This is a genomic window from Brevibacillus choshinensis (assembly GCF_001420695.1).
Classification (GTDB): Bacteria; Bacillota; Bacilli; order Brevibacillales; family Brevibacillaceae; genus Brevibacillus; species Brevibacillus choshinensis.
This window is the reverse complement of the sequence record NZ_LJJB01000010.1, coordinates 230,687-346,029: the sequence shown is the minus strand read 5'-3', so window position 1 is coordinate 346,029 and position 115,343 is coordinate 230,687. Positions and strand designations below refer to the sequence as shown.

104 protein-coding genes, 1 tRNA gene, 4 pseudogenes, 2 riboswitches and 1 other annotated feature (2 of these 112 running past the window's edge) are annotated in these 115,343 nt (G+C 49.8%); of the genes and pseudogenes, 82 read left to right on the top strand and 27 right to left on the bottom strand.

What is annotated here, in order from left to right:
* On the bottom strand, window positions 1–1,582 hold the 5' portion of the coding sequence (locus tag AN963_RS11965) for an arginine--tRNA ligase (RefSeq protein WP_055744828.1). 281 nt of this gene lie to the left of the window's left edge; only the first 1,582 of its 1,863 coding nucleotides appear in the window; it begins with the start codon at window positions 1,580–1,582; its stop codon lies off the left edge, out of view.
* A 41-nt stretch (window positions 1,583–1,623) separates the two neighbouring features.
* Window positions 1,624–1,840: a binding site (T-box leader), on the bottom strand.
* Window positions 1,841–1,931: 91 nt separating this feature from the next.
* A complete protein-coding gene (locus AN963_RS11960; RefSeq protein ID WP_055744827.1) occupies window positions 1,932–2,843 on the bottom strand; it encodes a TIGR01777 family oxidoreductase in 912 nt (303 codons plus the stop codon).
* Window positions 2,844–2,975: 132 nt separating this feature from the next.
* Here AN963_RS11960 and AN963_RS11955 point away from each other — a divergent pair, with 132 nt between their 5' ends.
* From AN963_RS11955 to nagA, 13 genes and pseudogenes are all read left to right on the top strand, one after another.
* Entirely contained in the window at window positions 2,976–3,827 is an 852-nt protein-coding gene (locus tag AN963_RS11955; RefSeq protein WP_055744826.1) for an NAD-dependent epimerase/dehydratase family protein, read from the top strand.
* Between the two features lie 31 nt (window positions 3,828–3,858).
* The gene (gene rpiB / locus AN963_RS11950) at window positions 3,859–4,305 is read left to right on the top strand and encodes a ribose 5-phosphate isomerase B (protein ID WP_055744825.1); all 447 of its coding nucleotides are present in this window, start codon (window positions 3,859–3,861) and stop codon (window positions 4,303–4,305) included.
* Window positions 4,306–4,325: 20 nt separating this feature from the next.
* Entirely contained in the window at window positions 4,326–5,024 is a 699-nt protein-coding gene (locus tag AN963_RS11945; protein ID WP_055744824.1) for an aspartate/glutamate racemase family protein, read from the top strand.
* Between the two features lie 220 nt (window positions 5,025–5,244).
* Window positions 5,245–6,327, top strand: coding sequence for a putative 2-aminoethylphosphonate ABC transporter substrate-binding protein (locus AN963_RS11940; RefSeq protein WP_055744823.1), 1,083 nt, complete (start codon window positions 5,245–5,247; stop codon window positions 6,325–6,327).
* Window positions 6,328–6,345: 18 nt separating this feature from the next.
* A pseudogene (locus AN963_RS11935) lies at window positions 6,346–7,410 on the top strand (putative 2-aminoethylphosphonate ABC transporter ATP-binding protein).
* Window positions 7,407–9,140 carry a putative 2-aminoethylphosphonate ABC transporter permease subunit gene (locus tag AN963_RS11930; RefSeq protein WP_055744822.1) on the top strand — a complete coding sequence of 578 codons (1,734 nt, stop codon included), beginning with the start codon at window positions 7,407–7,409 and terminating at the stop codon, window positions 9,138–9,140. Before AN963_RS11935 ends, AN963_RS11930 begins: the two are co-directional and overlap by 4 nt.
* A complete protein-coding gene (gene phnX, locus AN963_RS11925) occupies window positions 9,121–9,909 on the top strand; it encodes a phosphonoacetaldehyde hydrolase (protein WP_083496985.1) in 789 nt (262 codons plus the stop codon). The genes AN963_RS11930 and phnX overlap by 20 nt, the downstream gene beginning before the upstream one ends.
* A 46-nt stretch (window positions 9,910–9,955) precedes the next feature.
* A complete protein-coding gene (phnW, locus tag AN963_RS11920; protein WP_055746263.1) occupies window positions 9,956–11,068 on the top strand; it encodes a 2-aminoethylphosphonate--pyruvate transaminase in 1,113 nt (370 codons plus the stop codon).
* Between the two features lie 96 nt (window positions 11,069–11,164).
* On the top strand, window positions 11,165–12,337 hold the full coding sequence (locus AN963_RS11915; RefSeq protein ID WP_055744820.1) for a saccharopine dehydrogenase family protein: 1,173 nt from the start codon (window positions 11,165–11,167) through the stop codon (window positions 12,335–12,337).
* A 13-nt stretch (window positions 12,338–12,350) separates the two neighbouring features.
* A complete protein-coding gene (locus AN963_RS11910; RefSeq protein ID WP_055744819.1) occupies window positions 12,351–13,136 on the top strand; it encodes a DeoR/GlpR family DNA-binding transcription regulator in 786 nt (261 codons plus the stop codon).
* 985 nt (window positions 13,137–14,121) lie between these two features.
* The gene (locus AN963_RS11900; protein ID WP_055744817.1) at window positions 14,122–15,156 is read left to right on the top strand and encodes a VOC family protein; all 1,035 of its coding nucleotides are present in this window, start codon (window positions 14,122–14,124) and stop codon (window positions 15,154–15,156) included.
* Window positions 15,157–15,185: 29 nt separating this feature from the next.
* Window positions 15,186–16,256, top strand: coding sequence for an NAD(P)H-dependent flavin oxidoreductase (locus AN963_RS11895; protein WP_055744816.1), 1,071 nt, complete (start codon window positions 15,186–15,188; stop codon window positions 16,254–16,256).
* 12 nt (window positions 16,257–16,268) lie between these two features.
* On the top strand, window positions 16,269–17,438 hold the full coding sequence (nagA, locus tag AN963_RS11890; protein ID WP_055744815.1) for an N-acetylglucosamine-6-phosphate deacetylase: 1,170 nt from the start codon (window positions 16,269–16,271) through the stop codon (window positions 17,436–17,438).
* A gap of 66 nt (window positions 17,439–17,504) precedes the next feature.
* Here the strand turns inward: nagA and AN963_RS11885 are convergent, their stop codons facing one another.
* Window positions 17,505–17,894, bottom strand: a complete 390-nt coding sequence (locus AN963_RS11885) for a VOC family protein (RefSeq protein WP_055744814.1) — start codon at window positions 17,892–17,894, stop codon at window positions 17,505–17,507.
* A 233-nt stretch (window positions 17,895–18,127) separates the two neighbouring features.
* Between AN963_RS11885 and AN963_RS11880 the strand changes: the two genes are divergently transcribed.
* The 6 genes from AN963_RS11880 to rbsB are packed head-to-tail and all read left to right on the top strand — an operon-like array spanning window position 18,128 to window position 23,895.
* Window positions 18,128–19,120, top strand: a complete 993-nt coding sequence (locus AN963_RS11880) for a LacI family DNA-binding transcriptional regulator (RefSeq protein ID WP_055744813.1) — start codon at window positions 18,128–18,130, stop codon at window positions 19,118–19,120.
* A gap of 15 nt (window positions 19,121–19,135) precedes the next feature.
* Complete coding sequence (rbsK, locus tag AN963_RS11875) at window positions 19,136–20,053, top strand: ribokinase (protein ID WP_055744812.1); 918 nt, start codon at window positions 19,136–19,138, stop codon at window positions 20,051–20,053.
* Between the two features lie 10 nt (window positions 20,054–20,063).
* Window positions 20,064–20,459, top strand: coding sequence for a D-ribose pyranase (gene rbsD / locus AN963_RS11870; protein WP_055744811.1), 396 nt, complete (start codon window positions 20,064–20,066; stop codon window positions 20,457–20,459).
* A 30-nt stretch (window positions 20,460–20,489) separates the two neighbouring features.
* The gene (locus AN963_RS11865) at window positions 20,490–21,995 is read left to right on the top strand and encodes a sugar ABC transporter ATP-binding protein (RefSeq protein ID WP_055744810.1); all 1,506 of its coding nucleotides are present in this window, start codon (window positions 20,490–20,492) and stop codon (window positions 21,993–21,995) included.
* Entirely contained in the window at window positions 21,985–22,911 is a 927-nt protein-coding gene (locus AN963_RS11860) for an ABC transporter permease (protein WP_236707960.1), read from the top strand. Before AN963_RS11865 ends, AN963_RS11860 begins: the two co-directional genes overlap by 11 nt.
* Window positions 22,912–22,944: 33 nt before the next feature.
* Window positions 22,945–23,895 (top strand): ribose ABC transporter substrate-binding protein RbsB, encoded by a 951-nt coding sequence (rbsB, locus tag AN963_RS11855; protein WP_055744808.1) that lies wholly within the window; start codon window positions 22,945–22,947, stop codon window positions 23,893–23,895.
* A gap of 163 nt (window positions 23,896–24,058) precedes the next feature.
* Here rbsB and AN963_RS11850 read toward each other — a convergent pair whose 3' ends face one another.
* Entirely contained in the window at window positions 24,059–24,607 is a 549-nt protein-coding gene (locus tag AN963_RS11850) for a PadR family transcriptional regulator (RefSeq protein ID WP_055744807.1), read from the bottom strand.
* Window positions 24,608–24,853: 246 nt separating this feature from the next.
* On the opposite strand from AN963_RS11850, the gene AN963_RS11845 reads away from it, so the two are divergent.
* Window positions 24,854–26,986 (top strand): ATP-dependent Clp protease ATP-binding subunit, encoded by a 2,133-nt coding sequence (locus AN963_RS11845; protein WP_055744806.1) that lies wholly within the window; start codon window positions 24,854–24,856, stop codon window positions 26,984–26,986.
* Between the two features lie 100 nt (window positions 26,987–27,086).
* Here the strand turns inward: AN963_RS11845 and AN963_RS11840 are convergent, their stop codons facing one another.
* The gene (locus tag AN963_RS11840) at window positions 27,087–28,433 is read right to left on the bottom strand and encodes an aminotransferase-like domain-containing protein (RefSeq protein ID WP_055744805.1); all 1,347 of its coding nucleotides are present in this window, start codon (window positions 28,431–28,433) and stop codon (window positions 27,087–27,089) included.
* A 144-nt stretch (window positions 28,434–28,577) separates the two neighbouring features.
* On the opposite strand from AN963_RS11840, the gene AN963_RS11835 reads away from it, so the two are divergent.
* The 19 genes and pseudogenes from AN963_RS11835 to AN963_RS11750 all read left to right on the top strand — a co-directional run bounded on the left by AN963_RS11835 (window position 28,578) and on the right by AN963_RS11750 (window position 46,044).
* On the top strand, window positions 28,578–29,516 hold the full coding sequence (locus tag AN963_RS11835) for a DMT family transporter (RefSeq protein WP_055744804.1): 939 nt from the start codon (window positions 28,578–28,580) through the stop codon (window positions 29,514–29,516).
* Window positions 29,517–29,701: 185 nt separating this feature from the next.
* Window positions 29,702–30,688 carry an ABC transporter ATP-binding protein gene (locus AN963_RS11830; protein ID WP_055744803.1) on the top strand — a complete coding sequence of 329 codons (987 nt, stop codon included), beginning with the start codon at window positions 29,702–29,704 and terminating at the stop codon, window positions 30,686–30,688.
* A 38-nt stretch (window positions 30,689–30,726) separates the two neighbouring features.
* Window positions 30,727–31,536 carry an ABC transporter permease gene (locus tag AN963_RS11825; protein ID WP_055746262.1) on the top strand — a complete coding sequence of 270 codons (810 nt, stop codon included), beginning with the start codon at window positions 30,727–30,729 and terminating at the stop codon, window positions 31,534–31,536.
* On the top strand, window positions 31,533–32,324 hold the full coding sequence (locus tag AN963_RS11820) for an ABC transporter permease (RefSeq protein WP_055744802.1): 792 nt from the start codon (window positions 31,533–31,535) through the stop codon (window positions 32,322–32,324). The genes AN963_RS11825 and AN963_RS11820 overlap by 4 nt, the downstream gene beginning before the upstream one ends.
* A gap of 21 nt (window positions 32,325–32,345) precedes the next feature.
* Window positions 32,346–33,407: a polyamine ABC transporter substrate-binding protein gene (locus tag AN963_RS11815; RefSeq protein WP_055744801.1), complete on the top strand. Its 1,062-nt coding sequence runs from the start codon at window positions 32,346–32,348 to the stop codon at window positions 33,405–33,407.
* 209 nt (window positions 33,408–33,616) lie between these two features.
* Window positions 33,617–33,715, top strand: a pseudogene (locus AN963_RS32540) (hypothetical protein); the annotation flags it as partial.
* Window positions 33,716–33,743: 28 nt separating this feature from the next.
* Window positions 33,744–34,013, top strand: a complete 270-nt coding sequence (locus AN963_RS31905) for a hypothetical protein (RefSeq protein ID WP_236707959.1) — start codon at window positions 33,744–33,746, stop codon at window positions 34,011–34,013.
* Between the two features lie 146 nt (window positions 34,014–34,159).
* A complete protein-coding gene (locus AN963_RS11805; protein ID WP_055744799.1) occupies window positions 34,160–34,570 on the top strand; it encodes a VOC family protein in 411 nt (136 codons plus the stop codon).
* Window positions 34,571–34,753: 183 nt separating this feature from the next.
* The gene (locus tag AN963_RS11800) at window positions 34,754–36,040 is read left to right on the top strand and encodes a copper resistance CopC/CopD family protein (protein ID WP_236707958.1); all 1,287 of its coding nucleotides are present in this window, start codon (window positions 34,754–34,756) and stop codon (window positions 36,038–36,040) included.
* A gap of 13 nt (window positions 36,041–36,053) precedes the next feature.
* Window positions 36,054–36,680, top strand: a complete 627-nt coding sequence (locus tag AN963_RS11795) for a YcnI family copper-binding membrane protein (protein WP_055744797.1) — start codon at window positions 36,054–36,056, stop codon at window positions 36,678–36,680.
* A 144-nt stretch (window positions 36,681–36,824) separates the two neighbouring features.
* Window positions 36,825–38,207 carry a hypothetical protein gene (locus AN963_RS11790; RefSeq protein WP_055744796.1) on the top strand — a complete coding sequence of 461 codons (1,383 nt, stop codon included), beginning with the start codon at window positions 36,825–36,827 and terminating at the stop codon, window positions 38,205–38,207.
* 190 nt (window positions 38,208–38,397) lie between these two features.
* Window positions 38,398–38,874 carry a DinB family protein gene (locus AN963_RS11785; protein WP_055744795.1) on the top strand — a complete coding sequence of 159 codons (477 nt, stop codon included), beginning with the start codon at window positions 38,398–38,400 and terminating at the stop codon, window positions 38,872–38,874.
* A gap of 170 nt (window positions 38,875–39,044) precedes the next feature.
* A complete protein-coding gene (locus AN963_RS11780; RefSeq protein WP_407922543.1) occupies window positions 39,045–40,322 on the top strand; it encodes an MFS transporter in 1,278 nt (425 codons plus the stop codon).
* Window positions 40,323–40,457: 135 nt separating this feature from the next.
* Window positions 40,458–40,679 (top strand): WYL domain-containing protein, encoded by a 222-nt coding sequence (locus AN963_RS11775; protein WP_055744794.1) that lies wholly within the window; start codon window positions 40,458–40,460, stop codon window positions 40,677–40,679.
* 122 nt (window positions 40,680–40,801) lie between these two features.
* Complete coding sequence (locus AN963_RS11770) at window positions 40,802–41,041, top strand: hypothetical protein (protein ID WP_055744793.1); 240 nt, start codon at window positions 40,802–40,804, stop codon at window positions 41,039–41,041.
* A 246-nt stretch (window positions 41,042–41,287) separates the two neighbouring features.
* On the top strand, window positions 41,288–42,370 hold the full coding sequence (gene rsgA / locus AN963_RS11765; protein ID WP_055744792.1) for a ribosome small subunit-dependent GTPase A: 1,083 nt from the start codon (window positions 41,288–41,290) through the stop codon (window positions 42,368–42,370).
* Between the two features lie 121 nt (window positions 42,371–42,491).
* Window positions 42,492–42,593, top strand: a riboswitch (purine riboswitch).
* A gap of 224 nt (window positions 42,594–42,817) precedes the next feature.
* Window positions 42,818–43,408: a xanthine phosphoribosyltransferase gene (locus tag AN963_RS11760; RefSeq protein WP_055744791.1), complete on the top strand. Its 591-nt coding sequence runs from the start codon at window positions 42,818–42,820 to the stop codon at window positions 43,406–43,408.
* A gap of 33 nt (window positions 43,409–43,441) precedes the next feature.
* Entirely contained in the window at window positions 43,442–44,749 is a 1,308-nt protein-coding gene (locus AN963_RS11755; RefSeq protein ID WP_055744790.1) for a nucleobase:cation symporter-2 family protein, read from the top strand.
* A 182-nt stretch (window positions 44,750–44,931) separates the two neighbouring features.
* Complete coding sequence (locus AN963_RS11750) at window positions 44,932–46,044, top strand: chymotrypsin family serine protease (protein ID WP_055744789.1); 1,113 nt, start codon at window positions 44,932–44,934, stop codon at window positions 46,042–46,044.
* Between the two features lie 11 nt (window positions 46,045–46,055).
* Here AN963_RS11750 and AN963_RS11745 read toward each other — a convergent pair whose 3' ends face one another.
* The 3 genes from AN963_RS11745 to AN963_RS11735 all read right to left on the bottom strand — a co-directional run bounded on the left by AN963_RS11745 (window position 46,056) and on the right by AN963_RS11735 (window position 48,732).
* Window positions 46,056–47,777 (bottom strand): protoglobin domain-containing protein, encoded by a 1,722-nt coding sequence (locus AN963_RS11745; RefSeq protein ID WP_055744788.1) that lies wholly within the window; start codon window positions 47,775–47,777, stop codon window positions 46,056–46,058.
* Window positions 47,778–47,937: 160 nt separating this feature from the next.
* Window positions 47,938–48,363 (bottom strand): metallothiol transferase FosB, encoded by a 426-nt coding sequence (fosB, locus tag AN963_RS11740; protein WP_055744787.1) that lies wholly within the window; start codon window positions 48,361–48,363, stop codon window positions 47,938–47,940.
* Window positions 48,364–48,501: 138 nt separating this feature from the next.
* The gene (locus tag AN963_RS11735) at window positions 48,502–48,732 is read right to left on the bottom strand and encodes a hypothetical protein (RefSeq protein WP_055744786.1); all 231 of its coding nucleotides are present in this window, start codon (window positions 48,730–48,732) and stop codon (window positions 48,502–48,504) included.
* 136 nt (window positions 48,733–48,868) lie between these two features.
* Between AN963_RS11735 and AN963_RS11730 the strand changes: the two genes are divergently transcribed.
* The 5 genes from AN963_RS11730 to AN963_RS11715 all read left to right on the top strand — a co-directional run bounded on the left by AN963_RS11730 (window position 48,869) and on the right by AN963_RS11715 (window position 51,573).
* Window positions 48,869–49,342 (top strand): hypothetical protein, encoded by a 474-nt coding sequence (locus AN963_RS11730; RefSeq protein WP_055744785.1) that lies wholly within the window; start codon window positions 48,869–48,871, stop codon window positions 49,340–49,342.
* Window positions 49,343–49,367: 25 nt separating this feature from the next.
* Entirely contained in the window at window positions 49,368–49,526 is a 159-nt protein-coding gene (locus AN963_RS30315; protein WP_236707957.1) for an anti sigma factor C-terminal domain-containing protein, read from the top strand.
* Between the two features lie 43 nt (window positions 49,527–49,569).
* Window positions 49,570–50,709 (top strand): glucosidase family protein, encoded by a 1,140-nt coding sequence (locus AN963_RS11725; RefSeq protein ID WP_055744784.1) that lies wholly within the window; start codon window positions 49,570–49,572, stop codon window positions 50,707–50,709.
* Between the two features lie 114 nt (window positions 50,710–50,823).
* Window positions 50,824–50,906 (top strand) — tRNA-Leu (locus AN963_RS11720).
* 136 nt (window positions 50,907–51,042) lie between these two features.
* A complete protein-coding gene (locus AN963_RS11715) occupies window positions 51,043–51,573 on the top strand; it encodes a type 1 glutamine amidotransferase domain-containing protein (RefSeq protein WP_055744783.1) in 531 nt (176 codons plus the stop codon).
* Between the two features lie 177 nt (window positions 51,574–51,750).
* Here AN963_RS11715 and AN963_RS11710 read toward each other — a convergent pair whose 3' ends face one another.
* Genes AN963_RS11710 through AN963_RS11700 form a run of 3 tightly spaced genes read right to left on the bottom strand, consistent with a single transcriptional unit; the run spans window position 51,751 to window position 55,659 of the window.
* Window positions 51,751–52,986, bottom strand: coding sequence for a Ger(x)C family spore germination protein (locus AN963_RS11710; RefSeq protein ID WP_055744782.1), 1,236 nt, complete (start codon window positions 52,984–52,986; stop codon window positions 51,751–51,753).
* Window positions 52,979–54,085: a GerAB/ArcD/ProY family transporter gene (locus AN963_RS11705; protein WP_055744781.1), complete on the bottom strand. Its 1,107-nt coding sequence runs from the start codon at window positions 54,083–54,085 to the stop codon at window positions 52,979–52,981. The genes AN963_RS11710 and AN963_RS11705 overlap by 8 nt, the downstream gene beginning before the upstream one ends.
* Entirely contained in the window at window positions 54,082–55,659 is a 1,578-nt protein-coding gene (locus tag AN963_RS11700; RefSeq protein WP_055744780.1) for a spore germination protein, read from the bottom strand. The genes AN963_RS11705 and AN963_RS11700 overlap by 4 nt, the downstream gene beginning before the upstream one ends.
* Before the next feature lie 200 nt (window positions 55,660–55,859).
* Between AN963_RS11700 and AN963_RS11695 the strand changes: the two genes are divergently transcribed.
* From AN963_RS11695 to AN963_RS11685, 3 genes are all read left to right on the top strand, one after another.
* Window positions 55,860–57,503 (top strand): dynamin family protein, encoded by a 1,644-nt coding sequence (locus AN963_RS11695; protein ID WP_055744779.1) that lies wholly within the window; start codon window positions 55,860–55,862, stop codon window positions 57,501–57,503.
* Between the two features lie 105 nt (window positions 57,504–57,608).
* Window positions 57,609–59,576, top strand: a complete 1,968-nt coding sequence (locus AN963_RS11690) for a dynamin family protein (RefSeq protein WP_055744778.1) — start codon at window positions 57,609–57,611, stop codon at window positions 59,574–59,576.
* A gap of 150 nt (window positions 59,577–59,726) precedes the next feature.
* On the top strand, window positions 59,727–61,343 hold the full coding sequence (locus AN963_RS11685; RefSeq protein ID WP_055744777.1) for an S-layer homology domain-containing protein: 1,617 nt from the start codon (window positions 59,727–59,729) through the stop codon (window positions 61,341–61,343).
* Window positions 61,344–61,570: 227 nt separating this feature from the next.
* Here AN963_RS11685 and AN963_RS11680 read toward each other — a convergent pair whose 3' ends face one another.
* Entirely contained in the window at window positions 61,571–62,164 is a 594-nt protein-coding gene (locus tag AN963_RS11680) for a GNAT family N-acetyltransferase (protein WP_055744776.1), read from the bottom strand.
* A gap of 110 nt (window positions 62,165–62,274) precedes the next feature.
* On the opposite strand from AN963_RS11680, the gene pdxR (AN963_RS11675) reads away from it, so the two are divergent.
* On the top strand, window positions 62,275–63,702 hold the full coding sequence (gene pdxR / locus AN963_RS11675; RefSeq protein WP_055744775.1) for a MocR-like pyridoxine biosynthesis transcription factor PdxR: 1,428 nt from the start codon (window positions 62,275–62,277) through the stop codon (window positions 63,700–63,702).
* Here pdxR (AN963_RS11675) and AN963_RS30310 read toward each other — a convergent pair.
* The 3 genes from AN963_RS30310 to AN963_RS11665 form a co-directional block, all read right to left on the bottom strand.
* Window positions 63,685–63,891, bottom strand: a complete 207-nt coding sequence (locus AN963_RS30310; RefSeq protein WP_236707956.1) for a hypothetical protein — start codon at window positions 63,889–63,891, stop codon at window positions 63,685–63,687. The genes pdxR (AN963_RS11675) and AN963_RS30310 overlap by 18 nt on opposite strands.
* Window positions 63,892–64,037: 146 nt before the next feature.
* Window positions 64,038–65,495, bottom strand: coding sequence for a sodium/proline symporter PutP (putP, locus tag AN963_RS11670; protein ID WP_055746260.1), 1,458 nt, complete (start codon window positions 65,493–65,495; stop codon window positions 64,038–64,040).
* A gap of 193 nt (window positions 65,496–65,688) precedes the next feature.
* Entirely contained in the window at window positions 65,689–66,150 is a 462-nt protein-coding gene (locus AN963_RS11665; protein WP_055744774.1) for a lipoprotein, read from the bottom strand.
* 133 nt (window positions 66,151–66,283) lie between these two features.
* Between AN963_RS11665 and AN963_RS11660 the strand changes: the two genes are divergently transcribed.
* Entirely contained in the window at window positions 66,284–66,490 is a 207-nt protein-coding gene (locus tag AN963_RS11660; RefSeq protein WP_055744773.1) for a cold-shock protein, read from the top strand.
* An 80-nt stretch (window positions 66,491–66,570) separates the two neighbouring features.
* Here the strand turns inward: AN963_RS11660 and AN963_RS11655 are convergent, their stop codons facing one another.
* Both AN963_RS11655 and pdxR (AN963_RS11650) read right to left on the bottom strand, forming a co-directional pair.
* Entirely contained in the window at window positions 66,571–66,768 is a 198-nt protein-coding gene (locus tag AN963_RS11655; RefSeq protein ID WP_055744772.1) for a cytochrome c oxidase subunit II, read from the bottom strand.
* Between the two features lie 78 nt (window positions 66,769–66,846).
* Window positions 66,847–68,286 carry a MocR-like pyridoxine biosynthesis transcription factor PdxR gene (pdxR, locus tag AN963_RS11650; protein ID WP_055744771.1) on the bottom strand — a complete coding sequence of 480 codons (1,440 nt, stop codon included), beginning with the start codon at window positions 68,284–68,286 and terminating at the stop codon, window positions 66,847–66,849.
* 184 nt (window positions 68,287–68,470) lie between these two features.
* Here pdxR (AN963_RS11650) and AN963_RS11645 point away from each other — a divergent pair, with 184 nt between their 5' ends.
* The 6 genes from AN963_RS11645 (at window position 68,471) to cimA (ending at window position 75,060) form a co-directional block, all read left to right on the top strand.
* Window positions 68,471–69,265: a thymidylate synthase gene (locus tag AN963_RS11645; RefSeq protein ID WP_055744770.1), complete on the top strand. Its 795-nt coding sequence runs from the start codon at window positions 68,471–68,473 to the stop codon at window positions 69,263–69,265.
* Window positions 69,262–69,753, top strand: a complete 492-nt coding sequence (locus AN963_RS11640; RefSeq protein WP_055744769.1) for a dihydrofolate reductase — start codon at window positions 69,262–69,264, stop codon at window positions 69,751–69,753. The genes AN963_RS11645 and AN963_RS11640 overlap by 4 nt, the downstream gene beginning before the upstream one ends.
* A 188-nt stretch (window positions 69,754–69,941) precedes the next feature.
* Window positions 69,942–71,135 (top strand): M20 metallopeptidase family protein, encoded by a 1,194-nt coding sequence (locus AN963_RS11635; protein ID WP_055744768.1) that lies wholly within the window; start codon window positions 69,942–69,944, stop codon window positions 71,133–71,135.
* 117 nt (window positions 71,136–71,252) lie between these two features.
* On the top strand, window positions 71,253–72,380 hold the full coding sequence (locus tag AN963_RS11630) for a YheC/YheD family endospore coat-associated protein (RefSeq protein WP_055746259.1): 1,128 nt from the start codon (window positions 71,253–71,255) through the stop codon (window positions 72,378–72,380).
* Window positions 72,381–72,483: 103 nt separating this feature from the next.
* Window positions 72,484–73,323, top strand: a complete 840-nt coding sequence (locus tag AN963_RS11625) for an alpha/beta hydrolase (RefSeq protein ID WP_055744767.1) — start codon at window positions 72,484–72,486, stop codon at window positions 73,321–73,323.
* A gap of 114 nt (window positions 73,324–73,437) precedes the next feature.
* Window positions 73,438–75,060 (top strand): citramalate synthase, encoded by a 1,623-nt coding sequence (gene cimA, locus AN963_RS11620; protein ID WP_055744766.1) that lies wholly within the window; start codon window positions 73,438–73,440, stop codon window positions 75,058–75,060.
* 57 nt (window positions 75,061–75,117) lie between these two features.
* Here the strand turns inward: cimA and AN963_RS11615 are convergent, their stop codons facing one another.
* Entirely contained in the window at window positions 75,118–75,960 is an 843-nt protein-coding gene (locus AN963_RS11615) for a helix-turn-helix transcriptional regulator (protein ID WP_055744765.1), read from the bottom strand.
* A gap of 124 nt (window positions 75,961–76,084) precedes the next feature.
* Here AN963_RS11615 and fabF point away from each other — a divergent pair, with 124 nt between their 5' ends.
* Window positions 76,085–77,326, top strand: a complete 1,242-nt coding sequence (gene fabF, locus AN963_RS11610; RefSeq protein WP_055744764.1) for a beta-ketoacyl-ACP synthase II — start codon at window positions 76,085–76,087, stop codon at window positions 77,324–77,326.
* Window positions 77,327–77,482: 156 nt separating this feature from the next.
* Entirely contained in the window at window positions 77,483–78,985 is a 1,503-nt protein-coding gene (locus tag AN963_RS11605) for a DHA2 family efflux MFS transporter permease subunit (RefSeq protein ID WP_152985665.1), read from the top strand.
* 69 nt (window positions 78,986–79,054) lie between these two features.
* On the opposite strand, the pseudogene AN963_RS30305 reads toward AN963_RS11605, so the two are convergent.
* Window positions 79,055–79,204, bottom strand: a pseudogene (locus tag AN963_RS30305) (IS3 family transposase); the annotation flags it as partial.
* A gap of 17 nt (window positions 79,205–79,221) precedes the next feature.
* Here AN963_RS30305 and AN963_RS30855 point away from each other — a divergent pair.
* Window positions 79,222–79,665: pseudogene (locus tag AN963_RS30855) on the top strand (homocitrate synthase/isopropylmalate synthase family protein); the annotation flags it as partial.
* A gap of 14 nt (window positions 79,666–79,679) precedes the next feature.
* Here AN963_RS30855 and AN963_RS30300 read toward each other — a convergent pair.
* The 3 genes from AN963_RS30300 to AN963_RS11590 all read right to left on the bottom strand — a co-directional run bounded on the left by AN963_RS30300 (window position 79,680) and on the right by AN963_RS11590 (window position 82,873).
* Window positions 79,680–79,952, bottom strand: coding sequence for a helix-turn-helix domain-containing protein (locus tag AN963_RS30300; protein ID WP_269084401.1), 273 nt, complete (start codon window positions 79,950–79,952; stop codon window positions 79,680–79,682).
* 170 nt (window positions 79,953–80,122) lie between these two features.
* A complete protein-coding gene (locus AN963_RS11595; RefSeq protein ID WP_055744762.1) occupies window positions 80,123–80,353 on the bottom strand; it encodes a DUF1128 domain-containing protein in 231 nt (76 codons plus the stop codon).
* A 27-nt stretch (window positions 80,354–80,380) separates the two neighbouring features.
* Window positions 80,381–82,873: a DUF3656 domain-containing U32 family peptidase gene (locus AN963_RS11590; protein WP_055744761.1), complete on the bottom strand. Its 2,493-nt coding sequence runs from the start codon at window positions 82,871–82,873 to the stop codon at window positions 80,381–80,383.
* Window positions 82,874–83,055: 182 nt separating this feature from the next.
* Between AN963_RS11590 and AN963_RS11585 the strand changes: the two genes are divergently transcribed.
* From AN963_RS11585 to AN963_RS11580, 3 genes are read left to right on the top strand one after another with little or no spacing between them, the layout of a single operon-like run.
* A complete protein-coding gene (locus tag AN963_RS11585) occupies window positions 83,056–84,324 on the top strand; it encodes an ATP-binding protein (protein ID WP_236707955.1) in 1,269 nt (422 codons plus the stop codon).
* 17 nt (window positions 84,325–84,341) lie between these two features.
* A complete protein-coding gene (locus AN963_RS31500; RefSeq protein ID WP_169791921.1) occupies window positions 84,342–84,515 on the top strand; it encodes a hypothetical protein in 174 nt (57 codons plus the stop codon).
* A gap of 42 nt (window positions 84,516–84,557) precedes the next feature.
* Window positions 84,558–86,216 (top strand): peptide ABC transporter substrate-binding protein, encoded by a 1,659-nt coding sequence (locus AN963_RS11580; RefSeq protein WP_055744760.1) that lies wholly within the window; start codon window positions 84,558–84,560, stop codon window positions 86,214–86,216.
* A gap of 26 nt (window positions 86,217–86,242) precedes the next feature.
* Here the strand turns inward: AN963_RS11580 and AN963_RS11575 are convergent, their stop codons facing one another.
* The gene (locus AN963_RS11575; RefSeq protein WP_055744759.1) at window positions 86,243–86,842 is read right to left on the bottom strand and encodes a TetR/AcrR family transcriptional regulator; all 600 of its coding nucleotides are present in this window, start codon (window positions 86,840–86,842) and stop codon (window positions 86,243–86,245) included.
* Window positions 86,843–87,039: 197 nt separating this feature from the next.
* Between AN963_RS11575 and AN963_RS11570 the strand changes: the two genes are divergently transcribed.
* From AN963_RS11570 to AN963_RS11535, 8 genes are all read left to right on the top strand, one after another.
* On the top strand, window positions 87,040–87,513 hold the full coding sequence (locus tag AN963_RS11570; RefSeq protein ID WP_055744758.1) for an N-acetyltransferase: 474 nt from the start codon (window positions 87,040–87,042) through the stop codon (window positions 87,511–87,513).
* Window positions 87,514–87,620: 107 nt separating this feature from the next.
* On the top strand, window positions 87,621–89,699 hold the full coding sequence (locus tag AN963_RS11565; protein ID WP_055744757.1) for a methyl-accepting chemotaxis protein: 2,079 nt from the start codon (window positions 87,621–87,623) through the stop codon (window positions 89,697–89,699).
* Between the two features lie 124 nt (window positions 89,700–89,823).
* The gene (locus AN963_RS11560; RefSeq protein WP_055744756.1) at window positions 89,824–90,555 is read left to right on the top strand and encodes a GTP pyrophosphokinase; all 732 of its coding nucleotides are present in this window, start codon (window positions 89,824–89,826) and stop codon (window positions 90,553–90,555) included.
* On the top strand, window positions 90,542–91,978 hold the full coding sequence (gene pepV / locus AN963_RS11555; protein WP_055744755.1) for a dipeptidase PepV: 1,437 nt from the start codon (window positions 90,542–90,544) through the stop codon (window positions 91,976–91,978). The genes AN963_RS11560 and pepV overlap by 14 nt, the downstream gene beginning before the upstream one ends.
* Window positions 91,979–92,368: 390 nt before the next feature.
* A complete protein-coding gene (locus AN963_RS11550; RefSeq protein WP_055744754.1) occupies window positions 92,369–93,868 on the top strand; it encodes a DEAD/DEAH box helicase in 1,500 nt (499 codons plus the stop codon).
* 207 nt (window positions 93,869–94,075) lie between these two features.
* A complete protein-coding gene (locus tag AN963_RS11545) occupies window positions 94,076–94,510 on the top strand; it encodes an Lrp/AsnC family transcriptional regulator (RefSeq protein WP_055744753.1) in 435 nt (144 codons plus the stop codon).
* Window positions 94,511–94,514: 4 nt separating this feature from the next.
* Window positions 94,515–95,189 (top strand): LysE family transporter, encoded by a 675-nt coding sequence (locus AN963_RS11540; protein ID WP_055744752.1) that lies wholly within the window; start codon window positions 94,515–94,517, stop codon window positions 95,187–95,189.
* A gap of 98 nt (window positions 95,190–95,287) precedes the next feature.
* Window positions 95,288–95,527: a hypothetical protein gene (locus AN963_RS11535; RefSeq protein WP_236707953.1), complete on the top strand. Its 240-nt coding sequence runs from the start codon at window positions 95,288–95,290 to the stop codon at window positions 95,525–95,527.
* Window positions 95,528–95,627: 100 nt separating this feature from the next.
* Here AN963_RS11535 and AN963_RS11530 read toward each other — a convergent pair whose 3' ends face one another.
* A complete protein-coding gene (locus AN963_RS11530) occupies window positions 95,628–97,043 on the bottom strand; it encodes an RsmF rRNA methyltransferase first C-terminal domain-containing protein (protein ID WP_055744750.1) in 1,416 nt (471 codons plus the stop codon).
* A gap of 84 nt (window positions 97,044–97,127) precedes the next feature.
* On the opposite strand from AN963_RS11530, the gene AN963_RS11525 reads away from it, so the two are divergent.
* The 3 genes from AN963_RS11525 to AN963_RS11515 all read left to right on the top strand — a co-directional run bounded on the left by AN963_RS11525 (window position 97,128) and on the right by AN963_RS11515 (window position 100,654).
* Complete coding sequence (locus AN963_RS11525) at window positions 97,128–97,880, top strand: hypothetical protein (RefSeq protein ID WP_055744749.1); 753 nt, start codon at window positions 97,128–97,130, stop codon at window positions 97,878–97,880.
* 30 nt (window positions 97,881–97,910) lie between these two features.
* Window positions 97,911–98,861 (top strand): methyl-accepting chemotaxis protein, encoded by a 951-nt coding sequence (locus AN963_RS11520; protein WP_055744748.1) that lies wholly within the window; start codon window positions 97,911–97,913, stop codon window positions 98,859–98,861.
* 165 nt (window positions 98,862–99,026) lie between these two features.
* Window positions 99,027–99,117: riboswitch (cyclic di-GMP riboswitch) on the top strand.
* Between the two features lie 79 nt (window positions 99,118–99,196).
* On the top strand, window positions 99,197–100,654 hold the full coding sequence (locus AN963_RS11515; protein ID WP_055744747.1) for an aldehyde dehydrogenase family protein: 1,458 nt from the start codon (window positions 99,197–99,199) through the stop codon (window positions 100,652–100,654).
* A 275-nt stretch (window positions 100,655–100,929) separates the two neighbouring features.
* Here the strand turns inward: AN963_RS11515 and AN963_RS11510 are convergent, their stop codons facing one another.
* Window positions 100,930–102,636 (bottom strand): M14 family metallopeptidase, encoded by a 1,707-nt coding sequence (locus AN963_RS11510; protein ID WP_055744746.1) that lies wholly within the window; start codon window positions 102,634–102,636, stop codon window positions 100,930–100,932.
* A gap of 183 nt (window positions 102,637–102,819) precedes the next feature.
* On the opposite strand from AN963_RS11510, the gene AN963_RS11505 reads away from it, so the two are divergent.
* Window positions 102,820–104,250 (top strand): hypothetical protein, encoded by a 1,431-nt coding sequence (locus tag AN963_RS11505; RefSeq protein ID WP_055744745.1) that lies wholly within the window; start codon window positions 102,820–102,822, stop codon window positions 104,248–104,250.
* A 214-nt stretch (window positions 104,251–104,464) separates the two neighbouring features.
* On the opposite strand, the gene AN963_RS11500 is transcribed toward AN963_RS11505, so the two are convergent.
* Window positions 104,465–105,154: a class I SAM-dependent methyltransferase gene (locus AN963_RS11500; protein ID WP_055744744.1), complete on the bottom strand. Its 690-nt coding sequence runs from the start codon at window positions 105,152–105,154 to the stop codon at window positions 104,465–104,467.
* A 222-nt stretch (window positions 105,155–105,376) separates the two neighbouring features.
* Here AN963_RS11500 and hppD point away from each other — a divergent pair, with 222 nt between their 5' ends.
* Window positions 105,377–106,468 carry a 4-hydroxyphenylpyruvate dioxygenase gene (gene hppD / locus AN963_RS11495; protein WP_055744743.1) on the top strand — a complete coding sequence of 364 codons (1,092 nt, stop codon included), beginning with the start codon at window positions 105,377–105,379 and terminating at the stop codon, window positions 106,466–106,468.
* Between the two features lie 99 nt (window positions 106,469–106,567).
* On the opposite strand, the gene AN963_RS11490 is transcribed toward hppD, so the two are convergent.
* Entirely contained in the window at window positions 106,568–107,995 is a 1,428-nt protein-coding gene (locus AN963_RS11490; protein WP_055744742.1) for a sigma-54 interaction domain-containing protein, read from the bottom strand.
* A gap of 277 nt (window positions 107,996–108,272) precedes the next feature.
* Here AN963_RS11490 and AN963_RS11485 point away from each other — a divergent pair, with 277 nt between their 5' ends.
* The 8 genes from AN963_RS11485 to AN963_RS11450 form a co-directional block, all read left to right on the top strand.
* Window positions 108,273–108,938 (top strand): CoA transferase subunit A, encoded by a 666-nt coding sequence (locus tag AN963_RS11485; RefSeq protein ID WP_055744741.1) that lies wholly within the window; start codon window positions 108,273–108,275, stop codon window positions 108,936–108,938.
* Window positions 108,938–109,600, top strand: a complete 663-nt coding sequence (locus AN963_RS11480) for a 3-oxoacid CoA-transferase subunit B (protein WP_055744740.1) — start codon at window positions 108,938–108,940, stop codon at window positions 109,598–109,600. The genes AN963_RS11485 and AN963_RS11480 overlap by 1 nt, the downstream gene beginning before the upstream one ends.
* A gap of 74 nt (window positions 109,601–109,674) precedes the next feature.
* Window positions 109,675–110,478 (top strand): transporter substrate-binding domain-containing protein, encoded by an 804-nt coding sequence (locus tag AN963_RS11475; protein ID WP_055744739.1) that lies wholly within the window; start codon window positions 109,675–109,677, stop codon window positions 110,476–110,478.
* 78 nt (window positions 110,479–110,556) lie between these two features.
* Window positions 110,557–111,219 carry an amino acid ABC transporter permease gene (locus AN963_RS11470; protein WP_055744738.1) on the top strand — a complete coding sequence of 221 codons (663 nt, stop codon included), beginning with the start codon at window positions 110,557–110,559 and terminating at the stop codon, window positions 111,217–111,219.
* Between the two features lie 14 nt (window positions 111,220–111,233).
* Complete coding sequence (locus AN963_RS11465) at window positions 111,234–111,974, top strand: amino acid ABC transporter ATP-binding protein (protein ID WP_055744737.1); 741 nt, start codon at window positions 111,234–111,236, stop codon at window positions 111,972–111,974.
* A gap of 682 nt (window positions 111,975–112,656) precedes the next feature.
* Window positions 112,657–114,384, top strand: a complete 1,728-nt coding sequence (locus AN963_RS11460) for a sensor histidine kinase (RefSeq protein ID WP_055744736.1) — start codon at window positions 112,657–112,659, stop codon at window positions 114,382–114,384.
* Window positions 114,353–115,141 carry a LytR/AlgR family response regulator transcription factor gene (locus tag AN963_RS11455; protein WP_236707952.1) on the top strand — a complete coding sequence of 263 codons (789 nt, stop codon included), beginning with the start codon at window positions 114,353–114,355 and terminating at the stop codon, window positions 115,139–115,141. Before AN963_RS11460 ends, AN963_RS11455 begins: the two co-directional genes overlap by 32 nt.
* Window positions 115,142–115,236: 95 nt before the next feature.
* A protein-coding gene (locus tag AN963_RS11450) for a pirin family protein (protein ID WP_055744734.1) crosses the window boundary here: on the top strand, window positions 115,237–115,343 show its 5' end (the start). 592 nt of this gene lie beyond the right edge of the window; the window shows 107 of its 699 coding nt (coding positions 1–107); it begins with the start codon at window positions 115,237–115,239; its stop codon lies beyond the right edge, outside the window.

Here is a 115,343-nt window from a genome sequence, read left to right as displayed (position 1 = left end):
CTGGAACGAGTGGTTTACTGATTGATTCATCCTCAGCTTTGCTTAAAATACTGACGGCGCGAGCGTGAGCATACATCAAATATACCCCTGAATTTCCCGTAGTTTCTGTTGCTTGTTCCATATCGAAAACGACCTCTGTCGATAAATGAAAGCGGAGAAGGTAGTAACGGATCGCCGCTGCCGCGATGATTCTACTCGATAGACCTTGCTTGTTTGAACGTTTCCTCTCAATGATACCTTCCATTAAGTCGAGTAATTCGGATATCTTAACCCCAATTCCTTGTCTTCCGGACATGGCGTAGGAAGCTTTTCCAGCGGAAGTATCTATTCCTAGCTCTTTTGCGGCTGATGGACTTAGGGAGACTACGCCATAGCTTACGTGTCTGAGCTTCTCAGCCTGCGCCGTGAAACCTAAAATATCAAGAGCCTGTTTAACCATGGCTTGAGGGTATTGCTGGCGATAGTCGATTACATTAATGACCATATCTGCTTTGCCATAAGCGGAATCGGTTCCAGTGCTATGCGTCGACCATAAGCCTTCGGAAAAGCGCTTATACAGGAAGTCCTTATTTAGTAATCCAAATTTCCACAGATGGTAAGCAATATCTTTTGCTGTATAGGTCAAAATTCCATTGGAACGAACTAAAACCTTGTCTATGTTATGTTCTGGATCACTATCTTCGAATTCAGAGGAAGATTGTTTGAGTACCCAGCATCCTTCGAGCTTTCCGGAAGTTTCCTGATAAAAATGGGATGTTTGTTTCAGCAGGTCGAATGCCGAATCCCAGAAACCCTCTCTAACGATATTGCTTTCCCATACCAGCAAATCATAGTGGATGCCAAATGCATTCATTTCTTCGAGATGTTCACGAACGATTCGCTCAGCCACGAGCAATCCGACCCAAGATAAGTTCTCATCCCCCTCCTCGAGCGAATGGAGGACTTTGGTTCGCTGCTCCATGAGCTGTGGATTTAGTTCATATTCCTTGTTTACTTGAGAATATATATCCCAGGAGAAGTCCCCAAAGCGTGTGTGCTCTTTCTTTAGGGGTACATTCAATAGCCCTACCACGGTATCAGCTAGCTGATTGCCTAAATCGTCGATATAATTGTGCACTTCCACGTTATATCCGACACGCTTTAAAAGTCGCACAAGAGCATCGCCAATACATGAGTTTCGTAAATGTCCGATATGAGCTGACTTATTTGGATTAATCGAAGTATGTTCGATTACTACCTTATCACCAGAATTCGTAGGAAGGACAAAGTCCCTCTGTGCCCATTGTCCCCAGTCGATGTACATATTGATAAAACCTGGCGGAGCCACTTCGATTTTCCTAACCAATTGATCTATGCTGCCGTCCTTTTCCAGCCTGTCTTTCAACATCTCCGCTATTTGAATGGGTGCTTTTCGTAATACTTTCGCTAGTTGCATGGCAATATTTGTGGAGTAGTCGCCATGTTCCAAATGAGCAGGTTGTTCTACGGAGATTTTCACGTCATCTGTATAGTCGAGACCTAGTTCATGAAACAAGCTTTTCGTAGAATGCTCTAAGCTCCTGACGATCGATTGGCTGATCATGATAGCTCCTCCTCTCAAAATAAAAAAGCCCTCGTCTCCATAAAAGAGACGAAGGCGTATGCATTCGCGGTACCACTCTTGTTGTCAAACTTTCGTTTAACCACTCAATAAGATAACGGTCTTTGCCGTGACTTCCTACTGTGACGTTCAGAAGTCATTCTCGTGGGGGCGCTTCGCTTATTGACTCCGTACCGGCTCTCACCATCCCGGCTCGCTTGAACTTACGTCAACAGTTACTATCCCAGTCATGGAATATGTTGTATTTCAAAGATAGTATATCCATTTCGGTGAAAAATCAACAGCCAACATGTCATTCAAATAAATAAGTATAGAACTATCAACGAATCTCCTATACCAGCAAGTCTCGCAAGGCTTCTTCCAAATCGGTATGAGCAAAAGTAAAACCGTTCTCCAGAAGCTTTGCAGGAACACAGTTACGGCCAGTCAAAGCAAGACTCGGGTCTGTCCGCATGACGAGATAAGCTCCCAGCCAGACGAATGGGGCAGGCGTAGGAGGGGCCCAGCCCTTGTTCAGTACTTTGCGGAGCGTCTTCATGAATTCTCGATTGGTTACCGGTTGTGGACCTGTGGCGTTTAGGATGCCGCTGACTTCTTCGTTCTGAATGGCAAACAAAAACATCTCGTTCAAGTCATCCACATGTAGCCAGCTGATGTACTGATTACCTGTTCCCACGGTCCCACCCAGACGCAGCGAAGCCAGCTTGGCGAGTGGTTCGAGTGCGCCCCCGTTTTTCCCCAGTGCGAAACCAATCCTCAGCATTACTTTTCTCGTCTGAGGAAGGACGCGCTCAAAAAACGCCTCTTCCCACAGCTGGCAGACGTTGACCGAGAAGCCGGTACCGTGTGGGGCACTCTCGTCACATTCCTGATCGGTATCCCCAAAGATGGCGAGCGAGCCTGCCTGCACAAAGGCTTGAGGAGGATGTGCACTACTTAGGATGGCATCTGTCAGGACACGAACGGAGTCCAGTCGAGAGCGAATGATTTCGTCCTTGTTTTTTTGTGTGTACAGGCAATTTACGCTTTTGCCCGTAAAATTGATAACGGCATAACTCCCGCTGATCTCATGTGTCCAATTACCGGGAGTGGCTCCGTCCCAATGTACATGACGGATGGGTTGGTCGTCGTGAGAAGTGCCTCTCGTCAGGATTACGACCTCATAGCCTTTATCCATCAAAAAACCAGCCAAGGCGTTCCCTAGGAAACCGGAACCGCCTGCCAAAACAATTTTTTTGCTCACGATTTCATCCCCTCTCGAAACCTCGCTTTATTTCTAGTAGATTCTGTAGTTGCTCTGCGTTATATTGTACTGGAACAAACAGGAAAAAGACATGTGGGATTCGGAGGGAAGCGTGAGGAGGTTCGTCCACATATGACAAAGCGCAAGGTTCTTTTGCTGGGCGGAAGCGGCTATCTAGGAGCACAAATTTTTCGGCACCTCAAGCAAGATCAGGAGAATGAGATCGTGGCTACTTGCTTTTCTTCGCCCATGCGTTCTGCATTGAAGCGCGTCGATGTGAAGGATGCCTCTTTGTTTGCAGGCTTGCTAGACGAGTTCTTACCTGATGTGGTCATTTGGTCGCTCCTGGGGAAGGACAATATTGACGCACAAGAATTGATTTCAAAAGGCATGCAAACGTTGCTGGAGTTTGTGTCGGAAAATTCAAAAATAATTTATCTTTCCACCGACGGTGTTTTCGGGCAAAAGACCGGTCCCTTTCAGGAAGAGGAGGAAACAGAGCTACTCGACGAAAGGAATCCGCTGGCAGGCTATTGTCTCGCAAAAATAAGAGGAGAAGAGCTTGTCCGCGAACGGAATGAAAATCATCTTATTTTACGCTTTGGTCCGATCTACGGGAAAAACGATGAAGGTATGTGGGACAAAAGGGTAAGAGCGTTGGCAGTCGAGCTGGAACAAGGACGCGAAGTCGTGCGCACGGGAAACTTGTATAAAACCTTTATTCATGTTGACGATTTGGCGCGGGCAATAACCGAACTCATGCCGAGCTCATACACGGGTACCTTGCATCTAGGGCCAGCTGAAAAAGAGAGCTACTACACGTTTTGCAGGAAAATGGCGCGAGGACTAGAACTCAATCCTGATCTGGTAAAAGAAGACGAGCTAACAGTTGAAAAGGCAAGTGAGCTGGGAATCCCGTTAGATACGTCGCTCCATACGAATAAAGCTCGCGCGATTTTACAGACAACATTTCGGAATGTATAGAAGAAGGAATAAAAGGAGTGGAGGGAATCTGATGAAGATCGCCTTAGCCTCCGATCGCGGGGGATACGCCTTAAAGCAATACATTCTGGAAGAGCTGGTTGCTGATCAGGTCGATGTAAAAGACTTTGGATGCGATGATCCGACGTCAGACGATTATTCGAAAGGCTACCCGGACTATGCAGAAATGGTCGCAAAGGCTGTTGCTTCTGGTACCTATGATCGGGGAATTCTCGTGTGTGGGACAGGCATCGGGATGTCCATTGCTGCGAACAAAGTAAAGGGTGTGCGCTGTGCGCTCGTGCACGATACGTTTTCCGCGGAGCAGACCCGCCTGTACAACGACTCCAATGTACTAGCTTTAGGGGAAATGATAATCGGACACACGCTAGGCCATGAGATCGTAAAGACGTGGCTTCATACGCCTTTTGTTGGCAACGTTAAACGACTGGAAAAAATCAAAGAGCTGGAAGAGGCATGAGAACAGGAGGGAATGCACAGATGAAAACAATCGGACTGATCGGCGGCATGAGCTGGGAATCTTCCCATGTGTACTACCAGTTAGTGAATGAGGCAGTGAGGGACAGGTTGGGCGGCCTTCACTCAGCTAAATGCATTCTCTACTCCGTCGACTTTGCGGAAATCGAGGAATTGCAGAATGCGGGGAAATGGGAGGAAGCGGGAGAGCACATGGCTGACGCGGCAAGACGTCTGGAAGCGGCGGAGGCTGATCTGATCGTTCTGTGTACCAATACGATGCACAAGCTCGCCTATGCAATACAGGGCGCGACTAGTCTACCTTTCCTGCACATCGCGGATGCGACAGCCATGAAGATCAAGGCGGATGGACAACAGCGAGTCGGCTTGCTCGCGACACGCTTTACGATGGAACAAGATTTTTACACAGGACGTTTGCGAGACACGCATGGACTGGATGTACTGATTCCAGACGAGCAAGGTAGGCAGACCGTTCATGAGATTATCTATGAGGAGCTGTGCCGGGGCATCATTCGAGAGGAATCAAAGCTTGCCTATCTCAAAGTCATTTCAGAACTGATCGAAGCAGGTGCTGAGGCGATTATTCTCGGCTGTACAGAAATCGGGCTGTTGATTACGCAAGCGGATTGTTCGGTTCCGGTGTATGATACGACTGAAATCCATGCGATTTCTGCGGTGGAAGCTGCATTACAAAAGGAATAAAGCGTTCACACGAGAAGAGGTCGCCAGTTTCTGCTGGTTGATCTCTTTTTTTAAAGCATCAACAAACTGAAGGATGAGTAATATCAAAACAAAGGAAAAACAAATTAAAAACACTAAAAAACAATTCCTTAACGTGTCATTCATATCAACTTAATATTTCGACCGTAATATAGGACGCAGGAATAGGAAATGAACATTCCCACACAGAGGAGAGATTCTCATGAAGAAGTGGCATTATCCTTTACTTGCGTCCTTTTTATCGATCGCCGTACTCACTGGCTGTGGCCAAGCATCACAGTCCCAAACAAACACACAAGGTTCCACATCAGGAGGAAGCGCCGCTAGTCAATCCGGGGAAATCACCGTCTACACAGCTCTGGAAGATGATCAGATTAAAACGTACCTGGAGTCCTTCAAGGCAAAATACCCGGATGTGAAAGTCAACATCGTCCGCGACTCTACGGGCATTGTCACAGCCAAATTGCTGGCGGAAAAAGACAATCCACAAGCAGACGTCGTATGGGGTACCGCAGCTACAAGCCTATTGGTTCTCGATCAACAAGGCATGCTGGAAGGCTACTCGCCAAAAGGTGTCGAGAAAGTATCCGCTGAGTTTAAAGATGACAAAGCCCCTACGCACTGGGTAGGCATCGATGCATGGGAGACCGCGTTTGCTGTGAACACCAAGGAGCTGGAAAAACGCAATCTGCCGATTCCGCGTTCCTACGAGGACCTGGCGAAGCCCGAATACAAAGGGATGATCGTCATGCCGAACCCTGCATCCTCGGGAACAGGACTCTTGACCATCAATGGTGTGATGCAGCTGAAAGGCGATGCTAATGGTTGGTCTTACCTGGACAAATTGCACGATAATATGGCAATCTACACGCACTCTGGCTCCAAACCAGCAAAGATGGCAGCGTCGGGAGAATATCCGATCGGGATTTCCTTTGGCTACCGTGCCATTACGGAAAAGAAAAAAGGAGCGCCGATTGAGGTCGTCTTCCCTGAGGAAGGCTCCGGCTGGGACGTAGAAGCCAATGCTTTGATGAAAAAAGCGCAAATCAAGCCTGAAGCAAAGCTGTTCCTCGACTGGGCGATCTCTGACGAAGTGATGAAAGCCTACAACCAAAACTTCGCTATCGTCAGTGTGAAGCAAGAAGGAACATCTCTGCCCGAAGGATATTCCGTAGATCCATTGAAACAACTGGTTCCTCTCGATCTGAAAAAAGCGGCTGAAAACCGCGAGAAAGTATTGGCTGAGTGGGAAAAACGCTACGCTACCAAGAGCGAGCCTAAGTAAGCAACGAGGAGATACCGCATGACAAAATCCTATTTATCCATACAAGGGGTCAGTAAGCGCTTTGGTCTGTTTGCTGCATTGGAGCACGTCTCAATCGATATTGCCAAAAATGAGTTCGTCTGCTTGCTCGGCCCTAGCGGCTGTGGCAAGACAACGTTGCTCAGGATGATCGCAGGGCTGGAGCAACCGACGACAGGAAGCATGATCGTAGGAGGCAGGGAGATTACTTCCCTGCCGCCTGCAAAGCGAAATATTGCCATGATGTTCCAGTCGTATGCCCTGTTTCCTAATCTGACAGCAGCCGAAAACATCGCTTTTGGGCTGCAAGAGAAAAAGCTGTCCAAGCAAGAGATTGCAGCAAAGGTAGAGGAAGCACTGGATATGGTGGATTTATCACCTATCGCAACCAAATATCCAGCCCAGCTCTCAGGAGGTCAGCAGCAACGGATTGCTTTGGCACGTGCGATCTCCCTTTCGCCAGACGTACTGTTACTGGATGAACCTCTCTCTGCTCTAGATGCAAAGGTACGCCAAAAGCTTCGTCGAGAAATTCGCCGACTGCACGAGAAATTCGGGATGACGACGGTCATGGTTACTCATGATCAGGATGAAGCATTGACGATGGCAGACAAAATTGTCGTGATGAATCACGGGGAAGTGGTCCAGGTCGGGACACCGGAGACCATCTACAACAAGCCCGCCACACCGTTCGTCGCTGATTTTATCGGAGCGATCAACTTTATCGAGAGTCGACGTATTAAGACAGGGCAGAGCGAGGTCCAGAATTTGCTGGCCATTCGTCCTGAGCATGTACGCATCATGCCGCATGAGTAGGAGTGCGGGATTCCCGCGACCATTCAGGAAAATGAGTTTCGTGGTGGGTTCTATCGCATTTATCTGGAATGGCAAGAGGAGAATGGGCAGACGACGGAGCCGTTGACCCTCGACTTGCCCGCCTCTCAAGTGAGCAAGCTGGGAATTCATCGGGGACAAAAAGTGTGGCTGGAGCTTCCCATGGAGCATCTGCTCCGCTTTGAACAGGACCAGGCAGCTGCTGCAAAGGAACAGGGGAGAAGGGAATGAAAGCTTCTGTGATGCAGCAAAGTGGCAAGTCGGTGCAAAAATGGTTGATTACGCTCGTCGTCGTGGCGCTGCTGGCAACTGTGCTACTACCTTTAACCCAGCTCTTTTCGAAGGCCTTTTACGACCGTGCGGGGAATTTCATCGGCCTGAACAACTTCCTGACTTACTTTTCTACACCGGCGTTGTCCCAATCGCTAACGAATACAATGCACATCTCCGTGATGACCACAGTCGTGGCGGTAATTCTAGCTTTTTTATTCGCGTACGCCCTGACGCGTAGCGGAATTCGTGGAAAGCGAGCATTTCGGGCGGTGGCGCTCTTGCCGCTGTTTGCACCTACGATGATGCACGGGATTGCCTTGACCTATCTGTTCGGCAATCAGGGACTGGTCACGACAGGAATCTTCGGGATGCTGCCATTTACATGGGACATTGACCTGTACGGTCCTGTGGGAATCATTTTGGCAGAGATCGTCTACGTCTTTCCACAAGCGTACTTGATTCTAGCTGTGTCGATGGCATTCGCGGACTACCAGCTCTATGAGGCTGCTGATACACTCGGAGCCAGTCACTGGCGCAAGTTTTGGATTGTTACGATTCCGAGTGTGAAATACGGGATTGTCAGTGCATGCTTCGTTTGCTTTACACTCGCGTTTACAGACTTTGGTGCCCCAAAGGTCGTGGGCGGACAGTTTTCCGTTCTGGCTACCGATGTGTACAAGCAAGTCATTGGACAGCAAAACATGACGATGGGCGCGACGGTGGGACTGCTTTTAATCCTCCCTGCACTAGTTGCTTTTATCGTAGACCGCATCGTCGAACGCAAGCAGCACGCCGCGGTCACGGCAAAGTCAAAGCCGTATCGCATCAAGGAAAACCGGATACGAGATACCTTTTTCTTTCTCTTTTGCTTGGCTATGAGTGGATTTCTGCTGCTGCTCATGGCAGCTGTCGTACTCGCTTCCTTTGTCAAAGTATGGCCGTACGACCTGAGCTTCGGGTGGCAGCACTACGACTTTTCCAATGTGGCTGGAGAAGGGATGGGGCCATTGTGGAACAGCATCGTCGTTGCATTGATCACGGCAGTAGCGGGAACGGTCGTCACCTTTGGCGCTGCCTACGTCATTGAGAAATCGCAGGTGTGGAGTGGCCTTCGGCAAGCGGGTTACTTCCTGTCGATTCTCCCACTGGCACTACCTGGTATGGTCATCGGTTTGGCTTACATTTTCTTCTTCAACAACCCGGCGAATCCATTTCACGGTTTGTACGGAACGATCTGGATGCTGATCTTAGCCAACGTGATTCACTTTTTTGCCGTATCGTTCATCACAGCGACCACGGCACTTAAAAAGCTTGATCCGGAGTTTGAAATGGCAGCTGAATCAATGGGTATATCACGGGCAAAGGTGTTTTGGCGAGTGACTGTTCCGGTTTGTACACCAGCGATTGTCGAAATGGCCGTCTACTTTTTCATCAATTCTATGGTCACGATCTCGGCAGTGGTCTTTCTGTACGCAGCAGATTTCAAGCTCGCTTCTGTCTCAATCGTCAACATGGACGACGCAGGGGATGTAGCACCTGCAGCAGCTATGTCTGTACTGATCGTCCTCCTCAACATCATCGCACGTGCAGGCGCTGAAAGGATCGCGGCGAGAATTCGCAAGCGCTCAGCATGGACGAACCAAGAAAAAGGAGCAGGTGGCGTAAATGATAAAAGCAGTTGTCTTTGACTGGGCAGGTACGATGGTGGATTATGGATGTTTTGCACCCCTGGCCGTATTTTTGCAAGTATTTAAAAATCGTGGGATCGAGCTGACCGCAGAGGAAGCGCGGGAGCCGATGGGCATGCTGAAGCGGGATCACATCCAGACATTGTGCAAGATGGAGCGTGTAGCCACACTATGGCAGGAAAAGTACGGACGCACACCAGATGAAAATGATGTGGATGAGCTTTACGCCGATTTTGAGCCGATGCTGATGGAGACGTTGCACGAGTATGCGACACCGGTACCAGGAGCAGTCGAGCTGGCAAACCGCTTGCGCACCCAAGGAATCAAGCTCGGTTCTACAACAGGCTATACCCGCAAGATGATGGATGTGGTGACGGTCTCGGCCAAGGAACAGGGCTACGCACCAGATGTTCTCGTGACACCGAGCGAAGTGCCTGCAGGGCGACCTTATCCGTGGATGTGCTATCAAAATGCGATGCTGCTTGACTGCTATCCGATGGGCGCCATGGTGAAGGTTGGCGACACCACGAGTGACATGAAGGAAGGCCGCAACGCAGGAATGTGGACGGTAGGTGTTTTAAAAGGCGGTAGCGAGCTGGGACTGTCCCAGGAGGAAGTACAGCAATTGCCAGAGGAAGTGTTGGAGGAAAAGCTCGCTCGTGCTACAGAGCGATTACTGGAAGCAGGCGCGCACTACGTGATCGATGAAATTGGCTGCCTCGATGAAGTATTGGCGCAAATCAATGAGCGCATGGCAGTAGGAGAGTAGCCTAAATCATCGAGTACCCAACATGGAATCGAAAGGAATGGGACGAATGACGAACCAAACGACAACGGACAATCCTTATTTGCTACTGACGCCAGGGCCACTGACGACATCTCCGAGGGTGCGAGAGGCGATGATGCGCGACTGGTGCACATGGGATCGAGATTACAACGAGCTGGTACAGGAAATCAGAGGAAAGCTGGTTCGACTCGCTACGACTCGTTTTGAGGAATACACAACCATACTGATGCAAGGCAGCGGCACTTTTAGTGTGGAAGCCGTATTGAGCAGTGTCATTCCGGCAGATGGCAAGCTACTCGTCCTGACCAATGGAGCTTATGGAGACCGCATGGTGCAGATGGCACGCGTTCATGGCATCGAGACAGAAGTCATTGATTTCGGGGAAGTCACTCCGGTATCAGCTGCTCCTGTGGAACAGCTGCTGGAAAAAGACGCGACGATCACCCACATCGCAGTCGTTCATTCCGAAACGACAACGGGCATGCTCAACCCAATCGCGGATATTGGCGAGGTTGCAAAGCGCTATGGCAAAACCTTTATCGTGGATGCGATGAGCAGCTTCGGAGGGGTTCCGATGGACATCGCCGACCTACACATCGATTACCTGATTTCCAGCGCCAACAAATGCATTCAAGGTGTGCCGGGTTTCGGATTTATCATCGCCAAAACGACGGAGCTTGCGGCATGCAAAGGCGGTGCACGGACGCTTTCCCTTGATCTGTATGACCAATGGGAGACAATGGAGAAGCATAACGGAAAATGGCGTTTCACCTCTCCGACTCATGTGGTGCGAGCTTTTTATCAAGCATTGATCGAGTTGGAAGCAGAGGGTGGAGTGGCCAAACGGTACGAGCGCTACAAGCGCAATCAGCAGATCCTTTCAGAAGGCCTGGAACGGCTTGGATTTACGATTCTGTTGCCAAAACAATCCCAATCCCCATTCATCACGTCGATCTACTACCCGAATAGCGAAGCGTTCTCCTTTCAAGTCTTGTATGAGCGGTTGAAAAAAGCAGGCTTCGTCATTTACCCAGGCAAGATTTCGCAAGCAGACACCTTCCGTATCGGTAACATCGGTGAGGTATACCCGGAAGACATGGAGCGCTTGCTGGCTGCAGTGGAAGAAAACCGATTCTGGTAGGGAGAGCTGTCTTTTTTTGAACATAAAACCAAGAAAAAACATGAAAACCAACGCGGAACTGTTTTGCGGTAGTTTGAATATGGGGAGGATCCTACTATGAAAGTATTTTGCTTGGGTGGAGCGGGGAACATTTGTCGGGAAGCGGTACTGGATCTGGTTCAGCATTCTGAATTTGAGCAGATCACGATCGGGGATTTCAATGAGGAGGAAGGGCGCAAGGTAGTCGCATGGCTGGGCGATCCGCGAGTAGATTTTGTACATGTCAATGTTCGTGACCATGCTGATACCGTTCGCAAGCTGAGAGGCTACGACATCGTCATGGACGGAACGACGATTACGCTGAACGGACTCACTACGGCAGCGATTGCCGAAGCTGGTTGCCACGGCATCAATCTGAACGGATTTGGGGAAGAAAATACTTCTGATGCGATCTTTCGCGAAAACGAGAAGACGTGCCTGCCTGGCTTTGGGATGACTCCTGGTCTGACGCAAATGATGGCCATGCACGCAGCCAACCAAATGGACGAAGTAGATGATGTGCGGGTGAGTCACGGTTCGTTCCGCCCGATCGCCTTTTCCAAATCGATCACCGAGACGACCACTTATGAGTACGACCCAACTCTACCAGGACGAATCGTCTATGAAAACGGCGAGTTCATCCAGGTGCCCCCATTTGCTCGCCCACGCGAAATCGACCTGCCTGCTCCCTATGGCAAAACAGTTCAGTACATCATTCCCCATGCGGAGACGAGAACGCTGGCTCAGGCGCTGTCAGCCAAAGGCGTCAAGCTGATTGAAGTCCGAGGGACGTGGCCGCAAAAGAACATGGAGCTCGTCAAATCCCTCTATGATTACGGATTCCTTCGCAATGACAAGATCACGGTGGGAGAAACGACAATTGGAATCCTTGATTGTATCTCCCAATACCTCTACAATTCTAGTGAGGGGAAAGAAACGGAATTATATGGCTATTCACTTCACATTGAAGTGACTGGGACCCGGGATGGGCGCCAAGTTCGCCATATTTTGTACCATACCCATCCAGCATCCGATGGTTCTGTCGAGGGGTGGGAAAAGCTGCGGGCCTATACACGCAACGTAGGGATTCCGATGGCGATTGCTACAGAGCTGATTGCCAAGGGAGAGGTAAAAAAGACGGGAGTCATCACGCCGGAAGAGGCATTTGACCCGGCTATCATTTTTGCTGAATTAGCCAAGCGCCAGATCGTTATCCACGAGGAGATCACAGAGCTGGCAGCACAGTCATAGGGGGATAAAAAGCGTGTCGTTGTTCGGAGAAGAGCGCAAGCAGATCATTTTGCAATTGGTGAACGCAAACGGCAAGGTACGGACCAACGAATTGGTAGAGAAGCTACAGGTATCATCTGAGTCGATCCGCAGGTATTTGGAAGAGCTGGAGATGGAGAAAAAGCTGAAGCGCGCATACGGTGGAGCGGTCAAGCTGAATCTGGATCGTTCTGAACCGTCCCATATGAGTCGGGAAGTCATGCGTGCCGAGGAGAAAAAACGGATCGGCCGAGCTGCAGCTGAGATGGTGCAGGACAACGACACGATCGTCATCGATGAGGGTACGACCCCTTTGCAGATGATTAATTATTTGTCTACCAAAAAAGATTTGACGATCCTGACTAGCTCTATCACTGCACTCAATATGTTGATTGAACACCAGAATGGAGGCCTGCTCTCCGCTGAGATTTACTTCCTGGGGGGCAAGGTGAACGCCAAGCATCATCGGGTAGGCGGATCTTTTGCAGAAGACATGATGAAAGACTTTTTCGTGGACAAAGCGTTTCTATCCGTAGATGGCCTGCTCATCAGCAAAGGGATAACGTGCTATGATCCGGAGCGTGCCGTACTGGCAAGGCGCTTTATCGAAAATGCGAATGAGAGCATCATCATGGCCGACCATTCCAAGATCGGGACCAGTACGCTGTGCAAGGTAGCTGAGCTAAAGGATATCGACATCGTCATCAGCGACACGACTCCTCCAGATGACTGGAACAAAGAGTTGCATGCCCATAACGTCACTTGGCTCGTCGCCGAGTAAACTTGAACAGACCAGTTGTTTCCTAATGGAGGAGATGGCTGGTCTTTTTTGCGCACATAGGAAGTTATGAATTTCCTATCCAGACAAGTCCAGCTAAGCGAGATCTGCGCCCTTTGGGTACAAAAAGCTTAGCGTAGTCAATAGAATTAAAAAAGAACGGTGATACCAACATAGCTAAGGTTGGGAGAAGCAGGCTTCCGATCTGCGCTCCGGGTCTACACCCTCCAAAGAAGAATAGACTGTCCGCTCCACAACGATTCACGGGGAAGCGGTAAAGTAGTAGCCGCTCCGCAGGGAACACAGAGGTACCGCTTCTTGATCCCGTGAATTCGTTATTCCGCTAAGCTGGGTTCCGAAGTCGCTCCGCCTGGAAACCTGCTTCTCCAGAGAGCTTTTGTGATTTCTAGCAACTTGTTTTTTCGGAGAGTCAATGTTAGCCGAGGAAAAAGGAGAAAAAAGCGAAGATCTTTGGGGCACCAGCCGAAGCGGAATGAAAAAAGAGAAATACGGTCTTGCTTGTCCACCTCTGAAAATCACCATGAATCGGCTGCTTTGGACGCGGCTTCGCTTTTTCCAACGAGTAAGACTTTATAAGCGTGAAAGCTTATGAAGTCTGGAGCGCATAAAAACTTTCCGCTATAACGCGGTCGCTCCTCCATGAACAAGCCTCGATAGAGGTTTTTCTATGGAGGTGTCCAGGGATAACCCCTTAGCAGGGGACCCAAGAAGCTGGAGCGTTTTCTCCTTTTTCCTCTCCTCCACTAAAGTCTGATCTAGTGCAAAAAAAGGCAGCGGATGTATTTCTTGCGTTTTACTTATCCAACCAAGAGGATGCGTACGATTTGGTAATTAATTGTATAATGTTTGTGTCTAGTCTGTACTTTGCGGTAAGTCTCATGCGAAGTGTCGCTCCGTTGGGGCAAGCAACGACACTTTGCTATAATAGAATCAGTAGGAAGAATGGGATACGCTAGGAGAGATGCACATGATTGACAGACTGGACCATTTTGTCTTGACGGTTCAGGACATAGAGGCGACCTGTCGATTTTACGAGCAAGTTCTCAAAATGAAGGCAGTCACCTTTGGTAATGGCAGATGGGCGTTGGAGTACGGTCAACAAAAAATCAACTTGCATCAGGCGGGCCATGAATTTGAACCAAAGGCGCAGCATTCTGTACCTGGTTCAGCAGATCTTTGTTTTCTCACATCAGTTCCACTGGAGCAGGTCGTACAGCATGTCGAGTCTTGCGGAGTCGCCATTATAGAAGGACCTGTTCAGAGAACAGGAGCGACTGGGCCGATTCTCTCTGTTTACTTGCGTGATCCGGACGGCAATCTGATTGAACTTTCCCAAGTACATAAAGCGGATGACGCGCATGTGGATCCGACTGTGGCCAGAATTAGGAGCCTGTTTCGTGATCGTGAGCCCGGCATCATGGGTGATGACCGATATGGTTTATTCAGCGTCTTACTGCCATTAGTCCATATGGAAGATGGGCGTCTGGGTATTTTGTTTGAAAAACGTGCGAGCACGATGCGACGACAAGCAAACGAAGTCTGTTTTCCAGGAGGACGGACAGAGGAAAGTGACGAATCGCGGTGGGCTACGGCTCGCCGTGAAACAAGCGAGGAACTGGGACTACCGTTGGATCGCATCCAGTATATCGGGGATATGGATACATTGTTAGGTCCGGGTAGAGGTAGCATTTTTCCATTCGTCGGTTATCTAGAAGACATCTCTGACATGCAGCCTAATCCGGACGAAGTAGGAGAGGTATTCATCATTTCTTTGGATACGCTACTCGCTATGGAGCCTGCTATTCATACGACATCTTCGTTCATGCAGCCAGAGGAAGACTTCCCGTTTCACTTGATACCAGGTGGCAAACGCTATCCATGGAGATCGGGGACGGTCGAGCATCTGTTTTACGAAGTGGAAGGTCGTGTGATCTGGGGGATGACCGCCCGTGTATTGGCGCATTTTCTCGAACTGATCCGTCAAAAAGGAATCGCAGAGTAGAGATATCAAACAAGGGAGTGAAATGGCAAATGTGGAAAGCAAATCCGATCGCGTCTCGACTACAGGTGAAATGGCCCATAATTCAAGCGGGGATGGCAGGTGGGACGACGACCCCAGAGCTGGTCGCTGCCGTTTCAGCAGCGGGTGGTCTTGGTACGCTGGGCGCGGGTTATATGAGCGCCGAGCAGATTCGTCAAGCGATTCGCGCCATTCGGGAGCTGACTGACAAGCCGTTTGCTGTCAATCTGTTCATCCCCGAAGAATTCGATGGAGAGCAGCCAGTCGCCTCTACAGTCGCTATAGCGATGAATGATGTGCGGGAGCGATTGGGTATACCTGCTGACCCTGCCGTGACACGTTATGCGGAGCCATTTGCAGAACAGATGGCTGTGGTTATAGAGGAGCAGGTGCCAGTATTTAGCTTTACATTTGGTATGTTGGAGCCACGTTGGATGGCAGAGCTCAAGCAGCGCGGAGTGACTGTGGTCGGCACGGCTACGACTGTCCGTGAAGCGGTGGCACTCGAAGCGAGCGGTGTCGACATGATTGCGGCTCAAGGCAGTGAAGCTGGCGGACATCGGGGTTCCTTTTTGCCGGACTCTCCCAGCAATCTCGTGGGGACGATGGCATTGGTCCCACAGATCGTCGATCGCGTAAACATCCCGGTGATTGCTGCTGGGGGAATCATGGACGGCAGAGGGATTGCAGCAGCATTTGCACTAGGGGCACAGGCCGTGCAACTGGGGACAGCCTTTCTGACGTGCGTGGAGAGTGGAGCCCATCCGGAGTATAAACGTGCCGTACGTGAAACGAATGATGAGGCGACCGTGATTACACGAGCCTTTTCCGGTAAATCTGCCCGAGGGATCGAAAACGAATTTATGACTTTGCTGGCTCCGCATGACAGTGAGCTACCGCCGTATCCGGTGCAAAATGCGTTGACCCGCGACATTCGCACCGCAGCCGCGAAGCAGAACCGGACGGAGTACTTGTCCTTGTGGGCGGGTCAGGCTGCTTTCCTCAGTCGGGGATTACGTGCAGAAGAGCTGGTCGCTAAGCTGGTCGAGGAAACCGAACGGGTAGTTAGCGGATTGCGCTAGGGAGGAAACGAAATGAGACAGACAATCGCCCTAAAAGGGACGGTCATTGCATTTGGGCAGGAAATCGAAAGCGGTCTGGTAGTCGTGGAAGGCAAGACGATTCAGTTCGTCGGTCCTGCTGACAGTTACACTGGTGACATGCCAGAGCAAGTGATGGAAGTGAAAGACGGGTGGATCACCCCTGGTTTCATTGACATTCACATGCATGGGATTGATGGCCACGACACGATGGACGGCACACCGGAATCGCTGCAGGCGATCTCCCACGCGCTGACTCGCTTTGGCGTGACGACTTTTTTAGCGACGACGATGACAGCGCCGTATTCGCAGCTGGAAACCGCGTTGCAGAACATCGCCCAAAGCAACCGAGAAGGAATGCCCGGAGCGCAGGTGGCCGGTATCCATCTGGAAGGACCGTGGATCAATCCAAGCTATAAAGGCGCTCAAAAAGAGGAAAATATTATGCCGCCAAAGCTGGATGCGGTACGCCATTTATACGAATTGGCAGACGGACTGATCAAGGTCGTGACGATCGCGCCAGAGCAACCAGAAGCACTGGAAGCCATCGCCTGGCTCGAGGACCGTGGGGTTATCGTGTCGGCGGGTCACACCGGAGCGACGTTTGCTCAAGCGGCAGAAGCAGTTGAAGCAGGCGTGCGTCACTTCACTCACTGCTTTAACGCCATGACGGGCTTGCATCACCGCGAGCCAGGAGTAGTAGGTGCTGCGATGTATCATGAGCAGCTGAGCACCGAGCTGATTGCAGATGGCATTCATGTGCATCCGGCCGTCATGAGCATTTTGTACCGGATCAAAACGGCAGGACGGCTCGCGTTGGTCAGTGATTCCATGCGTGCAGCTGCGATGGGAGAAGGCACTTATGATCTCGGGGGACAGGAAGTACACGTTCTTGGCGCCGAAGCCAAGCTGGCTGATGGGACGTTGGCGGGCAGTATTTTGACACTCAATCGGGCAGTAGGCAACATGGTGACGCTGAGTGGCGTGCCATTGCCGGAAGCCGTGGAAATGGCTTCTCAGACACCTGCTGCGATCTTGGGGCTTGCTGAACACAAAGGTCGTCTGGCCGTAGGCTTTGATGCAGACATTGTCGTGCTGGACAAAACGTTTGAGGTAAAGTCTACCTTCGTTTCGGGGAAGGAAGTCTATCGCAGAGAAAAATAGAGTTGAAAATGCAGTCGTCAAAAAAAGCGGCCTAAACGCAGAAGGTTTAGGCTGCTTTTTCGTGTTCTACCGTTCCTGCTGCAAGGCGGAATGCTCCTGAATGGCACCCCACATGTTTCCACTCGGATCATAGAACTTCATGACCCAGCCAAATCCGTCATCCTGATAGTGGACGATGGAGACTTGGTTTTGGCTCAACTGCTCGTATAAGGTGTGGATGTCATTCGTTGCGTACAACATAGTGGGCATTTGCTGGCCATTGACGCTAAAGTGGGCGTGACTGTCATCGGAAGATTGCCAGAGCATCAACCAAGGACCCGCAGGTAGGGCGAGAAAAGCGGATGATCCGTAATGCTCTTTCAACATAAAACCGAGGTGCTCAGTATACCAAGAGATGGACTCATCCAGTCTCTTAACCGGTATTTGTATATGCAAAAGAGAGTGAAGGCTTCCCATTTTCATCAGCTCCTTAATACCGATGTATTCGGTCTACAAGAGGGACTCCCTTTATTTTCCACTAAGAAAAACCCATGATTTTTTCTCCACAAGCTCTTGACAGATTTTTTTTCCCGGGAGTATAGTGGAAGCAAATATGGAACCGGTTACACATGAATGACGTCCTCAATCATTCTCTTTTTTTCATCAATGTGTAACCGGTTACACATCATGAAGAGACGGTGAAAACAGGCATGGCAACGATACGCGATGTGGCCAAATTAGCAGGGGTCTCTGTAGCAACGGTGTCCAGAGTCCTCAACAAAAACGGATATGTGAACAAAGATACGGAACAAAAAGTGGCCAAGGCGATCGAACAGCTAAACTATGAGCCCAATGCGGTAGCTCGCGGTTTGGCAGGGAAGCAGACGGGTACAATAGCGTTAATTCTTCCTGATATTGCCAACCCGTTTTTCCCCGAGATTGCGAGAGGCGTGGAAGATGTCGCCCAAAAGCAAGGCTTCACGGTCATCCTGTGCAATTCAGACGATCAGGGGCAAAAAGAAAAGTCGTACATCGAGATGCTACGGAAAAAATATGTCGATGGGATCATCTTTGCCTCCAATACGTTGGGACAGGATGACGTCGAACAAATGAATAAGAACAATATTCCTCTCGTCGTGCTTGACCGGGCGCCGACCCGCCAATCTTGCAGTGTCATTCGCTCGCGAAACTATGACGGGGCTAAGCTGGCTGTTCAGCATTTGCTGGATATCGGGTGCAAAAAGATCGCCCATCTGTACGGACCACAAGAACTGATTACCGCCAAGAAGCGGATGCTCGGATATGAAGAGTCAGTCATGCATTTTCCGTGGTATACACCCAGCCTGATGGTGCCGGGGCATTTTCGGATGGACGGTGGGCTCGCAGCGGTGAAGGAGCTGTTTGCCAAGCACCCGGATGTGGACGGAATCTTCTGTGGAAATGACTTGATGGCCGTCGGGGCGCTGAAAGGCCTTCACCAACTGGGCGTGCGTGTACCGGAAGACGTAGCGTTGATTGGCTTTGACGGAATCAGCTTGACGGAGATTACGCAGCCTGAGCTGTCCACAATTGCTCAGCCTAACTACGATATGGGCGCGCTCGCGGCGAAGGTCCTGATCGAGACGATCGAATCCGGTGTCATGGAAGCCAAGCTGTATGAACTAGATGTAGAACTAATCGTGCGAGATTCCACGAAAAGATAAAAGGAGAGAGAAGCGATGAATAAGCCACCACAGGTTGTCGTCATTGGTAGTTTAAATATGGATATCGTCGTCGAGGCGGAGCGTCCACCGCAAATGGGGGAGACCGTACACGGAAATCAGGTGCACTTCATCCCGGGTGGTAAGGGTGCGAATCAAGCGGTAGCGTCTGCTCGTCTGGGAGCAAAAACCGCGATGATTGGTGCGGTTGGCAGTGACGCTTTCGGAACGGAGCTGTTGCATGCGCTTGGTCAGGAAGGCATTGACGTTGAAGCGGTCAAGACCGTGGCTAACAGTCATACAGGAATAGCCTCAATCGTGCTGTCCCAAGGAGACAATCAGATTATCGTCGTGGCAGGGGCCAACGGACAGGTGACAGCCGCTGACATCGATCAATTCGAAGAAAAGATGGCACAGGCTGATGTGGTCCTGTTGCAATTGGAGATCCCACTGGACACGGTGATCTACGCGGCTTCCAAGGCAAAAGAGCTGGGCAAGACGGTTGTGCTCAATCCTGCACCAGCTAGAGAACTGCCAGATGAACTCTTGCAAAAGGTAGACGTCCTCATTCCCAATGAATCGGAGCTCTATTTACTGGCGAAAGTTGACGCAGAGGTAGAGCTGGAGGCTGCGATGGAAGCGATGCTGAAAAAAGGTGTAGCGACAGTCGTGACGACCTTGGGTTCAAAAGGAGCCGCCTATTTGACGGCTACAGGGGAAAGAGGCCTGATCGCGAGTCATCGTGTGCAAGTAGTCGACACAACAGGAGCAGGAGATTCCTTTAACGCGGGATTCTCTTACGCATTAGCAAGTGGCGCAGCGGTCGGAGAGGCAATCGCATTCGCTACAAAAGTGGCTGCGCTTGCGGTAACCAAGCTGGGCGCACAGGCGGGAATGCCTACCCTCGCACAAGTAGAGGAATTCATCGCAGAGTAAGGGGGACATTATGAAAAAACAAGGCATTTTAAACAGCGAGATTTCAGCCCTCATCAGTCAGCTAGGACATACAGACCGGATTGTCATTTGTGACGCTGGACTGCCCATTCCAGACTTTGTGGCCCGTATCGATTTGGCGATCGTACCCGGATTGCCCTCGTTTTTTGAGGTGCTGAATGCGGTTTTGATAGAGATGCAAGTAGAGAAGGCGATTTTTGCCGAGGAACTGATCACAGCTCAGCCGAGCACTCATATTTACCTAGAGGCTGCGCTGCCTGGCGTAGAGCTGTCCAGTGTCAGCCATGAAGAATTCAAAGCGCTCACGAAAGAGACCAAAGCGATCATTCGTACCGGTGAGTGCACACCATTTGCCAATGTCATCTTACAAGCAGGTGTGACGTTTTAAATTAACACGGCGAAGGGAGGAGGAGTACACATGTCAGCATTCCTATTGGAGATGAAAGGAATCAGCAAATCGTTCCCTGGGGTCAAGGTGCTAAACGACGTCCAGTTGAACCTGAAAAGCGGCGAGCTCGTCGCTTTGATGGGGGAGAATGGAGCTGGTAAATCTACCTTGATGAAAATTCTCGGCGGCATTTACGAGCGGGATGCGGGTACGATCATCGTCAAGGGCGAGACGCAGGAAAAGATGACGCCTGATATCGCCTCCAGTCGAGGGATCGCGATTATCCACCAAGAGATGAATCTGATTCCCCATCTGTCCGTCATGGAAAATATATTTCTCGGACGTGAATACACGTACGGCAAGACCGGATTGGTCAATTGGCGCAAGATGAGGCAGGAGACCAAGCGCTGGCTCGATCAGCTGGGGATCAAGCTGGACCCGGATACGATGGTCGGCGATCTGTCCGTAGGTCAACAGCAAATGATCGAGATTGTCAAAGCACTTTCCATGCAGGCAGACATCCTCGTACTCGATGAACCAACGGCAGCCCTGACCAACCGTGAGATAGACGCCCTCTTTGATATGATCGCGTCGCTCAAACAAAAAGGCGTAGGGATGGTCTACATTTCGCACCGTATGGAAGAGATATTTCAGGTGAGCGATCGAATCACCGTCCTGCGTGATGGTCAGTACGTGGGAACCGTAGAGACCGCCGGGACGAATCTGGATGAACTCGTGAAAATGATGGTCGGTCGTGAAATCACCGATCGCTTCCCAAAAGCTGAGGTAGAGTGGGGCGAGGAACGACTGCGTGTCGAGAACCTGAGTGTCAAAGGCAAGCTCTCAGACATCTCGTTCTCCGTCAAAAGCGGGGAGATCGTCGGAGTGGCCGGGCTCATGGGGGCAGGCCGTACGGAAATGGCCAAAGCGTTGTTCGGCTTGGAGAAAGTGCGAGAAGGACGAATTCTCGTAGACGGTCAGCCTATTCGGGTGACACGCCCGATGGACGCGATTTCAGCGGGAATCGCGCTCGTGACGGAAGACCGCAAAGAAGAAGGGCTGGTCTTGTCGCTCTCGGTTCGGGAAAACATTTCGTTGCCCAATTTGGAGAAAGTCTCTTCGCTCGGGGTCATGAAGCCAAGCCAGGAACAGCTGCTCAGCAATGACGCCATTTCGCGCCTGTTCATTAAGACGGCTGGCGGTGAGCAAATCGTCGGGTCGCTGTCAGGCGGGAATCAGCAAAAGGTCGTTATCGGCAAATGGCTGGCGACTCAACCAAAAATCTTGATTCTGGATGAGCCGACTCGCGGTGTCGACATTGGTGCCAAAAAAGAAATTTACGACATCATGAATCGACTCGCGCAGGATGGGGTTGCGATCGTAATGATTTCATCTGAGCTCCCTGAAGTGCTGGGGATGAGCGATCGGGTGCTGGTCATGCACGAAGGGCGCATCACCGGTGAGTTTACACGGGAAGAGGCAACACAAGAATTGATTATGCATGCAGCGACGGGAGGGACTAGCCATGCGGTTTAATGTTTTACAGAGAATGGGCCCGCTGCTTGGGCTCGCCTTGATTGTCATCGTCCTATCGATTATCAACAGTGATTTCTTGACGATAAGCAATATTTTCAACGTACTGCGTCAGATTTCGATTAACGCCCTGATTGCCTTTGGGATGACGTTCGTGATCTTGACGGGTGGAATCGATTTGTCCGTAGGGTCCATGTTGGCTCTTGCAAGCGCAATCACAGCAGGGCTTATGGCAAGCGGCATGGACACATGGTTGGCTGTATTGATCGGACTCTTGGCGGGTGTGGTCATGGGGGCCATCAACGGTGTGATTGTGGCAAAAGGGAAAGTGGCTCCGTTCATTGGTACGTTAGCGACGATGACGGTTTTCCGTGGTCTGACGCTCGTCTACACAGAAGGTAGACCGATCACGGGACTTAATCCTGACTTCGCCATGCTGGGGAAAGGCTTCTTCTTGGATATTCCGATGCCTGTCATCTGGATGCTGATTTCATTTGCGATCCTTTATTTCATTCTTCGTCATACGACCTTTGGTAGACATGTGTACGCGCTTGGTAGCAATGAAGAAGCGACCAAGCTGTCCGGGATCAGCACGGGCAAGGTAAAAGTGCTGGTGTACTCGATCAGCGGTCTGTTCGCTGCTCTGAGTGGGATTATCCTCACTTCCCGACTGAATTCGGCTCAGCCGACAGCAGGGACATCCTACGAGCTCGACGCGATTGCTGCGGTAGTCTTGGGTGGTACGAGCCTGTCCGGTGGACGTGGCTGGATCGTCGGTACCTTGATTGGTGCGATGATCATCGGTGTGTTAGATAACGGTCTCAATCTGCTGAATGTCTCGTCCTTCTACCAGTCGGTAGTCAAAGGGGCGGTTATTCTCATCGCAGTACTCTTGGACCGATCTAAAGCAAGTAAATAAAAAAAGCTTTGACTTAAGGAGGATGAAATCGTTATGAAGAAATTTTTGAAGATGGCTCTGGCTTCGTCGCTGGTATTGGGGGTACTTGCAGGCTGCTCCACGTCATCCAATCTGGAAAACAAGGCACCTGAGCAATCCACTGGCAACACAGGCGGCAATGCAGGTGGAAAAGTGACGATCGGTTTGGCTGTCTCCACCTTGAACAATCCGTTCTTCGTTTCCTTGAAAGAAGGCGCTGAGAAAGCTGCCAAGGATGCAGGAGCTGAGCTGTTGGTCGTAGACGCGCAAGATGACACGGCGAAACAAATCAGCGGTGTAGAAGACCTGATCCAGAAAAAAGTGAGCGTCATTATGATCAACCCGACTGACAGTGCTGCGATCGTAACAGCAGTAGAGGCAGCCAACAAAGCAAACATTCCTGTAATCACGGTTGACCGTGCAGCAGAAGGCGGACAAGTGGTTTCTCATATTGCTTCTGATAACGTAAAAGGCGGAAAAATGGCTGGCGATTTCATCCTGGAAAAATTGGGTGGTAAAGGCAACATCGTCGAGCTGCAAGGGATCGCAGGTACCTCCGCAGCACGTGACCGCGGTAAAGGCTTCCACGAAGCAGTAGACAACAAAGAAGGCGTGAAAGTAGTAGCGTCTCAACCTGCCGATTTCGACCGCGCAAAAGGGTTGAGCGTTATGGAAAACATTTTGCAGTCCAACAAAGACGTACAAGCTGTGTTCGCACACAATGACGAGATGGCGCTGGGTGCCCTGCAAGCCGTAGAAGCACAAGGCAAAAACATCATCGTAGTAGGCTTCGACGCGACAGACGATGCAGTGAAATCTGTTAATGACGGCAAAATGGGCGCGACTGTAGCACAAAAACCTGCTGCGATCGGGGAAACAGCTGTGCAAACTGCGCTGAAAGTAGCAAAAGGTGAAAAAGTAGAGAGCAACATCCCAGTTGATCTGGAACTGATCACAAAGAAATAACGATTTCGTGCAATTCGGGGAGCCTTCCTGGCCGTCTCACTGAGACAACGGGAAGGCTCCTTTTTACGCTCTTGGCACTCGCCCACTCCCATCCATAAGTCCCCATGTAAAAAAGGCTCCCATCCTCAGTATCTGTCCGAGGGAGGAGCCTTTTTGTCAGGAGCTACTCCTTTTTCCTTTTTTGTAGTAATTCCAATACCCATTCACACCACTTCATGTCTTCCTGCATGCGTCTACAGCCCCAAGAGAGCAAAATATAGTCGCTAAAAGCAGGGTGGTCAGGATGATCGGGATGTCCTTCTGTTTGCTGCTCCATCTCTTTCATAATATGCTCAAACATTTGTGCTTGTTCGCGACAATGGTCGATGCGCTCTCTAAACATCGCATGCGCCGCCTTTTCGTCGGTGAGCTGCAGGCAGTACGCTTTTAGTACGAGTTCATCTCGAACGACAGGCTCAGCAGTCGGTTCCGCGAGCCACATTTTCAAGGCTATTTCACCTTTATCCGTAATGGAATACACTTTTTTATCAGGCCGGTCAGTCTGGTGTACACGAGTAAATTGCATGTATCCTTCTTGCTCCAATTTGGCCAACAGCGGGTAAATCTGGCTGTGCTTGGCTTGCCAGTATGGCTGTAATTGGAGCATTAAATCGTAACCGGAACTAGGTGTCCGGGCAACCAGCCCAAGAAGTCCGTACGCGAGTGTATTCATTGGAAATGCCCCCTGACTTTCTATCTTTCCTCATAATTATAGGAAGGGATAAGAATCGAATCAATACTGATATAAATTTCTAGTGATTTCCTCTTGAAAGTCAAAGAAGGTCAAACTATAATAAGGTCATCGGAAGGTCAGTAAAGGTCAAACATTTTGAAGATCATATGATCCTTTCGTTATTGTGACCAAGACCAGAAAGACTAGTCACACCATTACAGATTCGCTGTATAGGGGGTAAGATTTATGCAGTGTGAAGTATGTCATCAACGAAACGCAAACGTGTTTGTAAATATACATGTCCAAGGTAAGCAGCAAAAATATTACTTGTGTACGGAATGCCAATCCAAGCTGACGAACAAAATCGGACTTGGCATGAACTTCGGCCCATTTTCTTCGTTCTCTGGGTTGGATGATTTCCTTCAGGGATTTGCGAAGTCACCTATGAATGCGGAAGCAGCCAACCCTGCTGCACCGTCTGGCGAACGCGGAGGAATCCTGGATGGAGCGGGACGCAATCTAAACGATGCCGCTCGTGCTGGTCTGATTGATCCCGTTATTGGGCGAGATGGAGAAATTGACCGTGTCATTGAGATTTTGAATCGACGCGGCAAGAACAATCCGGTTCTGATTGGGGAGCCTGGGGTCGGTAAGACAGCAATTGCTGAAGGCCTGGCATTGCGCATCGTGGAAGGCGATGTTCCAGTCAAGCTGCGTGACAAAATCGTCTATACGCTCGATGTAGCGTCCCTCGTCGCAGGTACGGGTATTCGTGGACAGTTTGAAGAAAAAATGAAGCAGATCATTGCGGAGCTGCAACAGCGTAAAAACGTCATCCTATTCATTGATGAGCTACATCTTCTGGTGGGAGCGGGTTCGGCAGAAGGCTCGATGGACGCAGGCAACATTTTGAAGCCGGCCCTAGCGCGTGGTGAGCTGCAGGTCATCGGGGCAACGACGTTAAAGGAATATCGTGTAATTGAAAAAGACGCCGCTCTGGAGCGCCGTTTCCAGCCAGTTATCGTCAAAGAACCTACGGTTGTAGAAGCGCTGGAGATCTTGAAAGGACTGCGTCCGAAGTACGAGTCCTACCATCAGGTTTTTTACCCAGATGATGTGCTTCAAGCTTGTGTGGAGTATTCCAACCGATACATTCAGGATCGTTATTTGCCGGATAAGGCGATCGATCTGCTGGATGAAGCAGGCTCCAAGCTGAACCTTCGATCTGCTGCAAATGACACAGAACATATGCGAGCACGTCTGAAATCAATCGGGGTAGAGAAACAGGAAGCGACCCAAGCAGAGGATTATGAACGCGCGGCAAAATTGCGTGATGAGGAAGCGAAGCTCCTTGAGAATCTGGATATGATGGACAGCACCGAACAGCGTGCCACTGTCCGAATCGAAGATATTCAGGAGATTATCGAGCAGAAGACAGGGATTCCTGTGAAAAAGCTGCAGAGTGATGAGCAAACCAAAATGAAACATCTGGCGGAGCATCTGGAACAGAAAGTCATCGGTCAGGCGGAAGCCGTGTCACAGGTGGCCAAAGCCATTCGCCGCAGCCGGGCAGGGCTGAAACCAAAACATAGACCCATCGCTTCGTTCTTGTTCGTCGGACCGACTGGCGTAGGGAAAACCGAACTGACCCGTGTATTGGCCGAGGAGCTCTTTGGAACCCGCGACTCGATGATTCGACTGGACATGAGCGAGTATATGGAAAAGCATTCCGTTTCCAAATTGATTGGTTCTCCTCCTGGCTATGTGGGTCACGAGGAAGCCGGGCAACTGACCGAACGTGTGCGCCGCAATCCATACAGCATCATTTTGCTGGATGAGATCGAGAAAGCTCACCCGGACGTCCAGAACATGTTTTTGCAAATTCTGGAGGACGGTCGACTCACCGATAGCCAAGGACGTACCGTCGCGTTCAAAGATACTGTCATCATCGCGACAAGCAATGCGGGTGTGAGCGAACGGAAAATTTCTGTTGGCTTTGGTGCCAAAACACCTGAGCCGATGTCGGTGCTGGATTCGCTGGGGGCTTTCTTCCGGCCCGAATTTCTCAACCGATTTGATGGCATCATCGCCTTTAACCAGCTGCAAAAAGAAGATCTCGTCAAAATCGTGGATGTACTGCTGCAGGATGTCGTAGGGAATCTGAAGGATCAAGGTATGGAGATGAGCATCTCCGACGAGGCAAAAGCCGTGCTGGCCGAAAAAGGATACCATCCAGCCTTTGGCGTAAGACCACTGCGTCGAGTGATCCAACTATACATCGAGGACGGTATCGCCGATCTCGTGATGGAAGAGGATGGGGTAACAGAGATCCGCGTAGATGTCGTAGACGGCGAGATCCGTGTTTCCAAGAAAGACTGATCCAAATCATCTACCGCTTTTCTACTAGAGGGTTCGCCGAAGGTGCGAATCCTCTATTTTTTTGCAGCTATACAAAGGCTGGAAGCCCAGCAACCTCGTGCTAGCGAGCTTTGCGAAGTACATCTACCAGCTGTTTGATCCCTTGCTCGATGACCTCTTCCTTTGTCGTGGAGGCATTCAGCTTGAGGATGTTTTCCCGGGGAAAGGCGTACAAATAATGCTTATCGATCGATTCGACTACGATGGATTGCTTTTTCAGCAAAGGAATCAATCGGGAAACAGACAGCCTCTCGTTGAGAACGAGATGGGTGTGAATACCTGGATACTTCATTTCTTGATAGGAAAATAGGTCTGTGGCATCAGCCTGCTCCCGTTGCAGCGAGTCAGCCAGTACTCGGGATCTGCGTTCGTAGGAGCTACGGATTTTCTGTTTGTGCCGATCAAACATGCCGCTTTTTAAATAGATCTCCAGCGCTGCTTGCGACAGCATCGAGCTGTCGATATCGAGCAGCCTCTTGTATTGATTAAACGTGTCGGTCAGGGCGTCGGGAATAACCGCTGTACCCAATCGCAGTCCGGGGAAAATGATTTTCGAATAGGTCTTCAGGTAGATGACGTGCTCCGATTGATCGAAGGTAAACATGGGATCGGATTTGCTGTCCTGTTCCAGGTCGGCGAGGTGGTCGTCCTCGACAATATACACCTCGTATTTTCGAGCTAGCTCCACAATCGCTGCCTTTTCTTGCCGAGAGTAGGAGGTACCCAAAGGACTCTGGAAGCGTGGCATGGTGTAGAAGAATTTGATTCTTTCACTTCGGAAAAGTTTCTCGAGTTCTTCGAGGTCCAGCCCCTGCGCTGTGCGCTTGATTCCGATGACAGGGAGCTTGTGTGTTTCCAAATACTCAATTAACAAGTGATAGCCAGGCTGCTCAATCAGGAGCGTGTCCTTTTGATTGGGAAACGGAATCGTCGCCAACAGCGCAAGTGCTTGCTGGACACCCGACGTGACGAAAATGTTTGAAGGCTGGGTAAATACTTGCTGGTTTGCCAACTGCTTTTGCAGCACATAGATCAATGATGGCAGACCTTGGGCCGTTCCGTATAGAAAGAGATCATTCTTGTAGGTCTCGATAGCTTTGTTGATACAGTGTTGAAAGTCCACATAGGGGAATACATCTGGATCGGGGGCGGAAGTGGCAAAGTCGATGATGTCAGGTACTGCCGTGTGAGGCTTCCCTTGCTTTTTGACGACGTAATAACCGCTTTTATCGACGGAGTAGACGAGATGACGCTTTTCCAGCTCATGGAGGGTGCGGATAACGGTGCTCATGCTGCACTGGTATTGTCGTGCCAGCTCGCGGATGGAGGGGAGCTTGTCTCCTTCCCGATAGGTCTTTCCTTCGATCAAGGCCTCCAATTCGTTCTGCATATACATGTATTTACGCATAGAATTCCCTCATCCCGCCAGGCAATCTGTATCGGAACAGATTGTCTTTTTTTGCATTGTAGCACGAGAGCTGTAGCTTTACTATGAAGGAAAGACGGCCGTCTGGAAAAAGGATACATGCGTTAGAGGAGAGGAGAGTCCCGTATGTCACCAACTCATAAAGCCATCACTGCTGCGATAATCAACGCGATCATCGTCGGTCTGTCATTTATTTTTGTAAAAATGGCTCTGACTGTTGCCAACCCAATCGATACGCTGGCACACCGCTTTACCTTTGCTTTCGTGGCAGCTTCGATCCCGGTACTTTTCGGCTGGGTTCGATTGACGATAAAACCAAAGGAAATGGCATCCTTATTGCCGTTGACCTTCCTGTACCCCACGTTGTTTTTTGCGCTTCAAACGTTTGGACTCGTTTACACCACGTCGTCCGAGGCAGGGATTATTCAGGCGACAGTCCCCATCTTTACACTGCTGATGGCCACCTTCTTCTTAAGGGAAACGTCTTCCTTGCTGAAAATAGCCTCCACGTTCCTGTCGGTAGCAGGTGTGATCTATATTTTTGTCATGAAAGGTGCATCGGTTGGAGCTGGAAACGGGATCGGGACGGTTCTCATCCTGCTATCGGCACTGTCTCTAGCCGGTTATAGCGTCTTGGCGAGGAAGATGACTCGATCGTTTCATTATATAGACATTACGTATATGGTTTCGGTGATCGGATTTTTGTTCTTTAATGTCTGGGCAGTCACTCGACATGTAGCAGATGGAACCATGAACCAGTTCTTTACTCCGTTTCAAAGCCCGATATTTGTCGTCTCGGTACTCTTTCTCGGCATTTTATCATCGCTGGTCACTTCGTTTTTAAACAATTTCGCCCTATCCAAGATGGAAGCGTCCAAGCTGAGCGTATTCAACAATTTGTCTACTTTGGTCACGGTTGTAGCAGGGACGATGTTTTTACAGGAGCATCTGGCGCTGTACCATGTGATCGGCGCGGTCCTGATTGTAGCGGGCGTGATTGGGACGAATTACCTCGGTGCGAAAACACTCCGTAAGAAAATTAAACCAACCTCTGAATCGATATAAGGAAACGCGCATCATTATGCCGGGCCAATAGTCATGCTATTGCCCGGCTTCTTTGTGTGAGGACTCCAACTAAGGTACGAGGAAAAAATAAAGAAGGAGGGTTTGAAACTGTTTACAAAACGATTCATATTCGATATAGTAACTTAGATTGCTATGAGTATTATGACATATGGTGAGATGACGCAATGAAAACAATCATACATTTGGATACTATTGAAAAAAGATTTGCAGAGGCAGCTGTGGTCCCCCCACTCTCTCTTTCCATTGGAGAAGGGGAGTTTTTGACGTTGCTTGGTCCGAGTGGCTGTGGAAAGACGACTCTCTTGCGGATGATTGCAGGCTTTGAGGAGCCGACATCAGGGGAAATCTATCTGGATGGCAAACAGCTGGGCCACGTGCCTCCCTACCAGCGCGACATGAACATGGTGTTTCAGCAATATGCGTTGTTTCCACACATGAATGTGGAGCAAAACATCTTGTTTGGGCTGAAAATGAAAAAAGTGAACGCTGCCGAACAGAAGCAGCGACTAGAAGAAGTACTGCAATACGTTCAATTGACGGAGCTGCGAAAGCGTACACCGAAGCAGCTTTCTGGAGGCCAGCAACAGCGTGTCGCCATCGCTCGGGCGATTATCAACAACCCGAGAGTGTTGCTATTGGACGAGCCTTTGGGCGCACTCGACTATCAATTGAGAAAAAGCTTGCAGTTAGAATTGAAAAACTTGCAGAAAAACTTGGGCATTACGTTTATTTACGTGACGCACGATCAGGAAGAAGCTATGGCGATGTCTGACAGAATCGCCGTCATGAACAAGGGCCGGATCGAACAGATTGCCTCGCCAGCCGAGGTATACAACCATCCGCAGACGTTGTTCGTGGCGACCTTCATCGGGGAGAACAACATCTTCCGTCAGGAGGGTACGTGCACGGCTGTGCGACCGGAAAAAATCAAGCTGTACCGGACCGATGAACAACCTGACAAGCATCGTTACAAAGGGAAAATTACCGACGCGGTGTTCTTGGGTAATTTGCGGAAAGTCTTTATCCGTCTCGATGGACAAGACCTGACTGTGATGGCCCATCAATATGCGGGTGACGGTCTCGACTGGCAGGTGGATGATCACGTGGCGATTGGCTGGTCACAGGCAGACGAGGTGATTTTGCCTTGTTAAACAAAAAACCGGTAAAACTTCTCGCGCTTCCAGCACTGATGTGGTTGGGTGCGCTCTTCGTCTTGCCGATGCTCCTGATCGTCGTCTTGTCCTTTTTAAAAAGAGGAACATACGGACAAGTTGTCTACGAGTTTACCTTGAACAATTACTTTCGGATTCTCGATCCGTTGTATGGACAGATTTTTTGGGACACGTTTGTGGTCGCTATCCTTACGACCGTTTTTTCCATTTTGTTCGGGTATCCACTCGCGTACTACATTTCACGCCTAGAGCGAACGAAGCAACAAATATGGCTCTTACTGGTGATGATTCCGTTTTGGATTAACTTCCTGGTTCGTTCTTATGCATGGGTGATCATCCTGCGCTCACAGGGTGTGGTCAACACGATCTTACAATCGCTCGGGCTCATTACAGAACCACTGCCTTTATTGTATAACTCAGGTTCTGTACTCTTGGGGATGGTGTACACACTCGTTCCATTCATGGTGCTGCCGATCTACGTATCGTTGGAACAAATGGATCGCCGTAAGCTCGAGGCCGCAGCCGATCTGGGTGCGACTCCGTGGAAAGCGTTTTGGCACATCACACTGCCGATGACCAAATCGGGTGTCGTGACGGGTTCTATTCTTGTCTTTGTCTCTTCGATTGGCATGTTCATTGTTCCGGATGTGATGGGAGGAGCAAAGTCCGCACTCATCGGTAACGTGATTCAGAACCAGTTTCTCTCTGCGCGTGACTGGCCATTTGGCTCTGCCTTGTCCATCGTGCTGATGCTCTTGTCTATGCTGTTGATCCTTCTGTACTTCCGTGCGACTAAAGCCAGCGAGACGAAGGAGGGAGCAGCATGAAAACTTGGCGTCGACACACGTTATCCGGGTATTCCTGGCTGATGCTTGTCTTCCTGTATCTGCCGATAGCCATTCTGATGCTTTACTCGTTCAATGATTCGCGAATTAATGCGGTGTGGAGCGGATTTACCTGGAAGTGGTACATTTCCTTATTCGAAAATAGACAAGTGATTCAGGCGCTCACGAACAGCCTGACCATCGGGATCATCAGCAGCGTTCTGGCGACGGTCCTCGGTACGGCTGCATCACTTGCCATCAAGCAGTACTCCCTGCGCTGGCGTACGATTGTGAATGGCTTGGTCTACTTGCCGATCGTTATTCCTGAAATCATGATGGGATTGGCTATGCTCGTCCTGTTCAGCCAGATTCATATGGAGCTGGGAAAAGCTACGTTGATTATGGCTCACGTCACATTCAGCATGCCGTACGTGATGGTCATCATCTCAGCGCGCCTCGCCGAAATGGGTGGCGAGCTGGAGGAAGCGGCTCAGGACTTGGGCGCGACTCCATGGGGAACACTCCGCCATGTGACGCTTCCCTTGATCATGCCGGGTATCGTGGCAGGCTTTCTCATGTCCTTCACGTTGTCGCTGGATGATTTCATCATTTCGTTTTTTGTGGCAGGTCCCAATTCTACGACGTTGCCCTTATATATTTACGGCTTGGTCAAACGGGGTGTGTCCCCTGAGGTAAACGCCCTATCCACCCTGTTGATTGTGTGTACCGTGTTACTCGTGATTATAGCCGAGCTGTTCAGACGCAAAGATTCGAAGACTATCACATTTTGATTTGGAGGTTGAGAGGAGAAAATGAAACGTTTTAAGTCCCTCATGATCGGCGCTTTGTCCGCCGCACTCGCATTGACTGTTGTTGGTTGTTCGTCGTCTTCATCTGAGAAGCAAGAAGAGCAAGTGCTCAATATTTATAGCTGGGCCGATAACTTTGATCCTGATGTCATTAAAGATTTTGAACAGAAGTTCAACGTCAAGGTCAATTACGACGTATACGGCAGTAATGAAGAAATGCTGGCAAAGATCCAGGCAGGCGCATCTGGCTATGACTTGATTCAGCCGTCCGACTACATGGTTGCTACGATGATTCAACTGGGCCTGTTGGAAGATCTGAACAAGGAAGCCATTCCGAACATGAAAAATATCGTGTCTACCTTCCAGACACCGCCTTTTGACCCGGAAAACAAGCACTCCGTTGTCTACACGTGGGGCATCACAGGTATTGCTTATAATAAAAAGTTCGTTAAAGAAACGCCTACGAGCTGGGCTGATCTTTGGAATGAAAAATACAAGGACCGTGTAATTTTGCTGAACGACCCTCGTGAAGTCATGGGTATGTCCCTGATCAAAAACGGTTTCTCCAACAGCACCAAGAATAAAGGCGAGCTGGAAAAGGCATTTGGGGACCTCAAAACGCTCGTACCGGGTGTCGTTGCCTTTGATACGGATAACATCAAGCAAAAAATGATCGCAGAAGAAGCGTGGATCGGTACGGTTTGGTCAGGCGATGCTGCGTTCGTTCACGCACAAAACCCGGATGTGGAATACGTGATTCCAAAAGAGGGCGCGACCATTTGGGCTGATACATTGGCTATCCCGAAAGGTGCCAAGCACAAAGATTTGGCAGAGAAGTTCATCAACTACCTGATGGATCCACAAGTCAGCGTGAAGAACTACGAATCGATCGGATACAGTAATCCAAACGAGCAGGCTTACTCGCTGCACAGCGAAGAATACCGCTCCAACAAAATGATTTTCCTAGACAAAGCAGACCTCGCACGTGCCGAGTGGCTGGTTGACGTGGGAGAAACACTGCAAGACTACGATCGCTACTGGACAGAAATGAAGAGCGGAAGATAAAAAGATGCCGGGACTGGATGAAAAGCCAGTCTCGGTTTTTTTAATATTCTTTTTCCGCTTTCAGCATGTGTACAAATCTGCATTGTGCCGTTTCCAATGCAACGGCTTGTTCATAATGTATAGCAATTCACAAGAAAAGAGGGATTTCAATCGCAAAGAAAAAGTACGGCAAAAAGCAAGCTTCTCGCGTCAATCGAGTTCGGCACCGCATGGAAGGAGTAACCTCGTTGGTACGGGGTCATCGGCATTTGTTTAGTAACGTATCAGACATTGTGGTACGGGTGCCGAGTGCTCGCTCGCATTTTCATACGTTCCGCGCAATCACGACGACCTCGGATGGACATCGCCATGTGTATTTTGGAAGAACAGGCCTGTCCATCAACGGTACCGGAGCATTTGGTGGAGGACCCAACCATTTTCATCGAGTTGATGTTCTCACGCAATTTACAAACGGTCATCGTCACAGGATCAACGGAACGACTACGACGAATCGTGTTATTCGGGACAGCAGGCCGTAACCATATTTTGGGGTGCAAGACTCGTGAACAAAAGGAAGGCCCGGGACAACGAAAAGTTCTCGGGCTCTTCTTTTTGACTGGACAATAAAATCAGGAAGTTGAGATAGTAGTAGCAGGTTGGTAAAGGTCAGGTCTAGGTGTACAAGCAGTGAACAGGAATTTGACTGTCAAATCGAGGGCAGGCTAGGAAGCAGGAAAAAAGGAAGCGAGTATAAGCAGAGGGGTTGAGGTGTCGTGGAAGCGGCCAAGCAAAAAATTACGACGTTTCTTATGTTTACTGGACAAGCGGAAGAGGCGATGAATTTTTATACTTCGGTGTTTGATTCATCCGCGATACACACGATTCATCGGTTCGGCCCGGATGCAGCTACAGCGGAGGGAAGTGTCATGCATGCGACTTTTTCGCTGAAAGATCAAACATTCATGTGCATCGACAGTATCGTCTCGCACGATTTTACCTTTACGCCATCGATTTCCTTGTACGTAGAGTGTGATTCCGCAGAAGAAGTTGAGCATTTGTTTGCGAAGCTGTCTGAAGGTGGCACCGTTCTCATGCCGCTGTCACCTACGCCAGTGAGCGAAAAGTTCGGCTGGCTATCTGATCGTTTCGGGGTTTCCTGGCAGCTGAATTTGCCTAAAAAATAGCGGGATCGATATAGGGAAAGCACGCTATGGAAATGGCTTCCGCAGTGTGCTTTTTTGCGTGTCAATGAAGCTTCAACAATTCGTCACAGCAGATAGCCCGTTTGAGCCATATGGGCATTCAAATAAGTTTGATAGGATAAAACCAGTGCTAAGGCTACGGAAGTAAAGTGGATGGTGATGAGCATGAAACGATACCTGGCCTTGCTTTGGCTCGCCCTGTTCTTCGTGATGAGTACCGCTGCGACGACCGTACAGGCACACGCAGGACTGATGGGCAGCCAGCCAAAAGATGGAGAGGTTCTGCAGGCCAACCCGGGACAGATCTCCCTGCGGTTTACGGAAGCACTGGAGCCTGATCTGGTGGCTGTACACCTGTATGATTCGAAGGGTGAAGAAGTCCAGCTGAATCGCCCGACATTGCAACCAGGGGACGTTTCGCAGTTGAACGCGCAGCTACCTGAGCTTTCGGAAGGTACGTATGTGGCGATTGTATCAGTGGTGTCAGAGGACGGACATCCCGTAGAGGAGCGTGTGTCCTTTTCGATTGGACATAAAAGTGCCACGGTAATAGATCCGACCGAGAAAAAACCGGATAACAGCTATTTAATCGTATATCGTTACCTCACGCAAGGAATTATCTTGCTGGGGGGAGGATTGTACTTGCTGGCATGGAGAGGACAACGCTATGGATTACCAGCATTTTCTCAGTTGCTGGGGATTGGTAGACAGATCGGCTGGGGCCTTGCGCTGGTCGGATTGGTTTTCCTCTGGTTTCTCTATGATGAAGCACTCACTGCCGTATCGCTAACCGACTCGCTCTGGCAAGGGAACTGGTCGTTGCTGATGCAGTCTCCATTTGCGATTATGCTGCTCGTGTCCTTTGCCTTGCTGATCTTGTTGGCAATCCCGGGTATGATGACGGGCTGGTATGTAGCGTTGTGGCTGGTTTTGATTTGCGCACAGGCTTTTGGTGGCCATGCATGGGGGATATCCCCGGTGTGGTTGTCTATTACTCTCAGGCTGCTGCATGTCCTGACCGTTTCGATATGGATGGGCGCACTCATTTATTTATGGCTGACCTTCAAGCATAGTGAACGTGGGAACGAACCGTTCAAGCAGTTCTTTTTGCGGACAGTAGCCATCGCGTCCGTGCTGGCCGTGCTGACAGGGCTCGTGATGCTGGCTGTCCAGACGAACGTGGTGAGTATTTTGCAAAGCTCACTGACCTGGAGCTACCTGCTGTATGTGAAAGTGGCATCCGTATGTGTCATGCTGGCAATCGCCTACCGTCAGACGAAGCGTTGGCGCAAGACGAATGGTTTGCAGGCCAAGCTGCTGCGCTGGGAGATTCTTTTCGGGATTGTGGCGATCCTGGCAGGGCTGTGGATGAGCCAGATCAATTATCCGACGGCATCGACGGAAACGACAGCTACGACAGAAACGACAGTGACGAATCAACACAATCATTAGGAGGGTTTTCTAGATGAAAGTTACAAAATGGATGAGCAGCGTACTAATGGCAGGAGCAATTTTGACACTCGCGACAGCTGCACAAGCACACGTAAACGTCTATCCGAAAGAAACAACCACGGGTGCTTATGAGAAATATACGGTCCGTGTACCGGTAGAAAAAGATGTCAATACCACCAAGGTAAAGCTCGAATTCCCGGCAGAAGTGAAAGTAAGCACGGTTCAACCGATTCCTGGCTGGACCTACGAGTTTGAAAAAGACAAGGATGGCCGCAACACAGCACTGGTTTGGACAGCGACTGCTGGCGGAATCAAGGCGCATGAGTTCACGGAGTTCTCTTTTGTCGGAGCGAACCCGAAAGAAGCGGGTAGCCTTTCCTGGAAGGCGTATCAGACCTATGCAGACGGTGAAGTGGTAGAGTGGACGGGCGCTCCCGATTCAAAAACACCTGCATCTGTTACGACGATCAAAGAAGGTGTAGGGGAAGCGGGGCACGAGCATGGACAGCCAGCGACTGCAGCACCAGCACCAGCTCAAGAATCAGCGAATGCAGCAGGAAGCAGCAACACATTGTCCTTGGTCTTGTCCGGACTGGCACTGCTGCTCGCGATCGTGAGCATGTTCCGCAAAAAAGCATAGGAACCGAGAGTAGCCTAGCCGTGCAGAATCATTTCTGCGCGGCTTTTTTGTGCATAGGAGGGTTCAGAAAATAGGACTCCTAAACGCCTTCCATTTTTTGTATCATACAAAGGGGGAAAGTGGAAAAAAGAACGGGGTGAGTAGATGTCAATCGGAGCGCTAATCGCACAGGTTGCAGGGTTTGCTTTTGTCTATTGGTTAGGGCTGTATATGCTACGGCGGGATATCCGTAATGGGCGCATGGCATTCACAGGGACAGCTCTTTTACTGGTAGCTGTATGCATGGTCTCATCCATCCTGCTGCCATTTTCGCTCGCCGACAAGCTGAGTGAATGTATGATGGGGCTAAGAGAGGCTACATTGTTTCTTCCGTTCCTGTTCGTGCAAGGAGCTCTACTCTTGACGCGGGCGAGGGACGAGGGGCGGACAGACCATTTGTTTTCGCGGTGGAAATACGTCTTGCTTCCGCTCGGCATGCTGGGGAGCTTGATCATAGGAGTGATGGGAACGGCAGGGACGTTTCGAGTGGTGTACACGATCCTCCTGCTCGTGATCATGCTAGGACTCGTTTTTTCGATCCTCGCTTTCTTTCGTTTTTCTGCCAAAAGCGAGCAGACTGTACTGCCAAAAGCAGTTCTATCCCCTCTGATTGTCCCAGTCTTGGGCGGACTCTGGTGTGCGTTTTTACCGGAAGCAGCATCGAGTAGCTGGGTGTTGATGGGAAACGGTGTGGCGCTGTTCCTGTTTGGGGTAGGGACGACCGCTACGGAAATCAAAAGCCAGGGTGAAGCGTGGCTACCGGATTTTTTTCGATCGTTGGACTACTCCGTTTTTTACACCATACTGTTTTCAGGCTTGGTGATCTGTACGATTCTCTGGGGGACAGGCTTGCAGCTTGCCATGGTCGTTCTCTTGCTAGCGATCATGATGCTCACGATTGCACTACAGGTCTTTAATCATCCGTTGCGTACCTTGCTCGACAATATCGCTTTTGTGACGTTCCCAAAACTAAGGGAAGAAAGCTCGCAAATACGGATGGTCGATCGTCTGACTGTGCTGGTGGATGAATCTGCTCTGCAGGAGGAAATGGACGAAGAAAGTCTGTATCGCTATACGCGACGAGCGCTGAGCCATTTCGGAGATTTGGAGCGTCTCGCTACCAATCCGCTGACCAACTTGAGACTCATCGAACAACGTCTGCAAAAGCGGGGAGGGCCGATCGAGGTGATCGAGCGAGCCGTTGAGCTGAAAGCCATATTGACGGAATCAATCGAACAGATGAAGCCTCGCCAGGGCGAGAACTTCGGAACATCGGATGAGTGGCGGTACTACAATGCGCTTTATTTTCCCTACATAAACGGGATCAAACCGTATAACCGGCGGTATTCGGATGACCTTCTCGACGACACGGCACAGGAAGCCTTGGAATGGTTTCGGACCTATGTGCCCGAGCGGACGTTTTATAATTGGCAAAATGCAGGGGCGCGTCTGGTTGCCTTGCGTTTAAAAGAAAAGGAAACGGCTTGAATGTGATCCATTACGTCCAACAGTCCCAAAAACGGTTGGGCGTTTTTTCGTTTTTTCTTTCTTTTTTCAAAAAAACGAGGGGAATCAGTGAAATAGGCACTGTATGGCAGTGAAAAGGATCAAGTTGGCAGTGATTTAGGGGGTAAGATGGCGTTGCAAGTGAATCCAAACCAAACGGAGGAATGCCATCATGGCTACAACAATTTTGAATACGGGTAAAACGGTTCGCCAAATTGCGCTTCATCAAATTCAATCCATCCCTGAAGAAAAGTTCGATATCCAACCGGAGGCATTCAATCACACGATTCGTTGGAATGTAGGCCATATCGTCTTTGCCCTTGATTTCTTCTTCTCACTTGGATTTCCATTTCACTCCAATCTGCCTGAATCGTATGCAGGCTTCTTTCATACCGGGACGAAACCTTCCGATTGGACCAGTCAGCCGCCTTCTAAAGAAGAGCTGATGCATTACCTCTCCCAACAGCTCAACCGCTTGTCGGAGATTTCCCCTGCCCTTATGGATGAGATTTTGAAAGCACCGATTGAGATGGGACCCGTTCGATTTGAAACCGTAGGAGAAGTCTGCAACTTTGCCTTCTGCCATGAAGCGATGCATCTTTCCACGATTTCCAGCCTGCTAAAGGTTATTGAATGTGAAGGAAAATGATTTTTCTGGTCAAAAATTCCAAATTTATTATAATAAGACTAACAAAACTCGGAGGTGTATGAACCATGTTAGTACGTAATACAGCTGCAACTCACCCACAAAAGAAAGAAAATGATACGGTAGAGTGACACGTACGCTTTTGCAGCAGTAGGTAGGCAAGAAAACGGAACGTGTCCATCTGCCGAAAAGGGCGGATCATTGTTCCTATGAAAATGAATGCGACACAATTGTATTTGATCATGCGTTTTATCACGGCTCTGGCCAACGCGACCATGTTTACGACCTACGCTGTCTTCTACATTGCCACATTGAGGCTGTCTCCTTTGGAGCTGTTGATCGTAGGTACCGTGCTGGAGCTCACGGTGGTCCTGTTTGAAGGAGTTACGGGAGTGGTAGCAGACACCTACAGTCGACGTCTATCAATCATTGTCGGCACGTTTGTCCTCGGTAGTGGATTTGCACTACAGGGAGTGATCGGACCCTTGCAGGAATGGGTGCCTTTTCTTCCGGTATTAGGCTGGGTGCTCCTGGCACAAGTGTTTTTTGGAGTCGGCCACACCTTTATCAGTGGTGCGGATACGGCATGGATTGCAGACGAAGTAGGGGAAAAAAGCTTGGGCAGTCTGTTCATGCGAGCCAAGCGGGTATCGCTCGTGGCTACGATGGCAGGAATCGGATTGAGCGTCGGTTTGTCAACGTTGGGTACCCAACTCCCTTACTTTGTTGGCGGGTTGATGTATGTGGCCCTCGGGTTGTTCCTGATCTTCTTTATGAAAGAAAAGGGCTTCACACCTCGAAAGCGGGAGAAAGATTCGTCGCAGTGGAAAGAAATGAAGACGACGTGGCTGTCGGGCGTGAAGGTAGTGCGTTCGCAGCCGATCTTGCTCCTGATTCTGATCGTTACCCTATTTAGTGGGGCAGCTTCAGAAGGGTATGACCGATTGCGGGAAGCGCATTTGATCACGGATGTGGGCTTTCCAAAGTCCATTCCCTTTTCCATGGCTGTCTGGTTTGGGGTGATCGCGGCGCTCACTGCCTTTCTGGGCCTGTTTGCCGTAAAATTCACGGAAAAGCGGCTGGATGTCAACAACGAACGGGCTGTCATGGTAGGGATGTTCGTCTTGACGAGCTTGCGGATTGTCCTGTTATTGTCCTTTGCACTGTCCCCGAACTTCTGGTGGGCGCTCAGCTCCTTGCTGCTGATCGGAGTTATCGAGGCGATCAGCAGTCCGCTGTATGATACGTGGCTAAACTTGAACATCCCGAGCAACGTACGGGCTACCGTCCTATCCATGCTGAGTCAATCCAATGCGCTGGGGCAGACGGCTGGAGGTCCTGTAGTCGGATGGATTGGCAGTCGCGTGTCCATCCGGGCATCCCTGATCGTGGCGGCAGTATTACTGTCTCCAATCGTCTACGTGTACGGCAAGGCCATGAGAAAAAAATGAGATAAGCTAAGAAGACATGTGCTCCCTTGGGGCATGTGTCTTCTTTTGTGTGTTCGTATTTTATGCGAACAAAACTTGCGAACAAACGTTCTGGATGATAAGATGATCCTACAGATGAAATGGCGGTGAAACTTGATGATTCGTGAACTGAACAGATATTGGGAGCGACAGCAAATCATCGAAATGATCTACCTGGGTAAAAACGGGGAGACAAGTAGGCGGATCGTGCGGATCCTTGAGCTGGATTCCGCAGGTCAGCGGATCAAGGCCTACTGCTACACCCGAAAAGCGTATCGTGTTTTTGCTATCGCGAATATACTGGCGATAGCTCCGATGCATGGCAGGACAGCAGGATAATGGACGCGATTCCACCAGACTCCCCCTGAAATGACAGTCCATGCCATGAGTGGTAGGGAAACATGCTATACTGGGGTTGTACAACTGACGTTCAGGGCTGAGCGCAGAGGGGAGTGGAGCAAGTGGAAATTTTTATTGTCATTGTGTTCATGTTTATCATCTTGATGATGGTATTGACAACGAGCGCAAAGAAGGGTGGACGCGGACGTTCTCACTCGTCTTCTGACAGCGGTGCGCCGTATTACGTGGATAGCGATCCGCGCCGTGATGATTCCGATGGCTGGGGCCACGGACACAGCCATAGCGATGGTGGCTCCGACAGTGGCGGAGGTAGCGATGGCGGTGGAGGCGGGGGAGACTGACTCTGTTGCATCTACAGCATTTTGTGGTACAATAACTGGGAAATAATGATCAAACTGGATGGAACGGTTTGAAAAGGAGAGATGTTATATGACAAACGCAAAATTTGTAGAGATTGTAGCAATCGGGGTCACAGGAATCCTCCTTTCTAGCGAACACTAATACCGTTCATGATTTGAGGATTCGACTGTGACTGGTTTTGGCACATATAGCCATGAATTATAACCATTTGCAGGGGGAATCCGTTCGTGAATCAACAAGTACAACAAACCTTACAAACTTTGGGCTGGAATGATACGTTTGCCAATCATTTTGCCCCTTTTGCCGAACAAGGCTACAGTGTAGGACGCATCACACTGGAACATAAACGCATCTACCGCCTATTGAGCGAGCATGGTGAGCTTTTGGGTGAGGTAACAGGAAAGCTGAGATACGAAGCCACAGGTCGTGAAGATTATCCGGCCGTCGGGGACTGGGTCGTAATCAGTCCGCGTGCTGAGGAAAAGAAAGCGACGATTCATGCTCTCTTGCCACGCAAAAGCAAGTTTTCCCGCAAGGTAGCGGGTGGCACGGTGGAAGAGCAGATCGTGGCAGCCAACGTAGATACCGTCTTTTTGGTAAACGCGCTGAATAACGACTTCAATATTCGCAGAATGGAGCGCTATCTGATTCTCGCATGGGAGAGCGGCGCAGCGCCTGTCATCGTGCTGAGCAAAGCCGACTTATGCGACGATCTGGAAGCCAGGCTGCGTGAAGTGGAATCCGTAGCGATCGGAGTACCTGTTCACGTCGTCAGTTCCGAGCGCGGCGAAGGATTGGAGGAGCTGGCACCCTATCTGGGAGAAGGCAAGACGATTGCGTTGATGGGCTCCTCAGGGGTCGGCAAATCCACCTTGATCAATAAGCTGAGTGGCATGGATATGCAGCGAGTGAGCGAAGTCCGTGAAGGTGACGATCGTGGGCGACATACGACGACGCACCGGGAGTTGTTCCTCTTGCCGAGCGGAGGCTTGATGATTGACACGCCAGGAATGCGAGAGCTGCAGCTGTGGGAAGCAGACGAAGGGTTCCGCGGAGCGTTCGATGATATTGAGACAATCGCAGAGACATGCCGATTTAACGATTGTCAACATGAACAGGAGCCAGGCTGCGCAGTCCGAGAAGCCATCGCTGATGGTTCTCTGGAAAAAGCCAGATTCGACAGCTATCTCAAGCTACAAAGGGAGCTCGCCCATCTGGCACGCAAAGAAGACGCGAAACTGCAGGCTGCTGAGAAGGATAAGTGGAAAAAGATTAACGTGCAAATGCGGCAACGCAAGCCTAAGCGATAGGAAAGAGAGCCTTCGATTTTTCGGGGGCTCTTTCCGTGTTTTTCAAGGGGAAAACGGCTCTGGGGGCTTTCAAAAATTAACGCTTGCTCCTAGGCTGGGAGATATGATAGATTGGTCAATATCCAAAAAGCATAGTAAGGCTCGTATAATTTTGGGAATAAGGCCCAACAGTTTCTACCGGGTGACCGTAAATCGCCTGACTACGAGTGAGAGAGCGTCCACGATCCTTTCCTTATTTTAGTGATTTCAAAAATAGGGCTGACAGGAACGTGTGATGTTTGCGCGATTCAATAGCGTGCTGCACCTCAGGAAAAATACAAGCCTAGAGGGACAGATTTCACTTGGAGTTGGTATTTTCGATCTTACCAACCCGTGATCTGTTCTCTCTGGGCTTACTTTTGTTTCAAAGTATTGAAAACTTTTTACATCCATGGAGGGGGAAAATAGATGAAAGAACTACAAGAGCGCATCATCCGTGACGGGAAGGTATTATCTGCATCCGTATTAAAAGTGGACGCTTTCTTGAATCACCAGGTAGATCCACAGCTGACGATGAAGATCGGCGAAAGATTTGCCGAGCTGTTTCGTGATCAGAATGTGACCAAAGTCGTGACGATTGAAGCAAGCGGAATCCACTTTGCTCTGGCGGCCTCTTTTGCGCTGGGCGTTCCCTTTATTTACGCGAAAAAGAAAAAGGCGGTTACCTTGACCGAGGAAGTGTATTCGGCACCTGTGCACTCCTTTACGAGACAGGAAACGTACCAAATCAGCGTCTCCAAACAATATTTGCAAGCGGAGGATCGCGTGTTGATCGTCGACGATTTCCTGGCTACTGGCGCCGCTCTGGTAGGACTTACGCAAATCATCAAGGACGCGGGAGCACATCTCGTCGGAATTGGTGCCGTGATTGAAAAGAGCTTTCAGGAAGGTCGAGGATTGTTGGAGAAAGAGGGCATCCGCATTGAGTCCCTGGCTCGAATCCAGTCTATGTCTCCAGGTGAGATTCATTTTATTGAACCAGCTGCAACACACGCTTAAAACAAATAAATAGAGGGAGAGAGAAAAAAACGTATGTTATCCAAACAAAAAGTGGTAACACTGGGCTTGCAGCACGTTTTGGCCATGTATGCGGGAGCTGTCGTCGTGCCATTGATCATCGGGGGAGCGCTTCATCTGACCCCGGCACAAATCGCCTATCTGATTGCAGCAGACTTGTTTACTTGCGGTATCGCCACTCTATTGCAAGTTCTAGGGACTCGTTACACAGGGATTCGCCTCCCGGTCGTACTGGGCTGTACTTTTACGGCAGTGGGTCCGATCATCGCGATTGCCTCTACGAGTAACCTTGCGACGGCCTATGGCGCGATTATCATTTCCGGTATTTTCGTTGTCCTGGCGGCTCCCTTATTCGGAAAGCTGCTTCGTTTCTTCCCGACAGTCGTACAAGGCTCAGTCGTGACCATCATCGGTCTTTCCCTGATCCCTGTAGCGATGAACAATGTGGCTGGTGGTCAAGGAATGCCAGATTTCGGCGCTCCTCGCAATCTGCTTCTGGCTTTGGGAACACTCGTTATTATTCTCCTTATCAATCGTCTGTTTACTGGATTTATTCGTGCCATTTCGGTTTTGCTCGGTCTGATTGTCGGTACTGTAGTGGCTTATTTTATGGGGATGGTCAGCTTTGCCAACGTTGCAAGCGCCTCCTGGTTCAGCATTGTGGAACCTTTTTACTTTGGTACACCGCAATTTAGTATCGTTGCCATCATCACCATGATTCTCGTGAACATCATTAGCATGGCAGAGTCCACAGGCGTTTATTTCGCCCTCGGAAAAGTAACGAACAAAGACGTAAGCAAGGAAGATGTGGTAAAAGGCTTGCGAGGGGAAGGGGTCGCAATCGTGTTGGGCGGGATCTTCAATGCATTCCCGTACACGGCCTTTTCGCAAAACGTCGGACTGGTGAGTCTGACAGGGATTAAAACGCGCGACGTGATGATCGGCGCGGGTGGGATTCTGGTAGTACTGGGTCTGCTGCCAAAGCTGGCTGCGCTGACCACTATCGTACCGAATGCGGTATTGGGCGGAGCGATGATCGCGATGTTCGGTATGGTTGTCGCTTCCGGGATCAATATCCTGTCCCAGGTAGATTTGCGCCAAAACGAAAACTTGTTGATTGCCGCTTGCAGTATCGCGGTTGGACTGGGTTCCGCTGCTGTCCCAAGCATGTTTGATCAATTGCCTACTATGGCGAAAATGCTGTTGCAAAACGGAATCGTAACAGGTTCGTTGACAGCAGTCATTCTGAACATTGTACTCGTTCATACGAATAAAAATATGCAACAGTCTGTTTCGGAAACTGCTGTACAAGAAGCGTCCTAAACGGATACAGTGACATCCATAGTAAAACGAAAAACCGCTTGGCTCTTGAAAAGAGAGCTAGGCGGTTTTTTTCGTACAGAAAAGCAAAAAAGGCGGTCAAGCTTGTGTCAGGTGTCCAATAAAGTCGGCCAAGTCTTACATACGATGGCAATGTAAAACGATCGATGGAAGGAAGGGATCTGATGGCTACCTTTCGGGAAGCATTGCGAGCCAAACAACAGTTGCTGAAAAAGTGGAAGGGGATGCCGGGTGTCATCGGCATCGGAGTAGGCTATGTGAATGGAAAAGATAAAAAGGGCGGTGCCTGTATCGTGATGTATACCATCGATGCGAGTGCGACTGTGGCCAAACGCTGCCCGAGCTGTGTCTTTGTCAAAAGGCATCGAGCAAAGGGACATGTCTCGGTACCGGTGAGGACCATTGTGTCAGGTCGTTGCTGCTGCCATCCCATTGCCCGTCCGACAGTGGCGAGAGGGGCCTTTCGTCGTAGAATCCGGCCAGTCGTCGCAGGCTATAGTGTCGGCTATCCAGGCATATCAGGGACTGCTGGACTGATCGTCTCCCAAGCAGCGCGGCGTGCTCAGCGCTACTTGCTGAGCAACAACCATGTGCTGAATCGGAATAATTCCAGCGGCTATACAGAAACGATCCAACCAGGAGGGGCTGACGGAGGGCGGTCTGGCGTGAGTCGGATTGGAAGGCTCTACAGGTTTGTGCGATTGCAAAGGAATGCGATCAACTATATGGATGCCGCCCTATCCATCCCGACTTCCAATGGCCTCCTTGCGCCTCGGTACGCAACGGTAGGTTCTGTACGGGGTCACGTGCGCGGGTATGCAGTAGGTGCCAGGTTCAAGAAAGTGGGTCGTACGACTGGACGTGTGAGTGGAGTCGTCGAGTCCATTCATACGGACATCGACGTCGACTATGGCAGTCTCGGTGGATTGGGAACGATACGATTTCGCAACCAGACGGTGATCCGGGGTCAGAGGGCAGTCTCGCTTGCGGGCGACTCCGGATCGGTATGGCTGACTACTGGCAATTATGCCGCGGCCGTGAACTTTGCTGGCTCTGCGGATGGCAGACTGTCGATCGCTTTTCCTGTGCATTGGGCGATGCAAGCTTTTGGTGTTCGTGTTGCGAGAGCAAATGGGAGCCGTGGACGACTTGCACAAACGGGACAGCGCAACCATCCGAAATATACGCAGCCATTGACTGCAGCGCAGCTTAGCAGGGTTGTGACCAAAAAATCTGCAACAGGGAGACGGTCCGCAAGAAAGAAGAGAAGGGCGTAAAAGGCTGAGCCCTACCGCATAGTCGCGGCTAATTCTTCGAGCCGTTGCAAGACGAGCTGGGAAATCTCTTCTAGGGAAGTAAAGGCCGCTTCCGCTTCTTTTTGTTTCCCTGCCTGAACAAGATGGAAAATTCGGCGAACGATTTCGTGGAACTGGCGATGTGGTTCATCAAGCTGTTGGAAGGCAGGTAAGGACTGGAGGCTAGGGTTGTTCTTGGCTTCTTGATACCACTTGCCCAGGCGGCATTGCAGATGGTCGACCAAATCCTTCTCTTCGATACGGTGATAGCCCAGCATGAAGTTGTAGAGCCACCATTTCCACAGGAGATGGTCCGTCTTGACGATTCGCAAGTAATGTTTGGCTTTCAGCTGTTCGGACTGGCTGATACTGATCTTGTGCATTTCATTGATGGCGGCACCGATGTCATAAACATTTTGGCCCGCATGCTCGACGTTCTCGGCGATTTGTTCCATATTGCTTTGAACATGCGAGATACGTTGCGAAATTTCACTCGTGGCAGCCGATTGCTCTTGAGCGATGGAGGCGATGTGTCCCGTGGCATGGCCGACCTTTTCGATGTTCGTGACGATATCATCGAGCAGATCGATCGCTTCACGCGTTTGACTGACCTTTTGGCCGACGTGATCACTCATCTGTACTGCCGATTCACTCACTTGATGTGCTTCAGACTGGACGTTCTTGATGGTTGTGGTGATACTCTGCGCGGATTGCTTGGTCTGCTCCGCCAATTTCCGGACTTCCTCGGCGACCACTGCGAAGCCACGTCCATGTTCTCCCGCACGAGCGGCTTCGATGGATGCGTTGAGGGCGAGCAGGTTGGTCTGATCGGCTACATTGCGGATGACCTGCACGACCTGCGATATATTTTCGATGGATGTCATGAGATGCGTAATCTTGGTCTTCATTTCATAAAATTCATCGGCCATCGACAGGAAGCTACTCAGGGAAGACTGGATGATTTCTTTTCCGGCAGCCGCCTGTTCCATCGTGGTATTGGCATTTTCTGCAACATGCAAGGCCGATTGGGCGACCTTTTGCACGGATTCAGACAATTGCTCGGAAGCGACACGGACCGTTTTGGCTTCGCTGGTTGTTGTCTCCACGGTATCGAGGACGTGCTTGATCTTATCGATTTGCATGACCAGCTCGAGTACATGTCCCAGCTGATCGATTACTATGTATTCGTTGTCTTCCTGATAAGATTGAACCACGATTTGGGAGTCTAAGGTCAGCAACTTAATCAGTGACAAAAGGACAGCGGAAAGTTCTTGAGGGCGTTTGGAGTGAGCTTGGACGATGGCGGGGATCAAGAACTCGTATATTCTCAAGTATGAACCGGTGTACCACTCAGGAGCGAGGCCGATGCGGCTGTGTACCTCGCCGATTTTTTCCCGACCTGCGACATAGGCATCATCCAGTAGAGTATTAGAAAGGGATTGCAGATAACGGCGAAAGGAAGCGGAAAGACGTTCGATAGTTGAATGCGCTTCCACAATATTCATCAGGTTGGAAAACTCATTGAGCATTTGATAATGGCGATCGGTAATTGCCTCCAAATGTTCCTGAAGCAGCGGATCTAGCTTTTGAATTCGTTCCAGATCCTCTTGATTGAATTGTAAAAATTTAAGTTTACCCTCCAGCCGCTCTGTCATGTGTATGTTGCTATTCTGGATGGGGGCTGTTTCCACGTGTACTGCTCGCTTACCAAACATTAGGATACCTCCGTTATCATAAAAGACGACCTATTCGTTGGGAATAGGTCGTTTGTGGCTATATTATAACATTTGTCCAAATGAGTGAAAGTGAATATAACGATCGAACTATTGTGAATTTGTGAAATGTTTGTAAAGATTGTCATAAGTATATCATTCTTTATTCAAAAAATGTCACATGATGTTTATCCTGACGATAATAGGCAAGCCGATCTTCCAACGTTCCTGTATGTAATTCAAACTTGTGACCGTCGGGGTCCGTGAAATAAATGGAGCGTTTGTCACGTACATCGCGCTCTCTTCCGGGCAGGATGTGGACATCGTGTTGCTTTAGGTGTGCCAGCCAGGTATCAAACGTATCTTCCTCAATCGAGAAGGCCAAATGAGTATAAGACTGGTGGATTTCTTGACGGGGGATATCCTGCTCTTCATTTAAGGCAAGCCAGTATCCATTCAGATCAAAATACGCCAGCTTTCTACCGCGCACGAGTGGAATTGCACCTAGGACTTCCTGATAAAAGCGAAAAGACCTCTCCAGGTCAGACACGGAAAACAAAAGATGATTGATGCCGGTTGGTTGTAACATCATGCTCCCCTCCTCAGATCATACATGAAGTCTGGTATGCTCATTTTACGAGAGGGCGGTTCGTTTTACCAGAATGGAGTGGGACATGCATAAGAAATAGGATCAGGCGAACCCGCGCTGGATTCGCCTGATTATGAACTACTTGGTTTTCTGCTGCTGTTCCTGCGCTTGTTGGGTCTGAATAGTGGATTGTACTTGAGACACCATGGTTTGCGCCTGAGCGATCTCCTGGGATGCTTGCTTGAGTGCCTCTTCAGCCAATTGAGGGTTGGCGGCAGATTGCTGAATGGCTTGGCTAATCATCGACTTGGCGAGCTCAGTGGAAACCTCTGCTTTTTTCAGGGAATCCGTATTGATTTGACTAGGCATGAGTGTACCTCCTTGAATCATGAATGGTAAAGCACCACAATAATTTGTCCGGTCCTGTTGCTGAATATGTACGCAGGCAACAGTCCAACCGCATGTGCTTCTGGTTGCATACCCTTGTAGGAGGGAGGAATGCCGGATGAAAAAAATATGGGTGCAAACCGTGAGAAATGCAGAGCGAGCATTTTTTACCATCGTTCTCTCCGCCCAGAAAAGGGTGGGGAATCGAGGAAGGCTGCTACCGGAGCGCTTTCAATCAGTCGCAAAAATTCGCCGATTCTTGCTAAAAAGTATGACTCCTTGTCTGGTGAACCGTGTGATCGGAAATCTGGATTTACGCCGGATCAATGGAAAGCTGGCCGTGCCGGTAGGGGATACAATCGGAGCACCTCCGGTCGTAAAATCGCAGGTTCTGTCCCGTTGTGGTCCGAATGTTACGTTGGCCGTATGGTTTGCTTTTGATCCGAGCGATCGTTTTTTTCGCGTATACCAATTACGCAAAAAAGCGGATGGGAGATGGATTGTAGTAGGACGTCATCCGCTCGACTATCCGTTTAGTTTGCCAGGTCATGAGAGGACGCCGCCGATCGGTTGCTGTGCGCGTTGTCGATGAATTTTTTCTTTAGCTGTGGAAGGAGGTGCTGTATCACACCCATCGTCTGGACTATCTCAAAAAGAACGGCGTGATGGTCTATGGCGCAGTAGTGACAGGTCCTGTGAGGGAATTGGAAAAGCTGCGACAGAATCCGCTTTTTCATGATTTAAAGCTAGGCAGGTTAGAAGTGTGGAATTGGTAACGCTCATTTGGGGAAACTATGTTTTCCCGGAGGTGAGCAAATCATGGCTGTGTGGCGGAAAGGATTGCTGCTGCTGGTGGCTCTATTCGTGTGGAATCTGGTCTTTGCCTATTCTGTGGGAGAAGCGGCTGAGCGAGATTCCCAACTCATGCGCTTGGAGCAGGCAGCCAACTTTATTTTACAGCTGCAGGATGAACATGGTGCGATCGTGGAGTCAGGTTACATCAATACGGATTCGAATATGCTCTACGCCTTGATGGGGCTCATCAGCACGTACGATCTTACTCGAGACCCGAAGTATTGGCTGGCAGTAGAACGAGGGGTACAGTGGCTGATGCACGTACAGACACCGCAGGGAGACTGGCACCTCTCTTACCGTCGTGCAGGTGAGGAGTATGTCCCAGCTGTTCCTGGAAGCTACCGCCAATTCGCTGCCATTCGCGGGATCGACACGACGATGGCACTGTTTATACATGTCGCGCGTGAGGTCGACAGGAGGACCGATCGGCCTGAGCTTCGCGAGCAAATACGAGGGGCCGCCAAGCGAGCCTATCAGTTTCTCACCGAGCACAATCTCGATCCGGTGGACGGGCTTTACTGGAGCTCGTACCAGCTGAGAAAGGACAAAATCGCGCACTCAATCCACGACTATCAGGTATACAAGGTCAAATATGCGGCTGACAATGCAGAGACGTATGCAGGTCTCATTGCGGCAGCGGCGTTGTTTCCCGAATCCTCGGCAGAAAGACAGGCAAAGCGATTAAAAAGCAATTTTGCACGCTTTTTTGACCCGAAAAAGGATCTGTATACAGTCATGCTCGATGGCTCAGGGGAGCAATCCATGCGTCCAGCATACGCACGGTGGTTTGCCAACGGATGGTCAGCGTGTCTCCTCCGCGATCCGGCCATGTTTGATTCGACATTGAGAACCATGGCGCAGCAAATGGATGACCATGGAGCGTTTAAACAATGGGAAGGTACATACACGCTGTCGACGTTAGCCTACCTGCTAGGCGAGCAGGCGTTTTCCCGATCACCTGTAAACAAACGGGTAGCTGAGCGCTATTTGTTTACCATGCAACAATCCAATGGAGGAGTGGCTGATTCGGCAGAGACGAGGAATACCTATATAAATGTAGCGGGAATGTTTATTTTATACTTATCGAGAGAACTACAGAAATGATGTTGAAATGGTAAAAAAATCCGGTATTGATTTTGGCTTCTTTTGCCTGTATATTATTTAAGTATTGAAGCATGTTGCAGAATTTGTCGAATGTGCTCCGATTTATTCTTTTAGGCCGGTATGGCGGAATTGGCAGACGCGCGCGACTCAAAATCGTGAGGGAAACCGTGGGGGTTCAAGTCCCTCTACCGGCACCAGCAATTCTATACATAGTTATTTGTCATAAGGTGGGAAACAGCGTGAAAAACCTGTTTCTCACTTTTTCATTTTCTAGGACAAGCATGACCTGTGCCTGACCGCCTGCTACAATGGAGGAAAAAGGAGGTTGATCTCGTGAGACTTGCAGGGAAGCATATCGTCTGCTATGTGGAGCATGAGTTTGAAGATCTGGAGCTGTGGTATCCTGTCCTTCGATTGAGAGAAGAAGGGGCCACTGTTGACCTCGTAGGGCCTGAGGCAAATCATACCTATACCGGAAAGTACGGCGTCCCATGCCAATCCGACAAATCCATCCGTGATGTCAAAGCAAAAGACTACGATGGCGTATTGGTTCCTGGCGGCTGGGCGCCTGACAAGCTTCGTCGTTATCCTGAGATATTGTCATTCATCCAAGAGATGGATCAAGCGAAGAAACCGATCGGGCACATCTGCCATGCGGGTTGGGTCCTGATCTCCGCGAAAATTCTCCAAGGTGTAAAGACAACCTCGACGCCTGGAATTCGCGATGATATCGAAAATGCCGGTGCCATCTGGGTTGATGAAGAAGTCGTCGTAGACGGACATATCATCGGTTCAAGACGCCCACCAGATTTGCCAGCATACGCCAAAGCGTTCGCGGATGCCGTCGCGCAATATCGCGCTTAGCTAGGATGTGGGAAAGTCTATTGCTTGGGTTTCCCTCCCTTTTTCCAGGGAGGGTCGCCCAGCTCATGCAACTTTTCGCTGATTTTGGTGAAGAGGTAAGGGATCAAGAATGACAGAACGACTCCTGTCAGTGTCAAATACGGGGGGAGCGACCCAAACAGATTTTGCAAGGCAGCGTCACCGTCCTATTGGGTTCTCGGTTTTATTGATTCCACCGATATTCCGGATAAAGACCTTTGCTTCTACATTGATATCACTTTTTTGGTATAGCTGCTGTCCTTTCTCCCAATCATATTGAATTTGCTTCCACAGCTCGTGGTGATTTTGCTTGAGATAGCGTCCTAGACGAATAACATCCACAGGCATCTCCTTGTGAACCTTGGCGATCGTGTCTTTACTCATTCTCTCGATTTCGTGGGCAAAGGCGGACTGGAGCTTTTTTATCGATTTTTCATTCAAGAGATCCATAGGAACAAACGATTCCATGACGGCTCCTTCGCACTGAATACTGATGTTGAACTTCATATGTTGCTTATCTCTCAGGTCGGCTTTGATACTTTTTTTCGCACCTTGTATGTTCATGACGACCAAGTCGTTATTGATTTTTGCCTTTACGACCCCGCCACGTACCTTCCCCGTAAGGAAATTCAACCCTTCCGTCTCTTCTTCACCCAAAAAACCAACCATGTGATTATCCGTATCAAAGACAGCCGCACCTGCTATTTTCACTTCTTGTTTTTCAGCTGTGATCCTTGGGATCGCAAAACTGAAATTGTTTAGTAATTGCTGATGCACATCCCCGAGACGTATATCCGGCAACATACGCGAGTTTTTGTCGATGTTTTCTCCCACGGAATCGATGTAGAGAGATGGCAATTTTTCTGTTTTTGGTCGCACTTCTATGACGCTCTTTGCGTCCCCCTTGGCTATGTATACCTTAGAGCTGCGTCGAGAATCAGGGTCACGTAGTGTCACATCGATGGCATTGGCAAAACCGTACTTGGACTTGGCAACCTCCTCCGAGATGATCATAACCTTTAAGTGCTGGTAAAACGGCGTGCGGCTGGAGCGAGTAGCTAGCTCGCGAGCCACTTCAAAGATAGAGTCGCCCTCTGAGACGAGATTGAGATAGGCTTCATTGGATGTATTTTGTCCGCCTCCATTGGATTGACCGGAGGCGACTAGACCGCCGGGAATGACTAGCTGTGTTGTGATCAGAAATCGGTTCTGTCCAACAGGTTTATTCGGTGCTTCTTGATTTGATTGCTCTTTAGCTTGTTTATTTCGGGGAAAATCTACAGCAACTCCGACCACAAATCCTCGTTCTTCAATCTGTACCTGATCCCAGCAGCCTGTGACGAGCAGCATAAGTGCTATCACGAGTAATCCTCCTGCTAGCACTCGCTTAGCCATCACTCTTCACCCCTCGTAGATAGGCGATGAACAGAAGAAGGATCGGGACAAGATACACAACGACTATCCCGTAATAGGTGAGATTGTCACCAAACGAAAAGAAGTCAATCAAAGTTTGTGGAAGCATGGCGATAAGATAAATGACGGGAGATAGCGTAAAGATCCAGACCATTTTTTTGACTTTCTTGAACATCGAGGTCAGGTTGAGCACGGTAATATCCATCCACATGGCACACGTATTGAAAATCGTCATGATCCAGATGGTGAAAAAAATCGATTCTATCCGCTCAAAAAAACCCCCGGGCACTTCCACTTCTTTGGCCAGCTCGATAGTCGGGTAGGTCAAATTTTTGGCTACCTCTGCCGAGAATACGGCAATAACAAAGATGTAAATGGTCAAATAGAGGATCGTTGGAATAAGCAGGCCTAATAAAACGGACTTGGTCGCTTCCTGTGGTCGTTTCATGAGCATGGTATAGAACAAGATGATCTCAAAGCCGGAATAGGAGAGGCCTACGTCCTTAGTGCCTTTCAACAGCGAACTCCAGCTGGAAGAAAAATACGGTCGAACGTTTTCTAGATCGATGAGTGGTTGGCCAAACAGGAGTACAAACAACATGACATAGAGTACTACGGGTAGGAATAGGAGATTCAAACGCAGCAAGGCAACGCGAGAGCCAGAAACAGCGTATTGTACGACCAGTAGAAAACTCAAGGTGATCATTTCTACAGGGGTATTGTAAAAAAGATACTGTTTGGCAATGTTGCCGATTGCTCTGATCTCAAATGAGACAAACAGCATCGTGTAGATGCAAACGAGGATGGTCAACACGTATCCAACGGGCTTGCTAGCAATGAGCGAGGTGTATTCAAAAAAAGTTTGCCTGGGAAAACGGGAAGCCAGCTTGGCCAGTAGCCATGCGATCAAGTAAGCAATCGCACCACTCAAGACAACGGAAATCCAGCCATCAAACGCACTTGTCGCTTTTGCTAATGTGCGGGGGAACGTCAAGATGCCGACTCCGATGGTGACGGAGGCGATGTTGATCCCCATATGGTTTTTGCTGATCAGTTTTTCCGTTAAAGTCTGCGTGCTCATTGAGGATCCCCTGTTCTCATGCGAGTTTCATCCTGTGGATGCAGTGATTGTGGTCGTGTTTTCAAGAAGGTGACAGGCGCACGAAGGATCAGGTCCTTCCAATCTCGCGGCATTTGCGGGGCGAACGGAGAAAGGTAGGGGTATCCGATGCTTGTCAGATTGGAAAGATGAATCATGATGACGATCAAGCTGAGCACGACACCATATACGCCGAAGATGGCAGCAGCAATCATAGCCAGATAGCGAATCATCCGAAAGGCGATAGCCAGGTGATAAGAGGGTATGGCAAACGAAGCAATCGCAGTAAGAGCGACCACGATGACCATGACAGGGCTGACGATCCCGGCTGAAACAGCAGCATCCCCGATGACAAGCCCGCCTACAATTCCGACTGTCTGCCCAATCGGTTTAGGTAAGCGAAGACCGGCTTCTTGCAGCAGCTCCATGGTCGTTACCATCATAAGCGATTCCACGAATGCAGGAAAAGGAACGCCCTCTCGTGTAGCTGCAATCGAAAAAGCCAAATCAGACGGAATCAGCCCAGGGTGAAAGGTCACCAGTGCGATGTAAAAAGCAGGAGAAAACACAGCCAAAAACGCTGCCAAATAACGTAAGAGTCTGGCAAGCGTACCGACGATCCAACGCTCATAGTAGTCCTCAGGCGAATGGAGAAGCAGACCGAGCGTGACTGGCAAAATCAACACCATAGGAGAGCCGTCCACCAAGATAGCGATTCGCCCCTGAAACAGGGAAGATGCGACCTTGTCTGGGCGTTCGGTGTTATGAATCTGTGGGAAAGGAGACATGAAATCGTCTTCAATCCATTGTTCAATAAAACCGGACTCCTCTACTTCATCAATATCGATGGTAGCGATTCTGCGTTTGACTTCATCGAGGAGCTCCTGATCCACGATGTTGTCGATGTAGGCAATAATAATCTCGGTCTTACTGCGTGTCCCTACGAGAGATCCATCGAACCGCAGATGGTAGTCTTTCACTCTTCTGCGAATCCGAACGGTGTTGTCACGAATGTCCTCGGTAAAGCCATCGCGTGGACCGCGAACCAGCCCTTCCGAAACAGGCTCTTCTATTGCCCGTGTCTTCCAGCCTTTGCTGTCAATTAAGATGCATTGGCTCGTCCCCTCTACGAACAGGGCCGTGTCTCCAGATAGCACGCAATCGAGCATCTCGTGCAGAGCTGTACCCTGTTTGATTTCAATAACGGACAAGACTTCCTCAAAGAGCAAAGAGAGGATTTCATCCGGTTCGGTCGGCACTGTTTTTTCCGCAGTGGATATCATTAATTGGATATTGGATAAAATTTGCTCCTGAACCATCGCGCTGTTTGTAAGCCCGTCAATACAAATCACGGCACAAGAATGGTGGGTGTTGCCGATAAAAAAGGGGCGCACAATCAGGTCGTGAGGATTTCCTAGCAAGCTTCGTACGGTATCCAAATTTTCCTGTAAGTTTTTGGATAATAATGTGGGCAAAGAGGGTTGTGCCTGAGACTGCTGCAACATAGTTGAGGAGGCTTTCTGTTTGCGATGCTGTGCCAATAATCTGCGCAACATGAGAGTTCCTCCCATTCAAATCACGAATATCATGTTAGAGCGATTTTTTCCAAAAGAAAGGAAAAGTATGCGGATGAAAGTTCCATAGGGAAACTTTCGTACAAATAATTGAACAAAACCCATCAGGTATGATACATTCGGCATGGTAGAATAGAGAGTAGTAGTAGAGAGAAAGCAACGATGGAGAGGGTGGTAAGCAAGTGTTTCAAAGTCAGGTAATCATTCGGGAGACGGATTTCTCTCGGCTTGCACATACATGGGAACAACTGGCTGAACGGATGAAACAAAACGGGGACACAACAACCCCCGCCAAGTTACTGCAGCTCGCAGACAAAACGAAACGTGCGGAATTAAATATCGCTTTTTGTGGCCATTTTTCCGCAGGTAAATCTACGATGATCAACACGCTTCTGGGCGTAAACCTGCTGCCCTCCAACCCGATACCGACCAGTGCCAATGTGGTCAAAATCCGCGGAGGAGAAAAAGCAGCTCGCGTATACTCCATGAACAGCGGCGTGATTACGTTTGACCCTGATACGGAGATGGAAAAGCTCAAACAGTTTGCTGTCGACGGAGATACCGTGGAATCGGTGGAAGTTTCGTATCCGGGGACGTTCCTCGACGAAAATTCCAGTCTGCTCGATACGCCAGGGATTGACTCGACGGATGCGGCACATAAAATCGCTACGGAATCGGCCCTTCATCTGGCGGATGTTGTCATTTACATGATGGATTACAACCACGTCCAGGCAGAGGAAAACTTTAACTTCACGAAAACTTTGAAAGACCGTGGAAAACCGGTCTATCTCGTCGTGAACATGATCGATAAACACATTGATTTTGAGCTGGATTTTGATAGCTACAAGGAAAGTGTAGAAGAAGCGTTTGCGACCTGGAACATTCACCCGGACGGGATTTACTATACGTCTTTGGCAGAGCCGGATCATCTGGAAAACCAGTACGAGGAGTTCAAAAACAAGCTGTCTGCACTGATCGTGGAGCGGGAAGAACTGGTCGCTGATAGCGTGAAAAGCGCTGCAGAGCATTTAATCGATGAACATGTCCAGGTGCTGAAGAGTGCAAACGAGGGCTTGCGTCAGCAATGGGAAAGCAAGCTTACGACATTGGAAGTAGAAGACTTGGACAGCCAGGATGCTACAGCGGTAGGCGAAGCCTTGCAGCAGGCCGAGACCGAAGCAGCAGTACTGGCTAGTCTTCCAGAAGAAGCTCGCAAGAAAATGGAAAAAGAGCTGAGCGTGCTGTTGGATAACGCACGTCTGACCTATTTCAGCACGAACGAAGCGGCGCGAGCCTATCTGGAAAGTAGAAAGCCAGGATTCAAGCTCGGATTTTTGTTCGCTGGGAAGAAGACAGAGGAAGAGCGTGCGCGTCGGGAGGAAGCGTTACTGGCTGACTTGCGTGAAAAAGTAGCGGGTAATCTTGATTTTCACTTTAAGGAACTGATGGGAAAACAGCCGCAGGAGTATCACATCCGTGATGAAGAGTACCATGCTGCTGTCCATGCGTTGACGGTGGGGATTACTCCGGAGTTTCTCGCGGCCAACATCAAGGACGGAGCACAATCTCAAGAGTACGTCTTGAACTATTGCAAAGACATTTCCAACGGTATCAAGCTGGAATATCGCCGTGCTGGGCTCGGCTTCATCAGTCAAGTCGTTACCCGTTTAGATCAGCAAGTCAAGGAACAGAACGAGGAGCAGCAAGCTCGACTGACTGTGTTGCGCGAGCTGGCTGGCGTGCACGAGAAGCTGGCTGAGCTGGCAGCTGCAGAACAGGTCACAAGGGAACAGCTACAAGCGATTTTGCACTTTCAGAAAGCTTAATTTCGCTGACGCGATTAAGGGTGAAAGTATAAGAAAAACGAAGGCTTTCGCTATTTGACTTGGCGACAAACCAAGTTTTTTCTAACAAAAAGGAGAACAAAAAGCATGAATCAACTGAGAGAAAAGCTGTTTGCAGCTGCGGAGCGTCTGCGGCGCTCAAGTGAAGAAATTGTCTCTGTACCCGGGATGCAGGCCCAGGCGCAGGCGATGTTAGATCGGGCAGATCGCCTCGAAGCGAACCGCTTTACAGTAGCGTTGTTTGGGGCGTTCAGCGCAGGGAAATCTTCGTTTGCCAACGCTTTGATGGGAGATATGGTTTTACCAGTCTCCCCAAATCCGACGACGGCTGCGATCAACAAAATCATGCCACCGACCGAAGAATATCCGCATGGAACTGTGCGAGTTGTGTTGAAAAGCAGAGACGCGATTGAACAGGACGTCCTTCGTTCCCTGGCGGTGTTCGGTCTGTCTGCATCCGGACTGGAGGGTGCCCTGACTGAGCTGAATAAGATCGACGTGGCGCAGATTCCGCCGACTGCCAAGCCACACTACACCTTTCTGAAAGCGGTGACCAAAGGCCTTGGGGAAATGGCTGCCCATCTCGACGGGGAACTGCTAGTCGACATGCAAGCGTTTAAAGGCTTTGTCGCCAAGGAAGAAAAAGCGTGCTTCGCCGAGTACATCGAGCTGTTCTACTCGTGCCCGCTGACAGAACAAGGAATCGTACTGGTGGATACCCCAGGGGCGGACTCGATCAATGCGCGTCATACAGGTGTAGCATTTGAATACATGAAAAACGCAGATGCTGTATTGTTCGTCACGTACTACAACCACGCATTTTCTCAGGCAGACCGAGAGTTCTTGCTGCAGATGGGGCGTGTAAAGGATACGTTTGAGATGGACAAAATGTTCTTCATCGTCAATGCCGCTGACTTGGCTGCGTCCGAGGAAGAACTGCAAGGTGTAATCACGCATGTAGAAAAGAATTTGCTGACGTGCGGGATTCGTCTGCCACGCATTTACCCGGTTTCCAGCCAGACAGCGCTGCTGGCACGCATGCATGAAAAAGGCAAGCTGGCGGGTTCCGCGGAGAAAGTATACCGTCAACGGACTCAGACTGCAGAAGGTGCGGAGCTGATGGCAGCAGAAGAAGCATTCAAGCTGTCCGGCATGGCAAACTTCGAGGTGGAGTTCCTGCGGTTTACCATCGAGGAGCTGACGCAGATCGCTGTCAACGCAGCTATCGGAGAAATTCGTCGAGCCCACACGACACTGACGGAATTCATGTTGATGGCAACGTCAGGGGAAAGTGAGCGCTTGGCTCGCAGAGAAGCAGCCAGCGAAGCACAGTCTGCTGCGCTGGCCGCTGTCGAGGCGCTCGCAACGGCATCCTATGAACGGGATCTAGCAAAAGAACGGGAAGAACTGCTCTATTATGTGAAGCAACGTCTGTTCTTCCGCTTTAACGAGCTGTACAACTTTGCCTTCAACCCTTCCGTGCTCAAGGACGATGGCCGCAACCTGAAGCAGGCGCTGCAAGGCTGTCTGACCGATCTGTTGCGTTCGATCAGCTACGACCTGGCACAGGAGCTCCGCGCGACGACGCTCCGTCTGGAGAAGTTCATCAATAAGCAGGGAGTCACATTGGTAGGGCAATGGCAACGCGAAGTTCAGGCAACTGCAAAAGGTCTGACACTGGCGCCGTTTCAGCCACGTCAGGTAGAGACGCTGGCTTTCGCTGAGGAGCTGCCTGTGGGTGCTGCTGCATTCCAACCGGCTCTGGCCTTGTTTAAAAACACGAAAGACTTTTTTGAGCAGGACGGTAAGGTGAAAGTGCGTGATGAGCTGGAAAAGCGGATGCAGGAGCCGGTAGCAGCTTATGTTGCAACAGGCGACGATCAGCTGGCGGATCAATTTTCTACGCTTTTCGCTGATTTGTCAGTAATCGAGCGTGCGCGTGTAAAAGAACAGGTGAACGCCTACTTTACCGGTCTGTTTGCAGCGCTCGATATGAATGTCGATTTGGATGAGCTGCAAGGCAAGCTGGATCGCGTAGCTGCCGAGCTGGAATAGGACAGAAATCTAAGATAGACGCTCAGGAAATGACTCCTGGGCGTTTTTTTGTTGCACAAATTTTCCGTTTTCCGAGAGAATTTGCAACTTCTTGCCTCAAATACACGTCTCGAAGTCAGTTGAGCTTAATTTGTTGAGGAGGTATACGGTATGAAGACTTGGAGACATAAGATTTTGCCTACGATCCTTGCGGGAACATTGTCTGTTTCTTTTGCTGCTACAGCTAGCGCAAAAGGGAATAACGGGCACGGAAATGACCATAAGCAAAAAGGGAACGGTCAATTTCAACAAGGTAAGGGACAAAAAGATAAGGAACGTTTTTCTGACTTGCAGAAGCATTGGGCAGAAGCGACTGTGAAAACAATGGTGGATAAATCCATTATCAAAGGTTATCCTGATCACACTTTCCGTCCAAACAAACCTGTTACTCAGCTTGAAGCTCTGACCATGGTCATCAATTTGCTGTCACAAAATAAAGACCTACTGACTGACGGTGACAACTACAACAGGAAAGATGTACCCGATTGGGCACAAACAACGGTTAATCTAGCGTTGGTGAATCATATCGTTGATTCCCAGGAATTTCAGCCAAACAAGCCGGCGACTAGATTATTCGTCGTTAAACTCTTGGTAAATGCATTAGGCACAGATTATGACGATCTGGATGAGAGCAACCTTTACTTTGGAGACATTTCTTCCCTGACCGCTGAGGAAAAGGAATATCTATCGTTCGCTTTGCTGCAATCATTGGTTGCGGGATATGAGGATAAGACATTCAAGCCCAATAAACCGGTAACTCGTGCGGAGATGGCCGTGTTTGTTAACCGCTTGCTTGACAAGGTCGGACAGGTAGATTTCGGTAACCATGTGAAAGGAACCATTGCGGATATTGATGAAGATGATGATGAGCTGACGATCGGTTCGAAAACGTATGATGTAGCTGAAGATGTGGTAGTCAAAATCAATGGGAAGTCTGCGAGCTTCCATTCTTTGGCCGAAGGCATGAAAGTCGATGTGACTTTGAAAGACAACGAGATTCGGACCATCTATGCGTATACGACGAGTGGTTCGGATGATAAAGATGTAGCATTCAAGGTCGAAAGGCTTTGGGATGGCAACGGCGTGGATCATTTTGAGGAAGCAGTGAAAACAGGTTCCCGAATCAGTAACACCACTCCTGATCTGTCAGATGAGTCCCTATCGATTTCTTTGAATGGAGAGTCTGCCGAGTCCATCGACCTCGATGATATTGATGGAAGTGAAGACGATGGAGATGAAGTAGCGGAAAAATTAGAAGAAGCCATTGGACGCGCGTTAGGGGATGACGATCGCGTGAAGGTGTCCTTCGACGACGATTATGACCGATTTGTTTTTGAAACGGACAATAGCCCAACGAATGTTGTTCCGTCTATCAAATTTACGGGAAGCGCATTGAACGATCTAGGCTTGAACAGTTCAGTAGCCAAAGGGTCTCTAGACGGGAAATTCGTTGCTGAGTCCTGGAAAATTACCGTAAAATCGGATGCATCTTCTGACCAGACCTACGTCATTAAGGTTGAAGATGAAAATATCGATGAGACCGTAGAAATCGACGTTGATGACAACGATTCGGCTGAGGAAATAGCTGACAAGATCGCAGACGCTCTCAAGGATAATGATGAGATTGCATCCGCGTATACGGTTGAGTTGGACGATGAAGCCGTTACGCTAACTTCAAAAGACAACGATGAAGAGCTGGACGTTGAGATTAAAATCACAAAAAAATAATGGTATCGAGAGAAAAGCCAACACAACGTTGGCTTTTTTGTATGCCGCTGTTCGATGAAGATAAAAATAAAATGTAAACGAATAGAAAGTTATGGAAAGTATGGGTAGCGCTTGCAGGACGCCATGACGTATTGCGTATATGGAATGGCATACCTAATCAAGAAAAGGCAGTGGTTCTCTAAGGACGTTATTTTCGCGTCCGAAGCGGCCACTGCCTTGTTTTTATCCTATTTATTTCTCAGATCCTGTCTTGATTGTAAAGCTTCCCATTCTTCCTTCAACATCCCCATTTTGATGGCATCATAATACTCTCCACGGACAATCCTTGCCTTGCGTACGCGGGCTTCTTCCTGCATCCCGCAACGAGCTGCGAGCTTAATCATGCGTTCGTTTCCTGACCAGGTACCAATGCCCAGACGTACGGTGTCCATGTGGGTAAACAAATAGTCGATCCACATCTGGAAAGCTTCGCTGCCATAACCGTTTGACCAATATCGAGAATCGTAGATAACGATTCCGATTTCACACCAGTTCGTTTCTTCCGATACCCAATAACGGCCCACGCTTCCCCGCAGCTGACCGTCAATTTCGAGGATCAGCTCCGTTCGAGGGGCGTCTGTGCCGACGAGTCCTAATGATTCCTGGTGCCGTGGCAGAGACCGATGCTCTTCCTTTGTGAGTGGATCGAGTGGCTTGTACGGGCCATTCCAGTTCAGGTGCTCCCGATCCTGAGCTTCGTACTTCCACATGTAGATGACATCGATATCTTCGGGGCGAATGTCGCGAAGCACGACTTTTTCGCCTTGCAGGTAGATTGGCATAGTGGGTCTCCTCTCTTCTGTGACCATTTGATATAGTAACTGTAGTGGATAGCTGTTCCTGTTCATAGAGACAAAAAGCGAAAGATGAATAGGGACAGATTGGAGGGCTAATGGATTTTACACCAGTGTTGGACCTATCGAGCAGAGAGCCGCTCTATCAGCAGCTTTACGAGCAGATCAGTCGAGCGATCACATCTGGTACGATACCAGCTGGAGAACGCTTGCCGTCTATTCGCCAGCTGGTCAAGGCAAGTGGAGTGGGAAAAATCACAGTAGAGGCAGCCTATCATCAATTGTTGGCGGAGGGCTACATCTTAAGCAAGGAAAGAAGCGGGTTTTTCGCGGCTGAGCTGGAGGTATGGAGGGAGCAGATGCATGAGCCTGCAACTTTGCCACTTCCGCCCTCGCCCTTGAGGGGCGGGAATAAGCCAGATCCCCGGTTTAATTTCCACGGTTCCGTCGTGGACACGCGTTCCTTTCCGTATCGGGAATGGCGGACTTGCATGCTCGAGGCGATGGAAACGTACGCGGATGATTTCGCTTTTTACGGTGACAGCCAAGGAGAGCGGGAGCTACGTCAGGAATTGGCAGGTTACTTACGCAGAGCGCGTACGCTTCATTGCGAACCGGAGCAGATCCTGATTGGTACAGGCTTGCAGCAGGCGCTCAGCTTAATATGCTTACTGCTGGCGGACCGCCATCGCGTCGTAGCCTTTGAAGAACCTGGGTATGCGGACGCCCGTGTCGTGTTTTCGCAGCACGGCTATGAGGTCGTGTCTGTCCCAGTGGAAGAGGACGGGCTGTCCATCGAAAGCTTGGAGAAGAGTGGGGCCACGGTCGTCTACACGACTCCTGCTCACCAATATCCATACGGGATGGTCATGCCTGTCGCCAAACGTCATCGACTGCTGCAATGGGCCAAACGCACAGGGAGCATCATCATCGAGAATGATTATGACGGTGAATTTCGCTACAACGTAAGGCCTACACCGTCGCTCCAAGGAATGGACCGAGATGGAACCGTCGCCTACATCGGCAATTTCTCCAAGGCTCTCTCCCCCGCGCTGCGTCTGGATTATACGGTGCTACCAGCAGAATTACTCCAGCGCTACTTTACCTCCTTCCTCGCTTATCCATCACCGGTCTCCCGTCATTTGCAGCGGACGATGCAGCTGTTTATGGAGAAGGGCTACTGGGAAAAGCATGTGCGAAAGATGAGAACGTTGTATCACCGCAAGCATGATCTGTTGCTAAAGGCCGTCCACACGCATATGCCGCGTGAGGTACGCGTACTAGGTCATTCAGTGGGCTTGCACATTTTGCTGGAGGTGAAAACTTCTAGGAGCGAGGAAGAATTGATGCAGCAGGCGCTGGCTGCAGGAATCAGTGTATACGCGAGCGGGCGGAGCTGGGCACAGCCACCGAGTTATTTTTTACCCCGTATGATTGTAGGCTTTGGCGGTGTGGCAGAGTCGGATATGGAAGAAGGGATATCTCTGCTAGCGGGCGCGTGGTTTGGATCAAACCTTCTTACGTGATTCCTGAATGGTGGCAGCGATATAGAGCGTGAGACAGAGAATCGAGCTGACCACGGCGTAGTGAAAGGCAGTCCTGAATTTTGCGTGTGACCATCCATCCTCACCGATCAAGTAGTAGGCGAGTGTATTGGAAATGGAGATGCCATCCTGAATGCCGGGGATGAGGCTCACGGTGTAGTTGTGCGCCAAGCAAACAGTAGCCAAAATGCTGAACAGAGCGGAGAGTAGCGCGATGCGTGAAAAGGGAGAAGAAACACCTGGAGAGGCGTTGCGTCTATGGCAAAAAAAGCGCCCGTTCTCGTACCGTTTTCGGTAAGGGGAGGGCGCTTCAATATCTATTCGCTTATTCGCTGATACGTATCAAACTGCGCTTCCACTTCTTTGGATGGTTTGCTCGTCATGTTGCTGACGATTACGATGGCGAGCAGGCTGATAGCAAAGCCCGGGACCATCTCATACAAAAAGTCTTTGAGTACGTCAAAGCGGGTCCAGATAATTACCGTGAGGGCACCGCCGATCATTCCCGCCAACGCACCCCATTTGTTCATGCGTTTCCAGTACAGAGACAACAGGATGACGGGACCAAAGGAAGCCCCGAAGCCAGCCCATGCATAGCCGACGAGATCCAGTATCGTGTCGTTCTTATTCAGCGCGAGCAAAAAGGCGATAACAGCAACAGCCAATACGGAGAGACGCCCGACAGTCACTAGTTCTTTGTCAGTAGCAGAACGCTTGAAAAAGGTCTTGTAGATGTCCTCTGTCAGTGAGCTGGACGTCACGAGCAGCTGGGAAGAAATCGTACTCATGATGGCAGCGAGTATGGCAGCAAGCAAAAATCCGGTGATAATTGGGTGGAACAAGATCGTGCCCAACTGGATAAAGATCGTTTCCGGGTCATTGAGCGTCCAGCCTTGCTTGGAGAACAGCGCAATACCGAACAGACCGGTCAGCATAGCGCCTGCTACGGAGAAAATCATCCAGCCCATCCCGATGCCGCGCGCTTTTCTGATATCCTTCGTCGAGGTGATCGCCATAAAACGAACAATAATGTGTGGCTGGCCAAAATAGCCTAATCCCCAAGCAAACAGGGAGATGATCCCGAGAACGCTTGTCCCTTTGAAAATATTCAAGAGAGAGGGATCGATGGTACGAATTTCAGTAAACGTAGATTCCACACCGCCGGAGGTCAACACGGTCACGAGCGGAACCATGATCAGGGCCACGACCATGATCAAGCCTTGAACGGCATCTGTCCAGCTAACAGCGAGGAAGCCGCCGAAAAGGGTATAAGCGATGGTAACCAAACCGACAATCCACAAGCCAGTTGTGTAGCTCAGGTGGAAGGTATTCTCAAACAGCACGCCACCAGATACGAGCCCGGAAGAGACGTAGAAGGTAAAAAAGATCATGATAACGAGAGCGGATGCCAGACGCAGCATGCGGGAGCCATCGCCAAAGCGGTTTTCCAGAAAGGCGGGAATGGTAATGGAGTTATTGGCGACCTCCGTGTACGTTCTGAGGCGTGGGGCGACATACAGCCAGTTTGCATAAGCACCCAAGGTGAGTCCGATCGCAATCCACGAAGCGCTCAAGCCTTGCGCAAACATCGCTCCTGGCAAGCCCATCATCAGCCAGCCACTCATGTCGGACGCCCCAGCACTCAAGGCAGTTACCGCAGGGCCCAGTGATCGTCCTCCTAACATGTAGTCGGTTAGGTTGGAGGTACGCTTGTAGGCATAATACCCAATCAGAAGCATGCCTGCCATGTACACAATAATCGAAACGAGCAACATGTTCATTGAAGCACCTCTTGTTGTTTTTAGTATTTTTAAAAATATTATTAACAACATACACAATATCATGTAGATATATAAAGATCTATAATAAATCACAGAAAAATTTGTAGAGTGACAATAAAAAGATTTTTACTAACACGAAAAAAGCCTGCGGTAAGCATCCGCAAGCTTTTTGTAGTTTCTGCCATATTTACTGGACTTGAATCTGACCGCTGTTATCCAAGGTTACTTTGAACTCTTTTACGACGACTGGTTCCGTCCCTGCATTTTTCAGGTCGTGCTTGAGCACTTTGAATGTACCGTCTCCAGTCAATTGACCCGAATATTCCACGCCGAACAAATCAGACTTGTAAAAGCTGAAATTGGCGAGTTCTGTCTTTTGTAATTCATCAGCTACGAGCTTGCCATCCCCACTGAACATGGCTTTTCGCAGTTGCTCCGAGGATTCGTACTTTTGTTGAAGGTAGGTCTTCAGCTGTTGGGCAACTTCTGATTCTGCCAGCTGCTTTCCTGCTTCCACAGCTTGTTTTCCCACTTCGATGGCCTGTTTGCCTGTCTCTACGGCTTGCTGCGCGTTTTGTACTCCCTCAGATAGATCCGAGCAGGCTGTAAGCAGCAATGCACTGCTTAGAATAACGATGGTTTTGCGCATAAGCGGTTCACTTCCTCCCTGCTGTTGCTGTTCGTATACAGACATTATTTATTTTAACGTATCTCACCTTTCTGTGCATCCGCATATGATGGGGTAAGCGTAAGAGCTGCACTGATTACAGGGAGGAAACGCAATGATTCAAGGGAAAGTAAAATGGTTTAGCAAGGAAAAAGGATATGGTTTTATTGAGCGGGACGGGGGTCCTGACGTCTTCGTTCACTACTCGGCGATCACGGGCAATGGCTACCGCAATTTGGAAGAAGGCGAGCAGGTCACGTTCGAAATTGTGAACGGACAGCGTGGTTTACAAGCGGCTAACGTCGCTCGCAAAGAGGTATAGGGAAGCATTCAGGGTCTTTACCAAGATGATAATTTGGACGCCGTCAGATCTTCTGAAAATCGACGGCGTCTTTGTTGCGTTTATTGAAGGTAAAGAAAAATCGAAAGGGCGATTACCAACAAGAGGGTAATGACCCCATAGATGAGCAAAAGATTTCGGGAGCGATGAGTAAAGCTCCGTTGTTTCGCTTCCTCGGGATTCAATCCGATCCTGAAAGTGAGGATCAAGGCAATGAAAACCAGAATGAAGACCGTGATGATAAAAGGGGTAATTGGCATGATAACGTATCTTCCTTTCCGTCTGGCTTACCAAGATCATAGTATGGCGAACTCAAAAAAGGGCCATCCACTTCTTCGTTAATTTGACCATCCACTTGCTGGTAGGGCATCTGCAAAACGAGAAACGGCATCTGGAATTTGCTCGATTTGGGCACGCCCAAATGTAAAGCGTACATAACCTGGATTGGCGCCAAACAAGTGGCCAGGAACAAAGACGAGCCCGCGCTTTACGGCTTCGGACAGGAGACGCTGCTCACTCCAGTCGCCAGGCAGATGGCACCAAAGATGGATCCCCCCTTCTGGCGCAGAGAACTCAATCTGATCCCCAAACGTGTCACGCAAGGAGAAAACAAGCTGGTCACAACGACAGGCAAGCTGCGTACGGAGCCTCTGGATGTGCTGATCAAAGTCAGGGGAAGCAAGGAATCGGTCTGCCAGCCACTGGGGAAAGATGCTGTGACCAAAGTCAAATTGCTGCTTGGCATCAGCTAATCGTTCGATGACAGTCTGTGGTCCGACGATCCAGCCGATCCGCAAGCCTGAGGCGACGATTTTGGTCAACGAGCTAATGTACAGTACCGTGCCGTGCTTGTCCATGGACTTTAACGTGTGGACAGGCTCTCCTGAGAATGAGGTCAGGCTGTAAGGATCATCCTCGATGATCGGGATGCCATTTTCCGCTGAGAGGGCAAGCAGTCGCTCCCTGCGCTCGTAGGAGAGAAGTGTTCCCGTCGGATTGTGAAAGTTGGGATTGAGAAACACCATTTTGATGCGGTGCTTGCGGTGCAGCTCTGCCAGCTGTTCGGGATCGATTCCGTCCTGATCTACCGGGAGTGGAAATGTACGCAATCCTGCAGAATGAAAGAGTGGCAGAGAATAACAGTACGAAGGAGACTCAATGGCTACCGCATCGCCAGGCTGCAGGAGACATTGCACGACGAGGTGCAGGGCCTGCTGTGCGCCTGAGGTGATGAGGATGGAGGAAGGAGTCGCTTCGATGTTCCGCCATTTTTTCATATGTTCGCTCAACGTGTCACGCAGGGAGCCGTTGCCCAAGGAATGCTCGTACCCTAAATGAGAGGGGAAGTCATCCGCTGTTAGCAATTGTTGGAGTGAATGGTGCGGTACCAGATCTGCAGACAGTTCCCCGCTCGCCAGATCGATCAGCTCGTGCTCTTGTGTCTCACGGCGTATTTTACGAATTAAGGGGAGATTGGGACGAAAGGAGCCAGTCTCAGTCAGGTGGCGCCAATTAGGGACGCGACTTCGAGCCAGTCCCCAGATATCTTGGCTCACAATCGTGCCACTACCATGCTTTCGCTCTACGACGCCTGCAGCCTGCAATTCGTCATAGGCAGCCACGACTGTCGAGCGATTTACGTGAAGCTCATTTGCCAAGGTGCGTTCGGACGGCAAAAAGCTGCCCGGAGGAAATTCTCCGTTGCTTATGCGCTGCTCCATTTGTTCCGCTATTTGTTTGTAGAGCGGCTTGTCTTTGGTCCTATCATTTCTTGCCATCTATCCACTCACGCTTTCTGTTCGTGTATATGTACGAGACGTTTACCTGCATCCTATCTAGTATAATGCTGGGAAAAACAGGAGTCCAATATCGTCCGCGTTATTCTGTACGGTCTCATTTCCCTTCTTTCATTTTGCCTCCCGGATAGTTTAGTATAGATGAGTATGGGAAGGAGCGATTAAGATGAAACAATACCTGGACTTGTGCCAGCGCATTTTAGATGAGGGCGTCACCAAGGAAGACCGGACGGGTACGGGGACGATCAGTGTGTTTGGACATCAGATGCGCTTTGACTTGAGTGAAGGCTTTCCGCTCGTGACGACGAAAAAGCTGCATACCAAATCCATCTTTCACGAGCTACTCTGGTTTTTGTCAGGAGATACGAATATTCGTTACCTGCAGGAAAATGGAGTGCGCATCTGGAACGAGTGGGCGGATGAAAATGGGGATTTGGGACCTGTATATGGCCAGCAATGGCGTTCGTTTGCCGGACGCGACGGTAAAACGGTTGACCAAATCCAATGGGTGATTGATGAAATCAAGCGCAATCCAGATTCTCGACGTCTGGTAGTCAGCGCCTGGAATCCCGCTGAGATTGACAAGATGGCTCTTCCTCCGTGCCACTTGCTGTTCCAGTTTTACGTAGCAAATGGGAAGCTTTCCTGCCAACTCTATCAGCGCAGTGGGGATACGTTCCTCGGCGTGCCGTTTAACATTGCGAGCTACGCTTTGTTGACGCATATGATCGCGCACGTGACCGGGCTAGAGCCAGGAGATTTTGTGCATACACTGGGCGATGCTCATCTGTATATCAACCATGTAGAACAGGTCAAACTGCAACTGAGCCGTGAACCAATGCCACTGCCAAAGCTGAAGCTCAATCCGGATGTGAAATCCATTTTTGATTTCACTTTTGACGATATCGAAGTGGTCGGCTACGAGTCTCACCCGCATATCAAAGGCGAGGTGGCCGTATGATCAGTCTGATCGTCGCGTATGCGCGCAATCAGGTAATCGGCAAGGACGGTGTCATGCCGTGGCATCTTCCTGCTGACTTAAAACACGTCAAAGAACTGACGACCGGCAAGACCATCGTCATGGGGCGCAAAACGTTTGAATCCTTGGGAAGACCATTGCCCAACAGGCGGAATGTCGTACTGACACGCAATCATGAATTTCAACCGGATGGGGTCGATGTGGTCCATACGAAGCAAGAGGTGATGGCATTAGGGGATGTCATCATTTTTGGCGGCTCTGAGATTTATAAGCAGTTTCTCGATGTGGTGGATCGGCTCTACATTACAGAAATTGATCTGGAAGCGGACGGAGATACTTTTTTCCCGGAGTGGGATCGTGCGGCATTCACATTGGTGGACAAGCGTGAAGGGATCGTAGACGAAAAGAATCTTTATCCACATGCTTTTTATGTGTATGAGCGGATCACGGGTAAGAAAGTTCAATCATAGATCAATAGATCAAATGAGACGGGAAAAGACGAGTTCTTTTCCCGCTTTTTGTGTTCAGAGCACAGGTAAGCAGCATTCAGCCACTCTTTCTTTCCAACGTATAGCTCCCCATTTTTTCAAAATTTCTGCTATGATAGGGACAAAGCAGGGCAGCATAGGAAATGTGCAAAAGTAGAGGAGAGAGAATGATGTCCTTACAAGAACAGTTAAAGGAATTGCTGCAAGCAATGGAGCCACAGATCATCAGCTGGCGGCGCCATTTGCATCAACATCCGGAGTTATCCTTCCAGGAAGAAAAAACTCCCGCACTCATTGCGGGAATTCTTAGAGAATTAAAATTTGATGAGGTGCGCACAGGAGTAGGTGGACGCGGTGTTGTAGGGGTACTGCGAGGAAGTCGCCCGGGAGCAGTAGTGGCTCTGCGCGCAGACTTTGATGCACTCCCCATTCAGGACCAAAAAGAAGTGGAATACAAGTCTACTGTGCCAGGTGTGATGCACGCTTGTGGACACGACGCGCATACCTCTCAACTGCTCGGGCTGGCAAGTGTTCTTGCTTCTCGTCGTGAAGAGTTTGCCGGAGAAATTCGCTTCTTGTTCCAGCATGCGGAGGAGGAATCGCCAGGCGGTGCCATCCAAATGGCAAAGGATGGAGCCGTTGATGGGGTAGATGCCATCTTTGGCGTTCATCTCTGGTCCATGCTCCCGGTAGGCAAAGTGTTTATTAGTGGCGGCCCGATTATGGCCAATACCGATGATTTTGTTATCGAGATCAATGGACGTGGTGGACACGGTGCGGTTCCTGAAGAAACGATCGATTCTATCGTGATTGGTTCGCAAATCGTGGGCAACCTGCAGACGATCGCGAGCCGCAACATCAGCCCGCTGGCGAGTGTGGTTGTAACGGTAGGTACGTTTAACGGTGGGGACAACAACAACATTATTGCAGACAGCTGCCGACTCACCGGGACCGTGCGCACGTTTTTGCCAGATGTACGCGATCGTGCAGAACAGCGCCTGATCGAAATTGGAGAAGGAACAGCTGCTCTGTTGGGAGGCAGTGCCAATGTCCTCTATGAGCGCGGATACCCGGCCGTGATAAACAGTGAGAAGGAAGCCGCGATAGCTCGTGAAGCAGCCATCGCTGCATTTGGAGAAGAACGAGTAGAGCCGATGAAGCCGTTAATGGGCGGGGAAGACTTTTCCTACTACCTGGAAAAAGTGCCTGGCGCCTATTTATTCGTTGGAGCAGGCAATCCGGACAAGCTCGCGAAGTATCCCCATCACCACCCGCGATTTGACATTGATGAAGATTCCATGCTGATTGCAGGGGAACTGCTGGGTCGTACAGCACTTCGTTATCTGGAACAGCATCAGGGCTAATCCATCCGCAGATATGCGCTTTCGCCTACTATTGGCGAAGGCGCTTTTTTACAGCTTCGACCATAAGCTATCACGAGAGAACAAGGCAGTTCCAGACGAAGGAGGATGATGCCACCGGTGAGGAAACGGATTGGCATTCTGACCTACCGTGGTGAAGCTGGATTTACCGAACCAGGATTTCTGCGTCAACTAGTAAAGGAAGGACAAAGACTGGGCGCGGAAGTATTCCTGTTTGGACCGCAGGATGTCCGTTATTCGGAAAGGAGAATTAGAGGCTATGTTCCCGCGGAGTCAGGCTGGAAGAGTGACTGGTATGGCTGGCCCGACATCGTGATTGACCGCTATCGTTATTACCCCACCCCCAAGCACAGCCTTTACCTGCCATTTCGCAAGCAAAACTGGTTTCACTACGCAAATAGTCGCTTTACCAATAAATTTCGGGTGCATCAGGTGCTATCGCAGGACCCGTCGCTGGTGCGCTGGTTGCCACAAACGCTGCCTTACACCAGAGACAATCTGACCTTACTACTAAAACAGCATCGTATCTTGTATCTCAAACCAACGAATGGAACTGGAGGAAGAAGTATCTTACGGGTTGAGAGGTTAAAGGGTGGCTATCGGTTGCACGGACGAACCAAGCAGCAGGCGAAAAGTAGTGAAAAGCTATACAGTACAACGGCTCTGTGCAAGCGACTGGAGCACTGGATGGAGCACGAAAAAAACGGAAATGAGCAATTCTTTTTGCAGCAGGGCCTAGCGCTCGATTTGATCCCTGAGCGAATCGTGGATGCGCGATTGCTCGCCCAAAAGGACGGAAGTGGACAATGGAGACTGACGGGGATGGGCTTGCGGATAGGCCCGCCGCGCTCTTCGACGTCCAATCTTCACGGGGGCGGAAAGGCTTTGCCTGCTGCCGTGTTTTTAGCAGAGCGATTCGGAGAACAGGAAGCCTCGCGGATCATCCTCGAATGCAAGGAGCTCGCCCTCAAGACAGTGGCGTGCATCGAAGAGCATTTTGGGCAGATGATAGAATTCGGCTTTGATCTAGGCATTGATGTGGCTGGGAGAGTATGGATCATCGAAATGAATCCCAAGCCAGGGCGGGATATTTTCCGGCAGCTGGGGCAGAAAAAACGATATCAGCAGGCCGTACGCAGACCTCTGGAATACGCTTTGTATCTGCTAGAGAATGAAGACGTGAAGAGAGAGAGAAACAAAGACGACATCTGGGTAATAGAGGCATGAGCTGGCCATTTTGGTCGCTCCTGCCTCGTTCTTTTTCTTTTCGTTTCTTTTATGAGGCGAACACGGCATAATAATAAAAAAAGCGTACGAGAGGTGAAAGCGAGTGAAGCAGCAAGCATTTTCGATCCCGGTAGAGAGTGATCTGACTCTGCGAGGAGATATCCATACAGACGAAGCGGCAGGAAAGAACCAACCGTTGCTGCTCTTCTGTCATGGATTTAAAGGCTTTAAGGACTGGGGCAGTTTCCCCTATGTCGCCGATTCGTTGGCCAAACGGGGAATTACGACGATCCGCTTTAATTTTACCTGCAACGGTGTTGGGGAGAGCCTGACAGAGTTTGATGAACTGGAAAAGTTCGGACGCAATACCTACGCCCGCGAAGTCGCTGATTTGACTGTATTGACGGAGTGGATCTTATCTGGGAAATTGCCGCTTCCTGACTATGTGAATACAGACAGGCTGTTCGTACTGGGGCATAGCAAAGGTGGAGGCGATGCGATCTTGTTCGGTGCAGGAAACCCCCACGTAGCAGGGATTATCAGCTGGAACGGAATCGCGAACGTCAACCTGTTCGATGAAAAGCTGCGCCATCAAATTGAAGAAAATGGCGTCGGTTACATACCGAATGCGCGTACGGGTCAAGATATGCCCATTACTCGTGCTGTCATAGATGATGTCGACCAAAATAGAGAAGCGTACGATTTGGTGGACAAGGTCGCCAAGATGGAGCAATCGCTTTGTATTATTCAGGGGCGAGAGGATTTTGCACGACTGGTAAAAGGCTCTGAGCGTCTTCAGCAGGCTGCGAAAAACGGTGAGCTTCACTGGATTGAAGGCGGCGACCATACCTTCCAGGCGCGCCATCCATTCCAAGGGAGTACAGTGCAGCTGGAGGAAGCAATCGAGCAGACTGCTGCGTTTATTCTGCCTATGCGCGCATAGAAAAAACCTATAATAGCCCAAGTTCTATTTCGATTTGGGCTATGGTATACTGGATATCGTCTAAAGATTAGAATGATAAGATTATTCTGAAAATTGTTGGAAATGGGTGGAGACATGGAGAGCAAGGTGTATCTGTACGATACGACCCTGCGAGATGGTACGCAGGGAGAAGGGATCAGCCTGTCGGTGGAAGACAAGATAAAGATCGCACTGCGGCTGGATCAGTTTGGTATCGATTTTATCGAGGGCGGTTGGCCAGGAAGCAACCCAAAGGATATGGCGTTTTTTGAGCGTATTCGGAATATTCCGCTCCAGCATGCAAAGGTAACCGCTTTTGGTAGTACCTGTCGTCCGAATGTGGCGGCAGCCGAAGATGACAATCTGCGGGCTCTCATTGCGAGTGGTGTAAAAGCAGCGGCTATTTTCGGTAAATCTTGGGACTTGCACGTAACGGATGCACTCAAAACGACATTGGAAGAAAACCTGCGAATGGTAGCGGACTCCATTACCTTTTTGAAAGAAAACGGAATGACGACTCTCTTTTTGGCTGAGCATTTCTTTGACGGCTACAAGGCCAACCCGCGGTACGCACTACGGGTGCTGGAAGCGGCAGAAGAAGCAGGTGCAGACTGGATCGTCCTCTGTGATACGAACGGAGGGAGCCTCCCTACTGAAATTTATGATATCGTCAAACATGTAACGGAAAGCCTCCGTACGCCATTGGGTATCCATCCGCACAACGACAGTGGGGTGGCGGTGGCCAATGCGCTCGCAGCCGTTCAGGCTGGGGCCAAGCAAGTACAAGGTACTATCAATGGAATCGGGGAACGCTGCGGAAACGTCAATCTGATCTCCGTCATTCCCAATCTCCAACTGAAGCTGGGCTATCACTGTATCAGCAGTGAGCAGCTGCAGGAGCTGACACAACTCGCTCGCTATGTCGCAGAGATTGCAAACATGACGCTGCCGAACAACCAGCCGTTTGTCGGACACAGCGCTTTCGCACACAAAGGTGGAATTCACGTCAGCGCGGTTATGCGCGATCCGAAAACGTACGAGCACATCGAGCCGGAAAACATCGGCAACATTCGTCGCGTGCTGGTTTCGGAGCTGGCGGGACAAAGCAACCTGCTTGCGAAAATGGAAGAGCTGGAGATCGATCTCTCGCTGGAGCGAGAAGAAGCACGCGAGATCATTACACGAATCAAAGAGCGTGAATTCCAAGGCTATCAATATGAAGGGGCAGAGGCTTCACTTACCCTGATGCTGTTGGAAGCAGCAGGCAAGCTGAAAAATCTGTTCACCCTGGATTCCTTCAAAATTCTGATGGAAAAAGCAGCGGTACGGGCCATCACCTCTGAGGCCACCGTAAAGCTGAGTGTAAATGGAGAAACGGTGCATACCGCCGCAGACGGCAACGGTCCGGTCAATGCGTTGGACAATGCCATGCGAAAAGCACTGGAAAAATATTATCCCTGTATTGCCAAGATGCACCTCACCGACTATAAAGTACGCGTCTTGGACGAAAACGGAGCGACAGCAGCAAAAGTACGTGTGTTGATCGAGTCATCGTACAACGGGGAAAAATGGAGTACCGTCGGCGTCTCCACAAACGTGATCGAAGCGAGCTGGGAAGCACTGGCGGATAGTATCCGTTTCCTGCTGTGGAAAGAAGGCTGTGAAGAGTCTGGTAACCACACGGCTGCAGAGGCACGTGTAGGCATTGTGAATCACTGATGAAGCGATAGTGAGGAGAAACAACAACAGCCTGGCCAAAGCGGTCAGGCTGTTTCTTTATTTGTACGAACCCATGAGCTGGGTCAGCTTGGTTTCTGTAGCAGAGAGCGGGTCAGGCGTGTAGATGCTGCAACGCAGGTCGACATCCCCCTGGACTTGGAGCGAAGTGAGGTGAAACAGCATCTTGCCTGCCTTCGCATGCCGAAATTCGACCAAGACCTCTGGGGCAGAGCTCACTCGGCTCTCCTCCCACAGCTTTTGAAAATCGGGATGCAGCCCCTTCATCTCCTGCAAAAATTGTTCATACCACTCATCCTCCACAAATTGCCCATAATACGCCCGGAAAATGGCAAGGAAGCCACTGACGAAGTGCTCCCAGTTGACAGCCAGGCGCTGCAACTCCTTTCTCGTAAAGAGCAGGCGGATCAAATTCCGTTGCTCGTAGGGGATTTGTTCAAAATCCAGAAAGACGTGCGCAGCTGCTTCGTTCCACCCCACGATATGGAAGCGTCTGTCAGAGATGATCGTAGGACATGCGCGCAGCTCTTTCAATATGCGCTGAAGGGACGGACTGATTTGTGGCTGTGGCTCCTCCTGCAAAATGACCCCCGTACCTGTTTCCAAGGCGAGCGCGTACAAATATTTGCGTTCATCGACAGTCAGTTGCAAGGCTTTTGCTACTGCATCCAATACAGATGGAGATACTTTGATGTCTCGCCCTTGCTCGAGCCAGGTGTACCAGGTAGAGCTGACCCCGGCCAAATGAGCGACTTCTTCCCTGCGTAAACCAGGTGTTCGCCTGCGCGTACCAGGACTAAGTCCGACTGATTGGGGGAGAATCTTGGCTCGCTGGGTTTTTAAAAAGGCGGATAATACCTGAAGTCTCGTTTGCTGGTTCATGTCATTCCTCCTCTGTGGAGCTGATTCCCTTATGCTGGTATCTATTATACTAGGATAAACAACAACTTGTAATAGGATAACTGCTGTGCAAAGATGGTTTTATCAGGGTACAAGGAGGATCACTATGGAAAAGGTCGTCATCACAGGATTGGGCGTCATTTCACCGCTGGGCAATCAGGTTGATCCGTTTTGGGAAGGCTTGACTACAGGGAAATCGGGAGTTTCATTAATCGATGCATTTGATACATCGAAACATAAAACAAAAATGGCTGGGAGCGTTCGCGATTTTGATGCAGAAGGTCGTTTTGGTCGCAAGGAAGCGCGTCGGATGGATCGCTTCTGTCAGTTTGCTCTGGCAGCTGCGGAACAAGCGTGGGAAGATGCCGGATTGCAGCTAGAACAGGTGGATCATGAGCGTCTCGGAGTCTATGTGGGCTCGGGCATAGGAGGAGTAGGGACCTTGCTCGATCAAAGTGCGGTTCTGCAGGAAAGAGGACCGGATCGAGTGAGCCCACTGCTGGTGCCAATGATGATTCCAAATATGGCCGCTGCCATGATCAGCATCAAGTACGGGGCTCACGGACCGACGTTGGCACCGGTGACCGCTTGCTCCATCGGAAATACGGCTATAGGTGAAGCATTTCGGTTGATCAAAATGGGTGGTGCCGATGTGGTGTTTGCCGGAGGTTCGGAGGCTGCCATCACAGAGGTATCACTGGCGAGCTTTGGCAATGCGACTGCGTTGTCTGCACGAAATGATGATCCCGAACGAGCGAGCCGACCGTTTGATGCGAAGCGAGATGGATTTGTCATGGCGGAAGGAGCGGGGATCGTGATTCTGGAGTCGCTGTCCCATGCGCTGCGCCGAGGTGCACACATCTATGCCGAAGTGATCGGCTATGGTGCCAGCTCAGATGCTTATCATATGGTTGCGACTCATCCGGAAGGGTATGGTCCGTATCTGGCGATGAAGTGGGCTCTGCAGGAAGCAAATCTGCAGCCACAAGAGGTGGATCTCATCAGTGCACATGCTACCAGCACGGAGATCGGTGACCGTTCGGAGACAGTTGCGATCAAGCGATTGTTTGGCGATGCTGCTTCGCGCGTTCCCGTAACGGCGAATAAATCGATGACGGGACATATGCTCGGAGCTTCTGGTGGAGTAGAGGCAGTAGCTTTGATCAAGAGCTTGCAGGAAGGCATCATTCCACCAACGATCAACCTAGAGGAACCGGATCCGATCTGTGATCTGGATTACGTGCCAAATCTCGCTAGAAAGGCTCAGCTCTCAGTCGGCATCTCCAATTCGTTTGGCTTCGGCGGGCATAATGCGGTGATCGTCTTGAAAAAATACGAAAACGCATAAGGATATAACGAGTTTTCGATTCTCCAAACCTTCCGGACCCGTTCGGAAGGTTTTTGATTTGCTTTCACATATGGGAATGGTGTAAAGGCTAGGGTCGCATACTAAACAAGCACGGTAGAACCATCCCCATCCCGAGTAGTGAAGGAGTCTAGTCGAATGGCTAACGATAATAATAACCATATGGAGAAAAAGGAAGTGCGCAAAGGGACGATACTCGCTGTGATTATCGCGGGGGCAATCGCGGCTTTGTTAAATCAGACGCTATTGAATGTGGCATTGCCCAAACTGATGGATCAGTTTCATATAAACACTTCTACGGCACAATGGGTCATCACGATCTACATGCTAGTCAATGGAGTGCTGATTCCGACGACAGCTTTCTTGATGGAAAAATTTACAACGAGACAGTTATTCATCACTGCCATGAGCCTTTTTTCTTTAGGCACACTCGTATGTGGATTCGCACCTACCTTTTTCGTCATGCTGATTGGTCGGGTCATACAGGCGGCTGGAGCTGGGATCGTCATGCCTCTCATGACCAACGTGATTTTCAACATGTTCCCGGTAGAGAAAAGAGGTTCAGCGATGGGAGTTGTGGGAATTGCGATGGTGTTCGCACCAGCGATTGGCCCCACCTTATCAGGCTGGATTGTGGAGCATTACACGTGGCGTCTTTTGTTTTTCATTGTGTTACCGATTGCGCTCATTGTCCTCATCATTTCTACCTTTGTCTTGAGGAATGTCACGGAAACAGGGAACCCCAAGCTAGATGTGTGGGGGGTCATTTTTTCAACCGTTGGCTTTGGGGGACTGCTGTATGGATTTAGTACGGCAGGTGGTAAAGGCTGGGGGAGCTTGGAAGTCATCTTGATGCTGTTGATCGGCTGTATCAGCTTGGTGACGTTCGTTTTGCGACAGTTGAATATTGAGCACGCCATGCTGGAATTTCGCATCTTCAAAATCCCTGCGTATTCACTGGCGATTCTCATCAGCCTGATGGTCAACATGACGCTCTACTCAGGGATGATTTTGCTGCCTGTCTACGTTCAAAATATCCTTCACTTTACCCCCGTGCAATCTGGACTGTTGATGCTGCCAGGTAGTATCCTCATGGGAATCATGTCGCCTATTACGGGGAGGCTATTTGACAAGTTTGGCGCACGTTGGCTGGCGATCACAGGCTTGGTGATCACGATTGTCACGACGTTTGGCTTTACAAAATTAAGCTTGTATACGAGCTACAGCTATTTAATGACACTCTATACCGTCCGGATGCTGGGGTTGTCTATGTTAATGATGCCGGTGATGACATCGGGCCTGAATGCCCTCCCGTTACGATTGAATCCTCATGGAACGGCGATGTCCAACACGATCAATGCCATCGGTGGTGCATTGGGAACGTCGTTGTTCGTGACGATCATGACGACCAAGAGCGCCGCCCATACCGCAGATATCATCCGCGGGAATCAGATCAATCCGGCAGACCAGGCACAGGTTGGATTGGCTACGATGCAAGGGATGGCGATGGGGACGAACGACGCTTTTCTGATCGCAACCCTATTTGCGATCGTCGCCTTATTGCTCGCTTTGTTCTTGCGTAACCCACGTCCGCGCGAAGACGAGGTGCGTGAGAAAAAAGGGGCAGCACAGCCGTCGTAGGATCGAAAGAGAAAAAAGCGCCGTCCCAGATGTGGTCAAGACCCCATTTAGTGGACACTAAAAAAAGAGCTAAGCAGCAAGCTGGCGCCGGTACTCAATCGGCGTCAGCTTGTTTAATTTTCTTTGTGGCCTCGTAGAGTTGTAAAAATGGATATATTCCTCAATTCTCCTTTGTGCCTCGTCTACTGTTCGGATATCATAAGGGTAGAGCGCTTCCGTTTTGAGATGCGAGAAGCTATCACTGTATCAGCAGTGAGCAGCTGCAGGAGCTGACACAACTCGCTCGCTATGTCGCAGAGATTGCAAACATGACGCTGCCGAACAACCAGCCGTTTGTCGGACACAGCGCTTTCGCACACAAAGGTGGAATTCACGTCAGCGCGGTTATGCGCGATCCGAAAACGTACGAGCACATCGAGCCGGAAAACATCGGCAACATTCGTCGCGTGCTGGTTTCGGAGCTGGCGGGACAAAGCAACCTGCTTGCGAAAATGGAAGAGCTGGAGATCGATCTCTCGCTGGAGCGAGAAGAAGCACGCGAGATCATTACACGAATCAAAGAGCGTGAATTCCAAGGCTATCAATATGAAGGGGCAGAGGCTTCACTTACCCTGATGCTGTTGGAAGCAGCAGGCAAGCTGAAAAATCTGTTCACCCTGGATTCCTTCAAAATTCTGATGNCACTCAGTCAATTTCACGATGGCATTGTACTTCTCTTGGACACCTCCCGCATCCAAATTTGTAAACACTTTTTTAGCATCGAATTCTCCCTCTCTAATTTTTGGACATATCGATTTTGATCCATGTATTCGTCACGTCGACCTCTCTGATCCAATAAGCCGAATTCACCCAACTGCTTGAACTTCTTTGTCCATGTAGTGACTCGGCCTCTGTCTGGGATCCCTAGATGTTCCATTATCTTTCGATTAGACCATCCTTCCTCCATGTACAAGCGAATTGCTTCCATCTTGATTTCATGACTATAATTCGTAAACTTTTGCCCCATTTTTGCCATAACGAAAAACACCCCCTATAGGAATCATCGGTTTAAAACACTCGTGTTTTTTCCAATGTCCACTATAAGGGGTGCACTTCAGATGGGAACGACGCTTTTTTTATGAATATCTTTGTTGTAGCTTACCCTTGCTTGCGCATCGCGCCTAGCTCTTCGACGATTGCTGTCATTTCATTGATACCAAACGCTGTCTTCTTTTGCACCATGTTGTACAAGTACAGCAGGTCTTCGTAATGTGCCAGGTCAAAATCTTCCGGGCGCATAACAGTGGTGTTGGCCATGTTCAGCTTGGACTTGATGCCCTCGATCAGAACAGCCAGATTCTCTACAGATGGTTGATTCAGATCAGCCATTTTGGTCTCCCCCTAGTCAATCATTCTTTATTTGGTCAGTTGGCCACGTGTAACGCCCAATTGGTTGGTCGCTTTCAGGGTGCGCCATACTTGGGTACCACTTACTTCTCCTCGCAAGGCTTTGCGATAGAGGCTGATGACTTCCTTTACACGTTCCGGCTCTTCTTCGAGGAACTCGATTCGATAGCTGCCTACATCGAGGGAGCGAAATTCTTTCAAGTACTCGGCACCGGATTGGTCAATGGCGTTGTACACCGTGTTTCTGCATCCGGTATCCACACGAATCGGATGGGAGAAGCCGACGCGGTCTTTGAGGGAGACGCGTGATGTTTCACAAGGCGTCCCGCAGTTCGTATGATCCGTTCCTTCGCTGAGGAAGGTGCAGTATACGCAATGCTCGGTATGGAACATCGGCATGTGCTGATGGATGACGAGCTCCATGTTGGAAGCATTGGAACGGCTGAGCAAATCGACCATCTGTTGGATGTTCAGATCGTAGGACGGAGTCACGCGGGACAGCCCAGCATCCAGGAACAACTCAACAGCTTTATGGTTCGCAACGTTGAGAGAGAAGTCTCCGATCAGCGGAATCTTGATTTCATCACGGCGCGACAGGTAGTAATAGAGTGCGCCCGTATTGCGGATCAGGATGGCATCTGGATTGCTTTTCGCGATCAAGGCAAGTACGCCGTTTTCATCCGGCATATGGATCCGCATGGTCGCGATCCCGATTTTTTTACCGTACTTGTGCGCCAGCTTGACGCCTTCCGGATATTGTTTGACGAACTCGAAGTCTGCGTACAGGAAATCCACATCCGTCTGCGCGGCTGCTTCCAGCTGCTCCAGAGAACGGCACAGGGCAGTCAGGAGCGGTTTTTCCACAGGCTGTTTACGTGGTACATCCGCATAGACGTTGACGTCCTGATGACGGTAAACAGGTGGCTTGGAACGCAAGAACACGAGCTGTTCGACAGCGTCTCGGCGCATTTTGTTCAGTTCACTGACAGGGACGATCAGATCACCATCGAGATCGACTGTTAAATCTGCGGCTTCCAATCGGAAAATGCTTCCGCCCAATCTGCTCAGTTGATCGTGGAGCAGCTCATGGGTCAGTGGGCGCTTCAGTGCCGCCTCCAGATTCATGTCAGAGGAGACTGCTACTGCATGGGATGCGAGCTTGTCAACAAAAGTGACGTTTAGCTTTTCACCCAGCTTACCACTCACGTGAACGGCCAATGGGAATGTATGGTATGGCTTTTCCGTCTCAAAGGTTTTGCGCAGACGTTTGTCCAGCTCAGGATCGCTGGTTTTCCATACGCGGTCACCTACGTGCAGACGCTTCAGGTTGACGTCGTTGCGACCCATGACGATTTCATAAAGGCCTTTGTTTACTTCACCCTCGACCTTCTTGCTGCGGGAAAGGATGTCGTAAACGCGTCCGCCTTCTTCTTTTTGAGTCGGATCTCCAGCGTCGAACACGATTCCGTCACCGCGTTTGACAGGAGAGGAAATTTCTACGAGAACGGCACTCGGCATCAATTTTTTGACGGTACCGAGGAAGACACCGCGGCTTTTCGGGAAAGAGCCGTCCACCAATTGTTTGTTATTCGTACCTTCCAAAAAGCCGGTCGTGAAACCGCGTGAGAAGCTTTGCTGCAGCTCGCGGATCTCGTGCTCGGCTGGGGCTGTGTCCACACCGTCGAAATAGCGGTCGATGGCAGCGCGATATTTGCTGACGACATTCGCTACGTACTCTGGCGTTTTCAGACGGCCTTCGATTTTAAAAGAAGTTACGCCTGCTTGAATCAATTCTGGCACCAATTCAATTGCAGCCAAATCTTTCGGGGAGAGGACGTAGGCGATGTTGCCCATTTCCTTTTGCACGCCATCCACCATTAGGTCATACGGCAAACGACAAGCCTGCGCGCATTCTCCGCGGTTGGCAGATCGACCGCCCCACATCTCAGAAGTCAGACATTGGCCCGAGTAGGAAACGCACAGAGCACCATGGACGAATACTTCCATCGGCAGCTTGGCTTTTTCACCAATTTTTTTGATTTCCTTCAAGGAGTTCTCCCGACCGAGTACTACGCGCTCAATATCAAACGGCTTGGTAAACTCTACGGCTTCCGGTGACGTGATTGTCATTTGGGTGGAGCCGTGGATCGGGAAGTCAGGGGAGATCTCCCGGATGAGCTTGACGAGTCCGAGGTCCTGTACGATGACGGCATCGACCCCGGCGTGGATACAGGCGTCGATCAGCTCGCGAGCATCCTCCAGTTCGTTTTCAAACACCAGAATATTAAAGGTCAGAAACCCTTTCACTCCGTACATGTGCAAATAAGACATAATCTCAGGCAAATCTGCCATATGGAAGTTCTCGGCACGCGCACGGGCGTTGAACTTTTCGACTCCGAAAAAGATGGCATTGGCTCCATTGGCGACAGCAGCTTTCAAACAGTCCCAGTTGCCTGCTGGGGCCAACAGCTCAATATCTTCACGCTTGATACCATTTCGCATGTGTATGTCATTACCTCCAAGGTCTTCAAAACAAGCTATCTTCATCATAGGGAAATAGAGAGGCCATCGCAAGGAAAACATCGGCTTTGGCAGATGTTGAAAATGCGCCTTCCATAAAAGACTGCCGAGGTGGTATTCTGTAAGAAAAGTCTAAATATTCCACCCGAAACAGAGGAACAGATATGTTAATCATCAAAGATATTTTGCTGCAATTGTTATTTATTATCGTCCCTGTGCTGCTTTACAAAAACGTTTGGCTTGATCAGAAGAAATCAAAACAGTTGGGGATTAAATCATGGCCTGTCATTTTGCTCAGCTCTCTTAGTGTCATTTTTTGCATGAGCTTCCCTATCTATACAGATAGTGGAATGAGGTTTGACCTGCGCTCGATTCCCTTGATTATTACGATTCTTTACGGGGGGTATATTCCAGGGATATTCACATCCGTTGTGATGATCGGATACCGTATATACCTTGGTGGCGATGGCATTCCCGTAGCGCTGATTGCATTTTCTGTGTATTCCATCCTCCCATTTTTCCTTGTGAAACGGTGGTATGGATTATCGTTCCGCAAAAAGCTTGCGCTCACCATGCTGATGGGGTTTATCAAAGAATCGGTAGCGGTCATGACGACAGCCATTCTGTTATTTACCAAGAATTTGTCTTTGGAAGCGATATACGATCGTCTTGTGCCGATTGTTAACATTTCGTACCTCTACATACTGACGATAGGAGCCACTGTCTATCTCGTAGAGTTTATCCGAGAATCTTACATGATTCGGATTCAGATCGAACGTTCGGAAAAGCTCAATTTGATCAGCGAGCTGGCAGCTAGTGTGGCTCATGAAGTGCGCAATCCGCTAACCGTGGTGCGAGGCTTCGTTCAGCTGCTTCGCGAAGAGACCAACCCCAAGAACTACGAATACATAAAGCTCGTCCTAACAGAACTCGACCGGGCAGAGTGGATCATCTCTGATTATCTCAATCTGGCCAAGCCCCAGGGCGACGTCATGAGTCGGGTAGAGTTAACGCACATCGTTTCGGAGACGACAGCTCTGATGTCATCCTACGCGGTGATGAACGGCGTAGAGATTGTGACGCGAGCGGAACCAGGGCTGCACGTCATTAGCAATCCGGTCAAACTCAAGCAGGCGCTGATGAATTTGATGAAAAATGGCATTGAGGCGATGACGGAAGGTGGTTCCCTACACGTGACCGTAGAGCAGGCGAATTCATCTGTCGTGATCGTGATACGCGACGAGGGCGAGGGAATCTCTCCTGAGCAAATTCGGCAGATTGGACTCCCCTTTTATTCGACCAAGGAAAAAGGCACCGGACTAGGGCTGATGGTGACCTGCCGCATTATCGAAGCAATGCAGGGAACGATCCTCTTTGAGAGTGAGTTAGGGAAGGGCACGCAGGTCATCATTCAACTGCCAGCCGTGCACTGATCGGAAAGGAGGCGAACATGGACAAGGATCAGGAAATGTGGGAAAAGCTGTTTCATGAGCTGGCTTGCATCAAAAGCGAAATGAAAGCATTCAAGCTAGAGACGCGAGCTGAGCTTTATCAAATCAAGACAGAGCTGAAAGAATGGCAACAGCGCGCAGAGCAGCAACGGCTCCCTCAGGAAGGGGAATAAAGAATGCTACATAAGACAAAGAAGAGTTGGTGGCAACGCACGATGAAGGCCGTTTTGGCGGCTGGCTTGACCGTTTCCCTCGCAGCATGTGCACAAAATCAGGATGCAGCGAAACCAAGTGATCAGACGCAACCAGCACCTGCAGCCCAACCAGCGCCAGCACCCGCGCCGGAGAAAAAGGAACCGGAGCAAGTGCTTCGACTGAACAACTTTACGGAGCCATTATCGCTGCATCCTGGCCTCATTACTGATGTATGGTCTTCCAACGTCATTTTCCAGACATTTGAGGGGCTGACCCGTATCGACAAGGACGGAGTGCCGCAGCCTGCGATTGCAGAGGGCATCCAGGCTTCGGACGATCTGTTGACCTATACATTTAAACTACGAGACAATGCAAAATGGTCCAATGGCGATCCAGTGACGGCACAAGATTTTGAAAACGCCTGGAAATGGACGCTGGATGCGAAAAATGGATCCGAGTATGCGTACCAGCTGTTCTACGTGAAAAATGCAGAAGCGGCGTTTAACGGCAAAGCAAAACCAGAGGAGATTGGCGTAAAGGCCCAGGATGACAAAACCTTGGTCGTCCAGCTGGAGAATCCGACTCCTTTCTTCCTGGAGCTGACCGCTTTCTATACGTACTTCCCTTTGAATACGAAAGTGGTAAAGGACCACCCGGACTGGGCCAAGGAAGCGGGACCTGACTACACTTCCAACGGACCTTTCAAGATGACCTCCTGGGAACATAAAACAAAGCTCGTCCTGGAAAAGAACGAAAACTATTGGGATGCCCAGTCGGTAAAGCTGACGAAGATTGAGATGAACATGATCAACGACGCCAATACGGAGCTATCCATGCTGGAGAATGGCGATCTGGATTGGGCAGGAGCGCCAACTGGTAATTTGCCGCTTGATGCGATGCAGTCGCTCAAGGAAAAAGGACTCTTGGAAATCACGCCAAAAGCAGGCACCTACTGGTATGAGTTCAATACCGTACAAAAGCCGTTTCACAACAAAAAGATTCGTCAGGCGTTCGCCTACGCGATCAATAGGAAAGACTTGGTGGACAATGTGACACAGGGAGGCGAGCTGGTCGCGACAGCGGTAGTACCGCCTACGATGTTTGCAGAAAATGAGCAAGGGCTGTTCAAGGACAACGATGTGGAAAAAGCCAAGCAGCTTCTGGCAGAGGGGATGAAAGAGGAAGGCTATGCGAGTGTAGATAAGCTGCCGCCGATCACCCTTTCTTACAACACGGAGGAAGCGCAGGCGAAAATTGCCCAAGCCGTTCAGGACATGTGGCAAAAAAATCTGGGTGTGCACGTCAAGCTGGAAAATCAGGAATGGAACGTCTATTACGAAAACGTGAAAAACGGAAAGTATCAAGTAGCGCGGATGGGATGGACGGGGGATTTCAACGATCCGATCAACTTCCTAGAGATCTTCCGTACCAAGGAAGGAAATAACCATACGAACTGGGAGAAGAAAAAATTCGAGGATCTCTTGGCTACCTCCTCCAAAGAAAAGGATGCCGCAAAGCGAAAAGCGATTTTGCAAAACGCGGAGAAGATTCTCGTAGACGAGATGCCGGTCATCCCGTTCTACTTCAAATCAACGGTATATGCGAAAAATCCAAATTTGAAGGATGTCGTCATCTCCGGTTTGGGGAATGTTCAGTACAAGTGGGCCATGTTTGAATAACGCTTAATAAAAAGAAGGGCTGGTCGCTAGGATGATTCCTCGACCAGCCCTTCGAATACGATAGAGACCTTCTCTTCCATAATCTCTTCCAAAGCCCATGCGCCTTCGCTGCGTACCCAATCATACAACGCATTGTAATAAATGTTTTCCAACATGTTGGCAGCCACCAAAGGGTTGAATTTGGACTTGAGCTGCTTTTTTTCTTGTGCTTCTTCGATCAGGTCGGCGAATAGCTGACGCAGTTCGAAGTACATATTTTTTTCGTTTTCGAGCACTTTGCGATGCTTCATCGAAGACTCCACGACTACCTTGATGAAATCAAAGTTCGTGACCGTCACTTCGTTCATGATCTTGTAGATCCGCAGCACTTTTGCCTTGCAGTTGTCATCATAATCCCACTCTTCGCGCCGTTCCTCAATTTCGTGCAGTCGCTCGTAGCCCCAGTTGGCGAGAATGGCTTCCTTTGAAGTGAAATGCAGGAAGATCGTCCCCCGAGCAACGTCCGCTTCTTCGGAGATCATGTCGATGGTGGTTGCTTCAAAACCGTGCTGCTTGAACAGCTTAATCGCGGAATTGAAGATTTTTTCCCGTGTTTCTCGCTTTTTTCGTTCGCGTCGAGTAGTCAAAAAGGAGACACCTCCTCGTGTAATAAGCTTGATTATAGCACAATCGTTACCTGCACAAGAATTTATCGATGCATTCAGGGGAAAACCCTCGAAAAAAGGGATAGACTTCTGAGAAAGTCGACTGTATATTTATATACTATAATGAATAATTATTATATCATACCAAGCCGAAAGAGCATGGGGTGGAGGAGTGTAAAATGAGTGTTACGAAAGCGCTGGCCGTGCGTCAGGCCACAACCAAAGATGTCGATGCGATGTTGGAAATCGTTAATGAATATGCACAGCAGGGTCTCATGCTTCCTCGGACCAAACTTTCATTTTTAGAACATTTGCAGTCGTTTATCGTCGCGCATGATGGGGACACTGTCGTAGGCGTGGCAGGTCTGCACATTTTGTGGGAGGACCTGGCGGAAATTCGCTCGTTGGCCATTTCGGAAAAAGCGAAAGGCATGGGGGTTGGTAAACACCTGGTGCTCCATTTGGTCGATGAATGCCGCAACCTGGGGATCAAGCGTGTGTTGGCTTTGACCTATCAAAAAGCCTTCTTTGAAAAATGCGGATTCTGGATCGTCGCGAAGGAAACATTGCCGCAAAAAGTATGGAAAGATTGCATCAACTGTTCCAAATTACCTATGTGCGATGAAATTGCGATGATTTTTGAAACAGAATAATACTTTGGTATAGCCTTCCTTTTTTATTTTCTGGTACTATATTCATATGAATAATAAAAATATAGTGAATTTTCTACCAGAGAAATAATTTTTATGGGGGGCTTTACATGAAGCTAGGGGCGCGCGTACTGATTGTGCTATTGTTGGCTGGGATCGTACCGTTGACGGCAGCAGGCGTATTTGCTTACAACGAATCCAAGCGGGAATTGCTGAGCAGCAGTAAAGCTACCTTGGAGGCACTGCGCAATAGCCAGAAGGAACAAGTGGAAAATTACTTTCGTGAGCGTTCCCGCAATCTGGATACGCTAGCCGCATCGAGTACGGTCGTCACGGCCTTGTCTGAATTTCGAGGAGTGTGGGAGCAGGGGCGAGAATCTCCAGCTTATCAGGAAGTCGAGTTAACCCGCACGAAAGAACTGAAGATGGAAGTGGCCAGGTACGGCTTTGCAAATGCCTACCTGTTAAATGACAAAGGCGAAGTGATCTACCAGACGAAGCCGCAAAAGGATCTAGGCACCAGCCTGCTGCAGGGATTGTATGCAGATTCTGTGCTTGGGCAAACCGTTCAAAAGGCATTCAAAGGGCAGAGCACAGAAATGTCTGATCTCAGTCTTTATGAACCTTCAGGAAGCGTCCCAGGCGTCTTTATCGCAACGCCGATTTTTGAAAACGGCTATATCATAGGTCAGTTGGCGGTAGAGGTAACGCTGGACTACATATCCCGGCAGCTGAATCAACGAGAAGGCCTGGGAAACACAGGAAAGATCTATCTGGTAGGACCCGATAAATTGATGCGCTCCCAATTGGGGGAAGGGCTGGAGACTTTGCTGAAGCAACAGGTGGACACACCGATTGTGGATCAAGTCTTGCTGACCCAGCAGTTCAAGGGGACGACGGAGAGCATAGATTATCGGGGGCAACAAGTGCTCGTCTCCTTTGATCAAGTAAAAGTGGGTAAAAAGACTTGGGCGATCCTCGCTGAAATGAATATGACGGAGATTCTAAACGGACCTAACCGAATTATGAAAGCCATGCTGATCTTCAATGGCGTTGTCTTAGTTGTTATCGTTGGGATTTCTTTGTATACAGCCAACTGGCTGCGGCGTTCGTTCCGCGGCATGCTAAAGGTGGCAGGACGAATTGGTGAGGGTGATTTCGCTACTCCTGTCCCGCAGTGGCTGCTAAAGCGCAAGGACGAGCTGGGTGATCTGGCGAGATCGCTGCTCTCCATGCGGGATCAATTGCTCGGAATCTTGCTGCAGGTAAGACAGGCGTCCGCGTCCGTTTCTGAGGCGGTCAAAGAAATTCATGGCAATACGAGTGAGATCGCGTCTTCGAGCCAGCAAATCGTGCAAGTCGTGGATCAGGTGGCGGCATCTGCTGATAACCAGATGGACAAAATGGGGCAGACCTTGCAGTTGGCAGTCGACTTGACGAATGATGTGACGGGTGTGACAGATAACGTAGAGCAAGTCTCGCTCTCTTCGCAAGAGATGAAGCGACATACGGATGCAGGTAGACAAGCTGTGACGGCCGTCATCGATAGTATGGAAGAGATTAACCGCTCAGTCGAATCAGCCACAGGTGTCATTCATGAGCTGGAAAAACGATCCCAAGACATATCACGTATCATTTCCGTCATTTCCGAAATTGCCCGTCAGACGAACTTGCTCGCACTCAATGCAGCGATCGAGGCTGCACGTGCAGGTGAACATGGTAAAGGCTTTGCCGTTGTAGCCGGGGAAGTCCGGAAGCTGTCTGAGGGAACCAATGAGGCTGCACTGCAAATCGCGCGGATGATCGGCGATGTACAAAAGGATACGACAGCGGCTGTTGCGCGAATGGCGGAAGGATCGGAGACGACCGCACATGGGCTTAAGACGGCCCGTCAATCCGGCGAGATGTTCCAGCGAATCGAGCAAAACATACTCCGTGTTACGCAAGAAATGGAGAGCGTCAGACAGGCTTTTAACCGGATGGCACCAGATGCCAGACAAGTAGTGGCAGTGGCAGAAGAAGTGTCATCAGCATCTGCTCATGCAGCGGCAGGCGTCCAAAGCATCTCGGCAGCAGTCGAGGAGCAGAGCGCAGCCATGGAGCTGATTGTTCACTCAGCCGATCAGTTAGCTGTATTGGCAGAAGAGCTGCGAGGGTCATTGGCAACGTTTGTATTAACTGAAAATTAAGACGAATAGAGGCGGGCAGTCATGCTTGCCTCTGTTCGTCTCTTTTTCCATTTATGAAGGATATCTCACCCAAAATGTTGAATGATAAGGACGATGGAGAGTTTCAGGCCGGAGGGACGTAAGCGTGCACAAACTAGATTGGGAACTATATCTGCTGCCGTTCGAGCAAGCTGTAGAAGAGATCAAAGTCAAAATTAAAAATATCCGCAACGAACTGCGCAAGCGCAAGGAGTATTCTCCCATTGAGTTTGCCCTAGGCAGGGTCAAGTCGATCCCGAGCATTTACAATAAGGCAAACCGACTACAATTTCCGATCGATGAAAACATCTGCTGGGAGATTCGGGACATTGCGGGTATACGTATCATCTGTCAGTTTATCGAAGACATTCCTGCTGTCGTGGAGATGATCCGCAAGCGTGGCGATATGCGTGTCTACCTGGAAAAGGATTATGTGTCGACTCCAAAGGAGAGCGGGTATAGAGGCTACCATATGGCGGTCGAATATCCGATCATGATGGCAGATGGACAGGTGACCATTCCGGTAGAAATTCAAATACGTACACTAGGTATGAATTTTTGGGCAACGATTGAGCACTCGCTGAATTACAAATATGAAGGGATTATCCCGTCCAATATTCGTCAGCGACTGTTCGAAGCAGCCAAGGCTTCCTACAAGCTGGATAGCGAAATGAACAACATCCGTGAAGAAATCAAAGAGGCGCAAGCCGAATTTACGATGAAAGAAGTGCCGATGGATTCCCTGTTATCGTTGGTAGAGCTGGACCTCGATATTGATGCCGGGATAGAAAATAGTACCACAGACGAAGGGAAAGAACACGACGATGAAAACCGTTAATTGGCTGGAAGAAACGCAAAAGCGAAAAGAGGAACTAATTCGTACCACGCAATCCTTTCTGCAAATGAAAAGTGTGCTCGATCCAGCGACTGCCAAAGAGGGTGCTCCTTTTGGAGAAGGCATCCGCGAGGCACTCGATTATGCACTTGGCGTTTGCGAGCAAGCAGGTATGACCATAAAAGACGTGCGCGGTTATGCTGCTCATGCAGAGTTTGGACAAGGGGAAGAGCTGATCGGCATCCTCAGCCACGTCGATGTTGTTCCAGAAGGAGATGGCTGGAGCACACCTCCTTTCGCAGCAGAGATTGTCGATGGCAAGATCGTTGCGCGTGGAGCTATTGATGACAAAGGACCGACGATGGCCGCCATCTTTGCTGCCAAGATCGTGATGGAGCTGGGACTGCCGTTGTCCAAGCGAGTTCGCTTTATCTTTGGAACCGACGAAGAATCCAGCTGGAAATGCGTGAATACATACTTTGCAACAGAAGAAATGCCGACGATGGGCTTCACTCCGGACGCGGACTTCCCACTCATTTATGCCGAGAAAGGTCTGACCGATCTGACGCTCCGCCAGACACTTGCAGCATTTCAGGCAAAAACTGCACATGAAACAGCTGACGTACAAGCCAAGCTCGTATCGTTGCAGTCGGGTTTGCGGATGAACATGGTGCCAGACAAAGGAGAAGCCGTCCTGATTCCACAAGAGCTGGATGCACAGGCTATTGTCGAGCGCTATCGCCAGCATCTGGCAGACAACGATCTGAAAGGTTCTGCCGAGGAAAAGGATGGCTTGGTCGTTTTGCGCATGGAAGGCGTATCTGTACATGGCATGGATCCGGGTAAAGGTGTGAACGCGGGTACCCATCTGATTCATTTCCTGCATACACTCCAACTGGATGCACGCGCAACCAGCTACGTTCGCTTTGCAGACCAGTACTTGCACAACCAGCACTACGGTCAAACGCTCGGAATTGCTCATGACGATGCAGAAATGGGTCCTCTTTCCTTGAATACGGGCGTACTGGAGTACCAAGCAGAGGGGGACGCGATCTTCCGCCTCAACATTCGTTACCCTCATTCGGTATCCTTCGAACATTGGTCTGCCGTATTGGCAGCACACGGAGCCGAAGAAGCATTTGAATTGGAAGTCGTAGAGCATCTGACCCCGCACCGCGTCGATCCGAATCATCCACTGGTTACGACGTTGCAACGTGTCTATACGGAGCAGACCGGCGAGGAAGCAGGCATCATCGCCATCGGAGGAGCGACGTACGGCCGTTCACTGGATGTTGGCGTCGCATTTGGTCCCCTCTTCCCTGGCCGCCCAGACAGTGCGCATCAGCGGGATGAGTACATTTTGGTAGATGACTTGATCAAGGCAACAGCGATTTACGCGCAAGCCATCTATGAACTGGCAAAGTAAATCAAAAACAAGCGGGATTGTGCCAAGCTAAAAGGCGCACCCGCTTTTTTTATGAATGAGAAAGGGGAAAAAAGCGAAGGTATTAGGGACACTGGCCGGAGCGGAGCCGTGCAGGAAAGACCCCTGCGCAAGTGGCCCTACTAACCTGGAGAGTTTTCCCCTTTTTCCGTCCAGCTACCTTAGTTTGATCAAAGCTGGAAAGGAAAAGCTGTAGACAGTTTGGTTGTATTTTTACAACGACTCATTTAGTATAGGTAGGATAGGAAATCAGGCGTCGTGGAACATCGCCGGATGAATATGAGTGACGGTAGCCGGTTTTATAGCACCCCCCACTGTCCATGCAGTCTTTGGTGTGGCAAATCGGGCCGCTTGTGAAAGGAAGTGGAAATTATGGCAAAATCGTTTGCGTCTTTTGGCTTTCGACCGGAAGTGATGCAAGGGATTCAAGACCTGTATTATAAAGAACCAACTGCCATTCAAGAAGAAGCGATTCCGCTGATTTTGGAAGGCAAGGATGTCATCGGACAAGCACAGACAGGAACTGGGAAAACAGCTGCGTTTATGCTCCCGATTCTGAATGCTCTGGAGGAAGGAAAGCGTGACATCCAAGCACTGATTCTGACTCCGACCCGTGAGCTGTCGATCCAGATCGCCAAAGAAGTCGAGAAGCTGGGCAAGCATTTGAATGTCAACGTTCTCTCGTTGCATGGTGGTACGGATATCGACAAGCAGCTCAACAAGCTAAAAGAGACCGTCCATGTCGTAGTCGGTACACCTGGGCGTGTTTTGGACCACATGAAACGCGGTTCGCTGCACTTTGGCCGCATTTCTACTTTGGTGCTGGATGAAGCGGACAAAATGATGGAAATGGGCTTCCTCGAGGATGTTGAGCAAGTCATCGTTCATACACCATCGCAACGCCAAGTGCTGTTGTTCTCCGCTACCATGCCGGATCTGGTGAAAAAGCTGGCGCATCGTTTCATGAAACAGCCGCCGCACATCAAGATCGAAGGAAAGCAAAAAACGGTAGAACGCATCGAGCAATATTATTATGTCGTCAACCAAAGTGACAAGACAGATGCACTCGTGGACGTGCTGGAGCAAGAGCAGCCGTTTTTGACCATCGTCTTTGCCAACACGCAAGTACGCGTACAGCAATTGACCGCCCGTCTGCAGGAAAACGGATTGTCCGCACAAGCTTTGTATGGCGATTTGTCTCAAAACAAGCGGGAACAGCTGATGAAGCAGTTCCGCGATATCCGCTTCCAGTATTTGATCGCGACAGATATCGCTGCGCGTGGTCTGGACGTGGAAGGTGTTACGCACGTGATCAACTACGACTTGCCTAACGATGTCGAGAGCTACATTCACCGCGTAGGTCGTACCGGACGTGCAGGACAAAAAGGGAAAGCGATCTCGCTTATTTCTCCTCGTCAGAAAAACCTGATGGGTCGCTTTGCGAAGACGACCAAGGCTTCCATCGAGGAAAGAATTTTGACAGCAGGACGCCATCTGGATGAGGGCCGCCGCCAACGCGCAGAAGAGCGGGAAGCACACTTCATCGAGTTGCGTGAGCAGCAGCAGAAGGAACAGAAGAAGGAAAAAGATAAAGAATTCGCTCCGATTCGAGACGCGATCAAGAAAAAGACGAAGGTTAAGCCAGGCTACAAGAGAAAGCTTAAGCAGGAGCTGGATGAACTACAGACGAAATACGAGCAAAACCGCAAGCGTGCAGAAGCAATCGCTGCGCGGAAAGCAGGGAAGTCAGCAAAGCCTTCCAAGCCGGCTACAGCTGGTAAGGCAGGAGGCGGAGCTGGCAGACCAGGCAACAAGAGTCAGGGTGGCAGGCCATTCCGACCATCTGCTGGAAAAGGCAAATCGAGAGGGTAATCGCATCGAGGAAAGACTGTCCGGATCATCGAGATCCGAGCAGTCTTTTTTTGCTTTAATCTTTTCAGCGAAACTAGCTTGTCGAGAGGGAATGTCGAAAGGAATTGAAGTAAAATAGAAGAAAACGTTAAAAAACATCGTTCTTTTCTCCGATGCTCCTAATTAATGAAAGTCTTGCTATAATCGTGAAAAGAGGAGGCGGTACGGATGGATCGAATTGATGAAGAAATTTTGCGCTTGCTTAAAGAAAATGGAAGAATGACTAGTTCGGAGATTGGCAAGCAGGTTCATTTGTCCGTACCTGCTGTATCAGAACGGATTCGTAAGCTGGAGGAATCCTCCGTTATTGAGCGATTTACAGTCAAGCTGGGTCGCGAGCAAATCGGCCTTCACCTGATTGCGTTTATCATGGTTCAACTGGAAAAACCGGAGCACGTCGATGGATTTCGCGCGACTATCCTGCAGACCGACAGTGTGTTGGAATGTCACCATATGGCGGGCTCGTATGATTATATGCTCAAGGTAGCGCTCCCCGGCACGAGAGAGCTGGAACAACTCATATCTGAAACGATCAAACAGGTAACTGGTGTAGCCAAGACGAACACCATGATCGTACTCTCTTCGATGAAAGAGGAGATGTAAAGTGATGTCCGTGTGGAACGGTTTGCTCTTTGGTATGCTGTTACAGTTGTCAGTAGGACCGGTCTGTCTCGCGGTCTTGCAGCGCTCCATTACCTTTGGTTTTCGCCATGCGTGGTGGATGATTTCGGGTGTGGCATTGGTAGATGCAGCGTATATGGCAGGAGCGATCGGCGGGCTCTCTCTGTTTTTACAGATTCCATGGGTGAAGCAGATCGTGGTGATGGGTGGTGCTGTTGTACTCATCTGGTTTGGAGTGGGGAGCATTCGAGCGAAAGTGGTGCAGGAGGGGAGAGTACACGCTGCGGGTGCGGTTGAACATGCGGATGCAGTGATGGTTTCATCGGGGAAACATACGGGGATAATGACCACCCGTGTTCGAGATAGTTTTTTGTACGGGATCGTACTGACGCTGACCAACCCTCTGACGATTTTATTTTGGGCGGGGGTTTTCGGATCGCTCATGTCGTCTGCTGACCATGCAGACAGAATGAATTTCGTAGGCTTTGCTGTGGGGTGCGTGTTGTCTACTTTGCTGTTTTTGACTGCAGTCTCTGCGCTGGGTAAGTACGCCGCGAAAGTGCTGCACCCCGTTTGGCAGAAGCGAGTAAATGTTGTTGTAGGGCTGTTTCTGATCGGATTTGCCATCGTTCTCTTCTGTCAAAATGTTTGGTCCTTTTGAAATAGTGTTTTCCACCTACCCTAATGTGGGTAGAATATAGGTAGATAGGACCCTTTGTGCGAAAAATAGCAAAGTACAGGGTGTGAGGAGAACCAGTGATGACGGATAATTGCTTGAAATGTGGCAGTGAGATGAGCCCCGGGGAATACAACTGCAAGGTATGTGGGCAAAATGACATGGATGAATACCGGATGATTCGCAATTATGTCAGGAGCTTTCCTAATTCCAATGCGATGCAGATTGCCAATGCGACGGGCATATCCGTATCAAAAATCTTGCGCTATATTAGAAACGGCTCTCTGACAGTGGTAGACAATCATTCCCGCAGAGGGAGATAAAGGTTCGAAATAGATAGCCCACCGCCTAGGCGATCGATACAATCGTTTAGGCCAGTGGGCTTATTTTGCGTTCCAACAGAATTGGGCTAGAATAATTGGGTTAGAGCCAGCGCAAACCTTTTGGATAATGGTTTTTCAGTTGACCGTCAGCCTGTTTTCCCCATCCGATAGAAAAGTCATCCACTTTGACGAGTGTCCAACCGGTTGCGTCTTCTCGACTGAGCGCCTCCCCTTTTAAATAACGGAGAAGGCTCGGATCGTCTGCAGAAAAGGAAGCCGTGCGGGCCACTTCATCCGCAGTCAACGTGAGAGCCAACGCATGACTGGGCTCCAGTCGATTCTTTTTGACGGTTCCTAGATGAAGTCCGACACGCAATACTTTGATTCCATCCCAGTCCAGTTCTGGTGCGGGCGAGTAGTAGAGCTGCTCGCCAAACAGCAGAAAGGCATGGTCGTTGTCCAGCAGGCTGTTCGCGCAGGGGATCGCTTCGGCTGCAAAACTGCGCCAAGCCGCAATCGCTTCTTTTCGCCCGGCAGGAGCTGATGATTTTGCCCCTCGTTTTTCTTTGCGTTTTTTCGGGGCTTCTGCTGGTTCGACATCCATGCTCTTTTGCAGCTTGGCGAGATAGTGGCCTTCACCGTTGAGCAGATGTGGCCATAGCCTAGCTGTCTGGGCTAGCTCGTCCGATGCCGGCGTCGCCCATTCAGGATGACCAGGGGCAAAGTGCTCCGGATGTGGCAGCGGAATCAGTGAAAACTCCGGATGACGCTCCAGAAAGGTCGCCATCGATTGTTCATTTTCCAGCGGAGCAAATGTGCAGGTGGAATATACGATCGTTCCACCTGGCTTTAGCATGGCGGCGGCAGCATCGAGGATATCGATCTGCATCAGGTGGCAGTCGGTCACTTTTTCCGGAGACCATTCTTCGATCGCCTCGGGAAGCTTGCGGAACATGCCTTCTCCAGAACAAGGCGCATCGACGAGTATTCGGTCAAAAAATTTGGGAAAGCGGTCCATCAATCGCTCTGGCGTCTCATTGGTCACGACGGCGTTTGGCACACCACATCGCTCCAGGTTTTCCGACAGGATGCGGGCCCGCACAGGATGAATTTCATTGGCGATCAGGAGGCCACGTCCTTGGAGGGCAGCAGCGAGCTGCGTGGATTTACCACCAGGTGCTGCACACAGATCCAGGACGGTTTCGCCGGGCTGTGCCTGCAAACATTCTGCTGCCGACATGGCACTCGGCTCCTGCAAGTAGTACAAGCCCGCAGAATGGTAGGGATGCTTGCCAGGACGCGCTCCTTCAGGATAACGAAAGCCATTTACACACCAGGCTACTGGTTCCAGAGAAAAGGGTGACAGCTTCAAAAAGCGCTCCCGGTCAACTTTCAACGGATTGACGCGCAAGCCATGGAAAACCGGCTGTTCGTACGAGGCAACAAATGCTTCGTACTCCTCTTGCAGCAGGGTGCGCATCCGCTCCGTAAAGGCAGAAGGTAAAAGTTGTGTCATAAAAGCCTCCGTTGTCAGAATTTGGCCGATTGGGAGAGGAAAAGATAGAAACATGGCGAATCATAGAAAATGAGGTGAGAGCATATGAAAGGATCCCGTGCGGAACGCTACCGCTCCCGGCGGAGGAACGACTCAGAAGTCAGCCGGTTTTGGATCATGGGGTTGCTATTCTCACTGCTGGTGCTCGCTTTTGAATTTTTGATCGAGATTCCAGCCGACGCAGATTGGCTGCAGGAAATGGAGATGGCACTGTTTTCTGCTAGCTTTACCTTGCTCGCTTTTTATCTGCTAGGGCTTACGTTTGTCTTTTCGCGCCAACAAAAGGCCGGGAAGATCAATCACCAGGTCATTATCTACGTATGGCTGGGAGCGATTCTGTTTCACTTGTTCCTGCTCATCAGCAACTTGTCCAATCAGCATGTCTATAAAGCAGGGATCATCTTATTTTTAGGCCCTTTGTTCCTAACTGTCTACCATTTTATCACGTACTTATCTGCTTTGCGCGAAGAGCGTGCCGAGCAGGATGCAGCTACCGGTGCTTCGCTGGAACGTGTGGCTTACCAGACGATTTTGGAAGGAAGCAGAGTATACAGTGAAATCAATCGATTGAAGACGGAGTACCCGGAAGTGGAACAAATGTTACGAGCCAATGATTTTCACAACAAGCTGGAGCGCTATGCCTTGGAAATGCAGCAGTATTTGCAGGTCAAGCAGTTTGAGCGGAAAGACGTGGAATTATTGGAGGGTCATTATTACTTTTTGGAAAACCTGCTGACGTTGGCAAAACAACATCCGGGTATCATCGAATCCCGATCGTTTTCCCGTCGCGAAGACTAACTGATTCAAGGCAAAGGAGAGAGTAGAGAGATGTTCTGGAAAAAGGACAAAGGATTGGCAGAAAAAGAGATAGCAGCAACGGCAACAGCTGTGGCTACACCAGCTGAATCGGACAATCAGCAAGAGCTGAAGAGTGATTTGCTCGCGATCTACGAGCAAATCGGAGCAGTCCTTTCCCAAAACAACGTAGTAAATGCCCAGCATGAGAAAATTGCCCAATTGGCGTCTCAGATGAAAGTCGTGGTAGGAAAGATCAAGAACATCAACGAGAGCGATGACGAATCTGCCAATCAATTGCATGTTCGCGGAGAGCGCCTGACCTCCATTTGCCATCAATCTATGGAGCGTGCGGATGCAGGTAAATCTGCGATGACAGAAGTCGTGGAAGTCATGAGCCTGTTGGATGAGGAGTCGGTGAATACCTCTCGTTCCATGAGCCGATTGGAAGATCGTTCATCAGAAATTACGAGCATTGTCAAGGTGATCAGCGATATCGCCAACCAGACCAACCTCTTGGCACTCAATGCAGCCATCGAAGCAGCCCGTGCTGGGGAGCAGGGACGAGGATTTGCTGTGGTGGCAGACGAAGTGCGCAAGCTGGCTGAGATGACGGCCAACTCTACAAAGTCGATCGCAGAATTGATCGGAAAAATTCAGGAAGAAACGAAAGACGCGTTGGCCAATAGCGAAAAGAGCAGCGCGGCGATTAAAAACGGACTGGCCATCAGCCAGGACGCTTCCTCTAAAATGGAGGGAATCGTGCAAGCCTTCCATGAAGTGAATGGGGAAGTCTCTGGTGTCATGCAGATCATCGAGCATCAAAAGCAATTTGCCGATGGGGTTTCCAAGCAGGTGAGCGAAGCCATCTATCTGTTGGGCGATTTGGACGAAGATCTCACGAGCCACGTGAGGGAAGCCAATGAGGTCGACCAACAGTTGCAGGCAAGCTATCAACAAGTAAAGAGAATACTACCCGAATAAACCACTCGACGAAAAAGATTCCTTTGCTTTAGGAAAAGGACTCTTTTTTTGTTTGCCCTAAATCCCTTTACCTATTTTTTATTTGACTCTGTATACGAGAGGTCTATAATCAAAAGAGAATCACCCAATAAATTCCTTTTTGTTGACAACTGTATCATGACATTCGCTATGAATGGGCAAACCCATTGAAAGGTGGGGACGCAAAGCCACGGGCCTACGGTATCAAGAGTGATACTACGGTAGCCGGGTTGCCAACTAGCAGGTAGTTTCATGCTGTCAAACGGCTCCCATCTGGCGAAGGGAGCCGTATTTTATTGGAAAAGGGAGAGGGTATCATGTCGATTCTACAAACCTTGGACCAGCAGTTTATTAACGGGGAATGGCGTGACGGACTTGGATCTCGCAAGCTGCAGGATGTAAACCCGTACAATGGGGAAGTCATCGCAGAGTTTCAAATGGCGAGTCTGCAGGATATCGACGAGGCTTATCAGGCGGCTGCACGGGCCAAAAAGGAATGGGATGAGGTCAATCCCTATGTCAAATCACGCATGTTGGAGCGTGCCGTTCAATACATAGATGCACACGAGGAAGAAATCATCGAGGTCATTATCAAGGAATTGGGCGGAACCCGTCTCAAGGCGTTTTTTGAGATTGGTCTTGTCAAAGATATCATTCGGGAAGCTGCGACTTTTCCTGTTCGGATGGAAGGCAAAATTCTTCCGTCTCCAGTAGAAGGGAAAGAAAACAGGCTGTATCGTATTCCGGTCGGAGTGGTCGGGGTCATCGGTCCGTTCAACTTCCCGTTCTATCTATCCATGAAGTCGGTTGCCCCAGCTCTAGGAGCAGGTAACGGTGTTGTATTGAAGCCTCATGAGCAAACTCCGATCACAGGAGGAACGCTCATCGGCAAAATCTTTGAAGAAGCTGGGCTGCCAAAGGGATTGATCAATGTCATCGTGACAGATATTTCGGAAATCGGTGACGGATTTGTCGAGCATCCGATCCCACGCATCCTGTCCTTCACCGGCTCCAGTCAAGTAGGAAGCCATATCGCGCAGGTCGCTGCCAAGCATTTCAAAAAAGCGATATTAGAGCTTGGCGGAAACAGTGCACTCATCGTGCTGGCGGATGCTGATCTCGAATACGCCGTTAATGCAGCTGTGTTCAGTCGATTCACGCACCAAGGCCAAATCTGCATGTCAGCCAACCGTGTGCTTGTTCATCAAAATGTGTACGATTCGTTCCTGGAACTGTATGTCAAGAAAGTGTCCTCGTTGAAGGTGGGAGATCCGAATGATCCGGATACGATTATCGGTCCGTTGATCAATGAGCGGCAGGTAACGAATCTGATGGCAACGATCGATGAAGCGATCCGCGAAGGGGCTACACCCGTCCTGAAGGGGGAAGTAAGAGGAAACGTGGTAGATCCCATCGTGCTCACGGGGGTCACCACCGACATGGCGATTGCTTCCAAGGAACTGTTTGGCCCAGCCGTGTGTATTCTCTCGTTTGATACGGAGGAAGAAGCTGTCCGTATCGCCAATGAGACGCCATTTGGATTGTCCGGTGCGATTCACACCCGTGATCTGGAGCGGGGAGCAGAAATGGCGAAGCGAATCGAGACGGGCATGATTCATATTAACGACGGTACGATCAATGACGAACCGATCGTGGCATTCGGTGGAGAAAAACATTCCGGTTTAGGTCGCCTGAACGGTCAGTGGAGCTTGGAGGAATTCACGACGCTCAAGTGGATTTCCGTCCAGCACAAACCGCGTCAGTTCCCTTATTAGTTTCATGAAGATGGGTGGTAAGCGATGAACACGCTAGAAGAATGGGAGCAAACGGAAACGGAAAAACAGGCAGACTTGTTGGAAGCTTTCATCAAATCCGCGATCTGATCATCCATCTGCCGAACATCCAGTGAGTTGATCAATCTGACAATGGAACATCAGCTGGCGAAACTGGCCGAAGGGCACTCCTCGCCAAATAAAAAGGAAGTAGAATGTAACGAAACGTCCCTCTCCATAGTCATACAGGAGAGGGACGTTTTTTGAGTTGCTTAGGCCTACTTTGCGCGAACAGGCAGAGACTTTTCCAGCATGTACCGATACACCGGGACCTCATCCCCTTTTTCTACGGGGATAAAATTGAATGTGACATAGCTGTCCACGGACTCTGGTTCCATGGCCAGCGCGATAAAGTTGGCGTTGGGTTGACCCATGTGGAATACATAGCTACCAGCCGGGAATGTTTTGGTCTTTTCCTCCACGTTGGTCGTGACTTCATTGGTAAAATGCCCGTTTTCGTAAGTCGTGTTTACTTTGTTATCGGCCACCGTGTAGCTTTCGACGGTGACTGTGGTTTCCTTGGACAGCGTGCTTACTTCGACCCCGAGTTGCTCCAGCTTTTTCGCGATATCATGATAACCAGGTGGCATGATATAGGCAGTCGGTCGCTCCCTTTCCAGTACCGGATAGGAATCCGTCGAGCTGACCCAATCAATGGGGGCGTCGACTCGTTTCGCTTCTGCCAAATCTACAACAACCAGCTTCTGATCCGGAACCAGCTTGTTTTCGCTAACCACAATGATTTTGTCGTTGTCGTCTGCCTTACTTCCTTTTTCCGTAATCTCCTGACGGGCTTGAGCGACTGCAGCTTTTATCTCCGCTGCATGGGCCGCAGTCGATTGAATAAAGGTAGCGTGGGTGATCACCTGACTGTAGACGCGCCGCTCAAAGTCTGCACGACCGATGCCAATCCCGCGTGTTTCCACGAGGTAGGTGAGCGTATTCTTCAGGCCTAGCGCATTGCGCCCGATCCGGGTCTCCGTGCTACCCTCCGTAGCGATGACTTTCCCCTCTTTAGTTTTGGCTAATGTAAAGTAAGGGTGGTGCGCGAGCTTTTCTTGATCCAGTGCCTTTTCCACTTCAGGCAAAAGCAGCTGGTCAGACATTTTCCGCAGCGATTCCGGAATATTCAAGTTTTTGGCGGAGGAAATCAGGACGTCGTACGAGGAGTTCGCCCCTTTTTCACCGACATTTGCAAATTGACTGTAGTTGACGCCATATTCATGAGCATCCAACACGACATCCGGCTCATACTCATCGATCGCTCGATGAATCGCTTGAACTTCGGGGTATTCCACCTTCATGTAGTCGCGGTTGGCATCGAGATCTGTGCCGATGTAACGCTTGAATGCGTAAGACCCGTCTGGATTGATCCGCGGGACGACGATGACGTTTACTTTGTCGAGCAGGTCGGTACCTAGTTTTTCTTCGGTGAGCCATTTAGCAATCACCAGTGCAGACTCCCCAGCAGCTGGCTCATTTCCGTGAATTTGTGCCTGCAGCCATATAAGCGGCTTCTCTTTGTCTGCCTTTACGTGATCCGGGTCTTTGCTAAAAATAAGGAGTGGTATTTCACGTCCCTCCAGGGAGGTACCGATGTTTACTAGTTTTGCATGTTTGTTTCCTTTTACTAGCTTAGTTATGTACGTGACCATCTCTTCTTGAGAGGTAAAAGCCACTTTGTCATTTTGAAAGCCAGGTGTTCCAAAATCGATGTCAGGAGTAGGAAACAGCTCTTTTATGGCTGCAGGCTGTATGTAGGAGGGGCCATACCCGTAATACGGGACGAACAGCTTTTCTACCTTCGCTTCTGCTGCAGATGCCGGATTGACTAAGAGAGGTACATGCCAAAAAGAGCCTCCTGCGAGCAGTGACACGACAAGGAGTGCGGTGGTGGAAACGGTGTACCCAATTTTCTTGTCCATTACATTCCTCCTTACATAATAGTTCATGACAATATAAACCGAAATTATCAGAGTATTGTCAATATGTTAATCAACCGGAGTGTTCATTTTTTAGGAGCAGGATGTAGGACTTATGTGTGAACAAAGGAGAATAACATGGGTAAATATGGATAGTCGATAATTCGATGGATAGGGGGATGTCATTTGATTAGACTAGCAAGCATTCTTCTCGTCTTGGTATTGTTCATAACAGGAGCTACAGTCGTACCGACAGAGGCAAACGCCAACGCCAGCCCAAGTACATGGATGAAGCCGATCGTCAAAGAGACCAGTGATGCGATCAAAGGTGGGACTCACAAGAAACAGCTGTACACGTTTGGCGATGGAGACGTGTACTGGATGCATCAGGTCACCGGTCAGACAAATCAAAAGCCTTACGTCCTGAACGTCCCGATCAAAGGAGATAGCGTCACGTTCCGCTATCGAGCGATCTCAGAAAACAAGCAGCCTTACTGGGCTGTCGTTAATTTGCGAGACGTCCATGTCCTTCCACTGGCTGCCGGTTTCATTGAGTCGGAGGGCAAGTCCATCTGGATGGGCAAGCCAATCGTGTACGCTCCGCTGGGCAGAGGAACGATAGACGAAAAACGGGGGATGGAGCTCCCCATCGAAGTGAATAAAACGGCGAACGGCTATACGCTGAGTGTTCAGATGCCGGTGAGAGCAGGGCTCGTCAGTGAAATGTGGGCATTGGAGTCCAAGGAGCCTCTCGTAGTGTGGGGGAAAGAATCCTTGAACAGCATTTGGCTGTCTCTGGATGTCACCGATAATGCGAAATGGCTCTATGACGGCTACTATTACATAAGTCCATCGACATATGAACCCTATACGGAGACCTCCTACTGGCGCATTCCTGAAAATTACGTCTTACGCTCCTTTTTGTATACAGGAGGGAGCAAGGCGGCACGGGACATGGGCTACGTTATGCTACAAGCCAGTTTGAGGCAGCAGGATCAGCAAGGATATTGGAAATCACTACCGCGTTCACAGTGGTTGAACGAAGACTACGGCATACCCGAAGGCTTTTACGATACCCGATTTAATACAGGAGCGGCAGACTTGATGCTCAAAGGGTGTGTCCAGTATCAAGAAGCAGAATTTTGTGAGTCGGCCCAAAAGTATGCGACCTTTTTCCAGCAGCATGCAGTAGGGAATCACTACGTCATCGACGGCATCCGTCCCGGTTGGCTGGTAGGTGATTATGCTTCGGTCGGCAGAGAAGGAAACACACATGTCTCTCTCAACCACCAACTTGCTGAGATCAACTACCTGTACAGCAGCTATCTGCAATTTGGCAATCCTACCGATAAAGACCTTGCCGATATCATGCTGGGAGGAGTGGTCAACCTCGGCTCCAAGTGGATCTTGAATAACGGAGATTTGCACTATGCTTATTTTCCAGATGGCACTTTTGGTCGAGCAGACTATCCGTACCTGACATACAACGATTTGGTGGAGACACAGCGACTCTACAACATGCTGCATGGCATGGAAGACGAGACGATCGCTAAGCTGATTGAAAGTAAGCTCGGGTGGATGAAACAAAACAACGTGGCGTATATTCAACCTCAATAAAATAGAGGGCAGTCTCAGCGTCTGATCCCGACGAAGAGGCTGCCCTTTTTACGTCTTACACTGCAGCCGCTTGCTTGAAAAGCGATGCCAACAGATCGTCATCAAGCTCTTTGTGCTCGTTGATTTTGATGGTCTTCCGATCCAAATGATCTGTCGGTTCAAAAAGTCCCTCAGGCGCTTCCAGGCTGGATGCGTGGAAGATGGGTGGTTTGCTTTACAACTCTCTCTTTTTCAATGCAAATAGGGTCAAGAAACTGACAGCCTCGCGCAATTCCACGCTCAGTCTGCCCGCAATGTCGGGAGTGATTCCTTCTTTGTAGACGGGCTCTTCCTCCTGCAAGAAAAAGCCGTTTTCCGTGGCAAGTTTTTTTGCTTCCCAAGGCATCATCGTATTTTGAATGATGTCTTCCTCATACAGTCGGCGATAGCTATGAGCGCGTGGCCCAGCAGTCGGTCCCAAAATGCCCAGCACGAGGGTGCCACCTGGCTTGAGGACGCGACGAAGCTCTTGTAAGGCTTTTAACGGAGAGGGGGTGAATTCCACGACGTTTATAGAGAGAATCCCTGCGAACGCATCGTCAGCAAAGGGCAGTTGGCTAATATCTCCGGTTTGAAAAGGGATGGATAATCCGTCTTTTTTTGCCCGGTCATTCGCTAGACGAATCATTTCCCCGGCAATGTCGATCCCTTCCACCATATAACCGGAGGCGGCCAATTTGCAGCTTGCGAAGCCGTCCCCGCAGCCTGCATCGAGAATCGGGCCATCCGTTGCAGAAACCTGACGTTGTAAAAAAGGCAGGATGGTACGGCGGCTACCCTTTTCCCACATGTTATCACTATTCGAATGCCAGTCAGCGGCAAATTGATCCCAATGAGTGACCGATTTGGTATGCCATTGATTCATCGTTCCCACTACCCCTTTCACATTCCTTATATATGCCCATATTGTACCAAGCAAACGCTCAATTGCGTACTTTAATCAATGAAAGCGTTTGAGCGTTTTCGCGTTATTCCGCGTTCTTGCACGAGTAAGCGTTTCCAATGTACTCTCAAAATAACGACAAAATAATCCCAATTAACCAAAAAAACGAAACAATTCAATAATTAGGAAAGCGGAGGGGTAGCTATGAGCAACACCGATTTTTTTCCGATTCAGGACTGGGACTATCTAGAGTTTTACACAGGGAATGCCAAGCAAACGATGCACTATTTCACCAAAGCGTTTGGCTTTGAAGCGGTCGCGTACTCCGGACTGGAGACTGGTTCCCGCGAGAAAGTATCTTATGTACTCAAGCAAAATCACATGACGTTCGTAATTAGTGGGGCACTCTCGCCAGATAGCCCAATCGCCGAGTTCGTGAAAAAGCATGGTGATGGTGTAAAGGACGTGGCGCTGCGCGTAGAAGATTGTGAGCAGGCTTACCGTGAGGCAGTATCTCGCGGTGCGATCCCGATCATGGAACCGACAGAGTATACCGATGAGCACGGAACGATCAAGAAGGCAATCATCGGAACGTATGGGGAAAACATTCACTCCTTTATTGAGCGAAAAAGCTATAAGGGTCCATTCCTTCCGGGCTTCATTGCTTACGAATCTCCCGTAAAGAGCGAAGGTACAGGAATTATCGGTATTGACCACATCGTTGGAAACGTAGAAGTCATGGATGAGTGGGTGTCCTATTACGAGAAGGTCATGGGCTTCACCGCTGTCCAAAATTTTAGCGAAGACGATATTTCCACCGAGTATTCCGCGTTGATGTCCAAGGTCATGCAGAGCGGGACGGGTCGTATCAAGTTCCCGATCAACGAACCTGCTGAGGGACGACGCAAATCGCAGATTCAGGAGTTTCTGGAGTTTTATCAGGGGCCGGGCGTTCAGCACATTGCGATCCTGACCAACGACATTATCAGCACGGTCAGCAAGCTACAGGCTAATGGAGTAGATTTCCTCTCCGTACCAGATACGTATTACGAGGACCTGATGGAGCGTATTGGGGAGATCGATGAAGATATCGAGGCACTGAGAAAGCTAGGTGTCCTAGTGGATCGTGATGACGAGGGGTACCTCTTGCAGCTGTTCAGCAAGCCGATCGTGGACCGTCCGACGCTGTTTGTAGAGATCATTCAGCGCAAAGGGGCGCGTGGTTTTGGGAATGGCAACTTCAAGGCACTATTCGAGGCACTGGAACGGGAGCAAGGACGTCGTGGTAATTTGTAAAAGAAGATAAATGAAGGGCAAACCCATCTGCTGCAATTGCAGTTGATGGGTTTGTTTGGCATTGACTTGGTGAGAGGAGAGGGGGAGTGTCAGAGAGGATTAATGAGCGTCGTCAGAATCTACGAGAATCCCGTATTTCTTGATCCGCCGCATCAGAAGTGATTGTGTGATGCCGAGAGCGGTCGCCGTTTTACGTGTGCTCTTGTGCGACCGAAGTGCCTGTGAAATGATTTCGACCTCTATCTTGTCCAGCCGTTCTAGTAGCGAGAACTTTCCTCCGAGTGACCAGATATTCTCCTCGAAATCTCGAATACTCCGTAATTCCTCCGGCAGATCCGTTACTTGAATCTCATCTTCTTTGGCCGTGATGACGATGCGTTCCACGAGATTCTCCAGCTCGCGAACATTTCCTGGCCATTCATAATGATGCAAAATATCGAGGGCCTCTATGGAGAAGCGGCGCTTTTGATGATGCTTCGTATTGAATTTTTTTAAATTGTGATGCAGCAAAGGAAAGATGTCTTCTTTGCGTTCTCTCATGGGCGGAACATTGATCGGGAGTATGTTGAGACGATAGTATAGATCGTGCCTGAATTTTCCCATTCTGACGAGGTCGAGAAGGTTGGCGTTTGTAGCAGCGATGATGCGGATATCGGCGGTATAGGTCTTGGTTCCTCCGATCGGCATGAACGTTTTATTTTGCAGCAGTAAGAGTAGTTTGGATTGCAAATGGTAAGGAAGCTCACTGATTTCATCAAGAAAAAGCGTCCCTTTGTCCGCCATTTTGACTAGACCGATCTTCCCGGATTGGTTGGCACCCGTAAATGCCCCTTTTTGATAGCCAAACAGCTCCGATTCGATGAGCGTCTCTGGTATGGCACTACAGTTCACATGGACAAAAGGAGAACCGCAGCGGTCGCTCAGCTGATGGATATGCTCGGCCAGAAAGCTTTTCCCGACCCCGGTTTCTCCTGTTATCAACACCGTCGTATCGACAACAGCTACTTTTTTCACCAGTTCGAGGAGGGCGAGGTAGGAACGGCTACTCCCAATCAATGCTTGGGACATGTTCTGATGGGCCTCTCGCTTCATGAGCTGGATTTCTTCGCTATACCGTTTGAGCAGGGAAACGGTCTCCTCCAGCTGCGAACTGGCCCGAGCAGCCTCCGTAATGTCACGAGAATGCGCGACAATCAGCTCCGGATTCCCTTTTTCATCGGGGATGATGTGGCCTGTTACGAGAAATTTCCCCTTGTTGTTCACGAGTTGAATGGTAGTGGTCGGTTTTCCTGTTTCGATGACGAGGCGGGTTACGGATGGTTTGTAAATACCCATTGCCTCCAAATCAATCACGTTGCGCCCGATGAGCTCCGATTTAGGTAATCCACACAGATTTTCGCTTGCTTGATTGAGCCAGAGGGTCGTTCCTTGCGCATCCGAGATATAAATGCCATCGGCTAACGTATTGAAGATGTCAATCAACTGGCTTGTCTTAAAGAAGGCAATGATCTGTGCATCCTTTTCCATTTTTCATTCTCCCATTCTTTTTCTTTGACTGTTATAAATTCCTCTTATTGTAATGTGAATCGATATTGTCAACAAGTGAATCGAGAACGAATCGTTTGAAAAGATTGTATTTTCAGAAGGATCCCTGGTTTTCTGATTCGGAATCGATTCGCTTCTCTATCCCGATTAGCGGTATAAGTCATGGACATGCTTTGTTCTCACAGCTTGGCACAGATGTTGCTTCGTTATGGTCACGAGGCGGTACCCAAACTATGTGAGAGATAAGGATTTGCTTGCCATGCTATCAAAATGGGTCACAGTAGAAACAGCGATGGAACACGTCAGAGATGGCGCCGAAATCCTGTACGGCGGCTTCGGAGGAGTAGGATCACCCCTGTTCCTCATCGACTATCTATTGCAAAAAGGAGTCCAAGATTTGACGCTGATCGGAAATGATGCTGGATTTCCGGAGTGGGGGATTGGACGACTCATTACCAAGAAAAGGGTGAAGAAACTGGTTACCACCCATATTGGTTCGAATCCCGAGGCAGGTCGGCAGATGATGGATGGGGCGCTTGACGTGACGTTCTACCCACAAGGCATTCTCGCTGAAAAGATTCGTTCGGGTGGCGTGGGGTTGGCTGGTATTTTCGTGGATGCAAATCAGGGATGGGAATCAGGGTCACAGAGTCCCGTTATTCAAGTAAAAGACAATCGCTATCGCCTAGAGACTGCGATCAACGCACAGGTGGGCTTGATCTATGCCAAGTGGGCAGACTCCTATGGCAACCTGATTTATGACAAGGCTGCGAGAAATCTAAATCCTTTGATGGCTATGGCTGCGGACATCACTATCGTGGAAGTGGACGAGATCATTCCAGTCGGGGAAATGGACCCAGAGCAGATCATGACGCCGGGTATTTTTGTGGATTATATCGTCAAAAGCGGTGGAGGGAGCGGGTAATGCGATTGGAAATGGATCAGCGTTATATGATCGCACGCCGGGCAGCCAAAGAAATCGAGCCAGGCATGACGGTGAACCTGGGCATCGGTATCCCTGAGCTAGTCGCCGACTTTATTCCGCATGAGTGGAATGTCATGTTTCATTCGGTCAATGGCATACTGGGCCTTGGTCCTACCCCTGTGACAGGAGAAGAGGACGCACATGTGACGAATGCTGGGGGGGCACCTGTCTCGATCGTTCCAGGAGCTTCATTTTTCGACACGACCGTAGCGTATGGCATCATTCGCAGAGGCAAGCTGGATGTCGCCTTTCTAGGTGGCTTGCAGGTGAATCGCAAAGGGGATCTTGCCAATTGGGTGGTTCCAGGGAAGCGAGTCTACGGCATCGGAGGCGGAACGGAGCTAGTGCGAAACGCCAAGAAGGTGATCGTCATGATGAGCCATGTAAATGCGGAAGGCGAGCCAAAAATTGTCGGGGAATGCACGCTGCCACTGACAGCCAGGAGATGTGCCGATCTCATTATCACCGAAAGGGCGGTTATTGAGGTCACGCCAGGGGGACTCGTGTTGACGGAGGTCATGTACCCATTTTCGCTGGAGGAAGTCGTCGCCAAGACCGGGGCAACTCTGCTAATTTCTGAGAATCTTCAGCTGCCGGACTAGCCCATTCGCGAGAGGAGGTGGAAAGGGAACCAAGAGCATGCTTGACCAATAAGGGAATTCAGGGGGGATACGAGATGAAAAAAACAATCGGTTCTATTGCTGTTCTATTGTTGTCGATGTCGTTATTCGTGGTAGGGTGTGGTCAAACAACCACTTCTGGAGGGGCTACTGCTCCGGCTGGTGAAGCTTCTGCGATGACCAAAGATGCGGGCGTGTTCACTTTTGCAGCATCCGGTGAATATCAACCGTTCAGCTATTTTAAAGATGGGCAATTGACGGGCTTCGATATCGAGATCGGAAATGAGATTGCAAAACGTCTGAATCTTCAAGCGAAACCGGTGACGTCTCCCTTTTCCGGCATTATCGCTGGGGTAAAAGAAGGTCGCTATGACGCTGCTATCGCCAGCCATGCGATTACCGACGAGCGTAAGCAACAGGTAGATTTCGCTGATCCTTACTATTTATCCGGTGGACAACTCTTTACGCGTCCAGATGGCAATATCTCTACCTTGGAAGGATTGAAAGGAAAGGAAGTAGCCGTAGCTCTGGGAACGACCCATGAAAAAATGGCTCGTGAATATACGGACAACATCAAGACGTATGACAGTGACGTTACTGCGCTACGTGCACTGGAGCAAGGAAAGCATGATGTCGTGATTACGGACAGCGTCGTGGGAGAGATTGCGATTCAGCAAGGCTTGAAGATTCAGAAAAGTGGTGCAGCTCTAACGGAAGTACAGCATGGCATCGCGGTGCGTAAAGGTAACACGGAGCTACTAACCAAAATCAATGAGGCTCTGAAACAGATTCATGAAGACGGGACATATCTGAAGCTCAGCGAAAAATACTTCGGTCGCGATATTAGCAAAAAGGACTAGTGCCACAATCCATACTGCCTACCAAGCCGATCGACCGGTTTGGTAGGTTCATTCCATGACAAGCGGGGGTGGCATAGAGTGCCCAGTATTGCCCATTTGATAGAAGAGTTTTTCCGTACGCTACCGTTGTTTATGAAGCCGTTGTTATTGACCTTTGAGCTGACCTTCGCATCCGTCGTCGTAGGAACGGTGATCGGACTGCTCGTTGCGCTGTTAAAGGTCTCCAAGTTCCCGGCAGGTCCATTTCTTGCCAATCTGTACATCACGGTGATTCGTGGTACACCTTTGATCGTACAAATCTTTGTCCTCTATTTCGGTTTTTACAAGGTAGTCGATCTGGGCCAATTTTGGTCAGCGGCACTCGCTCTTGCCGTCCACAGTGGTGCCTATATCGCAGAAATCTTCCGTGGTGCGATTCAATCCATTGACAGAGGGCAAATGGAAGCGGGCCTTTCTCTGGGGATGTCCACTAGGCAGACCATGCGGCGTATCATTCTACCCCAAGCGTTGAAACGTTCCATACCACCACTTGGCAACCAGTTCATACTGTCGTTGAAAGAATCGTCACTGGCGGCTTTCATCGCGATGGATGAGCTGTTCTCCATGGCGCGTCGCTTGTCTGCGGAGACGTTTGATGAGATGACGTTTTTCCTGATCGTGGCGCTTTACTATTTGGTGATCGTCATGGTCTTCACGTATTTTGTCAACAAAATGGAGCAGCGTTTGGCTAAAGGGGACTAGTAGGAGGATAAGCGATGAGGATCGAACAGGAAATGATTCGTGTACAAAATCTCAAGAAAAGCTTTGGGTCCCAAGAGGTATTAAAGGACGTGAATCTGACGGTGAAAAAAGGCGAAGTAGCCGTCCTGATTGGCGCCAGTGGATCAGGAAAAAGCACGCTCATCCGCTGCATCAACTTTTTGGAGATCAAGGACGGGGGAGAAGTCTTCATCGAAGGGAAGAGCATTGACCCTAAAAAGGATGACTTGACCCAGGTGCGGCAAAAGGTAGGCATGGTGTTTCAGCACTTCAATCTGTTTCCCCATAAGACCGTATTAGAGAACATCATGGAGGCGCCACTGGTCGTCCGAAAGCCGAATAAAGAGGAGCTAAAGCGAGAGGCCATCGAGCTTTTGAAAAAAGTCGGCTTGGAAGAAAAGGCGGATGTCTATCCTGCCAGTCTCTCAGGTGGTCAAAAGCAGCGTGTGGCGATTGCTCGGTCTCTGGCGATGAAACCGGAAATCATGCTGTTTGACGAGCCGACCTCTGCCCTCGATCCGGAGCTCGTCGGCGAGGTGCTGGAGACGATGAAGCAGCTTGCAAAGGAAGGAATGACGATGATCATCGTGACGCATGAGATGGGCTTTGCCAAAGATGTGGCCGATTATGTCGCCTTCATGAATCAGGGGAGAATTATTGAATTGGCACCACCCCATGAAATATTCAACAACCCGAAGGAAGAGCGTACACGCGAGTTTTTGAATCGAGTGTTGTAGAGCAAAAAGCGACGGTGAAGACCTTCGCTTTTTTTGTACTATCGGAGTATAAAAATTTTAAGGTTGATAGTATAAGCGCAACATAGCGAGACTTCGAACGAAAGTGAGAAAGCGAGACTTGTGCCCTTTGGGTACTAAGGCTCCGCCAGCGCGAAGGCTTGGCAAAGCCAAGTTTTTTAAACAATCTTTTATGTGCTGTGGTTTCTAGCTACCTGGTATTACGTGGTTCAAGGGATCAAAAGCTTATTCTGTCTATCGCTTGAGCTTCGAAGGGCGTTCGTGAAACAAGAGAAAAATGAAGTCGGCAAATATGTCTGTTCGGCGTGTCAAGGGAGCCCACAAAATAAGGCAAGTGGGTGAGTCAAGGCTGGCTGAGGAATAAGGGGAAATAAGCGGATGATCTTTGGAACACCAACCGAGGCGCAATGGAAAAAACGAAACACGCTTGTAAGCGTCCACCTCTGAGAAGCTTCCTGAGACGGCTGCTTTGGACGCGGTTTCGTTTTTTCCTCTCCTCCACTACAGTCTGATCAAGTGGAAAAAAGGAGGCGGGCGCAATTCAAATTCCCGCGTTTTTCTTGTTATTTGCTCGGTTTTCTAATTTTCTGTCAAGTCTTGACCGATGATTCAGCTGCTGACCATAATAAGGAAAGGATATCGTTTTCTGGTAGGGGGAATACCCGTGAATCTCGCTCTAATGATGCCATTGGCTGAGCGGACAGCTGTTCTGATCGTTGCGGCACTGCTGTTTACTCGCGTTCGCGCATTTCGCAGTATTTTGAATCAACAGGCTACGTGGAAGGAAAAAGCAGTTATGGTGCTCATTTTCTCCGCGATTTCCATTTTGGGAACGTACAACGGCATCTGGTATCAGGATGCGATAGCCAACTCCCGCGTGATCGGTACGGTGGTAGCGGGGCTTTTGGCAGGTCCCTGGGTGGGTCTGATGACTGGATTGATCGCCGGGATACACCGCTACTCTCTCGGTGGTTTTACTGATTTGGCGTGTGCCATATCCACGATTAGCGAAGGGTTGATTGCGGGCTTGATCTACCAGTTCCGCCGCAACCGTCAACAAGAAATCGGATGGACAACCGCCTTGATCGTCGGCTTTATCGCGGAATGGATGCAGATGGGGATCATCTTGCTGGTCGCACGTCCGTATGCTGATGCGCTGGCGCTCGTCCAGTTTATCAGTATCCCGATGTCCGTCGTCAATTCTCTCGGGATTGCCATTCTCGTCATCATTATTGACCTCGTTAAAAAAGAAGAAGACCGCATCGGGGCGCTGCAGGCCCAACGAACGATGCAAGTAGCAGACAAGACCCTGTCTTATTTGCGGGAAGGACTGACCTATACTTCGGCGAGAAAGGTAGCCGAAGAAATTTTGCGCACGACTCGCGTAGCGGCGGTAGCCATCACGGATAAAGAGACAGTGCTGGCCCATGTGGGAGCAGGTTCGTCCCATCACGTCGTGGGCGAAGGGATCACGACCAAAGCAACACAGGCCGTACTGGACACCAGAGAAGTGATGATTGCTCGCAATCGGGAGGAAATCGGTTGCAAGGAGTCAAATTGTCCGCTGCGCTATGCCATTCTCGTCCCGTTGATGCGCAGACGTGAGGTAGCCGGCGTATTGAAGCTGTACCAGGATCGTTCGCGCAAGCTGTCTGCTGTCGACCTGGAGCTCGTTCGTGGCTTGGGCAACCTGATTTCGACGCAGCTGGAGCTGGCCGAGTTGGAGAAGCAGTCACGACTGCTGGCTGATGCGGAGATCAAGGCCTTGCATGCCCAGATCAATCCGCACTTTTTGTTCAACGCTCTCAATACGATTGTTTCGTTCATTCGCTTCCGTCCAGAGCAGGCGCGGGAGCTGTTGATTCACTTGGGAGAGTATTTCCGCCGCAACCTGCATGATTCCGGGGGGTACGTCAGCCTGGCAGAGGAGCTCGAGCATATCGAGGCGTATCTGGCGATCGAGCGCGCACGCTTCGGGGAAAAGCTGCATGTCAAGTACGACATCGAGAGGGATATGGAAAGCGTGATCGTCCCTGGACTGATTTTACAGCCATTGGTGGAGAATGCGGTCAAGCATGGCCTTTTGCCAAAGCGTGAAGGGGGAACTGTCCTGATCAAGGCCAAGCGATTGGACTATAAGACACTGGAGCTGACGGTCGCGGATAACGGTGTGGGCATGGCGACGGATCCCTTTGCTGCGCCGCTGAACCAGAAAGCAGGCAAAAGGCGGTTATCTGGAATTGGTCTGTCTAACGTAAAAAACAGGCTCCAATCCGTATATGGACTGCCGTATGGGATCACCATCGAGAGTGTGGTTGACGAAGGCACGACTTGTGTCATTACTTTGCCAGTAGGAGTGAATGCCAGTGCTAAAAGTATTCATCGTGGATGATGAGGCGCCTGCTCGCTCGGAGCTTCGGTACTTGCTGGAGCAGTTTCCGGAAGTGTCTGTTATTGGAGAGGCGAGCAGCGGGGAGGAAGCGATCGACTCCGTCTTGCAGGTGGAGCCGGATGCCGTTTTTTTGGACATCCATCTTCAGGACAGAGATGGCGTGGATGTCGGTCAGGAACTGCTGGAGTCGATGGTGAATCCACCCGTCATCATTTTTGCGAGTGCCTATGAGATTCACGCCGTCCGTGCGTTTGAGACGGATGCGATCGATTATATCGTCAAACCGTTCAGTGAAACGCGACTAGAAAAAACGATGAATCGCGTGAGAAAGTTGCTTCGCAGCACGGACTCGCAAGTGATGAGTGCACCGTATCTGGAAGAACAGCTGCAAACACTCCTGCAGAATGTCCTTGCTGATCAACAGCCTCGCCGAGTACCCGTTGAGAAGAATGGAAAGATTATGCTGATCGACCCCAATGAAATCGTGTATGCCACACTGGAAGGCCGTTATGCCAGTATTTACACCGGAAATGAACAGTTTTCCACTTCTTTTACACTGCAGGAACTGGAAAGCCGACTTTCTCCCAAGCAATTTTTTCGCACGCATCGGGCTTTTATCGCCAATCTATCCAAAACAGCGGAGCTCGTACCGTGGTTCAAAGGATCGATTCATTTAGTCATGCAGGACTGTCGGAGAACAGAAATTCCCGTGAGTCGTAACGTGGTAAAGGAATTGAAAAAACGGCTCGGCTTCTAAGGACCAGGTGCACTTTGCCCAGGGTCCTTGTTTGTAGAAAAGGGGAAAACCCCGTACAATGTGGGTAGGTAAAGGGATCAAGGAGGTCGTTAGAGATGATTCAAGTATTTCCTTCAAATTCGAGATATTCGGTAGATGTGGGCTGGCTGCGCAGTCACCTCAGCTTTTCTTTTGGAGAATATTTTGACCCGAATAATACGAG

Bases quoted from the DNA above. Each gene is read 5' to 3' on its own strand.
- AN963_RS11955 (WP_055744826.1), top strand. From the start codon at position 2,976: ATGACAAAGCGCAAGGTTCTTTTGCTGGGCGGAAGCGGCTATCTAGGA.
- rpiB (WP_055744825.1), top strand. From the start codon at position 3,859: ATGAAGATCGCCTTAGCCTCCGATCGCGGGGGATACGCCTTAAAGCAA.
- AN963_RS11945 (WP_055744824.1), top strand. From the start codon at position 4,326: ATGAAAACAATCGGACTGATCGGCGGCATGAGCTGGGAATCTTCCCAT.
- AN963_RS11940 (WP_055744823.1), top strand. From the start codon at position 5,245: ATGAAGAAGTGGCATTATCCTTTACTTGCGTCCTTTTTATCGATCGCC.
- AN963_RS11930 (WP_055744822.1), top strand. From the start codon at position 7,407: ATGAAAGCTTCTGTGATGCAGCAAAGTGGCAAGTCGGTGCAAAAATGG.
- phnW (WP_055746263.1), top strand. From the start codon at position 9,956: ATGACGAACCAAACGACAACGGACAATCCTTATTTGCTACTGACGCCA.
- AN963_RS11915 (WP_055744820.1), top strand. From the start codon at position 11,165: ATGAAAGTATTTTGCTTGGGTGGAGCGGGGAACATTTGTCGGGAAGCG.
- AN963_RS11900 (WP_055744817.1), top strand. From the start codon at position 14,122: ATGATTGACAGACTGGACCATTTTGTCTTGACGGTTCAGGACATAGAG.
- AN963_RS11895 (WP_055744816.1), top strand. From the start codon at position 15,186: ATGTGGAAAGCAAATCCGATCGCGTCTCGACTACAGGTGAAATGGCCC.
- nagA (WP_055744815.1), top strand. From the start codon at position 16,269: ATGAGACAGACAATCGCCCTAAAAGGGACGGTCATTGCATTTGGGCAG.
- AN963_RS11885 (WP_055744814.1), bottom strand. From the start codon at position 17,894: ATGGGAAGCCTTCACTCTCTTTTGCATATACAAATACCGGTTAAGAGA.
- AN963_RS11880 (WP_055744813.1), top strand. From the start codon at position 18,128: ATGGCAACGATACGCGATGTGGCCAAATTAGCAGGGGTCTCTGTAGCA.
- rbsK (WP_055744812.1), top strand. From the start codon at position 19,136: ATGAATAAGCCACCACAGGTTGTCGTCATTGGTAGTTTAAATATGGAT.
- rbsD (WP_055744811.1), top strand. From the start codon at position 20,064: ATGAAAAAACAAGGCATTTTAAACAGCGAGATTTCAGCCCTCATCAGT.
- AN963_RS11865 (WP_055744810.1), top strand. From the start codon at position 20,490: ATGTCAGCATTCCTATTGGAGATGAAAGGAATCAGCAAATCGTTCCCT.
- AN963_RS11860 (WP_236707960.1), top strand. From the start codon at position 21,985: ATGCGGTTTAATGTTTTACAGAGAATGGGCCCGCTGCTTGGGCTCGCC.
- rbsB (WP_055744808.1), top strand. From the start codon at position 22,945: ATGAAGAAATTTTTGAAGATGGCTCTGGCTTCGTCGCTGGTATTGGGG.
- AN963_RS11850 (WP_055744807.1), bottom strand. From the start codon at position 24,607: ATGAATACACTCGCGTACGGACTTCTTGGGCTGGTTGCCCGGACACCT.
- AN963_RS11845 (WP_055744806.1), top strand. From the start codon at position 24,854: ATGCAGTGTGAAGTATGTCATCAACGAAACGCAAACGTGTTTGTAAAT.
- AN963_RS11840 (WP_055744805.1), bottom strand. From the start codon at position 28,433: ATGCGTAAATACATGTATATGCAGAACGAATTGGAGGCCTTGATCGAA.
- AN963_RS11835 (WP_055744804.1), top strand. From the start codon at position 28,578: ATGTCACCAACTCATAAAGCCATCACTGCTGCGATAATCAACGCGATC.
- AN963_RS11830 (WP_055744803.1), top strand. From the start codon at position 29,702: ATGAAAACAATCATACATTTGGATACTATTGAAAAAAGATTTGCAGAG.
- AN963_RS11825 (WP_055746262.1), top strand. From the start codon at position 30,727: ATGTGGTTGGGTGCGCTCTTCGTCTTGCCGATGCTCCTGATCGTCGTC.
- AN963_RS11820 (WP_055744802.1), top strand. From the start codon at position 31,533: ATGAAAACTTGGCGTCGACACACGTTATCCGGGTATTCCTGGCTGATG.
- AN963_RS11815 (WP_055744801.1), top strand. From the start codon at position 32,346: ATGAAACGTTTTAAGTCCCTCATGATCGGCGCTTTGTCCGCCGCACTC.
- AN963_RS31905 (WP_236707959.1), top strand. From the start codon at position 33,744: ATGGACATCGCCATGTGTATTTTGGAAGAACAGGCCTGTCCATCAACG.
- AN963_RS11800 (WP_236707958.1), top strand. From the start codon at position 34,754: ATGAAACGATACCTGGCCTTGCTTTGGCTCGCCCTGTTCTTCGTGATG.
- AN963_RS11795 (WP_055744797.1), top strand. From the start codon at position 36,054: ATGAAAGTTACAAAATGGATGAGCAGCGTACTAATGGCAGGAGCAATT.
- AN963_RS11790 (WP_055744796.1), top strand. From the start codon at position 36,825: ATGTCAATCGGAGCGCTAATCGCACAGGTTGCAGGGTTTGCTTTTGTC.
- AN963_RS11785 (WP_055744795.1), top strand. From the start codon at position 38,398: ATGGCTACAACAATTTTGAATACGGGTAAAACGGTTCGCCAAATTGCG.
- AN963_RS11775 (WP_055744794.1), top strand. From the start codon at position 40,458: ATGATTCGTGAACTGAACAGATATTGGGAGCGACAGCAAATCATCGAA.
- AN963_RS11760 (WP_055744791.1), top strand. From the start codon at position 42,818: ATGAAAGAACTACAAGAGCGCATCATCCGTGACGGGAAGGTATTATCT.
- AN963_RS11755 (WP_055744790.1), top strand. From the start codon at position 43,442: ATGTTATCCAAACAAAAAGTGGTAACACTGGGCTTGCAGCACGTTTTG.
- AN963_RS11750 (WP_055744789.1), top strand. From the start codon at position 44,932: ATGGCTACCTTTCGGGAAGCATTGCGAGCCAAACAACAGTTGCTGAAA.
- AN963_RS11745 (WP_055744788.1), bottom strand. From the start codon at position 47,777: ATGTTTGGTAAGCGAGCAGTACACGTGGAAACAGCCCCCATCCAGAAT.
- fosB (WP_055744787.1), bottom strand. From the start codon at position 48,363: ATGTTACAACCAACCGGCATCAATCATCTTTTGTTTTCCGTGTCTGAC.
- AN963_RS11735 (WP_055744786.1), bottom strand. From the start codon at position 48,732: ATGCCTAGTCAAATCAATACGGATTCCCTGAAAAAAGCAGAGGTTTCC.
- AN963_RS11730 (WP_055744785.1), top strand. From the start codon at position 48,869: ATGAAAAAAATATGGGTGCAAACCGTGAGAAATGCAGAGCGAGCATTT.
- AN963_RS11725 (WP_055744784.1), top strand. From the start codon at position 49,570: ATGGCTGTGTGGCGGAAAGGATTGCTGCTGCTGGTGGCTCTATTCGTG.
- AN963_RS11710 (WP_055744782.1), bottom strand. From the start codon at position 52,986: ATGGCTAAGCGAGTGCTAGCAGGAGGATTACTCGTGATAGCACTTATG.
- AN963_RS11705 (WP_055744781.1), bottom strand. From the start codon at position 54,085: ATGAGCACGCAGACTTTAACGGAAAAACTGATCAGCAAAAACCATATG.
- AN963_RS11700 (WP_055744780.1), bottom strand. From the start codon at position 55,659: ATGTTGCGCAGATTATTGGCACAGCATCGCAAACAGAAAGCCTCCTCA.
- AN963_RS11690 (WP_055744778.1), top strand. From the start codon at position 57,609: ATGAATCAACTGAGAGAAAAGCTGTTTGCAGCTGCGGAGCGTCTGCGG.
- AN963_RS11685 (WP_055744777.1), top strand. From the start codon at position 59,727: ATGAAGACTTGGAGACATAAGATTTTGCCTACGATCCTTGCGGGAACA.
- AN963_RS11680 (WP_055744776.1), bottom strand. From the start codon at position 62,164: ATGCCAATCTACCTGCAAGGCGAAAAAGTCGTGCTTCGCGACATTCGC.
- pdxR (WP_055744775.1), top strand. From the start codon at position 62,275: ATGGATTTTACACCAGTGTTGGACCTATCGAGCAGAGAGCCGCTCTAT.
- putP (WP_055746260.1), bottom strand. From the start codon at position 65,495: ATGTTGCTCGTTTCGATTATTGTGTACATGGCAGGCATGCTTCTGATT.
- AN963_RS11665 (WP_055744774.1), bottom strand. From the start codon at position 66,150: ATGCGCAAAACCATCGTTATTCTAAGCAGTGCATTGCTGCTTACAGCC.
- AN963_RS11660 (WP_055744773.1), top strand. From the start codon at position 66,284: ATGATTCAAGGGAAAGTAAAATGGTTTAGCAAGGAAAAAGGATATGGT.
- AN963_RS11655 (WP_055744772.1), bottom strand. From the start codon at position 66,768: ATGCCAATTACCCCTTTTATCATCACGGTCTTCATTCTGGTTTTCATT.
- pdxR (WP_055744771.1), bottom strand. From the start codon at position 68,286: ATGGCAAGAAATGATAGGACCAAAGACAAGCCGCTCTACAAACAAATA.
- AN963_RS11645 (WP_055744770.1), top strand. From the start codon at position 68,471: ATGAAACAATACCTGGACTTGTGCCAGCGCATTTTAGATGAGGGCGTC.
- AN963_RS11640 (WP_055744769.1), top strand. From the start codon at position 69,262: ATGATCAGTCTGATCGTCGCGTATGCGCGCAATCAGGTAATCGGCAAG.
- AN963_RS11635 (WP_055744768.1), top strand. From the start codon at position 69,942: ATGTCCTTACAAGAACAGTTAAAGGAATTGCTGCAAGCAATGGAGCCA.
- cimA (WP_055744766.1), top strand. From the start codon at position 73,438: ATGGAGAGCAAGGTGTATCTGTACGATACGACCCTGCGAGATGGTACG.
- AN963_RS11615 (WP_055744765.1), bottom strand. From the start codon at position 75,960: ATGAACCAGCAAACGAGACTTCAGGTATTATCCGCCTTTTTAAAAACC.
- fabF (WP_055744764.1), top strand. From the start codon at position 76,085: ATGGAAAAGGTCGTCATCACAGGATTGGGCGTCATTTCACCGCTGGGC.
- AN963_RS11605 (WP_152985665.1), top strand. From the start codon at position 77,483: ATGGCTAACGATAATAATAACCATATGGAGAAAAAGGAAGTGCGCAAA.
- AN963_RS30300 (WP_269084401.1), bottom strand. From the start codon at position 79,952: ATGGAAGCAATTCGCTTGTACATGGAGGAAGGATGGTCTAATCGAAAG.
- AN963_RS11595 (WP_055744762.1), bottom strand. From the start codon at position 80,353: ATGGCTGATCTGAATCAACCATCTGTAGAGAATCTGGCTGTTCTGATC.
- AN963_RS11590 (WP_055744761.1), bottom strand. From the start codon at position 82,873: ATGCGAAATGGTATCAAGCGTGAAGATATTGAGCTGTTGGCCCCAGCA.
- AN963_RS11585 (WP_236707955.1), top strand. From the start codon at position 83,056: ATGTTAATCATCAAAGATATTTTGCTGCAATTGTTATTTATTATCGTC.
- AN963_RS31500 (WP_169791921.1), top strand. From the start codon at position 84,342: ATGGACAAGGATCAGGAAATGTGGGAAAAGCTGTTTCATGAGCTGGCT.
- AN963_RS11580 (WP_055744760.1), top strand. From the start codon at position 84,558: ATGAAGGCCGTTTTGGCGGCTGGCTTGACCGTTTCCCTCGCAGCATGT.
- AN963_RS11570 (WP_055744758.1), top strand. From the start codon at position 87,040: ATGAGTGTTACGAAAGCGCTGGCCGTGCGTCAGGCCACAACCAAAGAT.
- AN963_RS11565 (WP_055744757.1), top strand. From the start codon at position 87,621: ATGAAGCTAGGGGCGCGCGTACTGATTGTGCTATTGTTGGCTGGGATC.
- pepV (WP_055744755.1), top strand. From the start codon at position 90,542: ATGAAAACCGTTAATTGGCTGGAAGAAACGCAAAAGCGAAAAGAGGAA.
- AN963_RS11550 (WP_055744754.1), top strand. From the start codon at position 92,369: ATGGCAAAATCGTTTGCGTCTTTTGGCTTTCGACCGGAAGTGATGCAA.
- AN963_RS11545 (WP_055744753.1), top strand. From the start codon at position 94,076: ATGGATCGAATTGATGAAGAAATTTTGCGCTTGCTTAAAGAAAATGGA.
- AN963_RS11540 (WP_055744752.1), top strand. From the start codon at position 94,515: ATGTCCGTGTGGAACGGTTTGCTCTTTGGTATGCTGTTACAGTTGTCA.
- AN963_RS11535 (WP_236707953.1), top strand. From the start codon at position 95,288: ATGACGGATAATTGCTTGAAATGTGGCAGTGAGATGAGCCCCGGGGAA.
- AN963_RS11530 (WP_055744750.1), bottom strand. From the start codon at position 97,043: ATGACACAACTTTTACCTTCTGCCTTTACGGAGCGGATGCGCACCCTG.
- AN963_RS11525 (WP_055744749.1), top strand. From the start codon at position 97,128: ATGAAAGGATCCCGTGCGGAACGCTACCGCTCCCGGCGGAGGAACGAC.
- AN963_RS11520 (WP_055744748.1), top strand. From the start codon at position 97,911: ATGTTCTGGAAAAAGGACAAAGGATTGGCAGAAAAAGAGATAGCAGCA.
- AN963_RS11515 (WP_055744747.1), top strand. From the start codon at position 99,197: ATGTCGATTCTACAAACCTTGGACCAGCAGTTTATTAACGGGGAATGG.
- AN963_RS11510 (WP_055744746.1), bottom strand. From the start codon at position 102,636: ATGGACAAGAAAATTGGGTACACCGTTTCCACCACCGCACTCCTTGTC.
- AN963_RS11500 (WP_055744744.1), bottom strand. From the start codon at position 105,154: ATGAATCAATGGCATACCAAATCGGTCACTCATTGGGATCAATTTGCC.
- hppD (WP_055744743.1), top strand. From the start codon at position 105,377: ATGAGCAACACCGATTTTTTTCCGATTCAGGACTGGGACTATCTAGAG.
- AN963_RS11490 (WP_055744742.1), bottom strand. From the start codon at position 107,995: ATGGAAAAGGATGCACAGATCATTGCCTTCTTTAAGACAAGCCAGTTG.
- AN963_RS11485 (WP_055744741.1), top strand. From the start codon at position 108,273: ATGCTATCAAAATGGGTCACAGTAGAAACAGCGATGGAACACGTCAGA.
- AN963_RS11480 (WP_055744740.1), top strand. From the start codon at position 108,938: ATGCGATTGGAAATGGATCAGCGTTATATGATCGCACGCCGGGCAGCC.
- AN963_RS11475 (WP_055744739.1), top strand. From the start codon at position 109,675: ATGAAAAAAACAATCGGTTCTATTGCTGTTCTATTGTTGTCGATGTCG.
- AN963_RS11465 (WP_055744737.1), top strand. From the start codon at position 111,234: ATGAGGATCGAACAGGAAATGATTCGTGTACAAAATCTCAAGAAAAGC.
- AN963_RS11455 (WP_236707952.1), top strand. From the start codon at position 114,353: ATGCCAGTGCTAAAAGTATTCATCGTGGATGATGAGGCGCCTGCTCGC.